Source organism: Candidatus Planktophila dulcis (genome assembly GCF_002288225.1).
GTDB classification, from domain to species: Bacteria; Actinomycetota; Actinomycetes; order Nanopelagicales; family Nanopelagicaceae; genus Planktophila; species Planktophila dulcis.
Map to the genome: position 1 here is coordinate 227,651 of NZ_CP016777.1, position 112,764 is coordinate 340,414.

General features: G+C 47.6%; 119 protein-coding genes, 2 tRNA genes and 1 other RNA gene (2 of these 122 only partly in view). 84 read left to right on the plus strand and 38 right to left on the minus strand.

Annotated features, from left to right (window positions below; translation table 11 throughout):
• From A1sIIA65_RS01140 to A1sIIA65_RS01150, 3 genes are all read right to left on the minus strand, one after another.
• A protein-coding gene (locus A1sIIA65_RS01140) for a sugar ABC transporter permease (protein WP_095675777.1) crosses the window boundary here: on the minus strand, positions 1–133 show its beginning. The gene continues 1,091 nt to the left of window position 1, outside the view; the window shows 133 of its 1,224 coding nt (coding positions 1–133); its start codon is at positions 131–133; its stop codon lies beyond the left edge, outside the window.
• Positions 133–882 (minus strand): ATP-binding cassette domain-containing protein, encoded by a 750-nt coding sequence (locus A1sIIA65_RS01145; RefSeq protein WP_095675778.1) that lies wholly within the window; start codon positions 880–882, stop codon positions 133–135. Before A1sIIA65_RS01145 ends, A1sIIA65_RS01140 begins: the two co-directional genes overlap by 1 nt.
• 113 nt (positions 883–995) lie before the next feature.
• Positions 996–2,072, minus strand: coding sequence for a sugar ABC transporter substrate-binding protein (locus tag A1sIIA65_RS01150; protein ID WP_095675779.1), 1,077 nt, complete (start codon positions 2,070–2,072; stop codon positions 996–998).
• A 191-nt stretch (positions 2,073–2,263) separates the two neighbouring features.
• Between A1sIIA65_RS01150 and argS the strand changes: the two genes are divergently transcribed.
• From argS to A1sIIA65_RS01265, 23 genes are all read left to right on the plus strand, one after another.
• A complete protein-coding gene (argS, locus tag A1sIIA65_RS01155; RefSeq protein ID WP_095675780.1) occupies positions 2,264–3,910 on the plus strand; it encodes an arginine--tRNA ligase in 1,647 nt (548 codons plus the stop codon).
• A 2-nt stretch (positions 3,911–3,912) separates the two neighbouring features.
• Positions 3,913–5,241, plus strand: a complete 1,329-nt coding sequence (gene lysA / locus A1sIIA65_RS01160; protein WP_223298537.1) for a diaminopimelate decarboxylase — start codon at positions 3,913–3,915, stop codon at positions 5,239–5,241.
• A gap of 4 nt (positions 5,242–5,245) precedes the next feature.
• Entirely contained in the window at positions 5,246–6,541 is a 1,296-nt protein-coding gene (locus A1sIIA65_RS01165) for a homoserine dehydrogenase (protein ID WP_095675781.1), read from the plus strand.
• Positions 6,541–7,629, plus strand: coding sequence for a threonine synthase (gene thrC, locus A1sIIA65_RS01170; protein ID WP_095675782.1), 1,089 nt, complete (start codon positions 6,541–6,543; stop codon positions 7,627–7,629). The genes A1sIIA65_RS01165 and thrC overlap by 1 nt, the downstream gene beginning before the upstream one ends.
• Before the next feature lie 15 nt (positions 7,630–7,644).
• Entirely contained in the window at positions 7,645–8,571 is a 927-nt protein-coding gene (gene thrB, locus A1sIIA65_RS01175) for a homoserine kinase (protein ID WP_095675783.1), read from the plus strand.
• Positions 8,572–8,713: 142 nt separating this feature from the next.
• On the plus strand, positions 8,714–10,279 hold the full coding sequence (gene rho, locus A1sIIA65_RS01180; RefSeq protein ID WP_095675784.1) for a transcription termination factor Rho: 1,566 nt from the start codon (positions 8,714–8,716) through the stop codon (positions 10,277–10,279).
• 134 nt (positions 10,280–10,413) lie between these two features.
• Positions 10,414–10,629, plus strand: a complete 216-nt coding sequence (gene rpmE, locus A1sIIA65_RS01185) for a 50S ribosomal protein L31 (RefSeq protein WP_095676816.1) — start codon at positions 10,414–10,416, stop codon at positions 10,627–10,629.
• A 98-nt stretch (positions 10,630–10,727) separates the two neighbouring features.
• Entirely contained in the window at positions 10,728–11,810 is a 1,083-nt protein-coding gene (prfA, locus tag A1sIIA65_RS01190; protein ID WP_095675785.1) for a peptide chain release factor 1, read from the plus strand.
• Between the two features lie 9 nt (positions 11,811–11,819).
• Positions 11,820–12,674, plus strand: a complete 855-nt coding sequence (prmC, locus tag A1sIIA65_RS01195) for a peptide chain release factor N(5)-glutamine methyltransferase (protein ID WP_095675786.1) — start codon at positions 11,820–11,822, stop codon at positions 12,672–12,674.
• Positions 12,675–12,676: 2 nt separating this feature from the next.
• A complete protein-coding gene (locus A1sIIA65_RS01200; protein WP_095675787.1) occupies positions 12,677–13,318 on the plus strand; it encodes an L-threonylcarbamoyladenylate synthase in 642 nt (213 codons plus the stop codon).
• Positions 13,319–13,334: 16 nt separating this feature from the next.
• Positions 13,335–14,597: a serine hydroxymethyltransferase gene (locus A1sIIA65_RS01205; RefSeq protein WP_190277128.1), complete on the plus strand. Its 1,263-nt coding sequence runs from the start codon at positions 13,335–13,337 to the stop codon at positions 14,595–14,597.
• Between the two features lie 16 nt (positions 14,598–14,613).
• On the plus strand, positions 14,614–15,705 hold the full coding sequence (locus A1sIIA65_RS01210; RefSeq protein ID WP_095675789.1) for an MraY family glycosyltransferase: 1,092 nt from the start codon (positions 14,614–14,616) through the stop codon (positions 15,703–15,705).
• Entirely contained in the window at positions 15,686–16,114 is a 429-nt protein-coding gene (locus A1sIIA65_RS01215) for a Cg1360 family ATP-synthase-associated protein (protein ID WP_095675790.1), read from the plus strand. Before A1sIIA65_RS01210 ends, A1sIIA65_RS01215 begins: the two co-directional genes overlap by 20 nt.
• Positions 16,095–16,298 (plus strand): hypothetical protein, encoded by a 204-nt coding sequence (locus A1sIIA65_RS01220; RefSeq protein WP_095675791.1) that lies wholly within the window; start codon positions 16,095–16,097, stop codon positions 16,296–16,298. The genes A1sIIA65_RS01215 and A1sIIA65_RS01220 overlap by 20 nt, the downstream gene beginning before the upstream one ends.
• A 147-nt stretch (positions 16,299–16,445) precedes the next feature.
• The gene (gene atpB, locus A1sIIA65_RS01225; protein WP_095692174.1) at positions 16,446–17,237 is read left to right on the plus strand and encodes a F0F1 ATP synthase subunit A; all 792 of its coding nucleotides are present in this window, start codon (positions 16,446–16,448) and stop codon (positions 17,235–17,237) included.
• 28 nt (positions 17,238–17,265) lie between these two features.
• A complete protein-coding gene (gene atpE, locus A1sIIA65_RS01230; protein ID WP_017954667.1) occupies positions 17,266–17,469 on the plus strand; it encodes an ATP synthase F0 subunit C in 204 nt (67 codons plus the stop codon).
• A 26-nt stretch (positions 17,470–17,495) separates the two neighbouring features.
• Positions 17,496–18,029: a F0F1 ATP synthase subunit B gene (locus tag A1sIIA65_RS01235; protein ID WP_095675793.1), complete on the plus strand. Its 534-nt coding sequence runs from the start codon at positions 17,496–17,498 to the stop codon at positions 18,027–18,029.
• Between the two features lie 19 nt (positions 18,030–18,048).
• Positions 18,049–18,882, plus strand: coding sequence for a F0F1 ATP synthase subunit delta (locus tag A1sIIA65_RS01240; RefSeq protein WP_095675794.1), 834 nt, complete (start codon positions 18,049–18,051; stop codon positions 18,880–18,882).
• Between the two features lie 11 nt (positions 18,883–18,893).
• On the plus strand, positions 18,894–20,534 hold the full coding sequence (gene atpA / locus A1sIIA65_RS01245; protein WP_095675795.1) for a F0F1 ATP synthase subunit alpha: 1,641 nt from the start codon (positions 18,894–18,896) through the stop codon (positions 20,532–20,534).
• 3 nt (positions 20,535–20,537) lie between these two features.
• On the plus strand, positions 20,538–21,452 hold the full coding sequence (locus A1sIIA65_RS01250; RefSeq protein ID WP_095675796.1) for a F0F1 ATP synthase subunit gamma: 915 nt from the start codon (positions 20,538–20,540) through the stop codon (positions 21,450–21,452).
• Entirely contained in the window at positions 21,452–22,870 is a 1,419-nt protein-coding gene (atpD, locus tag A1sIIA65_RS01255; RefSeq protein ID WP_095675797.1) for a F0F1 ATP synthase subunit beta, read from the plus strand. The genes A1sIIA65_RS01250 and atpD overlap by 1 nt, the downstream gene beginning before the upstream one ends.
• Before the next feature lie 2 nt (positions 22,871–22,872).
• Complete coding sequence (locus A1sIIA65_RS01260) at positions 22,873–23,124, plus strand: F0F1 ATP synthase subunit epsilon (RefSeq protein ID WP_095675798.1); 252 nt, start codon at positions 22,873–22,875, stop codon at positions 23,122–23,124.
• Positions 23,125–23,257: 133 nt separating this feature from the next.
• Positions 23,258–23,617, plus strand: a complete 360-nt coding sequence (locus A1sIIA65_RS01265; RefSeq protein ID WP_095675799.1) for a hypothetical protein — start codon at positions 23,258–23,260, stop codon at positions 23,615–23,617.
• Positions 23,618–23,710: 93 nt separating this feature from the next.
• Here the strand turns inward: A1sIIA65_RS01265 and A1sIIA65_RS01270 are convergent, their stop codons facing one another.
• The 5 genes from A1sIIA65_RS01270 to A1sIIA65_RS01290 all read right to left on the minus strand — a co-directional run bounded on the left by A1sIIA65_RS01270 (position 23,711) and on the right by A1sIIA65_RS01290 (position 28,862).
• The gene (locus A1sIIA65_RS01270) at positions 23,711–24,595 is read right to left on the minus strand and encodes a glycoside hydrolase family 16 protein (protein ID WP_095675800.1); all 885 of its coding nucleotides are present in this window, start codon (positions 24,593–24,595) and stop codon (positions 23,711–23,713) included.
• A 9-nt stretch (positions 24,596–24,604) separates the two neighbouring features.
• On the minus strand, positions 24,605–25,705 hold the full coding sequence (locus tag A1sIIA65_RS01275; RefSeq protein ID WP_095675801.1) for a Gfo/Idh/MocA family protein: 1,101 nt from the start codon (positions 25,703–25,705) through the stop codon (positions 24,605–24,607).
• Positions 25,705–26,577, minus strand: coding sequence for a carbohydrate ABC transporter permease (locus A1sIIA65_RS01280; RefSeq protein ID WP_095675802.1), 873 nt, complete (start codon positions 26,575–26,577; stop codon positions 25,705–25,707). Before A1sIIA65_RS01280 ends, A1sIIA65_RS01275 begins: the two co-directional genes overlap by 1 nt.
• A 2-nt stretch (positions 26,578–26,579) precedes the next feature.
• Complete coding sequence (locus A1sIIA65_RS01285) at positions 26,580–27,476, minus strand: carbohydrate ABC transporter permease (protein WP_223298538.1); 897 nt, start codon at positions 27,474–27,476, stop codon at positions 26,580–26,582.
• Positions 27,477–27,593: 117 nt separating this feature from the next.
• Complete coding sequence (locus A1sIIA65_RS01290) at positions 27,594–28,862, minus strand: ABC transporter substrate-binding protein (protein ID WP_095675804.1); 1,269 nt, start codon at positions 28,860–28,862, stop codon at positions 27,594–27,596.
• Between the two features lie 275 nt (positions 28,863–29,137).
• On the opposite strand from A1sIIA65_RS01290, the gene A1sIIA65_RS01295 reads away from it, so the two are divergent.
• Both A1sIIA65_RS01295 and A1sIIA65_RS01300 read left to right on the plus strand, forming a co-directional pair.
• Positions 29,138–30,331, plus strand: a complete 1,194-nt coding sequence (locus A1sIIA65_RS01295; protein WP_095675805.1) for an acyltransferase family protein — start codon at positions 29,138–29,140, stop codon at positions 30,329–30,331.
• Positions 30,321–31,493: a glycoside hydrolase family 5 protein gene (locus A1sIIA65_RS01300; protein WP_095675806.1), complete on the plus strand. Its 1,173-nt coding sequence runs from the start codon at positions 30,321–30,323 to the stop codon at positions 31,491–31,493. Before A1sIIA65_RS01295 ends, A1sIIA65_RS01300 begins: the two co-directional genes overlap by 11 nt.
• Before the next feature lie 3 nt (positions 31,494–31,496).
• Here A1sIIA65_RS01300 and A1sIIA65_RS01305 read toward each other — a convergent pair whose 3' ends face one another.
• Complete coding sequence (locus A1sIIA65_RS01305; RefSeq protein WP_223298539.1) at positions 31,497–32,189, minus strand: ThuA domain-containing protein; 693 nt, start codon at positions 32,187–32,189, stop codon at positions 31,497–31,499.
• A 143-nt stretch (positions 32,190–32,332) separates the two neighbouring features.
• Between A1sIIA65_RS01305 and A1sIIA65_RS01310 the strand changes: the two genes are divergently transcribed.
• Together A1sIIA65_RS01310 and A1sIIA65_RS01315 are read left to right on the plus strand one after the other, a co-directional pair.
• Positions 32,333–33,343: an aldo/keto reductase family protein gene (locus A1sIIA65_RS01310; protein WP_095675807.1), complete on the plus strand. Its 1,011-nt coding sequence runs from the start codon at positions 32,333–32,335 to the stop codon at positions 33,341–33,343.
• Positions 33,344–33,358: 15 nt separating this feature from the next.
• A complete protein-coding gene (locus tag A1sIIA65_RS01315) occupies positions 33,359–34,063 on the plus strand; it encodes an SDR family NAD(P)-dependent oxidoreductase (protein WP_095675808.1) in 705 nt (234 codons plus the stop codon).
• 4 nt (positions 34,064–34,067) lie between these two features.
• Here the strand turns inward: A1sIIA65_RS01315 and A1sIIA65_RS01320 are convergent, their stop codons facing one another.
• A complete protein-coding gene (locus A1sIIA65_RS01320) occupies positions 34,068–35,030 on the minus strand; it encodes an aldo/keto reductase (protein ID WP_095675809.1) in 963 nt (320 codons plus the stop codon).
• Between the two features lie 83 nt (positions 35,031–35,113).
• Here A1sIIA65_RS01320 and A1sIIA65_RS01325 point away from each other — a divergent pair, with 83 nt between their 5' ends.
• Genes A1sIIA65_RS01325 through A1sIIA65_RS01340 form a run of 4 tightly spaced genes read left to right on the plus strand, consistent with a single transcriptional unit; the run spans position 35,114 to position 38,853 of the window.
• A complete protein-coding gene (locus tag A1sIIA65_RS01325; protein WP_095675810.1) occupies positions 35,114–35,596 on the plus strand; it encodes a heme-binding protein in 483 nt (160 codons plus the stop codon).
• Positions 35,586–36,392: a sugar phosphate isomerase/epimerase family protein gene (locus A1sIIA65_RS01330; protein ID WP_223298540.1), complete on the plus strand. Its 807-nt coding sequence runs from the start codon at positions 35,586–35,588 to the stop codon at positions 36,390–36,392. The genes A1sIIA65_RS01325 and A1sIIA65_RS01330 overlap by 11 nt, the downstream gene beginning before the upstream one ends.
• A complete protein-coding gene (locus tag A1sIIA65_RS01335) occupies positions 36,389–37,765 on the plus strand; it encodes a glycoside hydrolase family 1 protein (protein WP_095675811.1) in 1,377 nt (458 codons plus the stop codon). Before A1sIIA65_RS01330 ends, A1sIIA65_RS01335 begins: the two co-directional genes overlap by 4 nt.
• Before the next feature lie 50 nt (positions 37,766–37,815).
• Positions 37,816–38,853 (plus strand): LacI family DNA-binding transcriptional regulator, encoded by a 1,038-nt coding sequence (locus A1sIIA65_RS01340; protein ID WP_095675812.1) that lies wholly within the window; start codon positions 37,816–37,818, stop codon positions 38,851–38,853.
• Between the two features lie 37 nt (positions 38,854–38,890).
• Here A1sIIA65_RS01340 and murA read toward each other — a convergent pair whose 3' ends face one another.
• A complete protein-coding gene (murA, locus tag A1sIIA65_RS01345; RefSeq protein WP_095675813.1) occupies positions 38,891–40,156 on the minus strand; it encodes a UDP-N-acetylglucosamine 1-carboxyvinyltransferase in 1,266 nt (421 codons plus the stop codon).
• Positions 40,157–40,184: 28 nt separating this feature from the next.
• On the opposite strand from murA, the gene A1sIIA65_RS01350 reads away from it, so the two are divergent.
• Positions 40,185–40,757 (plus strand): cob(I)yrinic acid a,c-diamide adenosyltransferase, encoded by a 573-nt coding sequence (locus A1sIIA65_RS01350; protein ID WP_095675814.1) that lies wholly within the window; start codon positions 40,185–40,187, stop codon positions 40,755–40,757.
• On the opposite strand, the gene A1sIIA65_RS01355 is transcribed toward A1sIIA65_RS01350, so the two are convergent.
• From A1sIIA65_RS01355 to A1sIIA65_RS01370, 4 genes are read right to left on the minus strand one after another with little or no spacing between them, the layout of a single operon-like run.
• Positions 40,754–41,080, minus strand: a complete 327-nt coding sequence (locus tag A1sIIA65_RS01355; protein WP_095675815.1) for a hypothetical protein — start codon at positions 41,078–41,080, stop codon at positions 40,754–40,756. The genes A1sIIA65_RS01350 and A1sIIA65_RS01355 overlap by 4 nt on opposite strands.
• A complete protein-coding gene (locus A1sIIA65_RS01360; protein ID WP_223298541.1) occupies positions 41,080–41,877 on the minus strand; it encodes a hypothetical protein in 798 nt (265 codons plus the stop codon). Before A1sIIA65_RS01360 ends, A1sIIA65_RS01355 begins: the two co-directional genes overlap by 1 nt.
• Positions 41,820–42,611: an ABC transporter permease gene (locus tag A1sIIA65_RS01365; protein ID WP_095675816.1), complete on the minus strand. Its 792-nt coding sequence runs from the start codon at positions 42,609–42,611 to the stop codon at positions 41,820–41,822. Before A1sIIA65_RS01365 ends, A1sIIA65_RS01360 begins: the two co-directional genes overlap by 58 nt.
• A complete protein-coding gene (locus A1sIIA65_RS01370; RefSeq protein ID WP_095675817.1) occupies positions 42,604–43,458 on the minus strand; it encodes an ABC transporter ATP-binding protein in 855 nt (284 codons plus the stop codon). Before A1sIIA65_RS01370 ends, A1sIIA65_RS01365 begins: the two co-directional genes overlap by 8 nt.
• Before the next feature lie 47 nt (positions 43,459–43,505).
• Between A1sIIA65_RS01370 and A1sIIA65_RS01375 the strand changes: the two genes are divergently transcribed.
• Positions 43,506–43,823, plus strand: coding sequence for a hypothetical protein (locus A1sIIA65_RS01375; RefSeq protein ID WP_095675818.1), 318 nt, complete (start codon positions 43,506–43,508; stop codon positions 43,821–43,823).
• Between the two features lie 3 nt (positions 43,824–43,826).
• Here the strand turns inward: A1sIIA65_RS01375 and A1sIIA65_RS01380 are convergent, their stop codons facing one another.
• Complete coding sequence (locus A1sIIA65_RS01380) at positions 43,827–45,308, minus strand: aldehyde dehydrogenase family protein (protein WP_095675819.1); 1,482 nt, start codon at positions 45,306–45,308, stop codon at positions 43,827–43,829.
• 22 nt (positions 45,309–45,330) lie between these two features.
• Between A1sIIA65_RS01380 and A1sIIA65_RS01385 the strand changes: the two genes are divergently transcribed.
• A complete protein-coding gene (locus tag A1sIIA65_RS01385; RefSeq protein WP_095675820.1) occupies positions 45,331–46,041 on the plus strand; it encodes an alpha/beta hydrolase in 711 nt (236 codons plus the stop codon).
• On the opposite strand, the gene A1sIIA65_RS01390 is transcribed toward A1sIIA65_RS01385, so the two are convergent.
• The gene (locus A1sIIA65_RS01390; protein ID WP_095675821.1) at positions 46,038–47,153 is read right to left on the minus strand and encodes an AI-2E family transporter; all 1,116 of its coding nucleotides are present in this window, start codon (positions 47,151–47,153) and stop codon (positions 46,038–46,040) included. The two genes, A1sIIA65_RS01385 and A1sIIA65_RS01390, sit on opposite strands and share 4 nt — an antisense overlap.
• 33 nt (positions 47,154–47,186) lie before the next feature.
• Between A1sIIA65_RS01390 and A1sIIA65_RS01395 the strand changes: the two genes are divergently transcribed.
• The 3 genes from A1sIIA65_RS01395 to A1sIIA65_RS01405 are packed head-to-tail and all read left to right on the plus strand — an operon-like array spanning position 47,187 to position 50,513.
• The gene (locus A1sIIA65_RS01395; RefSeq protein WP_095675822.1) at positions 47,187–48,434 is read left to right on the plus strand and encodes a DUF4032 domain-containing protein; all 1,248 of its coding nucleotides are present in this window, start codon (positions 47,187–47,189) and stop codon (positions 48,432–48,434) included.
• A gap of 13 nt (positions 48,435–48,447) precedes the next feature.
• Positions 48,448–49,308, plus strand: coding sequence for a co-chaperone YbbN (locus A1sIIA65_RS01400; RefSeq protein ID WP_095675823.1), 861 nt, complete (start codon positions 48,448–48,450; stop codon positions 49,306–49,308).
• Complete coding sequence (locus A1sIIA65_RS01405; RefSeq protein WP_095675824.1) at positions 49,308–50,513, plus strand: MFS transporter; 1,206 nt, start codon at positions 49,308–49,310, stop codon at positions 50,511–50,513. Before A1sIIA65_RS01400 ends, A1sIIA65_RS01405 begins: the two co-directional genes overlap by 1 nt.
• A 9-nt stretch (positions 50,514–50,522) precedes the next feature.
• On the opposite strand, the gene aceE is transcribed toward A1sIIA65_RS01405, so the two are convergent.
• The gene (aceE, locus tag A1sIIA65_RS01410; RefSeq protein WP_095675825.1) at positions 50,523–53,243 is read right to left on the minus strand and encodes a pyruvate dehydrogenase (acetyl-transferring), homodimeric type; all 2,721 of its coding nucleotides are present in this window, start codon (positions 53,241–53,243) and stop codon (positions 50,523–50,525) included.
• Between the two features lie 111 nt (positions 53,244–53,354).
• On the opposite strand from aceE, the gene A1sIIA65_RS01415 reads away from it, so the two are divergent.
• The 23 genes from A1sIIA65_RS01415 to A1sIIA65_RS01525 all read left to right on the plus strand — a co-directional run bounded on the left by A1sIIA65_RS01415 (position 53,355) and on the right by A1sIIA65_RS01525 (position 66,781).
• Positions 53,355–53,735, plus strand: coding sequence for a DUF3052 domain-containing protein (locus tag A1sIIA65_RS01415; RefSeq protein ID WP_095675826.1), 381 nt, complete (start codon positions 53,355–53,357; stop codon positions 53,733–53,735).
• 9 nt (positions 53,736–53,744) lie between these two features.
• Entirely contained in the window at positions 53,745–54,203 is a 459-nt protein-coding gene (locus tag A1sIIA65_RS01420; protein WP_095675827.1) for a peroxiredoxin, read from the plus strand.
• A gap of 71 nt (positions 54,204–54,274) precedes the next feature.
• Positions 54,275–54,346 (plus strand) — tRNA-Val (locus A1sIIA65_RS01425).
• 51 nt (positions 54,347–54,397) lie between these two features.
• Entirely contained in the window at positions 54,398–54,772 is a 375-nt protein-coding gene (locus A1sIIA65_RS01430; protein ID WP_190277129.1) for a copper resistance CopC family protein, read from the plus strand.
• 17 nt (positions 54,773–54,789) lie between these two features.
• On the plus strand, positions 54,790–55,518 hold the full coding sequence (locus A1sIIA65_RS01435; protein ID WP_095675829.1) for a zinc ribbon domain-containing protein: 729 nt from the start codon (positions 54,790–54,792) through the stop codon (positions 55,516–55,518).
• Complete coding sequence (locus tag A1sIIA65_RS01440) at positions 55,518–56,600, plus strand: histidine phosphatase family protein (RefSeq protein ID WP_095675830.1); 1,083 nt, start codon at positions 55,518–55,520, stop codon at positions 56,598–56,600. Before A1sIIA65_RS01435 ends, A1sIIA65_RS01440 begins: the two co-directional genes overlap by 1 nt.
• The gene (locus A1sIIA65_RS01445; protein ID WP_190277130.1) at positions 56,597–57,484 is read left to right on the plus strand and encodes a TerC family protein; all 888 of its coding nucleotides are present in this window, start codon (positions 56,597–56,599) and stop codon (positions 57,482–57,484) included. Before A1sIIA65_RS01440 ends, A1sIIA65_RS01445 begins: the two co-directional genes overlap by 4 nt.
• A gap of 62 nt (positions 57,485–57,546) precedes the next feature.
• Positions 57,547–57,978, plus strand: a complete 432-nt coding sequence (locus A1sIIA65_RS01450) for a CBS domain-containing protein (protein WP_095675831.1) — start codon at positions 57,547–57,549, stop codon at positions 57,976–57,978.
• A gap of 23 nt (positions 57,979–58,001) precedes the next feature.
• An RNA gene (rnpB, locus tag A1sIIA65_RS01455) (RNase P RNA component class A) lies at positions 58,002–58,352 on the plus strand.
• 218 nt (positions 58,353–58,570) lie between these two features.
• Positions 58,571–59,200: a DUF305 domain-containing protein gene (locus tag A1sIIA65_RS01460; RefSeq protein ID WP_095675832.1), complete on the plus strand. Its 630-nt coding sequence runs from the start codon at positions 58,571–58,573 to the stop codon at positions 59,198–59,200.
• Between the two features lie 43 nt (positions 59,201–59,243).
• Positions 59,244–59,447, plus strand: coding sequence for a heavy-metal-associated domain-containing protein (locus A1sIIA65_RS01465; RefSeq protein ID WP_095675833.1), 204 nt, complete (start codon positions 59,244–59,246; stop codon positions 59,445–59,447).
• A gap of 655 nt (positions 59,448–60,102) precedes the next feature.
• Entirely contained in the window at positions 60,103–60,645 is a 543-nt protein-coding gene (locus tag A1sIIA65_RS01470; protein WP_095675834.1) for a DUF305 domain-containing protein, read from the plus strand.
• Positions 60,646–60,656: 11 nt separating this feature from the next.
• On the plus strand, positions 60,657–61,268 hold the full coding sequence (locus A1sIIA65_RS01475) for a hypothetical protein (RefSeq protein ID WP_095675835.1): 612 nt from the start codon (positions 60,657–60,659) through the stop codon (positions 61,266–61,268).
• Positions 61,269–61,277: 9 nt separating this feature from the next.
• Positions 61,278–61,691 carry a QcrA and Rieske domain-containing protein gene (locus A1sIIA65_RS01480; protein WP_095675836.1) on the plus strand — a complete coding sequence of 138 codons (414 nt, stop codon included), beginning with the start codon at positions 61,278–61,280 and terminating at the stop codon, positions 61,689–61,691.
• Between the two features lie 33 nt (positions 61,692–61,724).
• Positions 61,725–62,264: a DUF2231 domain-containing protein gene (locus tag A1sIIA65_RS01485; protein ID WP_095675837.1), complete on the plus strand. Its 540-nt coding sequence runs from the start codon at positions 61,725–61,727 to the stop codon at positions 62,262–62,264.
• 398 nt (positions 62,265–62,662) lie between these two features.
• Positions 62,663–63,124: a nuclear transport factor 2 family protein gene (locus tag A1sIIA65_RS01490; protein WP_095675838.1), complete on the plus strand. Its 462-nt coding sequence runs from the start codon at positions 62,663–62,665 to the stop codon at positions 63,122–63,124.
• Positions 63,125–63,172: 48 nt separating this feature from the next.
• Positions 63,173–63,505, plus strand: a complete 333-nt coding sequence (locus tag A1sIIA65_RS01495) for a TipAS antibiotic-recognition domain-containing protein (protein ID WP_095675839.1) — start codon at positions 63,173–63,175, stop codon at positions 63,503–63,505.
• Positions 63,506–63,664: 159 nt separating this feature from the next.
• Positions 63,665–64,144 (plus strand): hypothetical protein, encoded by a 480-nt coding sequence (locus A1sIIA65_RS01500; protein ID WP_095675840.1) that lies wholly within the window; start codon positions 63,665–63,667, stop codon positions 64,142–64,144.
• 179 nt (positions 64,145–64,323) lie between these two features.
• Positions 64,324–64,992, plus strand: coding sequence for a hypothetical protein (locus A1sIIA65_RS01505; RefSeq protein ID WP_095675841.1), 669 nt, complete (start codon positions 64,324–64,326; stop codon positions 64,990–64,992).
• Between the two features lie 8 nt (positions 64,993–65,000).
• A complete protein-coding gene (locus A1sIIA65_RS01510) occupies positions 65,001–65,450 on the plus strand; it encodes a hypothetical protein (protein ID WP_095675842.1) in 450 nt (149 codons plus the stop codon).
• Positions 65,451–65,754: 304 nt separating this feature from the next.
• Positions 65,755–65,829, plus strand: a tRNA-Gly gene (locus tag A1sIIA65_RS01515).
• 136 nt (positions 65,830–65,965) lie between these two features.
• A complete protein-coding gene (locus tag A1sIIA65_RS01520) occupies positions 65,966–66,448 on the plus strand; it encodes an SRPBCC family protein (RefSeq protein ID WP_095675843.1) in 483 nt (160 codons plus the stop codon).
• Positions 66,449–66,457: 9 nt separating this feature from the next.
• Positions 66,458–66,781, plus strand: coding sequence for a YciI family protein (locus A1sIIA65_RS01525; RefSeq protein WP_095675844.1), 324 nt, complete (start codon positions 66,458–66,460; stop codon positions 66,779–66,781).
• A gap of 138 nt (positions 66,782–66,919) precedes the next feature.
• On the opposite strand, the gene A1sIIA65_RS01530 is transcribed toward A1sIIA65_RS01525, so the two are convergent.
• From A1sIIA65_RS01530 to A1sIIA65_RS01565, 8 genes are read right to left on the minus strand one after another with little or no spacing between them, the layout of a single operon-like run.
• Positions 66,920–67,870 carry a DMT family transporter gene (locus tag A1sIIA65_RS01530; RefSeq protein ID WP_190277131.1) on the minus strand — a complete coding sequence of 317 codons (951 nt, stop codon included), beginning with the start codon at positions 67,868–67,870 and terminating at the stop codon, positions 66,920–66,922.
• Positions 67,824–68,831: a Gfo/Idh/MocA family oxidoreductase gene (locus A1sIIA65_RS01535; protein WP_095675846.1), complete on the minus strand. Its 1,008-nt coding sequence runs from the start codon at positions 68,829–68,831 to the stop codon at positions 67,824–67,826. Before A1sIIA65_RS01535 ends, A1sIIA65_RS01530 begins: the two co-directional genes overlap by 47 nt.
• Before the next feature lie 36 nt (positions 68,832–68,867).
• The gene (locus A1sIIA65_RS01540; RefSeq protein WP_095675847.1) at positions 68,868–69,890 is read right to left on the minus strand and encodes a Gfo/Idh/MocA family protein; all 1,023 of its coding nucleotides are present in this window, start codon (positions 69,888–69,890) and stop codon (positions 68,868–68,870) included.
• A 9-nt stretch (positions 69,891–69,899) separates the two neighbouring features.
• Positions 69,900–70,976 carry a transaldolase family protein gene (locus tag A1sIIA65_RS01545; protein ID WP_095675848.1) on the minus strand — a complete coding sequence of 359 codons (1,077 nt, stop codon included), beginning with the start codon at positions 70,974–70,976 and terminating at the stop codon, positions 69,900–69,902.
• Between the two features lie 4 nt (positions 70,977–70,980).
• The gene (locus A1sIIA65_RS01550; protein ID WP_095675849.1) at positions 70,981–71,895 is read right to left on the minus strand and encodes a sugar phosphate isomerase/epimerase family protein; all 915 of its coding nucleotides are present in this window, start codon (positions 71,893–71,895) and stop codon (positions 70,981–70,983) included.
• Positions 71,896–71,904: 9 nt separating this feature from the next.
• Entirely contained in the window at positions 71,905–73,818 is a 1,914-nt protein-coding gene (gene iolD, locus A1sIIA65_RS01555; RefSeq protein ID WP_095675850.1) for a 3D-(3,5/4)-trihydroxycyclohexane-1,2-dione acylhydrolase (decyclizing), read from the minus strand.
• 1 nt (position 73,819) lies between these two features.
• Positions 73,820–74,740, minus strand: coding sequence for a 5-deoxy-glucuronate isomerase (iolB, locus tag A1sIIA65_RS01560; RefSeq protein WP_095675851.1), 921 nt, complete (start codon positions 74,738–74,740; stop codon positions 73,820–73,822).
• Positions 74,741–74,748: 8 nt separating this feature from the next.
• On the minus strand, positions 74,749–76,239 hold the full coding sequence (locus A1sIIA65_RS01565; protein WP_095675852.1) for a CoA-acylating methylmalonate-semialdehyde dehydrogenase: 1,491 nt from the start codon (positions 76,237–76,239) through the stop codon (positions 74,749–74,751).
• Between the two features lie 142 nt (positions 76,240–76,381).
• Between A1sIIA65_RS01565 and A1sIIA65_RS01570 the strand changes: the two genes are divergently transcribed.
• Positions 76,382–76,636, plus strand: a complete 255-nt coding sequence (locus tag A1sIIA65_RS01570) for a PGPGW domain-containing protein (protein WP_095675853.1) — start codon at positions 76,382–76,384, stop codon at positions 76,634–76,636.
• Positions 76,637–76,645: 9 nt separating this feature from the next.
• Entirely contained in the window at positions 76,646–77,161 is a 516-nt protein-coding gene (locus A1sIIA65_RS01575; RefSeq protein WP_223298542.1) for a GNAT family N-acetyltransferase, read from the plus strand.
• Positions 77,162–77,164: 3 nt separating this feature from the next.
• Here the strand turns inward: A1sIIA65_RS01575 and A1sIIA65_RS01580 are convergent, their stop codons facing one another.
• Together A1sIIA65_RS01580 and A1sIIA65_RS01585 are read right to left on the minus strand one after the other, a co-directional pair.
• Positions 77,165–77,608: a GNAT family N-acetyltransferase gene (locus A1sIIA65_RS01580; RefSeq protein ID WP_095675854.1), complete on the minus strand. Its 444-nt coding sequence runs from the start codon at positions 77,606–77,608 to the stop codon at positions 77,165–77,167.
• A complete protein-coding gene (locus A1sIIA65_RS01585) occupies positions 77,608–78,192 on the minus strand; it encodes a hypothetical protein (protein ID WP_095675855.1) in 585 nt (194 codons plus the stop codon). Before A1sIIA65_RS01585 ends, A1sIIA65_RS01580 begins: the two co-directional genes overlap by 1 nt.
• A gap of 35 nt (positions 78,193–78,227) precedes the next feature.
• On the opposite strand from A1sIIA65_RS01585, the gene A1sIIA65_RS01590 reads away from it, so the two are divergent.
• Positions 78,228–78,986, plus strand: coding sequence for an SDR family oxidoreductase (locus A1sIIA65_RS01590; RefSeq protein ID WP_095675856.1), 759 nt, complete (start codon positions 78,228–78,230; stop codon positions 78,984–78,986).
• A gap of 10 nt (positions 78,987–78,996) precedes the next feature.
• Here the strand turns inward: A1sIIA65_RS01590 and A1sIIA65_RS01595 are convergent, their stop codons facing one another.
• Positions 78,997–80,433, minus strand: a complete 1,437-nt coding sequence (locus A1sIIA65_RS01595; RefSeq protein WP_095675857.1) for an aminotransferase class I/II-fold pyridoxal phosphate-dependent enzyme — start codon at positions 80,431–80,433, stop codon at positions 78,997–78,999.
• Positions 80,434–80,503: 70 nt separating this feature from the next.
• On the opposite strand from A1sIIA65_RS01595, the gene gabT reads away from it, so the two are divergent.
• The 6 genes from gabT to zwf all read left to right on the plus strand — a co-directional run bounded on the left by gabT (position 80,504) and on the right by zwf (position 88,310).
• Complete coding sequence (gene gabT / locus A1sIIA65_RS01600; RefSeq protein WP_095675858.1) at positions 80,504–81,844, plus strand: 4-aminobutyrate--2-oxoglutarate transaminase; 1,341 nt, start codon at positions 80,504–80,506, stop codon at positions 81,842–81,844.
• A gap of 87 nt (positions 81,845–81,931) precedes the next feature.
• Entirely contained in the window at positions 81,932–84,538 is a 2,607-nt protein-coding gene (locus A1sIIA65_RS01605) for a LuxR C-terminal-related transcriptional regulator (RefSeq protein ID WP_095675859.1), read from the plus strand.
• A gap of 20 nt (positions 84,539–84,558) precedes the next feature.
• Positions 84,559–85,125 (plus strand): GNAT family N-acetyltransferase, encoded by a 567-nt coding sequence (locus tag A1sIIA65_RS01610; RefSeq protein WP_095675860.1) that lies wholly within the window; start codon positions 84,559–84,561, stop codon positions 85,123–85,125.
• The gene (gene pgl, locus A1sIIA65_RS01615; RefSeq protein WP_095675861.1) at positions 85,112–85,846 is read left to right on the plus strand and encodes a 6-phosphogluconolactonase; all 735 of its coding nucleotides are present in this window, start codon (positions 85,112–85,114) and stop codon (positions 85,844–85,846) included. The genes A1sIIA65_RS01610 and pgl overlap by 14 nt, the downstream gene beginning before the upstream one ends.
• Positions 85,847–85,944: 98 nt before the next feature.
• The gene (gene gnd, locus A1sIIA65_RS01620) at positions 85,945–86,922 is read left to right on the plus strand and encodes a phosphogluconate dehydrogenase (NAD(+)-dependent, decarboxylating) (protein ID WP_095675862.1); all 978 of its coding nucleotides are present in this window, start codon (positions 85,945–85,947) and stop codon (positions 86,920–86,922) included.
• On the plus strand, positions 86,922–88,310 hold the full coding sequence (zwf, locus tag A1sIIA65_RS01625) for a glucose-6-phosphate dehydrogenase (protein WP_095675863.1): 1,389 nt from the start codon (positions 86,922–86,924) through the stop codon (positions 88,308–88,310). The genes gnd and zwf overlap by 1 nt, the downstream gene beginning before the upstream one ends.
• Here the strand turns inward: zwf and tgt are convergent, their stop codons facing one another.
• Positions 88,311–89,567 (minus strand): tRNA guanosine(34) transglycosylase Tgt, encoded by a 1,257-nt coding sequence (tgt, locus tag A1sIIA65_RS01630; RefSeq protein WP_223298543.1) that lies wholly within the window; start codon positions 89,565–89,567, stop codon positions 88,311–88,313. It abuts the gene before it with no gap.
• 34 nt (positions 89,568–89,601) lie between these two features.
• Here tgt and A1sIIA65_RS01635 point away from each other — a divergent pair, with 34 nt between their 5' ends.
• From A1sIIA65_RS01635 to A1sIIA65_RS01665, 7 genes are all read left to right on the plus strand, one after another.
• Positions 89,602–90,468 carry an alpha/beta fold hydrolase gene (locus A1sIIA65_RS01635; RefSeq protein ID WP_095675864.1) on the plus strand — a complete coding sequence of 289 codons (867 nt, stop codon included), beginning with the start codon at positions 89,602–89,604 and terminating at the stop codon, positions 90,466–90,468.
• A complete protein-coding gene (locus A1sIIA65_RS01640) occupies positions 90,469–91,692 on the plus strand; it encodes an MFS transporter (RefSeq protein ID WP_095675865.1) in 1,224 nt (407 codons plus the stop codon).
• Positions 91,693–91,824: 132 nt separating this feature from the next.
• Positions 91,825–92,787: an ABC transporter permease gene (locus A1sIIA65_RS01645; protein ID WP_095675866.1), complete on the plus strand. Its 963-nt coding sequence runs from the start codon at positions 91,825–91,827 to the stop codon at positions 92,785–92,787.
• Between the two features lie 149 nt (positions 92,788–92,936).
• Positions 92,937–94,691, plus strand: coding sequence for an ABC transporter substrate-binding protein (locus A1sIIA65_RS01650; protein WP_095675867.1), 1,755 nt, complete (start codon positions 92,937–92,939; stop codon positions 94,689–94,691).
• A 120-nt stretch (positions 94,692–94,811) separates the two neighbouring features.
• Positions 94,812–95,816: an ABC transporter permease gene (locus A1sIIA65_RS01655; protein ID WP_095675868.1), complete on the plus strand. Its 1,005-nt coding sequence runs from the start codon at positions 94,812–94,814 to the stop codon at positions 95,814–95,816.
• Positions 95,813–96,847 carry an ABC transporter ATP-binding protein gene (locus tag A1sIIA65_RS01660; protein ID WP_095675869.1) on the plus strand — a complete coding sequence of 345 codons (1,035 nt, stop codon included), beginning with the start codon at positions 95,813–95,815 and terminating at the stop codon, positions 96,845–96,847. The genes A1sIIA65_RS01655 and A1sIIA65_RS01660 overlap by 4 nt, the downstream gene beginning before the upstream one ends.
• Positions 96,847–97,833, plus strand: coding sequence for an ABC transporter ATP-binding protein (locus tag A1sIIA65_RS01665; RefSeq protein ID WP_095675870.1), 987 nt, complete (start codon positions 96,847–96,849; stop codon positions 97,831–97,833). Before A1sIIA65_RS01660 ends, A1sIIA65_RS01665 begins: the two co-directional genes overlap by 1 nt.
• 72 nt (positions 97,834–97,905) lie before the next feature.
• On the opposite strand, the gene A1sIIA65_RS01670 is transcribed toward A1sIIA65_RS01665, so the two are convergent.
• A complete protein-coding gene (locus tag A1sIIA65_RS01670) occupies positions 97,906–98,436 on the minus strand; it encodes a hypothetical protein (protein ID WP_095675871.1) in 531 nt (176 codons plus the stop codon).
• Between the two features lie 16 nt (positions 98,437–98,452).
• Entirely contained in the window at positions 98,453–100,405 is a 1,953-nt protein-coding gene (locus A1sIIA65_RS01675; protein WP_190277132.1) for a M13 family metallopeptidase, read from the minus strand.
• Between the two features lie 71 nt (positions 100,406–100,476).
• Here A1sIIA65_RS01675 and A1sIIA65_RS01680 point away from each other — a divergent pair, with 71 nt between their 5' ends.
• On the plus strand, positions 100,477–100,959 hold the full coding sequence (locus A1sIIA65_RS01680; protein ID WP_095675873.1) for a MarR family winged helix-turn-helix transcriptional regulator: 483 nt from the start codon (positions 100,477–100,479) through the stop codon (positions 100,957–100,959).
• A gap of 86 nt (positions 100,960–101,045) precedes the next feature.
• Here A1sIIA65_RS01680 and A1sIIA65_RS01685 read toward each other — a convergent pair whose 3' ends face one another.
• From A1sIIA65_RS01685 to panB, 3 genes are all read right to left on the minus strand, one after another.
• Positions 101,046–101,462 (minus strand): hypothetical protein, encoded by a 417-nt coding sequence (locus A1sIIA65_RS01685; protein WP_095675874.1) that lies wholly within the window; start codon positions 101,460–101,462, stop codon positions 101,046–101,048.
• A gap of 224 nt (positions 101,463–101,686) precedes the next feature.
• Entirely contained in the window at positions 101,687–102,955 is a 1,269-nt protein-coding gene (locus A1sIIA65_RS01690; RefSeq protein WP_095675875.1) for an MFS transporter, read from the minus strand.
• A gap of 9 nt (positions 102,956–102,964) precedes the next feature.
• Positions 102,965–103,786: a 3-methyl-2-oxobutanoate hydroxymethyltransferase gene (panB, locus tag A1sIIA65_RS01695; RefSeq protein WP_095675876.1), complete on the minus strand. Its 822-nt coding sequence runs from the start codon at positions 103,784–103,786 to the stop codon at positions 102,965–102,967.
• Positions 103,787–103,862: 76 nt separating this feature from the next.
• On the opposite strand from panB, the gene A1sIIA65_RS01700 reads away from it, so the two are divergent.
• From A1sIIA65_RS01700 to A1sIIA65_RS01725, 6 genes are all read left to right on the plus strand, one after another.
• The gene (locus tag A1sIIA65_RS01700; protein WP_095675877.1) at positions 103,863–105,530 is read left to right on the plus strand and encodes an NAD+ synthase; all 1,668 of its coding nucleotides are present in this window, start codon (positions 103,863–103,865) and stop codon (positions 105,528–105,530) included.
• Between the two features lie 43 nt (positions 105,531–105,573).
• On the plus strand, positions 105,574–106,884 hold the full coding sequence (locus A1sIIA65_RS01705) for a glutamine synthetase family protein (protein WP_190277146.1): 1,311 nt from the start codon (positions 105,574–105,576) through the stop codon (positions 106,882–106,884).
• Positions 106,885–106,920: 36 nt separating this feature from the next.
• Positions 106,921–107,688, plus strand: coding sequence for a heliorhodopsin HeR (gene heR, locus A1sIIA65_RS01710; RefSeq protein WP_095675878.1), 768 nt, complete (start codon positions 106,921–106,923; stop codon positions 107,686–107,688).
• Positions 107,689–107,856: 168 nt separating this feature from the next.
• The gene (gene leuA / locus A1sIIA65_RS01715) at positions 107,857–109,572 is read left to right on the plus strand and encodes a 2-isopropylmalate synthase (protein WP_095675879.1); all 1,716 of its coding nucleotides are present in this window, start codon (positions 107,857–107,859) and stop codon (positions 109,570–109,572) included.
• Positions 109,573–109,586: 14 nt separating this feature from the next.
• Positions 109,587–110,333, plus strand: coding sequence for a DNA repair protein RecO (gene recO / locus A1sIIA65_RS01720; RefSeq protein WP_095675880.1), 747 nt, complete (start codon positions 109,587–109,589; stop codon positions 110,331–110,333).
• A gap of 11 nt (positions 110,334–110,344) precedes the next feature.
• On the plus strand, positions 110,345–111,055 hold the full coding sequence (locus A1sIIA65_RS01725) for an isoprenyl transferase (RefSeq protein ID WP_095675881.1): 711 nt from the start codon (positions 110,345–110,347) through the stop codon (positions 111,053–111,055).
• On the opposite strand, the gene A1sIIA65_RS01730 is transcribed toward A1sIIA65_RS01725, so the two are convergent.
• The 3 genes from A1sIIA65_RS01730 to A1sIIA65_RS01740 are packed head-to-tail and all read right to left on the minus strand — an operon-like array spanning position 111,052 to position 112,655.
• Positions 111,052–111,519 (minus strand): TspO/MBR family protein, encoded by a 468-nt coding sequence (locus tag A1sIIA65_RS01730; protein ID WP_095675882.1) that lies wholly within the window; start codon positions 111,517–111,519, stop codon positions 111,052–111,054. The genes A1sIIA65_RS01725 and A1sIIA65_RS01730 overlap by 4 nt on opposite strands.
• An 18-nt stretch (positions 111,520–111,537) precedes the next feature.
• Positions 111,538–111,903: a Fur family transcriptional regulator gene (locus A1sIIA65_RS01735; protein WP_095675883.1), complete on the minus strand. Its 366-nt coding sequence runs from the start codon at positions 111,901–111,903 to the stop codon at positions 111,538–111,540.
• Between the two features lie 2 nt (positions 111,904–111,905).
• Positions 111,906–112,655, minus strand: a complete 750-nt coding sequence (locus A1sIIA65_RS01740) for a ZIP family metal transporter (protein ID WP_095675884.1) — start codon at positions 112,653–112,655, stop codon at positions 111,906–111,908.
• A 65-nt stretch (positions 112,656–112,720) separates the two neighbouring features.
• On the opposite strand from A1sIIA65_RS01740, the gene A1sIIA65_RS01745 reads away from it, so the two are divergent.
• Positions 112,721–112,764, plus strand: the start of a protein-coding gene (locus A1sIIA65_RS01745) for an antibiotic biosynthesis monooxygenase (protein ID WP_095675885.1). 226 nt of this gene lie beyond the right edge of the window; only the first 44 of its 270 coding nucleotides appear in the window; it begins with the start codon at positions 112,721–112,723; the stop codon falls past the right edge of the window.

The following is a 112,764-nucleotide window of genomic DNA, read 5'->3' on the forward strand; positions in this document are numbered from 1 at the left end:
CAAATACTGCAATGAGTGAGATCAATCCAAGGACTGCAGGTAGAGAACCGATATCTCCTGATTTAACGCGCGATAGGTAGTTAGAGGTTGCTCCCTTGAGGGTTTCCTTCTCTAAAGTTGCCTGAGTACTCATTACTTTGTGACTCCTTCAGATTTACCAGTCGTAATCAGTTCGATGACCTGGTTAGTGGTGACATCTGATTTCTTAACCTGTGCCGCCATATTTCCAAGGTAAAGGGCTGCGATGTTATCTGCGACTTGGAAGATATCAATGAGGTTGTGGCTAATCAGAACAACTGCAAGGCCCTTATCTGCAAGGCGGCGAACAAGATTGAGAACTTGTTCTGTTTGAGCAACACCGAGTGCTGCCGTTGGCTCATCTAGGACAACAACCTTTGAATTCCAGAGAACTGCTCGAGCGATTGCAACTGTCTGTCGCTGACCACCAGAGAGTGATGAAACTGTCTGGCGAATCGACTTCACTGTTCGCACATTGAGACCATCGAGAGTCTTTCGAGCAAGTGACTCCATCGAAGTTTCGTTAAGGGTGATGCCCTTCTTCTCTTCTCTGCCAAGGAACATATTGTGAACAATGTCGAGGTTGTCGCAGAGAGCAAGATCTTGATACACGATTTCAATACCGAGCGCAGTAGCAGCTCTAGGTCCATCGATGGTGACGTTCTTTCCTTCAAAGAGGAACTCGCCACTTTCTGGCGTGTAGATACCAGCAATACATTTAATGAGAGTTGATTTACCTGCACCGTTATCGCCAACAAGTGCTGTGACCTGTCCTGGGTAGACATTGAAGTTAACATCTTTTAAAACATGGACTGGACCAAAGGATTTATTGATTCCCTTGAGCGATAGCAACGGTGTGCTCATGAGCGCCTCTCGATATACGGGTGAAAGATACTTTCTTATCCTACTAATGCGAATCCGGCCCGAGGAAATCCTCGGACCGGATTCTTAAGCATTAGCTTAGGTAATCTAATGAATTAGATACCGTTTGCCTTACAAACTGCTTCTGTTGCAATCTTACAAACAGCTGCACGTGTCTGGAAGCCATCAGCGATGACAACCTTGACGTTAGCCTTTGTGATTCCAACTGGAACAAGAAGAACTGATGGAACATCACGCTTTCCATCGTTTGTCTTGCCCTTAGCTGTTGTGACCTTTGTGCCCTTTACCAATGCAACTGCAAGTGTTGCTGTTGCGTTAGCTTGTGCCTTGATGCCCTTGTAAACAGTGTTTGAAAGGTCACCAGTAAGGATTGCTGCAAGTCCGTCTGCTGTTGCATCCTGACCTGATACGCATACCTTGCCGTTAAGACCGTTCTTCTTAAGAACTGCAACTGCTGCAAGTCCAAGACCTTCGTTAGCTGATACAACTGCATCAAGCTTTCCGCCTGCCTTTGTGAGCTGCTGTTCGAAGATAACTCCACCCTTAGCGTTGTCCCAGTCTGGAACAGCCTGATCGTCAACGAGCTTGTAAGCACCTGACTTGATCATTGGGCGAAGAACAGAGTCGTAACCCTGCTTGAAGAGTGTTGCGTTGTTATCTGTTGGTGAACCGTTCAAGTAAACGATTGAAGCTGACTTCTTGCCAGCCTTATCGAGACATGACTTGATGCCTTGTCCTTGAAGCTTTCCAACTGCAACGTTATCGAATGAAACGTAATATGAAGCTGATCCTGCAAGTGTTAGACGATCGTAATCGATTGTCTTAACGCCAGACTTTGCAGCCTTAGCTTGGATTGCAGCTGTTGATGGTGAATCAAGTCCAGCCATGATCAAGACCTTGACGCCCTTAGCGAGCATCTGATCTGCGATTGTTGCGAACTTCGCCTTATCGCCATTTGCATTCTGAATGTCAGCTGTTACGCCAGCCTTCTTAAATGCAGCAGCAAGGAAGACGCGGTCAGCAGTTTCCCAGCGAGCTGATGAAGCAGCATCAGGAAGGATTACGCCAACCTGTGCGCCAGCAGCTGAAGCTGATGATGCTGAAACGAAGCCTGTGAGTGCAAGAGCAGCTGATGCAATGACCGCTGCTACTGCGTTACGACGCTTTGTCATGTATGTAGTGACCTTTCGAAAAGTCGAAAACCCAGAAAGAAGATTTTTCATTCCTGTTTATGGTCTGCGACGGGTGAGGTAAAGGTATAAGCCAGCTGAGTGCAAAAGATACGGATATGGGCTAACGATTTGGTAACGCTTATCAGCTATATGGGCGACCTCACCTAAGCGTGAACGGGTAACCTTGCTCCATGCCCAGCCTTGCAGACCAGCTCTCAGCCGACATTCAGGTTGCTGTTGCGGCTGCATTTTCACAGGGGCTCATAGAGGGCTCGGCACCTGAGAGCATCACTCTTGAGCGACCTAAAAATCGAGACCATGGCGATTACGCCACCTCCATCGCACTGCAACTAGCGAAGGCTGCCGGCAAGAATCCGCGCGAGATCGCGACCATCCTGCAGGGTGCAATCGCTTCCATCGCAGGAGTCGCCAAAGTAGATATCGCAGGACCTGGTTTTATCAACATCACTTTGGACCGCGCCAGCCAAGCTGAACTTGTTCGCACCATTCTTACTAATAAATATGAATACGGTCGTGGCCTTGCGCTCGCCGGCGTAAAGATCAACCTCGAATTTATTAGCGCCAACCCAACTGGGCCTTTGCACTTGGGGCACACACGTTGGGCAGCAGTCGGTGATTCACTCGGTCGCGTCTTAAGCGCTGCAGGCGCACAGGTAACGCGCGAGTTCTATATCAATGACCGTGGTCGCCAGATGGATTTATTTGGCCAATCTGTTCAAGCATCAGCTCAAGGAAAACCAATCCCTGAAGATGGGTACCAAGGAGATTACATTACGGATTTGGCAAAGGAAGTACTGGCTGAAAATCCTGCAATTTCGACAAGTGAAGAGTTCCGTGAAGCGGCATATAAAGTCCAGCTCTCACAACAGCAAAAAGTTCTTGAAACTTTCCATACAAAATTCGATATCTGGTTCTCAGAGCGCTCGCTCCATGAGTCAGGTGCTGTTGAACATGCCGTTGAGAAATTACGCAAGCAGGGACATGTCTTTGAATTAGATGGCGCAGTCTGGCTTCGCACAACAGATTTTGGTGATGACAAAGATCGTGTGATTCTTAAAGAAGATGGCGATCTCACATACTTCGCTTCAGATACTGCTTATTACATCAATAAGCGCGAACGAGGATTTGATATCTGCATCTACATGCTCGGTGCAGATCACCATGGCTATATCCATCGCTTGAAAGCAACGGCTGCGTGCGCAGGAGATGATGCCAATTACAACGTTGAGATCATGATTGGCCAGCTTGTGAAGATTATGGAAGGTGGGCAAGAGCTCAAACTTTCAAAGCGCGCCGGAACCATCATCACTCTGGAAGAGCTGGTTGAAAAGGTGGGCGTTGATGCTGCTCGTTACACCCTTATTCGCTATCCCGTGGACACACCGATGGTGATGGATATTGATGTGTTGCGCCGCAATACAAATGAGAATCCTGTGTATTACGTGCAATACGCGCACGCCCGCATCGCTGGAGTCTTGCGCAATACCGCTGAGCTTGGAATCAAATCTGATCTTGCAGCATTTGATCCATCACAACTTTCTCACGATCGCGAAAATGAATTACTGGGTGCCCTTGCTGAATACCCACGCGTTGTTGCAAGTGCTGCAGAATTTCGCGAGCCGCACCGCGTTGCTCGCTATCTTGAAGAACTTGCTGGGGTCTATCACGGCTTCTATGCAGATTGCCGAGTTCTTCCTTTAGGTGATGAAACAATTGCACCTATTCACTCAGCACGCGCAGCACTATCTGCGGCAACGATGCAAGTGATTGCAAACGGCCTCGACCTATTAGGTGTCTCTGCGCCGGAGAGGATGTAAGCATGTCGATGAATATGTGGTCAAAGAATGCATCCCTTGCTGGCGGAACCTTGAGCCTTGCTGGAATCCCTGCTGCTCAATTAGCAAAAGATTTTGGAACTCCAAGCTTCTTCCTTGATGAAGATGCATACCGTTCACGTGCCCTTGCTTGGCACAATGGATTGCACTCTGAATTTGGTCCGAATGCAGGCACTATTTATTACGCCGCAAAGTCCTTTATCTGTACTGCTGTTGCACAATGGATTGCTGATATCGGAATCGGTATCGATGTCTGCACAGGGGGAGAACTCGCTGTTGCGCTGAACGGTGGAATTGATCCAAAGAAGATTGAAGTGCATGGCAACAATAAATCTGTAGCTGAAATTGATCGCGCAGTCTCTGTTGGAGTTAAGACCATCGTGATGGACTCACTCTTTGAAATCGAACGCGTTGCAGCGGCTGCAAAAAAGCATGGAGTGCGCCAAGCGGTGATGCTTCGTCTGACCCCTGGCATTGAAGCCCACACTCACGAGAAGATTTCCACTGCACATGAAGATGTGAAGTTTGGCTTCTCTATTGCATCAGGGGCAGCATGGGCTGCTGTTGAATCTGTTGCAACACATCCTGAACTTGAACTCCTTGGGGTGCATTGCCATATTGGTTCACAGATCTTTGGTTCTGAAGCGCATGAGATTGCCACAGATCGCCTTATTGGATTTATGGCCAAGTATCGCGATGCCTATAAGAGTGAATTGCCGGAGCTAGACCTTGGTGGTGGATTTGGTATTGCCTATATCGATGGTGATGTCACTGTTGAACCTAGTGATGTTTTGCCGCAGATACATGCAGCGGTGAAGAAGGCATGTGCTCAGCACAACCTTGCAATCCCATTGGTATCACTGGAGCCAGGGCGCAATATTGTGGGACCTACGATGTTTACTCTGTATGAAGTGGGAACTGTCAAAGACGTTGTTGTAGATGGTGGAAAGATTCGTAAGTACGTCTCTGTCGATGGCGGCATGAGCGATAACGCACGTACTGCTCTTTATGATGCGCAATACACAGCAGTGATTGCACAGCGCAATTCAACTGCACCTTTGGCGCTGACTCGTCTTGTTGGAAAGCATTGCGAAACAGGCGACATCATTATTAATGAAATTCAACTTCCATCAGATGTTGCCCCTGGTGATCTCATTGCAACCCCAGCTACAGGTGCATATGGTCGCAGTATGGCTAGTAATTACAATCATGTGCCAAGACCACCTGTTGTTGCAGTAAAAGATGGAAAAGCCCGCGTAATTGTGCGCCGAGAAAATGAGGCAGACCTGCTCTCACTTGATGTGAAAGAATAGGTTTATGAGCCCCGCAGATAAACCAGTTCGCGTTGGCATGCTCGGCTGCGGCGTTGTCGGAAGCCAAGTAGCCCGCCTGCTCCTTTCAGATACAGCTGAACTCTCTACTCGCGCTGGCGTCAAGATTGAACTCACTCGCATTGCAGTGCGCACAATTAAAGATTACCCAGGATTAAACCCGGCTCTCTTCACAACAGATCCATTCTCGATTGTGAATGATCCAGATATCGATTTGATCGTTGAAGTTATGGGTGGAATTGAACCTGCTCGCGAACTTGCAATGACTGCAATTAACAATCGCAAATCTATTGTTACAGCGAATAAAGCACTCCTTGCTAGCCACGGCGCAGATCTATTTACAGCAGCTTATGCAAAAGGTGAAGATATTTACTACGAGGCCTCCGTTGCAGGTGCTATTCCAATTATTCGTCCCCTTCGCGATTCTTTAGCCGGTGACTTTGTCACTCGCTTGATGGGTATCGTCAATGGAACAACAAATTACATTCTCACAAAGATGCATGAAGATAATCGTGAATTCGATGATGTCCTTAAAGAAGCTCAGGCACTTGGATATGCAGAGGCAGATCCGACTGCAGATATTGAAGGATTTGATGCTGCTGCAAAGGCTGCGATTCTCTCTGGTCTTGCCTTCCACACACGCGTGACAGTCGATGACGTCTATCGCGAAGGAATTTCTAAGATCACTCTTGAAGATGTTTCCATTGCTAAATCAATGGACCATGTCATTAAGTTACTTGCCATCGCAGAGCTCACACCAGCAGATGAAATCTCTGTGCGTGTGCACCCAGTCATGATTGATAAGAGCCACCCTCTTGCATCTGTGCGCGATGCATTTAACGCAGTCTTTATCGAGGCAGAATCTGCCGGGCCTTTGATGTTCTATGGTCGCGGTGCTGGTGGACAACCAACTGCCTCTGCAATTCTTGGAGATATTGTGGCTGTCTCTCGCCATATTGCTTTGAATTCAATTGGTCAACGTGAGACAGATTATGCAGATCGCGATATCGCACCTATTGAAACAACAAAGACAAAGTTTCTTATCCGCCTTGAAGTAGAAGATAAATCAGGTGTTTTGGCTGCAATTGCCAAGGTATTTGCTGATCAAGGCGTCTCTATTCAGACAGTTGATCAAAATGGTCGCCACCAAGATGCTGAACTCATCATTGTTACTCACCGTGCGACAGAAGGTGAACTCAAAGCAACTGTTGAAGCGTTGAAGAAGATGCCAATGGTCACAAAGATCTCTAGCGTTATTCGTGTTGAGGGAGCAATCTCCTAATGGGAATCTTTTCAAAGAAGTCAGGTGCGCATCAGTGGCGTGGAGTCATTGAGGAATATCGCCACCGGTTGCCTGTCTCTGCCAAGACTCCTGTCGTGACTTTGCGTGAAGGAGGAACACCTCTTATCTATGCATGCGTTCTCTCTGAAATGCTCGGAAACAATGTCTGGGTGAAGTTCGAAGGAATTAACCCAACAGGATCCTTTAAAGATCGCGGTATGACTATGGCGATTTCAAAGGCAGCAGAAGATGGCGCCAAAGCAGTTATCTGTGCTTCAACTGGAAATACTTCAGCGGCTGCGGCTGCCTATGCAGTTAAAGCTGGCATGGTTCCTGCAGTTCTTATCCCTGAAGGCAAAATTGCATTGGGCAAGCTCGCACAAGCTGTTGTGCATGGAGCAAAGTTGTTGCAAGTTGATGGAAACTTTGATGATTGTCTCGTTCTTGCTCGAGATCTTTCTGAGCACTATCCAGTCTCACTTGTGAATTCAGTCAATCCATATCGTATTGAAGGCCAGAAGACAGCAGCCTTTGAAGTCGTAGATATGTTGGGTGATGCTCCAGATATTCATACTATGCCAGTGGGTAATGCAGGAAATATCACTGCATATTGGAAGGGCTATAACGAATACCGCAGCGACAAGATGTCTACGAAGTTGCCACAGATGTGGGGATTCCAAGCTGCAGGTGCCGCACCTCTCGTAACAGGTAAGCCGGTTGCAAAGCCAGAGACAATTGCTACAGCAATCCGAATTGGAAATCCAGCATCATGGGATCAAGCAATTGCTGCCCGTGATGAATCAGGCGGGCTCATTGATTCTGTCACTGATGAAGAAATTCTCTCTGCCTATCACCTTCTTGCATCGAAGGAAGGAATCTTCTGTGAGCCATCATCTGCTGCAGGCCTTGCTGGGCTTATCAAATATAAGAATGCAGGCAAGCTTCCTAAAGATAAGACAATCGTAATTACCTGCACAGGCAATGGCCTAAAAGATATTCCGTGGGCACTAGAAGGTGCAGCAGATCCTGTTGTTGTCCCCGTTAATGCAGATGTTGCCGCTAAAGCACTTGGCTTAGTGAAGAACTAGAGAAACAATTGAGCCATGGCCAAGCCAACATTTAAAGCTAACCCGATTCAGGTGCAGGTTCCTGCAACCTCTGCCAACTTAGGTCCTGGCTTTGATTCTTTCGGTTTAGCTTTTGGGATGTATGACCGATATGTGGCACAGATTCTTGATGAAGGTGGCCTGGATATCGATGTCACCGGTGAAGGTTCTGATGAAGTTCCTCGCACAGATAAGAACTTGCTCGTGAAGGCAATCAATAAAGGTTTTGACTACCTAGGTGGGCGACCAAAGGGACTTGCAGTGCGCGCACTCAATGTCATTCCACATGGTCGCGGGCTCGGATCTTCAGCATCAGCGATAGTGGGCGGACTCGTTCTCGCACGTTCTCTCGTTCTTACTGGCACAGACAAGATGAGCGATGAAGCACTTCTCAATCTTGCGACTGAAATGGAAGGCCATCCTGATAATGTGGCAGCAGCTCTCTATGGCGGAGCAACTATTGCATGGCAAGATCTTGTAAAAGGTAAATCTGTAGCTCACGCAGTTCACCTACCTGTGGATCCACGCATCAAGGTGATGGCATTTATTCCTGCAAGTGCACTGGCAACATCGAAGGCGCGAAAGATGTTGCCTGAATCAATTCCATTTGCAGATGCTCAGCGCAATACAAGCAATGCTGCGATCATGACTCAGGCGCTCACAATCCGCCCAGACTTACTCTTCACAGCAACAGAGGATTTCTTACATCAGTCATATCGCCAAGAAGCGATGCCTTCATCATTCGCCTTGATGACAAAGCTTCGCGCTGCAGGAATTGCTGCATTTATTTCAGGTGCTGGGCCAACAGTGCTTGCCCTTCACACAGAAGGTGAAGATGAAACTACTCAGCTCGCACGGGCTGGCGGAGCGAAATTTGAGGGTAAATCTCTCGAAATTGCTAGCCGTGGAGCCACCCTGCTATAGTTTTGCCATCAGTTCAGCCCCGTAAGTTAAGGGTCAACTTTAAGAATTGATAAATCCAAGTAGTAAAAATCAAGAAATAAATCCCACACAATAAAAGCCAGGGCTCGACTCATATGGTTAGCCCCAAAGTGAAAAGAAATACATGACAACAACAGAACCAGTTCGTTCTAGCAGTCCAGAGCTCTCAAGCATGACCCTTCCTAAGTTAAAGGAAGTTGCGTCTCAGCTCGGTATCGACGGTGCGGCAAAGCTCAAGAAGGATGATCTCGTCACAGCAATTGCAGATCTCCAGTCAGCAAACCGCGAAGCAGCTAAGGCAGAACGAGAAGCACGCCGCGAAGCTCGTAATGCCAAGAAGAGCAATCGCGACAATAAGAATTCAGATAACTCATCCGATGAAGGCGATGAAGAAGATTCATCAGATAGCGCACCATCGAATAATGAGCGCAGCAACGACCGTGATGACCGTGGTGGCCGCAACCGTGGCCGCGATCGCAACCGTGGCCGCGATCGTGGAAATCGCGAACGTGGCAACCGCGAAGAGCGCGAACCAGTAATTGGTGAAGATGATGTCTTGGTGCCAGTAGGTGGCCTTGTCGACATCATGGATAACTACTCATTTATTCGCACAGGTGGATACCTTCCAGGACCTGATGATGTCTATGTCTCACAAGGACAGGTACGTAAGTACAGTCTCCGTAAGGGAGATGTTGTGACAGGTCAGGTTCGCCAATTACGCGAAGGTGAAACTCGTCAGAAGTACAACCCACTTATTACTCTGGAAACAATTAACGGATTGCCATATGAAGAAGCACGTGGCCGCGTTGAGTTTGGAAAGCTTGTTCCTCTCTACCCACAAGAGCGACTACGCCTTGAGACAGAGCCAAATATTCTCACAACTCGCGTTATCGATCTGATTGCACCTATTGGTAAGGGCCAGCGCGGACTTATCGTTTCGCCTCCTAAGGCTGGAAAGACAATGGTCTTGCAAGCAATTGCGAATGCGATCACAACAAATAACCCAGAGTGTCACTTGATGGTTGTTCTTGTTGATGAACGTCCAGAAGAAGTTACAGATATGCAGCGCAGCGTGAAGGGTGAAGTTATTGCTTCGACCTTTGACCGCCCAGCTGATGACCACACAACAATTGCAGAGCTTGCAATCGAGCGCGCAAAGCGCCTGGTTGAAATGGGCCATGATGTTGTTGTTCTTCTTGACTCCATCACACGTCTTGGTCGTGCATATAACATCGCAGCGCCTGCATCAGGCCGCATCCTTTCTGGTGGCGTTGATTCAGCAGCTCTCTACCCACCAAAGAAGTTCTTCGGTGCAGCTCGTAATATTGAAGATGGTGGATCACTGACCATTCTTGCTACTGCGCTCGTTGATACCGGCTCTCGTATGGATGAAGTGATCTTCGAAGAGTTCAAGGGCACAGGAAATATGGAGCTCATCCTCGATCGCAGAATGGCCGATAAGCGCATCTTCCCTGCAGTCAACGTTGTTGCATCAGGAACACGTAAGGAAGAAATCCTTATGGGTGCTGAAGAACTCAACATTGTGTGGAAGCTTCGTCGCGTACTTCATGCACTTGAACCACAAGCAGCTCTCGAGCTCTTGCTTGAGAAGATGAAGGGCACAAAGTCCAACGTCGAATTCTTGATGCAGATCCAGAAGACAACATCAGGACCTGACGACAGCAAGTAAGGCTGCCAATCACGCACGGATTTGAAGAAATTCAAGGCCTGCGAGAGGATTAACCCCTATTGCCACACCTTATGGCGATGACCTGGTTCACCAGCTGCGGCTGGACCCAGACTCAAGAAAAGGAAAAGAAGAATATGAAGAAAGATATCCACCCAGAGTACAAAGATACTCAAGTGACTTGTGGTTGCGGTGAAAAGTTCGTTACCCGCTCAACAGTTGCAAGCGGTTCAATCTATGTTGAAGTTTGCTCAGTCTGCCACCCGTTCTACACAGGTAAGCAGCGCATTCTTGATACTGGTGGACGCGTCGCTAAGTTCGAAGAGCGTTTCGGTAAAAAAGCAGCTAACTAGCTTTCTAAAGAGACCGCATCGCAGCCGAAAGGTTGCGGCGCGGTCTTTTTATTTCTCCAAAGAAGGATTAATCAACGAGAGAGAAGGGATGAAGTCATATGGCTAACGATCGTTTTGCATCAGCACATGAAATGGTGCGTGAATATCAAGAGCTTGAGTTAAAGATGGCCGATCCTTCTATCCATGAAGATCAAGGAAATGCCCGCAAGCTTGGTCGCCGTTATGCCCAACTTGGACCTGTCGTTGCAGGATTTAATGCTTGGAAATCTGCAGCCGATGATTTAGAGGCTGCCAAAGAGATGGCTTTAGAGGATGCATCCTTTGCCTCTGAGATTCCAGCGATGGAAATCATTGTTGAGGCTGCTGCAGATAAATTGGAGGAGCTCTTGCTTCCACGCGATCCCAATGATGATCGCGATGTGATTATTGAAGTTAAAGCTGGAGCTGGTGGAGATGAATCCGCGCTCTTTGCAGGTGATTTGGTGCGCATGTATCAGCGCTATGCAGAAAAGCGTGGCTGGAAGATTGAAATCATCGATATGACTGAATCAGAGCTCGGCGGCTATAAAGATATTTCAATGGCTGTTAAATCAAAGGGAACCCCAGAGCCTGGAACTACTCCCTATGCACGACTTAAATTTGAAGGCGGAGTACACCGCGTGCAACGCGTTCCTGAAACTGAGAGCCAAGGCCGTATCCACACATCAGCAGCCGGCGTTCTCGTTCTTCCTGAAGCAGAAGAAGTTGATGTTGAGCTCAATATGAATGATGTGCGCGTAGATGTATATCGTTCATCAGGTCCTGGTGGACAGTCAGTAAATACCACTGACTCTGCAGTTCGCTTGACCCACGTTCCCACCGGCATTGTTGTCTCCTGTCAGAACGAAAAATCTCAGCTTCAGAATAAAGAATCAGCGCTTCGTATCTTGCGTGCTCGTCTTCTTGCTGATGCGCAGGAAAAGGCAGAAGCAGTTGCGATGGCAGAGCGTAAGAGCCAGGTTCGCACAGTCGATCGCTCAGAGCGCATCCGCACATATAACTACCCAGAAAATCGCCTCAGTGATCACCGCGTGAATTACAAGGCGAATAACTTAGATGCAGTGCTCAATGGTGAGCTTGATGAAGTCGTTCAGGCGCTTCTCGATGCCGATAGAGCCGCAAAGCTTTCATCAACGAATTAAGTAGCCCATATGGAACTGACCTTTAAAGAATTCTTGCGAGGCGGAAAAGAGCAATTAGCCACAGCAGGTTTTGCTGAAGTAGAGGCAGAGATATTGCTCGCACACACCCTCGGCATCTCACGGATGGATCTGCATAATCCTTTAACGGTTGAGAATGCTCTTTCAGTAATCGGCGATATGACAATTGTTGAAGAGACTTTCTGGAAGTTACTCGATCGCCGATGCGCCCATGAGCCTCTGCAATACCTGACAGGTGTTGCCTATTTCCGACATCTTGAACTCAAAGTTGGACCTGGCGTTCTTATTCCACGTCCTGAAACTGAGCTACTTGTTGAAGCAGTACTTACTCACATTGAAAAGTTAAGTGGCGCAGTAAGCGTTGTCGATCTGGGATCAGGCTCTGGCGCGCTGGCCCTTGCCATTGCAACGGAGGCCCCACAGACACATGTGATTGCTGTTGAGAAAAGTCCTGAAGCAATACATTGGCTGAAAGAGAATGTCTCCTTCATCGATGAGAAGGTGCGCATTCTTGAAAGCGATGTCGCAACTGCCCTTGATGGAGTCAAGTGCGATGTGGTGATTGCCAACCCACCGTATGTGCCAGATGCGCAGGAGCTGCCACGAGATGTTGCAGATCATGAACCAGCAATCGCCTTATTTGGGGGAGTAGATGGAATGAAGGCTCCACGTCTATTCATCTCAACAGCTTCTCGCTTGCTCAAAGAAGCTGGTTTTCTTGCCATTGAGCATCATGAGGAGCAAGGTGCTGCAATTGCCGATGTACTCAGCGATGATTTCACAGATATTCTTCTGCATCAGGATTTGTCAGGCCGCCCGCGATTTACGACAGCAGTGAGGAGATAGCGATGCCACGTATCGACCTCAAGCAGGGTGAACAGGCTAAGCATGTTGCTCGCGCCCTCAAAGAGATTCAAGCTGGCTTTGTCATCGTTGCTCCCCTTGAACATGGCTATGTCTATCTCGCTGATGCATTCTCACCTTTTGCTGTACGAGCCATGCATGTATTGCGTGGTGATAAAACTGGCGTAGTCGCACAAGTACTCGCACATAGTTTGGATACCGTGAAAGGAATTTCTCGCGACGTCTCACCTGACACACAAGCCCTCTGTAATCAATTCTGGCCCGGACTTCTATCAGTCACACTCAGACCAAGCTCTGTCCTTAATTGGGATCTCGGTGATGATAAAGAGCTGGATTGGTTTAACGTGCGAGTGCCGAAATCTAAATTTGTCCGTGCTCTTTTAAAGGCATCCGGTCCACTTGCTGTGGCAAGTGCTTCATCTGCAGGTGCAGAACCGATGCTCAAGATTGATCGCATGCAAGTAAAGGATTGGAACGTGGCTGTGGTCTTTGATAACGGCGCCCTGAAATCTGGCCCCCGCTCCACCATTATCGAAGCCGATGCTGGGGGCGTGCGAGTAGTGCGTGAAGGCGCTATTTCGGTAGCTGAGATGGAAAAGGTCGCGCCGCGCATTTCATGGGCCTAACTATTAGGCTATCGCCATGTCCGAAACCTTCTATGGCCCTGATTTCAACCTTCTCTCCAAGCAAGATCCAGATATCGCAGCGGTGCTGCTCTCTGAGCTCAAGCGCCAGCAGACAAACCTGCAGCTGATTGCATCTGAGAACTTCACATCACGCGCGGTACTTGCATCACTCGGTTCATCACTTTCCAATAAGTATGCAGAAGGCTATCCAGGTAAGCGTTACTACGGTGGATGCGAAGAAGTTGATAAGGCAGAGGTCATTGCGATAGATCGCGCAAAGGCTCTCTTTGGCGCAGAACATGCAAACGTTCAGCCCCACTCAGGTGCCAGTGCAAACGTTGCTGTCTATCAAGCATTTACTAAGCCAGGCGATACCGTTCTTGCAATGTCACTTCCACACGGAGGTCACCTCACACATGGTTCCAAGGTCAACTTCTCAGGCAAATGGTTCAACATTGTTTCCTATGGTGTTCGCCAAGATAACGAGCTCATCGATTACGACGAACTACGCGATCTGGCTATTGCTAATAAACCAAAGATGATTTGTTCAGGTGCTACTGCCTACCCGTCACTGATTGATTTCGAGAAGGTGCGCGCAATCTGTGATGAAGTTGGCGCCATCATGTGGGTAGATGCTGCTCACTTCATCGGCCTTGTTGCAGGTAAGGCAATTCCTTCACCAGTTCCTTATGCAGATGTTGTCTCATTTACTACTCATAAAGTTTTGCGTGGACCACGTGGTGGAATGATCTTGTCCAAGGCAGAGCATGCAGCCGCCATTGATAAGGCAGTCTTTCCTGGAATGCAGGGCGGTCCGATTATGTCTGCAGTTGCAGGAAAAGCTATTGCGCTGGCTGAATGTGCAACACCTGCATACCAACAGTATGCAAAGGATGTCATCGTCAATGCCAAGGCACTTGCAGCAGCTCTTGAAGGTGAAGGAATGCGCGCAGTATCTGGTGGCACTCAAACTCACCTAGCGCTCATTGATATTCGCTCCACAGGTGTTAACGGCAAGGTGGCAGATGAGCGTTGTGGAGCAGCTGGAATTGTTCTCAATAAGAACTCCATTCCATACGATCCAGAGGCACCTTCTGTGACTTCAGGTATTCGTGTGGGAACTCCCGCAACAACAACACAAGGAATGGGCACTCCAGAGATGGCAACAATTGCATCTCTTATTGCTCGTGCTATTAAGACCGATGATGCTGCAGCACATGCTGCAATCAAATCTGAAGTCCATGCACTTACTGCACGTTTTCCTATCTACCAGGCGTAAAGAAGTCATCTAACAGATGCGCGAGTACCTCGTCACCCTTCTGCTGGCGGCAGCGCTCTGTTATGTAGTCACACCTTTTGTTCGTTCATTGGCAATCAAAGTCGGCGCAGTCGCGCAGATTCGCACCCGTGATATTCACACCACCCCAACACCACGTTGGGGAGGCCTTGCTATGTGGATTGCTATGGCGCTCACCTTTGCGATGGTCAATCACTTATCCCTTGTTGGAAAATCATTTGGTCGTGAATCACTCGGTATCTTCTTAGCAGCAACACTTCTTGTTGCTATTGGCCTCGTTGATGACCGCTTTGAATTAGATGCGCTCACCAAACTGGCAGGACAGGCACTTGCTGCAGGAATCCTGCTCATCTTTGGTATCCAAGTTCTGTGGCTTCCGATCAATGGAGTGATCACACTTCCACCGAGCATCGGCCAACTTGTCACAGTCATGATTGTTCTCGTGACCATCAATGCTGTGAACTTTATTGATGGCCTAGATGGCTTAGCTGCAGGCATTGTCGCGATATCAGGGGCAGCATTTTTTGCCTTTGCCTATCTTTTAGCTGTTATCTATGGCTTTAGTCGTGCAGGTGCTCCATCGCTGATTACCGCTGTAATTATCGGCATCTGTATTGGTTTTCTGCCTCATAACGTCCACCCCGCAAAGATATTTATGGGCGACTCAGGATCGATGTTTTTAGGGCTACTACTTGCTGCCTCTGCAATTACCCTCACTGGCCAGATTGACCCTAATGCAATCTCTGCTGAGAAGTTAGGGCCAACGCTACTTCCTCTGATGCTTCCCTTTGCTGTTCTTGCAATTCCACTGATTGATCTCTTCTCAGCAATCTTTCGCCGCCTTCGTGCAGGACAATCACCATTTAGCTCAGATAAAGAGCATATGCACCACAGAATTCTTCGCGCAGGAAACACGCATCTGCGCACAACACTGATTATGTATTTATGGACAGCAACAATCGCATTTCCAGTTGTGGTCTCAGCCTTTGCCCAACTATGGGTTGCAGCGATTGTTGCAGGTGCCATGCTGGCATTTACTCTGTATTACTCAAAGAGCGGGGTAGGCGTCAGTGCAAAAGCAACCAAGTAACGAAGAACAACTTCTAAAGGGAGCACTCGTTCCCACATTTATCGTTGGCATTATCGCCATTGGAATATTTGGATTTGCCAAAGGACTTCCAGGTTTAAGTGGTGCATTTCTTGCTCAAGCTGTTGTCTTGATTTATTTTTTGGTTCATATCCTCGTCTCAAAGATTTCTCGCAATTTAGATCCGATGAGCACCATGGCACTTGCGATGTTCTCCTACTTCGCAAAGTTCTTACTCCTGGGAGCTTTCTTGTGGGCGCTGACGAAATACACATCGCGCTCCACCATCGACCGAACCAGCTTTGGGGTCACAGCAATCGCGCTCACCTTTGCCTGGCTGGGTGGAGAAATCGCTAGTTATCTAAAGCTCAAAACTCATCTACCATTGCCGCATGACCCACGAACCAAGTAACCGCCGCGAAGAGAACGCCCTCTGGTCGATCTTTGGATATCTCGTCTCAGGCCTTCTCTTCTGGGGCGGCATCGGCTGGGCTGCAGACCACTTCTTTGGCACCACCTACCTCGTCCTCATTGGCCTCTTGGTCGGCATGGGCGGGGCCCTCTATCTCGTCTGGTTACGATTCGGCCGGGAGTAGCCACCAGCCTTGAAATAAGTGACTAGACCCACCTAAAACTCTCAAGGTTCGATTTCACAGGCGGGCAGGTTTGCCCATAAGGTTGCCCTGAATTACCGCTTCCCCAGCAATATGTTTACAAGCCCTTTTAGGTATCAAGGAGTGTGTGTGCGCGCGTTTGTTAAATTACACGCAGAAGGTGATGGATTCGTCCCACCTAGTACAAACGACTTCAACCTTCCTCCAATTACTGAATCGATTGCTTGGCTCACAAAGCCTGTTCTTCTCGTATTTCTCTCAGTAATTCTCATTTCAGTCTTCTTTATTCTCTCCTCACGCAAGGCAGCCGTTGTGCCTTCAAAGCTGCAATTCGCTGGAGAAAGCATCTACGGCTTTGTCCGTAATGATCTTGCTCGCGATGTTATCGGCCATGAATTCATGCGCTTTGTGCCATACCTCTTCACGCTCTTTACCTTTGTTCTCACCAATAACCTCTTTGGAATCGTTCCGTTCTTGCAGTTCCCTGCAATGTCACATGTTGCATTCCCATACGTGCTTGCGATCTTCTCTTTCGGTGTCTTTCACTATGTGGGAATTCAAAAGCATGGACTTTTCAAGTACCTCAAAGAGATCGCATTTATGCCAGGTGTTCCAAAGCCTGTCTATATCTTGCTGACACCTATTGAAATTGCCACATTCTTCCTCGTGCGTCCATTGACGCTCTCACTTCGTCTCTTTGCAAATATGTTCGCGGGCCACTTGTTGTTGCTCGTCTTCATTATGGGTGGTGACTACATGATGCATGATTCACATCTGATCATGAAGCTATTTAGCCCATTCTCATTTGCATTTGGTATTGCCCTTACATTCTTCGAATTTATGGTGCAATGCTTACAGGCATACATCTTTACCCTGCTCACAGCTCTATACATCGCCGGCGCCCTTGCCGACGAGCACTAAGTAAGAAACTAACGAAAGGTAAGAAAAAATGACAGGCACACTCAACCTGGTCGGTTTTGGCCTATCAGCAATTGGTCCAGCAATTGCAACAGGAATGATCTTCGCTGCTTATATCAACGGCGTAGCTCGTCAGCCAGAAGCACGCAGCGTTCTGCAGCCAATCGCGTTCCTTGGGTTCGCGCTCGCTGAAGCACTTGCACTCTTCGGTCTCGTTCTCGCATTCGTCCTCTAATCAATAAAGATTAATTAGGGTAAACAATGCGCTCATTTAATTTCCTTAGCGGGGAAGAACCACTCAACCCACTAATTCCGCATACCGCTGAATTAGTTGTCGGTGCGATTGCCTTCACCCTGCTATTCCTCGTTCTTCGTAAAGCAGTTGTGCCAAAGTTTGAAAAAGCTTTCACAGACCGCGCCGAAGCAATTGAAGGCGGCATCGAACGTGCTGAGAAGGCGCAGCTCGAAGCACAGCGCGCACTTGTCCAGTACAACGAGCAACTTTCATCAGCACAAGGTGAAGCATCAAAGCTTCGTGAAGAAGCGCGCGTTCAAGGCGCAGCAATTCTCGAAGAGCTTCGCACAAAGGCTCAAGATGAAGCAGCACGCATCACAGCGGCAGCTCATGCATCTATTGAGGCAGAGCGTCAACAGGCAATCACATCACTTCGTAATGAAGTTGGTGCACTTGCAGTTGAACTCGCATCAAAGATTGTCGGAGAAGCACTTGATGACCAGGCCCGTCAATCACGGATCGTGGAACGCTTCATCGAAGATCTCGAAAAGTCCAAGTAGTAGGTAGAGAAAGAAGAGAATGAGAATCCATCTCGGAGGAAGCAGCCGTCAATCACTTGTGATTGCACGCGGCAAGCTCGATGCTGCCGTCAAGGGCGCAACAGCGGCTAACGCATCTGAGCTCTCTTCTCAACTCTTCTTTGCAGCTGATGTTCTCTCAAAGAACACTTCAATCCGCCGCGCCTTTGCAGACCCTGCCCGCGATGCCGCCTCAAAGGGCGCACTCGTGAAGGATCTCTTCGCAAAGTCACTTGCTTCCACTGCTCTAGAAATACTCACAGCGGTATCAACTCTTCGTTGGTCAGCTGCAGGAGACCTAGTGCATGTGCTCGAGCAGCTAGCGATTGAGGCTGAAGCATCTGCTGCCAATATCAACAATGAACTCGATCGCGTAGAAGATGAACTCTTTGAAACATCACAGCTCGTTGTCGATAACTTTGAATTGCGCAAGGCTCTCGTAGGTACTGGAACACCTGAAGCCAAGGCCGCACTTATTACTGAAGTACTTTCCAAGAAGGCATCAGCTTCAACTGTGCGACTTGGAGTCGCTCTTGTAACAAGCCTTCGTGGACGTAGCATCGAAGCAGCATTTGCTGACTATCTCTTTGGTCTAGCAAATCGCCGTAATCGTCTTATCGCGGTTGTCCGCGTTGCATCTGTCATTACAGATGCTCAGAAATCACGTCTTGCAGCAGCGATTGAGAAGCAGGTTGGGCAACCAATCCGCGTCAACATCGAGGTCGAGCCATCGATTCTTGGTGGAGTATCGGTCAAGTTTGCAGATGAGTTAGTAGATGGAAGCGTTTCAAATCGACTTGCTAGCGCCGGACGCGCACTAGCTGGAAACAAATAAAGGGGAAACTCATGGCAGAGCTCAAGATCCAACCGAATGAAATTCGGGATGCCTTAGCGAACTTCGTTAAGTCATACGATCCAGGCACCGCGGCTCGTGATGAAGTCGGAACAGTAAGCCAGGCAGGCGATGGAATCGCTCGCGTTGAAGGACTTCCTTCAACAATGGCTAATGAACTACTTCAGTTCGAGAACGGAACACTAGGACTCGCACTCAACCTCGACGTGCGCGAAATCGGTGTTGTTATCTTGGGCGATTACGCAGGCATTGAAGAAGGAACATCTGTGCGACGCACAGGTGAAGTTCTCTCTGTTCCTGTTGGTGATGGCTTCCTCGGTCGCGTTGTTGACCCACTTGGTCGTCCTATCGATGGCAAGGGTGAAATTAAGCCTGATGCACGTCGTGCTCTAGAACTTCAGGCACCATCAGTAGTGCAACGCCAACCTGTGAAGGAGCCAATGGCCACAGGTATTAAGGCAATCGATGCGATGACAGCAATCGGTCGTGGACAGCGCCAGTTGATCATTGGTGACCGTCAGACAGGTAAGACTGCAGTTGCAATCGACACCATTATTAACCAGCGTGAAAACTGGCTCACAGGCGATAAGACGAAGCAGGTTAAATGCATCTATGTTGCTATTGGTCAGAAGGGTTCAACGATTGCATCTGTAAGAGGATCACTCGAAGAAGCAGGCGCAATGGAGTACACAACAATCGTGGCATCCCCTGCATCAGACCCAGCAGGCTTTAAGTACCTTGCTCCATATACAGGTTCTGCAATTGGTCAGCACTGGATGTATAACGGCGAGCACGTTCTTATCGTCTTTGATGATCTTTCTAAGCAAGCTGAGGCATATCGTTCAGTCTCACTTCTTCTTCGTCGTCCACCAGGCCGCGAAGCCTACCCAGGAGATGTTTTCTACTTACACTCACGTCTTCTCGAGCGTTGCGCAAAGCTCTCTGATGAATTGGGTGGCGGTTCAATGACTGGCCTTCCAATCATTGAAACTAAGGGAAATGACGTCTCTGCCTTTATTCCTACCAACGTAATTTCTATTACTGATGGACAGTGCTTCCTTGAAACAGATCTCTTTAACGCAGGCGTTCGCCCAGCGATTAACGTAGGTATCTCTGTTTCTCGTGTTGGTGGTTCAGCTCAGACTAAGGCGATGAAGAAGATCGCAGGTCGTCTGCGTCTTGACCTTGCACAGTTCCGTGAGCTTGAAGCATTTGCAGCTTTCGGTTCAGATCTTGATGCTGCATCAAAGGCTCAGCTTGAGCGCGGTGCGCGCATGGTTGAACTTCTTAAGCAGGGCCAGTACTCACCATATTCACTTGAGCGTCAGATTGTTTCAATCTGGGCCGGCACAACAGGCAAGCTCGATGATGTTGCAGTTGCTGATATCCGTCGCTTTGAAGCAGAGCTTCTGGACTTCATCGGCCGCGAACGCAAAGAGATCTTCACAGTAATCTCAGAGACCAAGGTCCTTGAAGATGACACTGTGGCAAAGATGGAAGCAGCAGTTGCTGACTTTAATAAGCAGTTCAAGTCATCTGTGGCTCCTGCTCTCAATGAAGCAGCAGCCGATGCCCTTGATTCTGAAGCAGCAGAAGCGATTACTAAGCACGTCCCACCGGCGGTGAAGAAGTAACTCATGGGTGCTCAACTTCGCATATATCGCAGGCGGATGCGTTCCGTTAAAGCGACTAAAAAGATTACGAAAGCTATGGAGTTAATCTCTGCTTCTCGTATCGTTAAGGCGCAACAACGTGTAACAGCGTCGACCCCTTATGCAAATGAGTTGACTCGTGCAGTTTCTGCAGTTGCTTCATTCTCGTCAACAAACCACCCATTGACTACAGCACATGAGAATCCACGTCGCGCAGCGATTTTGATTATCTCAGCAGACCGCGGTATGGCTGGTGCTTACTCAACGAATGCGATTAAGGAAGGCGAGAAGCTCGCAGCCCTTCTTCGTGAACGTGGTTTGCAAGTCTCTAACTTCCTCGTGGGCCGCAAGGCAGTGAACTACTACAAGTTCCGCAACCGCGAGATGGCTGGAACTTGGACAGGTTTCTCAGATAACCCCACATATGAGAACGCAAAGGAAGTTGCCACAGCGCTCCTTTCAGCATTTCTTGCAGATTCAACAGATTCAAAGACAGGTGTTGATGAAATTCATATCATCTTCACTCAATTCAGATCTATGTTGACCCAGGAAGCAACAGCTAAGCGCATGATTCCACTCGAAGTTGTTGAATCATCAGCGCCTGTCTCATCAGCGCTGCTTCCCATGTATGAATTCGAGCCAAATGCGGCAGAGGTACTCAATGCACTTCTTCCTCGTTATATCGAAGCACGTATCTTTAACGCGATGTTGCAATCGGCTGCCTCTGAACATGCAGCTCGTCGTCGCGCTATGAAATCAGCAACTGACAATGCTGAGGATCTCATCAAGTCGCTCACACGACTTGCGAACGCTGCCCGTCAAGCAGAAATTACCCAGGAAATCAGTGAAATTGTTGGCGGCGCAGATGCGTTGGCCTCAGCTAGTGCAGGGAGTGAATAATGTCAGCAACAGGTAAAGGCCGCGTAGCCCGAGTTATTGGACCAGTGGTGGATATTGAATTCCCCGCAGATTCGATGCCATCGATCTTTAACGCCCTTCACGTAGAGACCACGATGAGTGGCACTACTCGTACCTTGACCCTTGAAGTAGCGCAGCACATTGGTGACAACCTCGTGCGCGCTATCTCGATGCAACCAACGGATGGAATGGTGCGCGGTGCTGAAGTAACAGATACTGGCTCAGCTATCTCTGTTCCAGTTGGTGACGTCACAAAGGGCCACGTCTTCAACACTCTCGGAGAATCCCTTGACGTTCCAACTTCTTCCCTTGATATCAAGGAGCGTTGGTCAATCCACCGTAATGCACCAGCATTCGATCAGCTCGAGTCAAAGACAGAGATGTTTGAAACAGGTATCAAAGTTATCGACCTTCTCACACCATATGTAAAGGGTGGAAAGATCGGTCTCTTCGGTGGTGCAGGTGTCGGTAAGACTGTTCTTATCCAGGAAATGATTTATCGCGTAGCTGAAAACTTCGGTGGTGTATCAGTATTTGCCGGTGTTGGTGAGCGTACTCGTGAAGGTAACGACTTGTTCCTTGAAATGACAGAGACGGGCGTTATCAATAAGACTGCCTTGGTCTTCGGTCAGATGGATGAACCACCTGGCACGCGTCTACGTGTTGCTTTGTCAGCTCTCACAATGGCTGAGTACTTCCGCGATGTTCAAAAGCAGGACGTACTCCTGTTCATCGATAACATCTTCCGCTTTACTCAGGCAGGTTCTGAAGTATCAACACTTCTCGGCCGTATGCCATCTGCAGTGGGCTACCAGCCAACTTTGGCCGATGAAATGGGTCAGCTACAGGAGCGTATTACTTCAACACGTGGTCACTCGATTACATCTATGCAGGCAATTTACGTTCCTGCAGATGACATCACCGACCCAGCTCCACACACAACATTCGCCCACTTGGATGCAACAACAGTGTTGTCTCGTCCGATTTCAGAGCTTGGTATCTACCCAGCTGTGGATCCGCTCGATTCATCATCTCGTATCCTTGATCCTCGCTATATCGGTGAGCACCACTTCCGTGTTGCTAACCGCATTAAGCAGATCTTGCAGCGCTATAAGGATCTTCAGGACATCATCGCTATCTTGGGTATCGATGAATTGTCAGAAGATGACCGCGTTCTCGTAGGACGTGCTCGTCGTATCCAGCGCTTCTTGTCACAGAACACATTCGTGGCGAAGGTCTTTACTGGTCTTGACGGTTCATTCGTTCCACTTGCAGACACAATCGCAGCATTCGAAGCACTTGCTGATGGAAAGTACGACCATGTTCCAGAACAGGCATTCTTTATGTGTGGTGGCCTCGACGATGTTGAGCGCAAGGCTGCAGAATTGGCAAAGAACTAAAAATGGCTCTTAACGTCGCACTAGTATCGCCAACACAACAGGTGTGGTCGGGTGAGGCAACTTTTGTCTCAGCTCGCACCACAGAAGGTGACCTCGGAGTTCTTCCAGGTCACGCACCTTTGTTTGGCGTACTAGTCGACGGAGCTGTCAGCATCAAAGGTACTGATGGATCAACACAGGAGTTCCAAGTCCGCGGAGGCTTCTTATCTGTCTCTAACGACCGCGTTTCAATTCTTACTGAATCTGTAGGCTAAACGGGCAAATAGCACAATCGCACAGCTCTGATGTGGCAATTCACTTCAAATTCACTCATAGGTGCTTGAGAGTCAGTATCTGCCGGAGTACTTTGCAATCAACCAAATTGGTGCTTCCCAGATAGGCAGAATCATGGATCAACGTGAAATTACCGAAAAGCGTTACGAAATTGCAGCAGCCCAAGCATCAATGGTCATGCTCATTGGTCTTTTTTCCAATGTAGGCATTTTCGCGATTACCGCATTTGCAGAACTTTCCTCCGATGGCCAAGCTAGCTGGAAAATCATCGTAAGCATTATCGAAGCTTTCTTTTTAGTGTTTGCAATGGGCGTCTTTGGGGATATCGCAGCATGTGTAAAGGACATTCCTAAGAACGAAGATTCTCAGTGGAATCGGAATGCTCGCCAGGCACCTCCTGCGATCTTTATGGCAATCACAGCAGTTGGAGTTATCGCACTTTGGTACTTCCAATTTATGGCAATAGGCGCTTAAAAAGCGCTGATTGAAAAGGACTGAGGTTAATTGCCTCAGTCCTGTTAAATTTACCTAAGAATTACTCTCTAGTTACCTTCGCACCAAGGCTCACTAGCTGCTCGGCGAAGTTTGGATATCTACCTCACCCTGACCATTAAATTTCTTCACTCGTATCCAGTCGACCTTCATCTGTAATCCAGATTTAGCATCCTTGCCGACCTCACCACCAAATTCTCCACCCATGGCCACATTGAGAATTAGTGAGAATGGTTGGTTAAATACCCACACTCGTGGTGTGATCAATTCTTTACTCTGCATGAAGATAACTTCACCGTCAAAGGTCCATTCAATTGAATCTTCGCTCCAATTGATCCCATAGATATGAAAGCCCTCGGAGAGTTTCTTTGGATTCAGATACCTGGCGCCGATTGAGCTTCCACCGGAATAGCCGGGGCCATGAATCGTTGCGTAATTGAGAAAAGGCGTTCTACCTAAGCCCTCAGTAATATCAATTTCACCTGAAGTAGGCCATGAGACCGCATCAATATTCTGTCCCAGCATCCAAAAGGCTGGCCATGTGCCTGTCCCAGCGGGCATCTGAATACGTGCTTCAATATTTCCGTACTTAATCCAAACCTTATTCTTTGTCGTGATCCGCGCAGAACTCCACTCGCAGTATCCATAGTAACAAATCTGTTTCTTCTTCGGTGAAATTTGGAGCGCGGTAATTGCCAATACTCCACGACCAGTTGTTTTTGCATTCACATTTGTATAGAGCTGTAGTTCTCGATTGCCCCAACCTCTGCCATCACCAAGGTCATAGTTCCAATACTTTGGATCTGGCTTACTACCTGACTTTTCATTGAATTCCTGGGACCAGAGAAGGGGATTTTCTTCTTCAGCACTCCACGCCGTTGTGCCTGATGTTAAGAGAGTGCATAGCGTGACGGGCAGCAGGACGCCAGACAAACTTTTTCTTATTTTGTTTCTGGTCATAAACAATCCTTAGGAAGATCGGCGAAGTGGATCCCAGTCAGGATTAAGTGTCACATTATTATTGAGGGTACTAACAACGGCAACACTTGCCTTTCGCTGGGCGGATTCACTTATAGATATCAGGATATCAAGAACATGATTTCCCAATTCGGCTGAGGCAATATGAGCTTTTTCGATAAGGAGAGATTGCATCATATTAAGAGCCCCAATACCACGGCCATGCTTATTTCCTGCTGCTGATAACTTCTTTGGCTCTTGATCAGGCGGATAAATGACATTCTCACCATCAAAGTTATTTGGATCAGGGAAGGTAATTGCACCTTTACTTCCAGTAATCTCTACGAAGCCAGTAACTTCATGAGCTGCTTCAAAACTAAAGATAGAAACAGCGCTTGCGCCAGAGGCGAACTCTATGAGGGCGGTTATTTGAGTAGGCTCTTCGACGGGAAAGGATGTTCCTTTCTTAGGTCCAGAACCCACAACGCGTACCTCTTGAGACTTTGAAGAAGTTGCAGTAACTCGGGTAGCTTGACCAAAGATTTGAACCAGGGTGGTTATGTAATAAGGGCCCATATCAAAGAGCGGTCCGGCACCTTTAGCAAAGAGAAAAGCTGGATCTGGATGCCAAGAGTCTGGCCCAGCAGTTTGAAAGATTGTCAGCGCAGTGATCGGTTGACCGATAGAGCCCCCACGAATGGCATTTAAACCAGTCTGCACTCCTGCTCCGAGAATTGTATCTGGCGCAATACCAAGTCTTACCCCATTCTTCTTCGCAGCTTCTAGTAACTGTGAAGCACCTGATCGATCGAGTGCCATAGGTTTTTCAGACCAGACATGTTTGCCACTATTCATAGCAGCAAGACTTACCGAAACATGTGCGGCCGGGATGGTTAGGTTGATGACGAGCTGGATTTGATCGTTCGCAAGCAATTCATCGAGAGATCCACTTGCAGGAACGCCCCACTTCTTTGCTTGAGAAGAAGCGCGCTCTCTATCTAAATCTGCAACAAAGAGAACTTCGAAGTCGGGGAAGGTTGTGAGGTTAGAAAGATATTGATCGCTGATATTTCCTGCCCCAACAATCCCTACTCCAATTTTCTCCCGTTGCATTAGCCCTTAATTGCGCCTTCCATAACGCCCTTAACCAATTGTTTTGAAACAAGGAAGAAGAGAATTATGAGGGGGAGTGTGGCAAAGAATGCAGCACCCATTTGGGCAGCGTGGTTAACGATGTAAGCCTGCTCCTTCATCTGGGCGATAGCCATCTGAACTGTGAGCATCTTGTCTCCATCGAGAATGAGCATTGGCCATAGGAAGTCATTCCAAGCGCCGAGGAATGAGAAGAGACCCATGACAAGAGCTGTTGGACGCACCAATGGGAAGACAATTTTTGTATAAATCTGCCATGGAGATGCACCATCAATACGCGCTGCCTGAATTACTTCATCTGTAATAACCGCCGAGATACTTTGTCTCATCCAGAAAACACCAAAGGCCGACACCAATCCGGGGACAATAATCGCCTTGAGATCATTATTCCAGCCAAGTCTGGTGACGAGTATGTACATCGGAATGATTCCGAGCTGGCCTGGCACCATCATTGTTAGAAGAATAAAAGCAAAGAACTGCTTCTGCCCCTTGAACTTCAACTTTGCGAAGGCGTATCCAGCAAAGGTGCAGAAGAAGATATGCGAAACAGCCATCGAGATTGAGATGATGAATGAGATGGCAATTGCACGAGAGATATTTGCATATTGGAAAATGACATCGAAGGTGACAGGCAGTTGATCTCCAATAGTAAATCTTGGCGGATTCTTAGCAATCTCATTCTTTTCATTAGACGCTACAACAAGCATCCACCAAAATGGGAAGACAACTAAAAAAGTTGTCACACCGAGAGTAATGTATGCTAAAACCGAACCAATTCTGAATTGTGGCTTCTCAGTGAGTGAAGTGGACTTCTTTCCCGTAAGAGTACTCATTATCAATCCTTCACAATCTTGCTAGTAATGGTCGCATTAATTAGCGCAAATACAATTACACAGAAAAATATGAATATGCCGATAGCTGCTCCATAGCCAAATTGGAACTTTCTAAAGGCTTCCTCATAGAGGAACATCGCGAGCGTGTAGAACTGTTTGTCGTTTCCACCTGTTACTCCACCCAAAATGTAAGGCTCATTGAAGGTTTGTAGGCCACCAATGGTCGACATTGTGATGGTAAAAATCATTACGTTTCTGATTCCCGGAAGGGTCACATAGATGAACTGTTGCCACCCAGAGGCACCATCGAGTGATGCAGATTCATAGAGTTCTTTAGGAATCGATTGCATAGCTGCTAGGTAGATCAGGGCGTTATAACCGGTCCATCGCCAGATAATCATTGATGAAATCTCAATGTGGCTCGTGAGGGTCCCCTCCATCCAGTTAATCTTGTCTACGCCAAAGATGTTGAGTACATAGTTGATGAGACCAAAGTCGCGCCCGTATAGTGAGCTGAAAATTACAGCGATAGCTAGAACCGAAGTGACATTTGGAATCAAAATAGCTGCACGCCAAAAATTCGAGAATCTTAAACGGTTTCGATTGAGGATTGTGGCTAGATAGAGAGCCAGTGCCAATTGAGGGACTGTGCCAAGGACCCAAATACTCAATGTGTTGCGCAGGGCCTTCCAGAGAATCTCATCTTGGAGCAAATTAGTAAAGTTTGCAAGACCTATGAAAGCTTTTTCACCTAGCGGATCCCAGGAGAAGAATGCCATATAGCTGGTGTAGAGAATAGGAAAAATACCAAAAACGAGATAGAGAAAATAGAATGGTGAAATTGCAAAAAAAGCCAAGCGACCTTCACCGTCGCGAAGTGAGGATTTGCTTTTTGCCACACTTTTTTGTTTCAAGTTCATTTCTCTCCAATATTTCAATACTAAAATTTGAGACTAAGTCGAGGGCAATCCGGCAATTGCCAAACTGCCCTCGACTTAGTTATTCAGGGGTAGAACCTAGGAAAGGCTCTTGATTTTCTTGATTTCCTTCATGAGCTGAGCCCATGATGCATCTGGTGTCTGCTTACCAGAAGCCATACGGCCAACAGCCGCGTTGTAGGCATCCTTTACAGAAACCTGGAACTTACCTTCGTAGATAGGCTTCTTGATTGACATAACTACATCAGAGAAGATCTTTCCGATAGGTGCATTGTTGTAGGCGATATCCTTGGCAGCTAAGAATTTTGGATCCTTATAAACTGCTGGAGTTGTTGGAAGCACGCCCTTATCAAGGAATAGCTTGAGCTGTTGCTGTGGTGCGAGCACCCAGCTAATAAATGTCCAAGCTTCCTTTGGATGTGCTGCGAACTTAGGGATTGTGAGTTGTGAACCACCCCAGTTTGCTCCACCACCAGGCATCTGGGCAACGTCCCAAGCTCCTGGAATGTCTTTAGCGTTGTTCTGGATATTTGCGAGCAACCATGAAGGACAAAGCATTGCAGCAAAAGCTCCATTGCCCATTCCCTGGTTCCAATCGCTTGACCAAGGTGCGATTTCCGCAGATAGCTTCTTCTCAACAAAAGTTGCTGCTAAGTCGTAAGCCTTCTTTACCTGTGGTACTTCAACAATCTTGTCAGTCTTCTTGTCGTAGAACTGAACTCCGTCAGCACCCTGGCGTGAAACGCCTTCGAATAGCTGGCTCACGTTATCTAGGAATGGCTTTCCAGTTGCTGTTACGTACTTCTGAGCAAAAGCTGTGAGCTTCGCCTGTGTTGAAGTTGCTGCAGATACAGCACTTCTTTCGTTTGGCAAGCCAGCCTTCTTAAGAAGATCTTGGCGGTAGCACATTGCAAGTCCGCCGACATCAGTTGGAATACCGATGATTGTTCCATCGCGTGCTACGCCCTGCTCCCAGCGCCAGTTGATGAATGACTTTTCAAGCTTATCAGCCTTAAAAGTCTTTCCAAGGTTCGTGAACAACTGAGGATATGCCTTGAAGCGAGATGTGTATCCAACTTCCATACAAGCGATATCTGGACCAGTGCCGCCAATAAGCTGAGTCAATAGGCCATCGTGGTGGGCATTGAAATCTGCTGTCTTAAGATTTACCTTAATATTTGGATTGACAGTCTCCCACTCTTTGAGGAGATTGCCCATGTTCAAATCATTGAAGCAACTTAGTGTGATCTCAACCGGTGCGGCTGAAGCCGGTGTCGTTGGGAGCACAAGTGCACCAGCAACTGCAAAGACTGCAACAATCTTTACCTTCCGAATACTTTTAAACATTAGACCTCCGTGGTGTCTTAGCTCTCCAGGAACTTTTCCCGAGCTTCACTTATCCTCGCCATGAGAGCGCTCTTATAATTTCCCTTTTTTGCCACGGAAGCAAGGGTTCAAAGGATGAATTTTGCCTTGTTATAGGAAAGTTATAAAGGATTTGAGCGTGGACCGAGCTGCTCAAGGCCTAATCATGAGAGCGCTCTTATTTTTTCTTGGATTTCCGCTAATCTAGCTTCGTTCCTAACGTTGCGTAAGACGGGCCAGAAAAGGTGAGGTTGGCGATGGAGAAGAGTAAGTTGCATATCAATGGAGCCGATGGCTTTAGAGCAATAGCTTGTTTACTAGTTCTCTACCACCACTTGACGCAGAAGATGAACCCTGACTCTGCCCCAGAATGGTTTAAACCAATTCACCACTTTGGCATGCGCGGTGAAGTCGGTGTCAGCCTCTTTTTCGTTCTCTCTGGCGCTCTACTTTCATATCCATACTGGCGGTCGCTCTTCACCACTGAATCTAAACCGCGCATCGCGCACTATGCGCTGGCACGTGTAGCCAGAATTGTCCCAGCTACTTGGCTTAACCTGATCTTCTGTACTTTGATTGCGCTTTTTATCTACGATATTCCAGTTAACTTCAAAATGTTGTTTTCTGGTCTGTTTTTCATTAATAGTTATCACTATTCGACATTCTTCCCGGCGGAACTAAACGGTCCTCTATGGTCAATTGGACTCGAAGTCTCTTGCTACATTCTTCTTCCAATTGTGCTCTTCTTTATCCTGAAGATGGCTAAAAACTTCTTGGCAGCATTTGCCGCACTGACTCTATGGATTGCAGTAAATCAATTCATTATCAATCCTTGGGTCATCGAAAGATTTATGACAAGTCAAGACGGGAAAGGGTGGGATAAGGGTCTCGTTGGTGGAGCAAAAGAATGGCTTCCATATTGGAATGTCGTCAGCTTCTTCTCACAGTTCCTCATTGGCGCGCTGGCAGCCTTGATGATTGCCAAGCTGGCAAGCAGCTCACAAGGGAAGAAGTTCTACTTCGATGGGGGAGCGATCCTTCTGATTCTTGCGGCGATCGCCTTGGTGGGAGTACGCCTTACTCCTGGAGCGCCAGATTCCTTTAGTCGCCAGCCATACCTCTCTCCTTTCTATGCCTTGTTGATGGCATTTGCGCTTGTGGCAGTTTCGCAGTCAGTCTTCCTCTTCAAAGTCATTGATAATCGCTTCTTTGTATGGGTTTCTCAAATCTCATTCGGAATATATCTATGGCATCAAGTCGTTCAAAATATTCTCCAGCGAAGCTTTAAGGAGAACTATGTGTACTTTGGTGTTACTGATCTTCAAGAGTGGGGCCTATTAAGTGCGATTATCATCGTGCTTGCATTTGCAATCGCAGCTCTGAGCTGGAAATTCTTCGAGAAGCCAATACTCGTTGCTGCACGTCGAAAGATGGTCACCAATGCGGAGTAAATTAGTTGCTATCGCAATTGTCAGCACAGTGGTTGCTTCTTTGACACCACCGGTCGCGCACGCAGTAACAAATCCAAAATTTCCATTATCCACAAAAGGAAACCAGATAGTTGATGCTGCAGGCCAGCGAGTTATTTGGCAGGGTGTCAACTGGTATGGAATGGAGAATGAAGCTGCCACGCTCATTGGACTCAATGCTCGCGATTACAAATTAATGCTCAAGCAAATACGGCAAACAGGTTTCAATGCAATACGAGTTCCCTTTTCGATGCAGACCGTGGCAAAAGGGCCAGAAGTCTCAGGTGTCGCTGACTACATTGGCTCCAATAAGGAACTCAAGGGCAAGAGTCCGATGGAAGTCCTTGATGCTGTAATCATCGAAGCCGAGAAGTTAGGGCTCATGATTATTCTGGATAATCACTCACAAGCTGACCAGGGATATAGAAACGATCTCTGGTATGGACAGGCTGGATTTACTGAGGATATGTGGGTATCGATGTGGAGAGATTTAGCGATTCGATATAAGAATTCTCCAAATGTTGTTGGTTTTGATTTGAAGAATGAGCCACACGGAAAGGCAACATGGGGTGATGGCGCAGAAACTGATTGGCGTAGAGCGGCAGAGCGTGCGGGGCAAGAGATTCAATCTGTGAATTCAAACCCACTCATCATTGTCGAAGGAATTGAGAATCAAGTTGTAGGTGGCCAACAACTTAGCGGTCATTGGTGGGGTGGCAACCTGGAAGGTGTTCGCAAAAATCCAGTAGTACTACCGGTAGCGAATAAGATTGTTTATTCAACACATGAGTATGGTCCCGAGGTATCTCCACAGCCTTGGCTGGTGAGTAAGAACCTTGAGAAGAACCTTCTTGATCGTTGGAATAAGGGTTTTGGATATATACATGACCAAAACATTGCGCCCATTTTGATTGGCGAATTTGGTGCTATAGATTATTCAACTAAGACAATAAGTGGCAGATGGATGAAGGCCTTTACCGATTATCTTGGCAAGAAGGGGATGAGCTGGACTTACTGGGCTTGGAATCCAGGCTCTGGCGATACAGGGGGATTGCTGACAACTGACTTAGTAACCTTAGAGAAATCAAAAATGCCAACAATTCTAAAACTGATAAAGGTCCAGCAAAAGCTGCTCAAGAAATAGCGGTCAAGACCTTCTTGTAGCCCAGATAGCACCATTTTGAATAATTCTAGTAATGCTCGGATGAGACACCACCTTTAAATTATGGCCTGGTGAGCAAATAAAAATGCGGCCTTTGCCCCATTGACGGCTCCAGATTGCAGGGGAAGTAACGGGTGTCTTCCATGGATTGCTAGGGTGGGCAGATTGAGTCGTCGTTGCTAGGACCTTCATATAGGAATCTGCAAGCAACCAATACTGTTCTGTTTCAAGTTCAATATCCGAAAATCCTCTTGTTATTTCATCTTCCTTGCCAAGGCTTGTGAACTCAATCTTGTGCTGTATGAAAAAGTCAGACTCATTGCCAATACGTTCCCCTGCAGGCTTACCAGGATGAGCAACAAACTTTGCCCCTATGAGTTGGTAATACGGCTCAGATTGCGTGAATCCGACAAGGACGCCACCATGCCACCCAATGAGTCCTGTCCCATTTTCTACAGCTTGGGTTAAACCTTGTACCGATGCTTCATCAATTTCGCTCTCAATACATTGGATGATTAGATCTACCGAAGCCATGAATTCTGCATCTGCATAGATGGCGGGAGAGTCAGATACGGAAATTTCGTATCCTTGTGCCTCTAAAAAGCCACGAAAATGTTCAGTAGTTTCAACAGGTTGATGTGCGGGTCTGCCACCGCGAACAAAGATTGCCTTTTTCATGTCAATCAACCTTTCAGAAATTCAACACTTCAACTTACCTTAAAAAGGCTATATGAAAAATGCTTGCCAGGCTAGAAATCTGGCTATAGACTCGCCCAGTTCTGAGAGCGCTCTCAAATATTTGGTTCTACGAAGGGATTTCAATGGAATATCGCAAACTAGGCAATTCAGGTATGTATGTCTCAGAAATCACCTACGGGAACTGGATCACGCATGGTTCACAGGTGGATTCTGAATCCGCTAAAAAGTGCGTGCGAGCAGCGCTGGATGCGGGAATCACAACATTTGATACAGCAGATAGTTACGCATTTGGGCGCGCTGAAACTGTCCTCGGTAAGTCACTCAAAAGTGTCAAGCGCGAATCGTATGAACTAATCACCAAAATCTACTGGCCTACAGGCGAAGGTAAGAATGATCGTGGGCTTTCCCGCAAACATATCTTTGAATCTTTTCACGCATCTCTTGATCGACTTCAAACAGATCACGTTGACGTATTGATTTGCCACAGATATGACCACGAAACCCCACTCGAGGAAACCTTGAGTGCATTTGATGACATATTGAGACAAGGCAAAGCACATTACATTGGCGTTTCTGAATGGAACGCTCGAGAGATTTCCCAAGCTTTGGCAATTCAAGATGCGAAGGGTTACACACGATTCGTCACCAACCAGGCGCAATACTCAGCCCTATACAGAGTTATTGAGAAAGAAGTTGTGCCATTGGCCGAAAAAGAGGGCATAGGTCATATTGTATTTTCACCACTCTGCCAAGGCGTACTAACTGGGAAGTACCAACCTGGAAAGAAACCACCTGCAAATTCACGTGCCACTGATAAGAATAGTTTGGTGGGCGGCGCAGAATTTATCACTGGCTGGCTCAGAGAAGATGTGCTTACAGCGGTTCAGAAGTTGAAACCGATTGCGGCAGATCTTGATATTTCAATGGCTCAGTTAGCACTCGCGTGGGTATTGAGTAACACCAATGTCTCGAGTGCAATTATGGGGGCAACAAGTCCGGCTCAAGTAAAAGACAATGCAAAAGGAGCTGGCGTTAAATTAACTTCCGACGTGGTCTCTGAAATGAACAAAATACTAAATGGACTTGCTGAGACTGATCCCAAGAAGAATCAAAGCCCTAATCCTCGAGCCTAAAGAAAGTGTGAAGAAATGACAGATTTCAAAGGAAAGAAGATTGTTTTAACCGGTGCATCTCGCGGAGTCGGTTATGAGGCAAGCAAATTATTCTTAGCAGCTGGAGCAGAAATAATCGGCACAGGAAGAGATGCTGCACGTTTGGAGAAAACTGCGGCCGAACTGCAGAAGCTTGGTTCATTCACCCCATTCTTAGCTGATTTTGATTCACCAGCAGCGCCCGGAGCGCTCTCTGACTTTGTACATTCGCAATGGGGGTCACTTGACATACTCCTTAATAATGCGGCAGTGCAGACATATCGCGCCGATTGGCGTGAAGAAGGATTAGAACTACTAAACGAGCAATGGCGCTGCAATGTCTTTGCACAGCACGAACTCATCTTCAAATTGCAAGACCTGCTTGAAAAAGGAACTCAACCACGGGTAGTCAATGTCAGTTCTGGGGCAGGAAGCTTGCAGGCCCTCAAAGAGTCACCAGATATGCCAACGTATCGCCTTACCAAGTATGCGCTAGGGGGTATGACAATTCTCTGGGCCGGAATCTTGAAAGGTAAAGTGGCTGTTAACGCCCTCGATCCAGGTTGGTTAAAGACTGATCTCGGCGGTCCAGAAGCTCCGGGAGAGCCAGAAGATGGCGGCCAAAGAATGTGGGAGATATGTTCTCTGCCCTGGGATGAAACGGGCAAATTCTGGCACGGTAATCAGGAGATTGAGTTCTAAAGCTTTACACAAGAAGGCGCTGGAAGCTCTCAAACTCTTTCCAGATATCTTCGTTGATTGTTTTGTTGTAGAGAGAAACATTTCTCGCTACTTCTTGTGCACTTCTGCAACCGACTAATATTGCAGAGATTGCAGGATGACGCATCGGAAATTGCAAAGCAGCTTGGGCTAGAGAAATACCTCTATCATTAAAGAAGGCCTCAATCTTTTGTGCTCTTGCCAAAACGGCAGGAGATGCAACTTCATAGTTGTATGTAGCGCCTTCTTTTGCCCCGGCTAGTATGCCAGAGTTGAATACCCCACCAGCAATCACAGAAACTCCCTTTTTGAGTGCTGCTGGTAGTAGATGGGCTCCTGCGCTCTGGTCGAGCAATGTATACCGAAGTGCAATGAGGAGTACATCTATATCAGTTTCGTGTATAAATCGAGTGGGAATCTCATTACTTGTAATCCCGACGCCGATTGTCTTTACTATTCCCTGATCTCTCATTCGCTCTAGAACCGGATAAGCTTCCTTTATAGCCTGATCGGCAGCACCATCTGGATCGTGGATAAAGACCATCTCAACGTGATCCATGTTGAGCCTTTCAAGACTTTCAGTGAGGGATTTTTCAATTCCAGAAGCGCTGAAGTCGAATACTCTTTCAACTGATTTTTTAGAATTTTCCCAGCCTGGGTCCTCATTTTTATCACTTGGCACAATCAGACGTCCTACTTTCGTAGAGACAATGAATTCATCGCGCGAGAAATCAGAGATATTTCTTCCTAGTCGATCTTCTGCAGATCCCATTCCGTAATGTGGCGCGGTGTCAAAATAGTTAAGCCCCAAATCCATTGAAGTCGTGATTACTTCTCTCACATCAGACTCAGCAACAGCTGCAAAGAGTCCACCAAATGGGGACGTCCCTATCCCAAACTCTGGAATCTGTAACCCTGATTTCAGTGTGGTGAAGGTGTTATGTGACATGGTGTCCTCACTCCCGATTCTTGGGGTCAAAAGTACTACGCAGAAGCCTTGAGAGCGCTCTCATATTATGTTACCCTAATAAAATGAATCTGGCGGAAACGGGTGGGTTTTCTAGCAGCGAACTCATTGCCCAAGCGCAAGCTTTGACCCTTACCTCAATTAATTTACACGATGCAGTTTCTATTGGGAAAAGTACAGCCCGGATTGCAGAGTTGAAAAAACTTCCAGTATCTATTGAGGTACGGATCGGATCGTGGTGTGTGTATCACATCAGTTTAGAGGGCTCCTCAGAAGGTCATGATTCTTGGATTGACCGAAAATCTGCAGTGGTAGAACATTCAAAAAATGCTTCGCTTCTGGAACTAGTGCTGTGCGAGGAACAAAACATTTCCTGGTACGAACTGAATGGATTGAGCGAAAACGAGTTCGCAGCCAATGGCGGTGCTATTCCCTTAAAGCTGCATGATTCTACGTTAGGTGGAGTTCTTATTGTGAGTGGTCTTGCGGGTCCGGATGACCATCGTCTGGCCGTCGCTGGGTTACAAGCATTTCTAAGTGAAGGGTAGTTATATGCGCGGACTGAATATTTCGTTGCAACTCTATACATTGCGCCATGAGATTGAGAAGGATTTTGCTGGATCAATAGCGAGAGCTGCAAAGATTGGATTTTCTCAAGTTGAGCCGTGGAATTTTGTTGCACGAGCAGCTGAATACGCAAAAGTCTTGTCCGACAATGGAATGACTGTACCAAGTGCACACGCACACCTCGTTGGAGTTGCCCGAAAAGAAACTTTTGAGGCTGCTTCTAAGTTGGGTATTAAGACCATTATCGAACCAATGGTGGATCAATCAGGGTGGCTCAGTGTTGAAGAAATCGCTCATACTGCAGAGGAAATGAATAGAGCTGCTGATGAAGCTTTCGAATATGGGCTGCACGTTGGATATCACAATCATGCTTGGGAAATTGCCAATAAAGTAGAAGGACAATCTGCACTCGAATATTTCGAAGGCCTTCTTGAAGAGAAAGTGATGCTTGAAGTAGATGCGTATTGGGCCCATGCAGGTGGGCTCCATGTTCCTGATTTGCTAGCGCGTTTAGGAAATCGAGTCCAGTACTTGCATATCAAAGATGGTAAAAATGTTCGCAGCTCTGAAAATACTTTTAATGAACGAGGCGAGTTAGAGGCGAGCCAAACAGATACTCGCGAGCAGGTTCCTGCTGGCAAAGGTGAAGTTCCAATCGCTCAGGTACTCGCAATGGCTCCACACGCTCTGCCAATCGTTGAATTTGATGAGTACCGAGGAGACATATTTGAAGGCATTGAAACGAGTCTTAATTACTTAAAGGGGCTATTGCAATGAGTTTGCGTCACGTTGATATTTCAGGACTCCCAAAAGATTTTATGTGGGGCGCAGGGACTTCTTCTATGCAAATAGAGGGAGGACATGCATCCGGTGACCGTGGCCGTTGCATTTGGGATGATTTAGGTGAAGTGCCAGGCGCGATCAAGGATGGAACTGGCGCTAATCACCGCGGAGTTGAGCATGTTGAAATGCTTGAAGTTGATCTCAATATCATGAAAGACCTTTCACTCGACTCTTACCGTTTTTCAATCTCGTGGCCTCGCGTACAGCCAACTGGGTCCGGAGCTTTTAACGAAAAAGGTATGGCATTTTACGATCGACTGATAGATGGATTATTAGAGAGAAATATCGAGCCGAATTTAACCTTGTACCACTGGGATCTCCCGAGTGAATTACAAGCTATCGGTGGCTGGACGAATCCACAGGTAGTTGATCTTTTTGGCGAATATGCCGCAAAGATGTCATCTCGTTATGGGGACAGAGTTAAGTATTGGGCAACCATGAATGAACCTTGGTGTGTTGCTTGGCTTGGGAATCTAACGGGGGAACATGCGCCCGGAATAAGAGATCTACCAACGGCTGTCCGAGTTGCACATCAATTGGTTCGTGCGCATGCGCGGGGATCACAGGCAATTAAGAGTCAGTCCCCGAAGGTTTTAGTGGGTGCCGTTAACAACCTCACTAATCCAATGCTCAATGGCGAAGCAACCCAAGAGAATTTGAAAGATCTGCAGATTGTCGATGGATATAAAAATCGTTGGTGGATGCAGGGAATGTATGAAGGTAAATATCCTGCTGATCTCGTTGAAATATTTGAGAAGGAGACTGGGATTTTCTGCGATGAAAAGGAAATTGGCGATGTTTCTTTTGGTCGCGATTGGATAGGACTTAATTACTACAACGCTGATGTATTTTCAGGTGGAGGAACCGGAGTTGGTCTATTCCCTGGAACGACTTCAATTCAAGGTGCTGGGTATGGCACAGAGCGAACAGATATGGGTTGGTCATGGACCCCGGATGGAATTAAGACAACTCTGATTGAGATTTCACAAAAATATCCTGATATCCCAGTCTTTGTTTCAGAGAATGGAAGTTGTTATAACGATGGTCCTTCAGAGGATGGAAAAATTCATGATGCAAAGAGGGACGAGTACCTGACCCTCTATATAAAATCCTGCGTGGAAGCTTACAAAAGCGGTGTAAATCTCAAGGGTTACTACCTCTGGTCCTTACTGGATAATTTTGAATGGGCGTGGGGATTTGAAATGCGCTTTGGCTTAGTTCATGTTGATTTCAAGAATATGATGAAACGGACTCCCAAAGAGAGCGCATTGGCTTACCGAGACCTCATCAGATCTTCAAAGGATTAATTCCTGGAGCCAGTTGCACCGATAAACTCGCTCATTGATATGGTTCTCCCGTGAAAGAAAACGTTACTCTGGAAGATGTAGCCAAGCGAGCAAAAGTGTCTCGAGCAACTGTTTCTCGCGCTGTAAATACTCCTGAGTCGGTATCGCCAGAAGCGCTTAAGCGAATCAATAAAGCTATTGCAGATATGCACTACGTCCCAAATCGCCATGCCCGCGCCTTAACTGGCGTAAGGTCACAAACAATCGGCCTAATATTTTTTCACGATATAAAAACACTTTTTCACACAGCTTTTTGGGGCCACGTCATCAATCCGATTTATGAAAAGCTGAGTGAACGAGGCTATGACTTACAAATCATCGCCCACGCGAGAAAAAGCGATAAACCTTCCTCTGACTTTTTAGGTAATGAATATCCAGATGATATTGCTCAAAAGATTTCGGAATACAACGTTGACGGATTCATTGTGGTGGGACAAGCCCCAAATAATTTAGAATCAATTTTCAGACAAGTAAGAACACCTATGATTGCATTTGGAGCCCCATTTGCATCTACTTCGACAATTTCATGGGTAGATACTGATAATAAAGTTGGCGGCAAGAGTGCTGTTGAATTTCTAATTAAAAAGAAGAGAAAAAAGATTGGGATGATTACTGGAGGGCTCGAACAATCTTGGAGTGTTGCCCGCTTTGAAGGATATAAGAAGGGCCTCGCTACTGCGGGCATTGAATACGATCCTTCTTTAGTAGAACACAGCATAAATACCTATTCAAGTGCGGCGAGCCTGACAGAAAGATTAATGCACAGACGTCACGATATTGATGCAATTTTCGCAGGAAATGACGAGATTGCCTTCGCTGTGATTCAAACTTTAAAGGAATTGAATTATTCGGTAGGTTCAGATGTGTTAGTGATGGGTTTCGATGATACGAATAGAGCTATGCAAACCTATCCACATATCACGACAATGGCACAAGACTTCGAAAAAATCGGAGAATCCCTAGTTTCTGGACTTCTAAAGAAAATGAATGGTGAGAAAGTTACTTCTAAGAAAATTACCCCTAAATTGATTGTTCGTGACAGCGCTTAAACATTCCTACTGTTACTCAAAAATGCCATGCAGGCTTTTATTCTCGGGTTACCTTCGCACCAAGGCTCACTAGCTGCTCGGCAAAGTTTGGATATCCACGATCGATGTGAAATGAGCCATCGACTGTTGTTTCACCATCAGATACAAGCGCTGCTAAGACAAGACCTGCTCCTGCACGAATATCAGTTGCCTCAACTGGGGCACCAGATAGCTGTGGAATACCGTCGATAGAGGCATGGTGGCCATCAACAGTGATTTGAGCGCCTAATCGCATGAGTTCATTGACGAACATAAAGCGTGATTCAAAGACATTTTCAGTGACAATCGAGTGACCATCTGCAATGGCATTCATGCCGATGATGAAGGGAAGAAGGTCAGTTGCAAAACCTGGGTAGGGAAGTGTTGCAACATCAATTGCTTTAGGGCGCTGATTCATCTGCACGCGGATGCCATCCTGTGTTGAGGTGATTATGGCGCCGGCAGATGTGAGTTTTTCTAACATCACTTCCATGTGGTCAGCACGACCGCCATGAATGGTGATATCACCTTGCGTCATTGCAGCTGCAAATGCCCATGTGCCGGCAATGATGCGATCGGTAATAGTGGTGTGATCTGTTGGCTTTAACTCTCTAACGCCTGTGATGGTGATGGTGGGTGTTCCAAGGCCTTCAATCTTCGCACCCATACCAATCAGGAATTGCCCAAGGTCAACAAGATCTGGTTCGCGTGCTGCGTTATCAATTGTCGTGACACCTTTGGCAAGAACAGCTGCGGTCATAATGTTCTCTGTTGCACCCACTGATGGGAAATCTAAATCAATTGATGTTCCAGTAAGACCATTTGGAGCTTTTGCGATGACATAACCATGTTCGACGTGAGCTTTTGCACCGAGCGATTCAAGGCCCTTGATGTGAAAATCAAGTCCACGTGAACCGATTGCATCTCCACCAGGCAGTGCCACTTCAGCTTTACCAAGGCGTGCAACAAGTGGACCAAGAACGTTAATTGATGCCCGCATCTTGCGCACGAGATCGTAATCTGCGCGGTGCAGGGGAGTAGCGGGAACATCGATGGTCACGACAGATCCATCGTGCGCTACCGTGCAGCCAAGACGCGTGAGCAGGTCTGCCATGATGTCGACATCGGCAATATCTGGAACATTGCGAATTGTTGTTGTGCCGACGGCTAGTAGGGATGCTGCCATAAGCTTAAGGACTGAATTCTTAGCGCCAGTAACCGTTACTTCGCCCTGGAGGCGGCAGCCTCCAGTGATGCGGAAACGGTCGTCGGACGAAGATGCCATATCCGAATACTACTTATAGGCTAGGGACATGGTTAATTTAACGCGTATTTACACAAAGACAGGCGATGACGGAACTACATCTCTTGGAGATATGAGCCGCACATCTAAAAATGACCCTCGCCTTGAAGCATATGCAACTGTCGATGAAGCTAACTCCACTATTGGTGTTGTGCTCGCAACAGATGAATTAGCCGATTCAGTTCGCGAGCTCTTAGTCCGCATTCAAAATGACTTGTTTGATGTGGGAGCAGATCTCTGTACACCAGTAGTTGATGCACCTGCATTTGAGCCCCTTCGCGTCCTTGAGTCACAGGTTGTCTACTTGGAAGAGCAAATTGATCACTACAACAAAGATCTTGAAGCACTTCGTTCATTCGTGCTTCCATCAGGAACTCCTGCTGCTGCCCACCTTCATGTTGCTCGCACCGTTGTTCGTCGTGCAGAGCGCCGCACATGGGCTGCTATCCACGCATTCGGTGGCGGTGTGAATCCATTGACAGCTAAATACCTCAACCGTTGTTCAGATCTACTCTTCGTTCTTGCACGTGTTGCCAATAAGAAGATTGGCGATCAGCTCTGGGTTCCTGGAGCTAATCGCTAAGCAAAGCTTTTCAGGTGAGCGCGAGCTGCGCTCTCTTCCTCTGGAAAGACAAAGATTCGTGGTCCTTCTTTTGTCTGTGTCAGCGTTGCCTTAATCCCCACAGCAATAAGTTTCTGACGTAGTACTTCACCCTCAATATGATTTGTGGGTTTTGCAACTGCCACGAGAGTTCCATATTCACTATCGAGTCCAGCACGTGGTGTTCGCATCACAACAGATTTGCCACGCGCAGATGTCCATTTCAGAATCAAGATTAAAAAGAAAACTACTGGAAACCCAGCAAGGCTCATGAGGAAGAGCTTGTTATCAACTCCGCCGAGCATTAGCCGTTGACCTTTGTAAATGTCACAGTTTGAGTTCCTTCAGGCTTTGCCTCTTGATGGCAGACAACTTCAATACTGGAGACATATTCCAGTGATGCAATAGGTTCAGGAGAGATGAGCAAGATTGTCTTCACTTCTCGGGCAAGGCTGGCACCAGTGATGGTGCGCAGGTTACCGATGAGATCCTTATTTTGTGCATAGACCTTTGAATTTACTTCCCACCACACACATCCTGTTTCAGCGGCCACTTGTACTGCGCCACAGATAAATGTGGAACAGGCTGCAACCTGTGATGCAAGGTTTCCTTTAGCTGAGATAACGCCAACAAGTTCTTTGCTAGTCGGGATCTTTGCATAGATTCCTGATGCATATTCAAAGTCAACGGGAGGCCATATCGGTTTAGGAGAAGGTGAAACCTTCACCTTCTTACGAGGCTTTGGCTTGGGCTTTGGTTTTGGTTTGACCGTCGGCTTTGCTGTTGTGGCCGAGGTTCCAGTTGCAGTTGGTTTTGCAGTTGCTTTGGCAGTAGTAGCTGGCTTTGCAGTGGTCTTTGAAGTTGTCTTCGCGGTCGGTTTAACAGTTGGCTTGGCTGTGGCTTTTGTCGTCGCCTTCGCTGTTGGCTTCGCTGTTGCTTTCGCCGTTGTCTTCGCAGTCGGTGTTGGAGTCGGCTTCTTTGTGGCAGCAATTGCTGAACTTCCTGACATCACCAAAGTGAGTGCAAGGAAGATGGAGAGTTTTCTCAATCGCGCTCCCACTTGAAGCTGCGCACTGCCCAGATCAATCCGACTACGAGCCATGCAGCAATAATGGCAAAGGTGCGGCCAGTTTCCCAATTACTGGCAACTTCACGCGTAGCGAAGGAGTCTGGCAGGAAGACTGAACGTGCTCCTTGTGTCATCCACTTGAGTGGAAATATCGCAGCAACTTGCTGCATCCAGTGTGGAAGATCTGTGAAGACAAAAAAGACTCCACTAAAGAATTGAAGAACGATTACAACAGGGGATACGACAGCGGAAGCGCCACGTCCACTCTTTGGAACATTAGAGAATGCGATTCCAAGAACTGTCGAACATGCACTTCCTAAAACAAGGAGTGCAGCAAGTAATAACCACTTATCGGCACCCGTCGGTAGGTTTACGCCAAAGAATGCAACACCAGCTGCCAGAAGAAGGAAGACCTGAATCAGCATGCTTAAGGTGACCAAGATTGCCTTGCCGATGAAGTAGCTACTAGCTGGCATTGGAGTGCCACGCAATCGTTTCAAGGTTCCAAAGTCGCGCTCCATAGGAATCATGATGGCAAGTTGTTGAAAACCTGTATTTACAAGACCGGATGCAATCATTCCTGCCACGAAGTACTGGCTAAAGGTCACACCTTCTGCAATGGAGTTAGAGAAGACTGAACCGAAGATGGCAAGCAAGATAAGAGGAAAGAGCATCGTGAAGACAACAGATTCACGTTGGCGCATGAACTGTTTGATCTCAAGGCCACCACGGGCAATACCAATCGAGAGCGCAGTTGGCTTACTCATGTGTGCCCCCAATCATCTCGAGGTAGATATCTTCAAGGGAGGCGCGCTTGACGTTGAGTTCAGGAACTTCGCCACCGAATTGAGCAGAGAGTTGATTAACGAGCTGCGTTGGGTTGGCAGATTTCTCACTGCGAAGTTCTGTGCCATCACGCCAAGAAATGGTTGCAAGAGAAGTTGCTCGGCCACCTAAGAGTGCAGGAGTTGATACCTCAATAATCTTTCCACGATTGATGACTGCAACGCGGTCTGCAAGTGCTTCAGCCTCATCGAGGTAGTGAGTAGTGAGAAGAATCGTTGCGCCTTCATCGCGAAGCTTTCGAATCAGCTGCCAGAATGCGCGACGCGCTTCTGGGTCAAAGCCAGTTGTAGGTTCATCGAGGAAGATAAGTTCAGGACTACCAATAATGCCGAGTGCAACATCGAGGCGTCGTCGTTGACCGCCCGATAATGTGCGCCCTAGCGCATCTGCTTTTTCAGTAAGCCCTACAAGTTCAATGACTTCGCGAGGATCTTTTGAATTTTCGTAATACTTGGCAAAATGTGAAACAGATTCATAGACGGTGAGATCTCCTGCATCAGCAGTTGATTGCAGAACGATGCCGATGCGATCGCGCCAAGCTTGCCCAGCTCTTCCTTTGGTGGCGGGGTCAAAGCCAAGGACCTTTACATCTCCTGCATCACGGTCACGAAAGCCCTCAAGGATTTCAACTGTGGTTGTCTTTCCGGCGCCATTGGGGCCAAGGAGTGCGAATATCTCACCTTGCTCGATAGCCAGGTCTAGGCCATCGACTGCGTGGGTTGAGCCATAGCTCTTACGAAGACCCGAAACGCTAATGACTGTGCTCACATGGCTATCTTGTCACCGACGGCGCAAAAGTGCGAGAAAATAGGAGCATGAGCCCGCGTAAGAATTATCCCAAAAATCGTAGGCCTAAAAGTGGCGATGATGAACCCATCACCATTGCATCCAATCAAAGTTTTGAAGAAGATGAGAATGGTTTATGGACTGTCAGAAAACTCACTGGATCTGCTGCCAATAAACCATATCGCTGTCCTGGATGTGATCAAGTAATTCCAATGGCAACGCCACATACTGTTGCATGGCTTGATGGAGATGAAGATAACCGCAGACATTGGCATAACGCATGCTGGAGTAAGCGAAATAACCGCGGGCCTCGCACAGAGCGCACGCGTAATGCACCTCGCTACTAATAGTTAGCTAAGACGTCCCTTAAGTAGCTTTGTTACTCTCACAATTAATCTGTCATTACTTGGCGTGCGAGAGAAGCTTGTAAATGCAATCGGAAGTTGGAATCGTGCACGGACAACTGTGCGAGGGTAAGTAAATTCAAGAATTCCTTCAGGTCCATGAATACGTCCATAGCCACTATCTTTCACACCACCGAATGGAACTGAATCAACTGCTGCAAATGAGATCACAGAGTTGATGGCAACCATTCCTGTGTGTAGTTGGGATGCAATATGTTTTCCGCGGTGCTTTGACCAGACAGCAGCACCTAACCCATAGCGTGAAGTATTAGTGAGCTCAATCGCCTGTGCCATATTCTTCACACGATTAATCGCAATGGTTGGCCCAAAGGTTTCCTCTGTCATTGCAATGGAATCTTCAGGAACATCGCAGAGAATTACTGGTTCAACAAAGGGGGCTTTAACTGAATCTGAGCCACCCATCAATACCTTGGCACCACGTGCTATGGCATCATCAATATGGGATTGAATAATAGGTATTTGCTTTGGCATTGTTGTGGGGCCATATTTGCCAGAGCCAGGAGCACCGGGATGAATATCTCGTGCAATCTCTAAAACCTTCTCAATGAATTTATCGGCAACGCGTTCATCCACATAAACGCGCTCTGCACCAATACAGGTCTGACCTGCATTAGAAAATGCTGACCACACGGTCGCATCGGCAGCTCTCTTGATATCAGCATCGTGAGCCACAATCACAGGATCTTTTCCACCACATTCAAGAACAACTGGGGTCATATGTGAGGCACAGGTTGCTGCAACTAGCTTTGCGGTCCGCGTTGAACCAGTAAATGCCAACTTATCTATGCCACTTTCGCACAAGAACTTTCCTGTCTCGCCAAGGCCAGTGATGCAGGTGAAGATATCTGCGAGCATGCAGGAATCAAGAAAAGATTGCGCAAGGTATTGGCCCACACCAGGTGTGTATTCACTGGGCTTAAAGACAACGGTATTTCCTGCAGCAAGTGCATATGCAATCGAACCGAGTGGAGTAAAGACCGGGTAATTCCATGGGCCAATGACTCCCACAACTCCAACAGGGGATCGCTCAACAGTTGCTGACATATTTGCCATCAGAAGACCAGGGGAGCGGTGTGATGTGCGCATGACAGACTCTGCATGACGGGCAGCCCATGCAATATGTCCAGCAGCCAATGCTGCCTCAAGTTTTGCATCACTGACTGGTTTTCCAGTTTCAAGGGAGACAAGTTCAGTGAGCGAATCAATATTGGCAAGCAGATCTGAACTCCACTTCAACAAGACTTTGCGACGTCCCCGAAAACCTAAATCACGCCACTCTTGTGAAGCAGTGCGCGCTCTATCGACTGCAGCTTTGACTGCAGCTTCGCTATAGATTTCATGAGAGGCGATAACCTCATTGGTCACAGGGTTATGAGAATCAAATGTCGCATTTTTTGAGGGAGCCATGAGCAAAGACTAGACTGCAACTATGTCGGAACCAATCCGCCCCAGCACAATTCTTGCTGGTCTGCGCACCCCATTTACCGTCACTACAGAAGATGGCCAAACCTTGATCGGTGAGGTCAGTGCGCCTTTGAGTAATCCAACCTCTGCAATTCTCTGCTGTCATCCCAATCCAACCGGTGGCGGAATGATGGATAGCCATATCTATAAGAAGGCAGCTAATCGATTGCCTGAGATGGCAGGAATTACTGTCGTTCGCTTTAACACCCGTGGAACAAGCAGTGAAGCTGGAACAAGCACAGGTACGTATGACAATGGTCGGGCTGAGAAATACGATGTTGAAGCGATGATTCGTTACTGCTTCGATACATTACAACTTACTGAACTCTGGGTTGTTGGTTGGTCATTTGGAACAAGTATTGCCATAAGTCATGCACGTGATTCTCGCGTGAAAGGACTCATTCTCTTAAGTCCGACTTTGCTCGATATCGTCGATGGAGATCTTGAATTTTGGGCCAAAGATGGAAGGCCTATGACAGCGCTCATTCCAGAATTTGATGACTACTTAAAGCCTGATCAAGCAAAGATCAGATTTTCAGTCGTCCCACAGGTTGATTTGATTCCTGTCGATGGCGCAAAGCACTTATGGGTGGGAGAACCATCTGTGCATCGCGTGCTCAGTGAAATCACGCGAATAGTTGCACCAAATCGCTTGCCTCTACCTACTGAAGTTTAAGACTTCTCCGCGCGAGGATAAACAACTTCTTCAAGAATAAGAATGATTGAAGCGGCAACAGGTACTGCTAAGAGTCCACCGACAAGCCCAAGAAGTGATGTTCCTAAGAGCGCAGCAATGATGGTGACAGCGCCTGGGACGTTCAGTGTGCGCTTCATAATCTTCGGTGTGAGAATGTAATTCTCCACCTGCACATAGACGACATAACCGATAAATGCTGCAACGCCGATTGTGATTGATTGTGTGAGTGCAATGATTGTGTAAACACCTGCGCCGATAAAGTGTCCAATAAGTGGAACTAGACCACAGATAAAGATGATGATGCCGATTGCAACAGGGGATGGCAGACCCAAGATAAGTGCGAGGACGGTCATAAATATTGCAGCAAAGAATGAGACCAAAATCTGACTTCCCACAAATGCTCCAACGCGAGAAATAATAGCTTCGGTAAGTGCAGCAACACGTGGTCTGCGAGAAGCTGGAACCAACTTAAGTCCAAGCTCAGTTGCTTGTGGCAGCGATGTGATGAAGTACAAAGTCAGAACGAGGATTGTGAGCGCAGTAAAAGTTCCAGAGAGAACGCTCTTGCCAACGCCAATAACGCCACCAAAAGCGGTAATCAAGAGAGTTCCATCTGATGTGACAGAGCTCAATTTCTTCTGCAGAGTATCAATAATTCCGTATTGATCGTTGAGGTTGGCAATCGTTGCATTGTTCTTCAGACTTTCAAGAAGTGAAGGTGCTGATTCAATGAGGTTAGTACCCTGAGAAATAATGGGAGGAACAATGAGTGCTGCAAAAAGTCCAACAAAGGCAATAACTGCAACAAAGATCACAGCAACTGCCCCAGCTCGGGACAAACCACGTCTGCGAATTGCTTCCACCGCAGGATTAAGTCCTGTCGCTAAGAAGAGCGCAACAAGGATTAAGACAAAGACCCCAGATGCACTTGCTAGTGCGCGCATCAGAACGAAGGCGCTGAGTGCTCCGATTGTTGCAACAAAGCCAAAGTAGAAGGGATGACCGCGGTCTATTGGAGCCCCTGCTGCTCCAAAATCTGCAGGAGCAGGTGTTTCTTTTGGTTTTCTCTTCATGCGCTCTGAAATGGCCATGCTTTATTGTAAAGGTAAGAGAGAATAACCCCCATGGCGCTACGGATAACAGGACTAGGTGAGGAGATCGCTGCCGTCACAGGCCTGCCCTGGAACATCCCCCTTGAGGAGTGGCCAGAAGATCCGATGCTCGCTGAAAAGCGCGGTATCTCTCGCCACATCGTTCGCTTGGTTCGCTCCACCGATGACCCAGATTCTGAAGTCTATGCAGTGAAAGAGACCGTCTCTGAGTTTGCTAATCGTGAATACAAAATTCTTCGTGAGCTCACCCAGCTCAATTCACCGAGCGTGCAGTCGATTGCGGTTATTGAAGGTCGCACTGATCGCAATGGGGAAGAACTTCCCTGTGCACTGGTTACTCGCTTCTTGCCGTATTCACTTCCTTACCGAGTAGTGCTTAGCGATAAGAACGTAACCGCAGAAGATGTCACGCTGATGGCAAGTGCCCTTGCACTGCTTCTGGTGCGCATGCACCTTCTTGGTTTCTGGTGGGGCGACTGTTCACTCTCCAACACACTCTTTAGACGAGATGCTGAAGGCTATGCCGCATATCTTGTAGATGCCGAAACTGGTGAATTTCAAAAGACTCTTACTGCCGGCCAACGCGAGCATGATTTAGAGATTGCGCACTTTAACGTTGCTGCAGAGCTAGAAGACCTTCAACTCTCTGGTGTTCTCTATCCAGGAATGGATCCAATCCGAGCAAGTACAGCGCTGATTAAGCGTTATCACCGTTTGTGGTCAGCGCTGAAAGATCGTCAAGTTCTTGATCCCACAGATCGCCATGCAGTAGAGCGCGCAATGCGACAACTGCATGATCTTGGTTTTGCTGTGGAAGAAGTATCGGTCTCTATGGAAGAGGGCGAGAATGCAGGAAAGCTCGTCTTCCAACCAAAGCTTGTTGCAGCTGGCTATCACAAGAATCGTTTGCGTGAATTGATGGGTCTTGATACAGAAGAGTTGCAAGCAAAGCGTCTACTTGCATCCTTTGATCGCTTTAGAGGACGAGAGAAATCTCCCAAGCCTCCGATGTCAGATTCAGCCATGCGTTGGTTAAATGAAGTCTTTCACCCCACCGTCAATCTCATTCCACCAGAACTTGAAGGCCGTATTGAACGTGCTCAATTTTTCCATGAAGCCCTTGAACACCGCTGGTATTTGAGTGAACGCGCAGGCCACGATGTTGGACTAGAGTTTGCCGCGAAGTCATTTGTAGCAGAAGTATTGCCATACCGACGCGACTCAGGAGTCGATGTACGTGTAGATGGCGTGATGCAATAGCGAGGAAGATGTCATGAGTTTGCCACCAAACTTTTCACAAGCGGTAGATCTGAGCTCACTAGGAAAGCCAGCTCCCGATATGACTACACCTCTTCCAGGTATTGAAGTCACACCCCTTAATTTGCAGGCAGAAGTATTACCACTATCTAAAACAAAACCAGTCATTGTCATCTGTTGGAGTCCACGCTCTGCTGAATCAGTAAAACTTCTACGCACTCTCGGAAGAATTGAGAGCGATGATGCGGGCAAATGGATCCTTGCCCAAGTCAATATTGATGAGCAAGCACCTGTTGCACAAGCACTTCAAGTGCGCACCATTCCTTATGGCGTTGTCTTTATTGGCGGACAAGCAGTTCCATTCCTTGAACAGCCACTGACTGAACCACAACTACGCGAAGTGATTAGCAAAATTCTCGCTCTGGCTGCCCAACAAGGAGTTGGTGAAGAGCCAGTTGAAGAGACTGAGCCAGAAGAAGATGAAGCACTGGCAGCCCTTGATCAAGGAGATTACGTAACCGCTGAGGCTGCATATAAGCGTTTAATCGCACGCAAACCTGCTGATAGCTATGCAAAGTTAGGTCTTGCCCAAGTTCAACTTCTTGCTCGCACAAACGGCCTCGATGCTGCCAAGATTATGGAAGATGCCATCAAGAGCCCTGACGATATTGAACTTCAGATTCAATGCGCAGATGTTGAAGTCATGAGCGGATACCTAGAGCCAGCATTTGATCGCTTACTACGTCTTCTCGTGCTCTTTGATGGCGATGAACAAAAGCGGATTAAAGATCGCCTCCTTGAACTCTTTGCACTCGTCGATCCTGCAGATCCACGGGTAATGAAAGCCCGTACTCAGCTTGCGAATGCTCTCTTTTAATGGCTAAAGACGTCGACCACTCGCAAGAGCAGAAGTCTCTCTACACACTTCTCTTCCTCTTTGGCTTTGGCATTATGGCCTGGGTTCCTCGCTTTCCCGAAGTAAAGGCAAATCTTGGCCTTGATAACGGAGCATTTGGTTCCCTTATGAGCACAGGATCTATCGGTGCATTCTTTGGATTGCTCACCGTCGGTCACATCATCCATAGATTTGGCGCATTTAAAGTTACCTTGATATCAATCACAATTCTTTTCTCAAGCCTTGTGGCACTTGTCCACGTGCAGGCTAGTTTTCTTTTTCTTATCTTTAACATTCTCTTCGGTTTTGGAATTACTGCTGTCCACGTCTGTCTTAATAGCCAGGTCTTTCACTTCCTTGAGCGCAGCAATATCAATTTGGTGACAAGTACGGCTGGATATTGGAGCGCGGGTGCCTTGAGCACTGCAATTCTCTCTGGATTCTTGGTTGGGCGCGTAGACCTTGTTACCCATATCGATTTCCTCTGTGTAGTAATTACCATTTTAATGTTTGCACTCGTTATTCGCTTGAGATCAGTGCTCATCGAATCTAATGAAGATTCTGAGAGTGATTACTCAATCAAGGAGATCTTTACTGGTTTCAGAATCGACTGGCCAGTGAGTTTGGGAATGGCATGCGCTGTCTATCTCGAATTTGCTATCGGTGACTGGGGAACAATTTTTACCAAAGATCGTCTTGGAATCAATGCAGGTTTGAGCACTGCTCCCTACATTATCTTCACTGCAATGATGATCTTTGGCAGATTACTCATCCATCGCATTCTTCCTAAAGCACCGCTGCATCTCTGGGTTAAGCGTGCAGCACTTCTTGCAGGTGCTGGCTTTGGTATCTGCATCATTATCGCAACACATCTACCTGCCACCTTAAAGTGGTGGTCTTACGGACTCTTCCTCTTAGCCTTCTTCTTTGCAGGCCTTGGTTCTTCATTCCTCGGTCCATCCTTCTTCGCAGCGGCAAATAGGCGCTCTTCACAGCCAAGTGCTGTGGTTGTGGGTCAATTTGGCGTCGTCAATAACGTTCTGCTCTTTGGCATTAAGTGGATTGTTGCGTGGACAATTCAATTCACTGGATCAATCGCACTAGCGATGATGATTCCAACGCTGATGATGCTTGCAACCATCTTTTTTGTTGATTCCCTTAAAGAAGACTCTCAGTCAAAGGTCTAAGAAGGTAGATCAGCCAGAACCTTCGGTGTTGCCAGCATCTGCTGAGCGCACATCGAAGATGCGGTACTTATCGATAGCTTCTTGAACTACAGATTCCTTTACTTCTCCTGCCTTAGCAAGTTCAGCTAAGGTTGCAACCACGATTGACTCTGCATCAACCTTGAAGTGGCGACGTAGAGCACCGCGAGTATCAGATAAACCAAAGCCATCTGTTCCCAGTGAATGGAATGCATTAGGAACCCATGGTGAAATTTGGTCTTGGACAGCGCGCATGAAGTCAGAGACTGCAATGACAGGTCCCTGCGTTGCCTTGAGCTTGTCATAGACATATGCGCTCTTCTTATCCTTCGGATTAAGCATGTTATGGCGATCTACTTCAAGACCATCACGACGAAGCTCATTCCAAGAAGTTACTGACCAGACGGAGGCTGCAACGCCCCAATCTTCAGCAAGAAGTTTCTGTGCCTTAAGGGCCCAATTAACTCCAACACCGGATGCAAGAATCTGTGCATTCTTCTTACGCTGCTTTGAAGCACCTGCATAGAGATAAATACCCTTGAGCAGACCTTCGAGATCTAAGTTATCTGGTTCAGCCGGTTGCATATATGGCTCGTTATATACAGTCATGTAGTAATAAATATTCTCGCTATCTTCTCCATACATACGGCGCAGACCATCTTTAAAGATATGTCCGACTTCATATGCAAACGCTGGGTCATAGGAGACAACTGCTGGGTTCGTTGCTGCAAGTAGGTGTGAATGGCCATCTTCATGCTGCAGGCCTTCACCGTTAAGAGTTGTGCGGCCTGCTGTTGCACCGAGAACGAATCCACGAACTAACTGGTCTGCAGCTGCCCAGAAGGCATCTCCTGTGCGCTGGAATCCAAACATGGAGTAGAAGATGTAGATAGGAATCATTGGCTCGTTATGGGTTGAGTAAGAAGAGCCCACAGCGGTAAATGAAGCAACAGATCCTGCTTCGTTAATTCCTTCGTGAAGGATGACACCCGATGTTGATTCCTTATAGGACAACATCAATTCACGGTCGACTGCCAAGTATTGCTGACCATGTGGTGAATAGATCTTCAAAGTTGGAAATAGTGAATCAAGTCCGAATGTGCGGGCTTCATCAGGAATGATTGGAACAAGGCGGCTGCCAAGACCTGGGTCCTTAATGAGGTCCTTCAACATACGGACAAATGCCATCGTTGTTGCCACTTCTTGTTGTCCTGAACCACGACGAACTGATTCATATGCCTCATCAGCAGGCTGTTGAAGTGGGCGAGAAACCTTGCGACGGCTTGGAATAGAACCACCGAGTTCGCGACGACGTTCTTCCAAGTACTTCATCTCAGGAGAATCTGCTGGAAGCTTGTAGTAAGAAGGTGTGTACTTATCCAAAGCGCTATCTGGCAATGGAATTTCAAGGCGATCGCGGAATTCGATGATGTCTTCAAGAGTCATCTTCTTCATCTGGTGCGTTGAGTTACGTCCTTCGAAGTGGGAACCAAGTGTCCAGCCCTTGACTGTCTTAGCCAAGATCACTGTTGGGCGACCATTCTTCTCAGTTGCAGCTGTATATGCAGCAAAGAGCTTGCGATAGTCATGGCCACCGCGCTTAAGGTTCCAAATCTGATCATCTGAATAGTTAGAGACCATTGCTGCAGTGCGTGGATCACGGTTGAAGAAGTGTTCGCGAACAAATGCGCCACTTTCAGCCTTAAATGTCTGGTAATCACCATCGAGTGTGGTGTTCATGATGTTAACGAGTGCGCCTTCGCGGTCTTGTGCAAGGAGTGGATCCCATCCACGGCCCCACACAACCTTGATGACATTCCATCCAGCTCCACCGAAGATTGATTCAAGCTCTTGAATAATCTTGCCATTACCGCGCACAGGGCCATCAAGGCGCTGCAAATTACAGTTCACAACGAAGGTGAGGTTGTCGAGCTTCTCACGCGATGCAAGTCCAATAGCACCCAGTGTGTCGACCTCATCCATTTCACCATCGCCTAGGAATGCCCAGACGTTCTGATCGCTGGTGTCCTTGATGCCGCGGTTATGTAAGTAACGATTAAAGCGCGCTTGATAAATTGCATTGATTGGCCCAATACCCATAGAGACTGTTGGGAATTGCCAGAAGTCTGGCATCAAACGTGGATGTGGGTATGACGATAGACCGCCACCTTCATGTGAAAGTTCTTGGCGGAATCCATCAAGCTGGTTCTCACTAAAGCGACCTTCAAGAAATGCACGTGAATACATTCCAGGAGATGCGTGACCTTGGAAGAAGATTTGATCTCCGCCACCTGCATGGTCTTGTCCGCGGAAGAAGTGGTTAAAACCAACTTCATAGAGCGCAGCAGAAGATGCGTATGTAGAGATGTGTCCGCCGACGCCAATTCCCGGACGCTGAGCACGGTGCACCAAGATTGCTGCGTTCCAACGAACTGCTGCACGAATACGGCGCTCAATATCTTCGTCTCCTGGAAAATCTGGTTCATTCTCTGGAGAAATTGTGTTGATGTAATCGGTTGTGCGAAGGTCAGGAAGACCAATCTGCTTCTCATGTGCTCGCTTGAGAAGTTGGAGCATTAGGTAACGCGCGCGAACTGGGCCAGCAGCATTCAGTGCTGCATCAAAAGAGGCTTGCCATTCAGCTGTTTCAGCAGGATCTGTATCTACTAATTGGTCGATTATCTGATCTGGCGATCCGGCAAATTCGGTCATGGCCGTATTCTTCCGTCAAAGGGGGATGAGCGCAAAAAAATCGGCTGTGAAGGCGCCAAAACCCTTGTAAATATCCGTCTCATCCGTTGGACTTATCCCGTGGCAATACGCATGGGTTTTGCTAAAGGAGAGCTCATCCTTGAAATCGGCTATGGAGCCGATTGTGATGATGCTCTGCGCACTGAGATTAAGAAGATAGTTGCAACTGATTTTCATGAAAATTCCACCAATGAAGTTGTTGATGCTGTCTTGCTCTGGTTCCGCGATGGCGATGGTGATCTCGTCGATGAATTAATGGATGCCATGGCATATCTATCTGAGACTGGACCCATATGGGTTCTGACTCCCAAGGTCGGCCGCGATGGCCATGTTGAACCCAGTGATATCCAAGATGCAGCTCCAACATGTGGGCTGAGCCAAACATCCACACTCGTTGTTGCACAGGATTGGACTGCAACTCGTCTAGTGGCACGTAAGGCGGGCAAGCGATAGATTCGCGCCATGACTCTGACAATTGGCCAAGCCGCACCAGATTTCGAATTAAAGAATCAATATGGAGAACTGGTAAAGCTCTCATCCTTTAAGGGAGAGAAGAACGTAGTCGTTCTCTTTATCCCCTTTGCATTCACAGGCACATGCACTGGTGAACTCTGCGCAATCCGTGATGACCTTGCTGCATTTCAAAACGATAACGTTCAGGTGCTCGCAATCTCATGTGACTCTCCATTTACACAGAAGATTTTCGCTGAGCAAGAGGGATATAAGTTCCCAGTACTTGCAGATTTCTGGCCACATGGCGCAGCAGCACAGGCATATGGAATCTTCAATGCAGATCTTGGTTGCGCATTGCGCGGCACATTCATCATTGATAAAGAGGGCATCATCCGTTGGACTGTAGTTAATGGCCTTGGCGATGCTCGCAACAATGGTGATTACAAGAGCGCTATTGCAGCGCTCTAACCACGCATACTTCACGCACGATTTTCGTACTTTCGCTTATATAAAGTAGTATTCGCGAGCAGTACATAGCCGGGTGGCTAGCTCAGTGGTAGAGCGCCTCGTTTACACCGAGGATGTCGGGGGTTCGAAACCCTCGCCGCCCACACAGTCTTCATAGGAAAATCGCCTCTTCAATTGCGTGCAACAATCACGACATGAAGATAAGAATCTCGCTCGTTGTTAGTGCACTGTTCTTTCTTCCAATTCTTAATTCACCTGCGGCTCAAGCCCATGCAGCTCTTGAAAGCACCCTTCCTGCAAAGGGTGCGGTAGTAGCAAAGACAACCAATAAGGTCACTATGAACTTTGGTGAAGATATCTTGGTCATTAAGGGAAAGAATCCCAATTCGATTCTTGTCTCCGATAGCCGTGGAAAGAAAGTCAGCTTTGGCAGCACCACTATCTCGGGGGCAAAAATCTCCAGCGCTCTCAAGGCTCCGCTGAGCCCAGGTAAGTACACGGTGAAATACCGAGTTGTATCAGCAGATGGTCACGTAGTCGCAGGAAGCTACACATTCACCGTTAAGTAATGAAGTAAGGTAACGCTGTGAAGGCAAGCGAGAGTGACCAGAGATCGATTCTGGATATCCAGAAATTCGATCACCAGATGTCGACCTTGAAGAATAAGGCAGCTAACCTTCCTGAACTTGCTGAGATTGCATCAACGACTATCAAGTCAAACAATGTTCGAGACCTGCGTATTGCTGCAGAGACTGAGCTCAGTGATGTTAAGCGTGAGCTTGCACGTGCTGAAGGCGATGTTGAACAGATTGTTACCCGCATTGAACGCGATGAGAAGCGCTTGGCCTCAGGAACAGGAACCCCCAAAGAGCTGGAGCAGACTCAGCATGAGCTCGGCACACTCGGTGCACGCCGCTCAGAGCTAGAAGAAGTTGAACTTGAAATCATGATGCGCGTTGATGGAATTAAGGATCGCATCGCAACACTTTCTCAAGAAGAGAATGAGCTGGGTATGGTTTTAGCAGATCTGAATATCCGTAAAGAGAACGCTCTCGCTGCTATCCACACAGAATTAGAAGGTATTGAGACTGACCGTAAGGCGACAACACAATCTGTGGACGCTGAGTTCCTTGCTCTCTACGAGAAAATTCGCGCAGGAAGTAATGGAATTGGTGCTGCCGCACTCGCTGGCAACCAATGCAAAGGCTGCAACCTCACACTCAACACCATTGAACTTCAACGTATTGCAGGTCTTGCCCAGGATGAAGTCGTTCGCTGCGAGGAATGTCGCTGCATATTGGTGCGTGATAAGTAGTGGCACGTCACTTCAAACTCACAGCCGATGGCGGCTCACGCGGTAATCCTGGTCCTGCAGGCTATGGCGCTGTCGTAACAGAAGGCGGAAAGATTGTTGCTGAGCTCTTTGATGTCATAGGAGTTGCCACCAATAACGTTGCTGAATACAACGGTCTCCTTGCAGGCCTTTCACATATCAACACTTTAGATTCCCAAGCAACTGTTGAAGTGGCGATGGATTCAAAGCTTGTAGTGGAGCAGATGTCAGGGCGCTGGCAGATTAAGCACGCAGATATGCGCAACCTTGCTAAGCAATGTCGCGATGCACATCCTGCAGCCCTTGTTACCTATTCATGGATTCCCCGCGATGAGAACTCACATGCAGATCGCCTTGCCAATAAAGCACTCGATGGCGGCAGTGCTCATAAGCCCATTGCAGTAATCCAGCAGAACTTTCTGACAGATCGCCTGCGTAGTGCTGAGATTCCTACCTTTATCTACTTTGTTCGCCACGGTGAAACAGTTCTGACTCCAGCACGAAAGTTTTCAGGCACAGGCTCCCTTGATCCAGAGCTGATGCAAGAAGGTCTAGACCAAGCAGATCTTGTTGCTGCAGAGTGCGCAAAGTTAGGCGCTGAAGTTCTCATTGCATCCCCACTTAATCGCACGCGCCAAACAGCAGAGGCAATTGCCCGCACTACAGGTCTTGAGATCATCTTTGATGAAGTGTGGTTTGAACTCTCATTCGGTTCATGGGATGGAAAAGCTATTGAAGAGGTGAGAGAGCAAGAGCCAGATGCCTATCAAGCTTGGCTTAACTCATCTTCCTATGCCCCTCCTGGGGGAGAGTCATACGATGAAGCCTCCATCCGCATCGAAGAAGCACTTGAAAAGCTTGTTGCGCAATACCCAGGAAAGAAAATTATCGTTGTTACGCATAACGGTGTGATTAAAACTGCAGCAAAAATCGCAGTAGATGGCCCCAGTGATGCGGTCTTTCATATGGATGTCACGCCTTGTTCGCTATCCTCTATCTCTATCTGGCCCTCTGATGGCCTTCGCGCCCTGCGATCATTTAACGAAAGAGGACATCTACGATGATTTCATCAACAGAATGGCTTGTGACCATAGGAATCCTTGGCACAGTCATTATCTTGGACCTCATCCTTGCAATTGTCCGCCGCAATAAGGAGACCACACCGCGCGAAGCGCTGAGCTGGACTCTCTTCTATGTCGTTGCAGCTATCGCATTTGGCTACCTGCTCCCTCAGTGGGCACCTGCTGAATACCGTAAGGAGTTCATTGCAGGCTGGCTCACTGAGTACTCACTCTCTGTTGATAATCTCTTTGTATTCATCATCTTGCTTTCAACACTTAAAATTAAGAAGGAATCTCAGCAGCTCGTACTGCTTCTGGGAATCATGATTGCAATCGTTCTACGCGTCATCCTGATCTTCCTAGGCGTTGCATTAGTCACTCGCTTTACATGGGTCTTCTTCTTCTTTGGCGCCTTCCTTATCTTTACCGCATACAAGCTGGTTAATGAGAAAGAGAATGTGGAAGATGACGAAGCAAAGCTCGTCACATTCCTACGTAAGCGAGGATTTAGCAACTTTGCAATTGCTCTTATTGCACTCGGTATCACTGACCTCATCTTTGCTCTTGACTCAATTCCAGCAATTCTTGGACTGACTACAAGTAGTTACGTTGTCATCACAGCAAATATCTTTGCGCTCATGGGACTTCGCCAGCTCTACTTCCTGCTTCAAGGGCTGATGGATCGCTTGATCCACCTCTCACGTGGTCTGGCATTTATCTTGGCATTCATCGGAGTCAAGATGGTTCTTCACGCCGTACACAGCCTTGGCGTCCACGTCCCAGAGATTTCTCTCGAGCTAAGTCTGGGTGTCATCATCACCACGCTCACAGTCACCGCAATCACCAGCCTCTATGCCACCAGAAATGTGGAGAAGCCCAAAGCCTGACCCTTGCGCCAGCAATGCCTTAAGAGCATTATGAAGCCACCACAGTGCGATGGAGGTCAGCGATGAAGGTAAGTGCAATCATTTCAGGCAAGCGCGTTGAAACTATCTCTGCCAGCGCCAGTGTTCATGACTTAGTCAACTCCCTTAATTCACATCACGTTGGCGCACTGGTCGTATCCAGTGACGGCAAGAAGATTGATGGAATCGTCTCTGAACGCGATGTTGTTCGCGCGATGCCTGGAAAACTCGATCAACTTATTGGCATGCACGTTCGAGACATCATGACTGTTGATGTGCACACCTGCACGCCAGATTCCACCATTGCCGAACTGATGAAGATGATGACTGAGCTACGCATTCGCCACGTGCCGGTAGTAGATGCTGCAGGATCACTGATTTCAATAGTCTCTATTGGCGATGTTGTTAAAAACCATGTCAGTGAACTCGATTCTGAGCGCCAAGCCCTCAGAGATTATGTCGCAAGCGGTAATTGATTTCCCGTACCATTAGGCAACGAAGAGTCGCCCGGATCACCGCGTTGCAGCAATGCACCGAGGAAAGTCCGGACTTCACAGAGCAAGGTGGTGGGTAACGCCCACCTGGAGCAATCCACGGGAATAGTGCAACAGAAAGTAAACCGCCAATAGCAATATTGGTAAGGGTGAAACGGCGGTGTAAGAGACCACCAGTGCATGTAGCAATACATGTAGCTATGTAAACCCCACCTGAAGCAAGACCAAGAAGATAGTGCGTTGCTCGCGCTGAGCTATCGGGTAGGTTGCTTGAATCTGTAAGTAATTACAGATCTAGATGGATGGTGATCGGTTCGAAAGAACTACAGGATCCGGCTTATAGGGCGACTCTTCTTCTAATTAGGTGGGCGCAGGTTAAAACTGCGCTCACCTTTCTGCATTTTGTTTGTACAAGTTGTTACATAACCTGTCGCAGATTTAGATGCTTTTATGGGGAAACAATGGGCAAATATGGGCATTTCTATGGGCAGAATTCTGACTACAAACAACTTCGCTTGTGGCAGGCAACCTTCAGAATTTACGAGTATGTTTAAGTACAGATAGGTGGTGGGTCATGCAAATCAATATCGACAAGAAAAATGGAATTTTATCAGGGGTCATAGCAGTACTCATTGGCGTCATTATTTTCTTAATGGGTACTCAAAATGGCTCTTCAGGTTTGTTTGGGATGAACCACTCAGCCATGGATGGAGAAAACAACTCAACGAACTCCAGTTTGCTTGGTTCAGATGTAATGTTTTTTGAAATGATGATTCCTCATCACCAACAAGCCGTTGATATCTCTGATCTGGCCATCGCTCGCTCCAAAGACACCGAACTTGTTGAATTGGCTCAGAAAATCAGAGATGGACAAGCCGCCGAGATTATTCAAATGAAAAATTGGCTTCTAGATGCTGGCGATAGTTCAATGATGGGCCACGGAATGAACCACTCGATGGGTGATGGAATGGGTGGAATGCTCACTGAGTCTGAATTAAGTACCCTTAACTCTCTCAGCGGCTCAAAATTTGATGCTTACTGGCTTAGGGGCATGATCACCCACCATGAAGGCGCCCTGCATATGGTTACGATGATTAGGGACTCGAACCGCCCAGAATTTCGAAACTTTGGAAAAGTAATCATCTCTGTTCAAACTGTCGAAATAGAGCAGATGAAAAAAATACTCAGTCGGATGAGTGCGTAATTGATAAACTTTATAAATCTAGAAACAGAAGTGGGGAGTTTTAATGAATAAGACATTCGAAGTCAAGGGTATGACATGTGGGCATTGTGAAGGACGGGTGACAAGTGAAATCCTGACAATACCTGGAGTTACAGAAGTTATCGCCAGTGCCGAAAAAGCGAACGTTATAGTTGAATCCGAAGTTGAAATCTCACAAGAATCTATTGAGCTTGCTGTGCAAAGAGCTGGTTACTCTGTCGTTAAGTAGCTAAAACTTTCTGAAGATTTTCGATACTTGGGTTTTTCTAAGAGCGAAAAGCAAAGTTCAATCACGACAAGGACACCCCTGCATTTATGAGTGTCCTTTCTCACTCCGAGGCGAAGAGAACCCACTTTTTGTAGAGACACACCAATTTTCACTTGGAATTACTCTCGTTTATCCTTTAACCTTCTTCAATGCTGCTAAGGGGTATGAAAGCCAGATGGTTAGCCGTGCCCCTTGCTGCCCTTTTTCTTCTTTTTAGCACAGGAGCTGCAGCAGCACCTGACTGCCATGTTGCATCGGCGGTGCAACCGACTAGCCAATCTGAGGCAGTTAGTAGCCACGCAGGGCACACACATAGCCATTCACCTCAAATAACCACCAGCGCTGCTTCAAATTCTCAAGAAACTCTGTTCTCTGTGGGAAGCACGCTCAGCAGTGAAATATGTGTTGTGGTCGGGTTCATCGTTTTGCTATTGCTTCGCTTCTCACGTGCGATTAGATCAACCCTCACGGCGAAGCGATTTTCTCTACCGAGATATCACGTACCCCTATTTCTGTCTAAAAATCTGGGTTATCTCAATTTAAATCATCTTCAGTTGGGGATAATTCGCATCTAATTCTTCTCTCGTCCAGAAATTAACTACGAGAAAGGAATTTTATGCTGAAAAAAATCAGTGTTTTATTGTTGGCTGTTGGAGTCATTCTGATTCCAAGTGGCGCTAATGCTTCGACGCATGCAAAGTCATTACAAAATCTAGGCATGAATGAAATCATGTTTGCACAGATGATGATTCCGCATCATGAACAAGCGATTTCTATGTCGGAAACCGCTCTCAAGAAGAGTCGCAACCAGGCAATTTTGAAACTCTCTAACCAGATAAAGAGCCTTCAAGGCACCGAAAAGTCACAGTTGGCTTATTGGCTGAAAGCGACAGATTCTTCAATGACCATGGACCACGATATGCAGATGTCTGGCATGTTAACTACGAAGGAACTTGCTTCACTGAAACGTCTGACTGGAACCCAGTTCGATCGGACATTCCTGCAACTGATGATCAAGCATCATCAGGGGGCAATTGAAATGCTTGATCTAATTTCTGACTCCAGAAATGCGGAAGCTAAGGCACTTGCCAAAGCAATCAAATCCGCACAAAGTAAAGAAATAACTTCCATGAAACTACTACTTAATAAATTAAAATAAGGAGAAATTGAATGCGTAAAGTAATTGTAAGTATTGCGACTGTAATTGGTTTAGTTCTAAGCTCAAATGTGGCCTTTGCAGATTCTGCAAAGCCTGGTCAAAGCATGACCCACATGAAGACCGCTGCAGGAGTTGCATCAACTCTTGAAGCAGCAGGAGTAATTCTTTATGTTCAAGGTGGAGCAACTTCTGCTGTTATTGGTGACAATCTGAGTGCGGCAACCAGCCAGGTTGTTTTTCACATCCCAGTAACTGCAAATAAGGCTGGTGTTCAACATGTTGGAAGCAATATTATTTTCTTCAATACAGCAAACAACCAATACCTCACACTTAAAAATCCAGTTATCGATCTAGCAAAGGGTGTTGTTTCAGCAACTGTTCCTCAGGCAGGAGATGCAAAAGTAGATATTTTGACAATCACCAATGCATCAACTGCAAAGCCAAAGATCACAAATGATAAGAAGGCAAAGCAGCGCACAACTGCTTACGCAGGCACCACATTGGTACTTGCTCCAGGAGTAGCTGCAACGATCGCATCGGTGCTGGGTTTACCAGCAGGTTCATTGCCAGATGGCTTGGCTTTTGGAACAGCTGATGTAACTCTTTATAGCAAGCTGAAGTAAGGGATCAAAATGGAACCAATCTCACGTCGTTCTTTCCTTGCTGGTGTTTGTGCAGTTGTCGCATTAGGTGGAAGTGAGGTCCCCGCTGCAGCGAATACAGCGGTGAAGAAACTTCCTGGTGGCCGTCTATCGGTTGATCTAAAGGCGGTGCCTGCATTGGCAAAAGTTGGTGGAGCAACAAGGATTGGTTCTGTAAAGGGGGTGCCAGTTGCGATCGCTCGCACTGGCACCTCTAAATACATTGCCTTTAATCTTTTATGCCCGCATCAAAAGGTAACTGTCACGCAAAATGAGAAAGGGTGGGTTTGCAATGCCCATGGCTCTGAATTCGAATCTGACGGCGATTTGGCGTTAGGTCCAGCCACGACAGGGCTGGCTCGGGTACCAATGAAGATCTCAAAAGGTCTAGCCACCATCGGGTAATTAAGCCTGAGCATATAGATGGGATTGTCATCAATGCGAAAGTTTTTGATAGTCACAATTGTTTCAACGCTAATTATTATTGTTACTTACTTCCTGCCAAGTGGAGTTTGGGCCGAATTTGGAGAATTGCCAGCGCACCCGCTGATAATTCATGGCGTAGTAGTTCTTTTGCCATTGCTTGCAATTCTTCTGCTTGCAGGACTTTTTTGGAAAAATCTACTTAAGAAGTTACATCTTCCCCTTATAGGAGCACTTGCACTTTCTGTAGTAGGCGTTCTTGCTGCCAAGTCGTCTGGATACTCGCTATCGGCCGTAGTAGGTCTTCCAAAGTCTCATGCACAGTGGGGCAATTACCTAGTCTTACTTGCCATTGCACTCGTATCCTCATTTGTACTTTTTTCATATTTTTCTTTCTATAAGAAAAGCAAGATAGCGTCATCAAGCCTAGGAGTTCTAATGGCTTTTCTGGCGGTTTGTGCGATTGGAATGACCTATGTAGTTGGCCATTCAGGTGCAGAAAGTGTTTGGAAGTACAAATACAATTCCGTTAAGGACCAGCAAGGATTACCATAGAAAAGACTCCTGGCGCTGGGTGGCCGAGAGTTAGTTAGAAAGTTCGTAGATCGCAGTCCTAGTGTTATGAGTCTTCTTTATTGATTGCAGAACTTGCTCAATCTTTGGGGGCAATATTGAGGGCAATTGAACTGTTTGAGCGTAGCTTCACGCATAACAATGTCGTCTCCGGCTTATAGGGCGACTCTTCTTTAAATTAGGTGGGCGCAGGTTGAAACTGCGCTCACCTTTCTGCATGTTCGTTGTACAAGTTGTTACATAACCTGTCGCAGATTAAGAGATTATTATGGGGAAACCATGGGCAAATATGGGCAGTTCTATGGGCAGATTTTTGACTTCAAACAACTTCTTGGTGTTTAGTATTGTCAATGATAACTCCTTGAAGGGGACAAAAGCACATGCTTATTTACAGTTCAATCGTTGAGAAATTGGTACGTAAAACTTTTCTTGCCGTCCAAAATCACAATTATGAAGAAGTGTTAAAGGGTGTGTCCACTACCAACCTCACCCATCGTTTTGCAGGTCCTAACTCACTGGGTGGCATCCGACATGACAAAGAAGCTATGAGTCGATGGTTCAAACGAGTAGGGACTGTGCTGCCAAATCTTAAGTTTGAGGTAACAAGTGTTTTAGTTCAAGGAGGGCCATGGAACACAACAGTTATTGCCCGATGGGTAGCAACCTGCAATCTTGAAAATGGAGAACCTTACGTAAATCCTGGAATCCATGTAATCAAACTGCGCTGGGGCAAGGCATATGACTTCGATGTTTATGAAGATACTTTTGCGGTTACAGCAGGGCTAGAGAAACAAGCAAAGTCGGGAATTGCAGAAGCTAGTGCTCCCCAAATTGTGAGCTAATTTAAACTTTTCCGGCTTATAGGGCGGCTCTTCTTTTATACTTGACTCATGAAATTTGGTATCCATTCCGAGCAATATCAGAACAAGCATTCAAAAGAAGAAGAGCAGAAATTTACTCAAGTCTTCGGTGAATTAACATCTGAGTTTGCTTCAAAAATGGCTGAGGGAGTTCTAGCAGGGGATGAGAGCGTTCAGGCTCTGGTGAAGCAACATTACGATTTCATACTTCAATTCTGGACTCCAACGAAAGAGGCTTATAAGTCACTTGCTATGAGTTACATCCTTCCGTCCTCGTATAGAGACCACTATGAGGAAATAGCAAAGGGGTTAGGCAAGTTTCATTACGATGCTGTTTGTATTTGGGCTGATAAGAACTTGTAAGGCATTGCCAAACTTTGCACAACGTTGTGGGCATTTACGTGGGCAATCGGCATTATTGAGCGAGAATCGAAAGCCTCCGGCTTATAGGGCGACTCTTCTTCCAAACATTTATCTTGGCACTGTTAGAATTCTGATTACCGCGCCCGAGAGGATGATTACTTGAAGCGATTGAAGTTTGGCTTCATTCCTGTGCTCTTACTCTTGCTTGCTTCTTGTTCTAATGATTCGCAAGCGATGGTAGAGGTCAATCTTGCGCCAGTGCCTTATTCGATACAAGTTCCGGCAGAGATTGCAAAGCATTTGTCTGTTGAGAATATGGTTACAACCACTCCAAACGAGTTTACAAATCAGGCGCGAGAGGCTGGGGCAATCGCGCAGGTGTATATCAACTACAGAGAAGATGATGGAACTACGCATGGCTTTGCAGGTGTTTACTACTTCAAAAAGGCTGACTTTGAAAAGGCAGGAAATCCTAACGAACCACCTGTGTATGGCAGCAAAGTCTTAGAAGAAAAATCAATGGTGTTAGCGATCGCGGGGCCGCAAGATTCTATATTTGACCCAAATTCACAGGATGGTAAAAAATCAATGGCGCTATACACGCTGGTTTACGATCCTAAATCATTTAAATCTTCATAGTTACGAATAAAACCAAGCCGTGCTTTGCAAATCTTTGTGGGCAAGAACGTGGGCATTTGCCCTTTTCAAGCGTTAATCGAAAGCTTCCGGCTTATAGGGCGACTCTTCTTTTCTAAATTCACAGGGTATTCACACCAGTGGTTAAGCATTTGCAGATTTTGGGCAGATAAGTTCCACGAATGAAAATTAAATCGGTTGCAATTTCGGCAACAGCATTTGTTCTTTTGGGTGGAGTATTAGGGGTTCAGCAATACATTTCATCGCAGATCACTTCAAAGGTTCAGCGAGAGATGCCCAATGCTTCAGGTATTAGCGCCTCTGTTCCATTGGCAGATGTACCGAGCAATCTAACTTCTGATTTGATTAAATCTGCAGACATAAATATCAAGAGTTTTGCTCTTAAAGAGAGCGGCACAAAGACTTCGTTAAACATATCTGCATCAAGTATCAGTAAAGCAAAACCAACCCTTGTTGGCTCTTTGGAAATCACTGCCACTATTCCTGCATCGACAATTACAAAGTCATCTGAATTCAATGATGCACAAATTGTGGGAAACACATTGCAAGTTTCTGCAGGAGCAGGTGGAATGGGTACAGCGATCCTGATTCCAAAGTACTCAAATAGCCAGCTTTATTTTGAACTGCAGAGTGTTTCTATTTTGGGTAATCAAATCCCTGCTTCATCATTACCATCCGATCTTCAAAATCAAATTAAAAGCAGGAGCCAAAGAAGTTTGACGCCACCTAAGGGGCTTAAAGTTAAATCCGTTTCACTCAGCAGTAAGGGACTTTCTGTCAAAATGTTCGGTAACAACATTCAACTGGGCAATCTTGGATCTGGTTTATAGTTGGAACTATGAAGCTTGACATCAAGAAGATATTTCCTAATAATCCTTTGAAGTTTGAAGGATTTCGCATAATTCGTTTAATTGCTGCTCTCTACATGTCCGTGATGGTAGCTCGCAGTTGCATTCACCTCTTTGCACCTGATGGTGGCGCTCAGAGCATCGCCGGCATTGATACATCTGTCGAAGGCGGAAATAACATCATTGCGATTTTTCACCAATGGGGCGCAATACAACTCATTCTCGCCATACTCCTGATTGTCTTGTTTTTCCGATATCCAGGATTGACTCCATTGATATTGCTAACTCTTACCCTTGATCCAGTCTTGCGATTTGTTGCCGGACAGCAGATGAGTTTAACGACCACAGGAACACCACCCGGTGAAGCGCTAAATGGGGTATCCCTTTATCTGCTTTTAGTCTTATTCCTAGGCTCGCTTTGGAACAAAAAGCCAAACTAAATCCTTCCGGCTTATAGGGCGACCCTCCTTCACATAATGGTTACTGCGAGTAACCAAATACTTATGCCATAATTTATTTGCACTTCGGGTTTGGTAGTAATCGGGACTTGGTTAATAACCAGGTCCCTTTTGCTTTCCCGCACCGCTTAATTAAATATGCAATAATTGGACTCCGCTTGTTTGGTAGTAATCGGGACTTGGTTAATAACCAGGTCCCTTTTGCTTTCCAAGATAGTTTTTATCCACAAGTTGACCCAATTAAAAATTTCACCAGTTGCTAAATGCGTACCTTCGCTCCCGTGTTGGGGGCGTGTTGTAATTGGCAGCAATCGTGTTTACCAAACCCGAAGTGCGGGTTCAAATCCCGTCGCCTCCACCACAGTCTTAACTGTTGCAGCTCGATCTATTGGTAATGGTCAAAAGAGTTGCAGCAGATATGCATGGGAGGGCCCCGAGAAATCGAGGCCCTTTCCAGTTTCTTGGCTCGTTAGGTGAGAATTCGATATTCTCAGTTCATGACTTCAGAAAAAGTTCGCTCCGAGATTTTCAATACAGGCAATCCCAAGATTAAGTCTGCTCGAATCATTGTTGAGGCAAGCCCGTCGACGATTTTTGCAATTCTCAGTAATCCCAAGAGACATAGAGATATCGACGGTAGCGCTACCGTTACTGCAAATGTGAGTGGCCCTGAGGCCCTAGTCCTTGGATCGAAATTCGGAATGAAGATGAGACTTGGAATTACTTATTGGATTACAAATACAGTTGTTGAGTATAAGAAGGATGAACTCATCGCTTGGCGCCACCTCGGCCGCTGGAGATGGCGATATGAGCTGACGGATCTTGGGAATGGCTCAACGCAAGTTACTGAGAGCTTCGACGGAACTTATGCACCAGCGGTTGCGCAGGTGTGGCTGAACTTTCGTAAGGCTTACCCTTGGACCCAACTCGCTGTGGCAAAGACTTTGGTGCGTTTGAAAGCCGTCGCTGAGGCGAGTTAAGGTACCGGAATGAAATTTCTCATCTCAGTAATTGATGATCTCTCTAATTCGGGTACTCCTGCTGAGATGGTTGCCATTGATGCATTTAATGATCAACTTCGCGCCAATGGCCAGTGGATATTCGCCTGGGGAATGCAGGCTCCTGAGACAGCAACGGTGATTGATAATCGCGGTGGAGCCAATTCAGAAACAGGTCATCCACTATTCGATTCCAAAGAGCATTACAGCGGGCTCTGGTTGATTGAAGCAGCCGATGCAGCAACTGCAAAGAAGTTGGCTTTTGATGCCTCAAATGCATGCAACCGAAAAGTTGAACTACGCCCGCTTCACTGAATTAGCTAACGAAAGTAATAATCGCACCAGTAACAATTAAGTTCGGTACATTCAGATGTTTAAAGTTGAGACTGAGCGAAGATCATTGCATCTGCTAAAAGCTCAACCGATTCCTCTTCATAGTTAGTTCTAAAACTATTACTTGACTCTATTCACATTTGATAAGGCCCATAGAACGCAGAGAACGATTCCGATAGCAGATAACGCCATCGTAAGCGTTACGGTTTCACCAAGTAGGAGCGCAGACCAACCCAAAGTCATGATTGCTTGCAATTGCTGCACCTGAGATCCGTGAGCAACACCAAAGTCACGTAGCCCTCGATACCAAGCAAAGAAGCCTAGATACATTGAGGACAAACCAATTGCTAGCAATCCAAAGAGTGCATCACCATGGAATGAGTAATCTGCATTTGTCTGCGCATAGACAAAGGCTGCGGCAGGTAGTGCGATGGGAAGACTTACAACGACAACCCAGGAAATGACCTGCCAACCAGGCATATGCGAGGTCAGTGCAGCACCTTCCACATAACAGTAGGAGGAAGCGATCACTGCTCCAATAATGAGCAGATCAGTCTTGAGATCTGCATTGGTGCCGCCACCACGAGTGATGGAAAATGCCACGAGAAGGACTGTTCCAAGTGATGAAGCAACCCAGAAAGAAAGTCCAGGATGCTTCTTATGTTTAATGACTGCGATGATTGCTGTAACAAGGGGCATCACAGCTGCAATCACTGAAACATGTGCTGAAGTGGTTCTCTGTAAAGCAAGTGCAATCAAGATTGGCCAACCAAAGACAGCACCTGCTGCCGTAAATGCTGTGGGCTTCCACAAATTACGAGGAAGCATCGGAACTTTGGCAATCATCATCAGCGGTATTGCTATGACTGCAGCAATCACAGGGCGTGCAAAAGCTGTAAAGAATGGATCAAAGCTCTTCAGGGCCAGCTTGGTAAATGGCAGTGAGAGTGAGAATGCAAAGATTCCAAGAAAGGCGAAGAGCAGCCCACTTCGTTGGGTCTTACTCAGCGCTACTGCCATGTACTTACTTGAGATTAACTTTGATTGATTTACCTGTGTGAGCTGATTCATGAGCTGCATCGGCAAGAATGAGGGCAGCTCGTCCATCATCGTAGGTTGAACCTAGAACTTTGCCAGTCTTGATTCCCTCGATAAAGAGTTTGAGTTCATTGCGGTAGGAGTCTGCATAGCGCTCAAGGAAGAAGTCCATAAATGGCTCCCCTGCAGTAGTTCCATCCTTGGTAAATGACTTCACCGTTGTATCGGAGAGGTTGCTGATCTGAAGCATTCCCTTATCACCGAAGATTTCAGCGCGCTGGTCATAACCAAAAGCCGCATGGCGAGAGTTCACCACTGTGATGAGCTCATTATTTGAGCCCTTCATAATGACGCTGATATTGTCGAAATCGCCTTCTTCTTTAATGTAATCACAGAAGCTGTTGGCACCGAATGCAGTCACTTCAACAATATCTGGGACAAAATTACGAGCCATATCAAAGTCATGGATCGTCATATCTCTAAAGATTCCTCCAGAGACTGCGATGTAGCCTTGAGGTGCTGGCCCTGGATCACGGCTTGTAAGGATCACTTGTTCTACGGTTCCGATTGCACCGCTTGCAACCTTTGCCTTAAGCGCTTTGTACTGTGGATCTTGTCTGCGGTTAAAACCAAGAGTGATATTGGTCTTTGCAGAGTTCGCTAGCGCACGAAATTCTTCAACATTCTTCACATCAAGATCAATGGGCTTCTCACACAGTGCGTGCACACCAGCTGCGATGCATTCACGTAGGAGCGGAATATGAGTTGCTGTTGGTGATCCGATAATGACTGCATCAATCTCACCTGAGGCAATAACTGCTGAAGGATCATTAGAGACTTTGCCACCAAATGCTGCTGTGACCTTCTTCGCATTCTCTTCAAATGGATCAACTACATAGACAAGCTCAAGTTCGGGGGTGTCATTGACGCTTCCAGCGTGAACATAGCCAATGCGACCGGCACCGATAATTGCGATTCTGAGTTTCTGTGTCATTGCATGAGCCTATTCCTAGATGAGTAGTGGGTGAAATTACTTGTAGCGAGTTCCGATGAGATTGCCAATCTCAAGAACGGTCTTGATATTGGAGAGTGAATCGTGATGTGTGTAAAGAGGGCCTTCAAGAAGACCTTGGTCAACATATTGAGCAAAGGCATGCACCTGATAGATAAGCCCAAAATGTTCAGGAATTCCAAGGTCATCAACCCACGTGCTCTGAGCTCCATTAAATGTGGATTCGTGGAAGGTAATAGAAGATGGAGTAAACCAAGGGGTTCCAAATGTGATTGCACCCTTTGAACCAGAGACCCCAGCCCAGTGAGGAAGAGTTGTGCGAGCTGAGAGAACGAAGTTAGAACGTGATCCATTAGCAAAGCGCATAAAGGTATGAGTCTCTTCATCAATATCATTGGGATGTAACTTTCCAAATGCATGAATCTCGTCGGGATTACCTAAGAATTGTTGAGACAGAGCCGCCGGGTAGATACCCATATCAATAATGGGATTTCCGCCACCCAGAGTAAAGAGGCGAGTAACTCCGAGATTGTTCTGGCAGAAGTTAGAGACAACGAGTTCAACATCACCGAGTGCACCATCTGCAACTAGTTGTCGGGCAATATCCATCTGTGGCAAGAAGCGTGTCCACATCGCCTCCATAGCAAGAACCTTCTTCGCTTTAGCCGCTGCATAGATCTGCTGCGCCTCGTCGTAATCCATAGTGATTGGCTTTTCTATCAACACATGCTTGCCTGCGTTAATGGCAACAAGTGCGACCTCTAAGCGATCTGATGGAAGTGTGCCGAGGTAGATGGCATCAATATCATCGCGAGCAGCAAGTTCTTCATAAGAGTTATGGAAGGAGTCGATATTCCACTTCTGAGCAAAAGCTTCAGCTTTGCCAGGTGTGCGAGATGCCACTGCAACAAATTGTTGATTTGAATTAAGTTGCGCGGTTTTTACCATCGCCTCTGAAATCCAACCTGCACCAAAGATTCCCCACCGTAGTGGCTTTGATTCAGCTGCTGTGAAGATATGTGGCTTTGGTAGTGCGCTCATTATTAGCCTTTACTTATCTGGATTAGGAACGGTGACATCACGAACAAATGATTCGAGATCGTTAACTGATTGCAAGAATCCACGAAGTGTACGCAGAGTTCCTCCGAAGTTTGTGAAATCTTCTACTGCAAGACCATCAACGTCATACATCTTTCTAAACTCTGGGAAGTTCTCCAAGAGTGGGTCAAGAATGCGGGCTTCGATTGGCTCATTCACACTATTGAGGTTGGGGGTAATTCCCATCTCATTGATCTTGACCTGCCATGAATATGGGGGAGAGATGACGCAATCCCCACCGAGAATTTCAGACCAGTGCATGTGGTTACGAAAGGCAGCTGAGAGCAAACGTGTGCGATAGCCGCGCTGCTGATAAATCTTGTGTGCATTCCTAAAGACTGCAACACCTGACCACTCTAAGATCTCTGGATCGACTTTAGCGCCCAATTTTTCGGCGCTCACTTTCACCCAATCATCAACACGTCCCACCATGATGGTGCAGACAGGGCCCATCTGCGAGATATCAAGACCTTCTGCTTCACGGCGCTTAAGACCCCGTTCGATCGCTTCAGCAACTGCCACCGTTTGTGCCACAGAGAATGAAACTGTCGCATTCAGGCTCACACCTTGATATGTAGCCTCTTCAAAAGCAGATATTGCCTCAGTCGTGACAGGAATTTTCACAATCATATTCTTGGCAAGCCGTGAAAACTCCACTGCTTGTTCTGCAAGCGCCTGTGCATTTCTGAAGTTACGAGGGTCAGTTTGAATCGAAAGACGACCATTGCGGCCGTTGTATTTCTCAAACTCACCTTCAAGCAGCTTTGCAGCATTTGTTGAGAGCTCTTTAACCATCGCCCAACCAATTTCATCTTCTGTGGCTGCCGGATGAGACTTGGCATATTCCTTAATGCGAGAGACCCAGTGAGGTGCATCTGCCTTGATAGCAGTCAGTGCAATAACCGGATTGCATGTTGCTCCAACGATTCCCCAGTTAAGTGCATCCTTTAACTCTTTGGGATCTGCCGAGTCATTCCAGAGAACTGTTGGGGAGTTCTCCTTCATATAGAGAAATGGTGATTGAGTCATTTCTCTACTTCACTCGAGCAGCGCGTGTTGCAGCAAGGATGTGCTCGCGTGTGCGCTGGGCAATAGGAAATGGCATATCAACTGGGCATCCATACATATCTTGCTCAATGATGGCAAAGATTTCTGGATTGATTTCTAGTGCGCGCTCAATGATGGGAGCAAACTTTGGAACTCCTTCAAAGCCAGGCTCTGTCATAACGCCCTTGGCAACGGCGTCACCAAAAGGAACATCATTCTTTAGCGTCTCAGCCAAGATATCGGGATGCACTTGCTTCAGATGCAAGTATCCAATGCGCTCTGGATAAGCGTTCATCAACTTGAGGTTATCGCCCAAGTAATAAGCAAAGTGACCGGTATCAAGGCATAGATTTGAATACTTCGGATCAGTCTCTTGCAGGTAGCGCTCAACTTCTTGATAGGTACCGATATGGCTATCTGCATGGGAGTGGAATTGTTGATGGATTCCAAACTCTTCAAGAAGTGCCTTACCTAACTTGTTATGTCCTGCTGCAAGTCGCTTCCACTGCTCATTAGAGAGTGTGCGTGATTCTCGAGCTTGACCGGTCTTGTCATCTCGCCATAGATCTGGAATAACAACGAGGTGTTCAACACCTAACTTGGAGACTAGGTTTGCCACAGCAAGTGCTTGATCCCAAGCTCGCTGCCATTGGCTCTCATCTTCCTTGTGAAAACCTGTAAAGACTGTTCCCGCAGTCATTTTTAAGTTTCGCTTACCGAGCTCATCTTCAAGCTGCTTAGGATCTGTTGGAAGATAACCGTAGGGTCCAAGTTCAATCCAGTGGTAACCAGCTTCTACAACTTCATCAAGGAAGCGATCCCAAGGAACCTGATGCGGTTCACTGGGAAACCAGACGCCCCATGAATCAGGTGCTGTGCCTACGCGGATCTGTGCTGTCATGACTTGCCCCTATTTCTTATCTTTTGTGCCGTTACCAAGCAACGGACGTTGCAACTTAATCTCATCTGAGTACTGCTTATAGGCATCCTGCGTGCTCTTCAGAGTTGAAATCGGTGCGATGGGAACATCCCACCACCCTTCTCCACCAGGTGAGTAGATCAAAGGATCGCTATTGATATGAATAAGAGTTGAAATCGAAGACTGCTTAGCCTTCTTCACAGCTTCATGAAGATCTGCAATGGCTGATGTGGTTTGCTTGATATCAATAACAGTAATGCCAAGACTTGCAGCATTGGCTGCAAGATCTACGGGGAGCTTTTCACCACGCTCAAAGTTATTGCCAGCCTGATCTTTGAAGCGGTATTGCGTTCCAAAGCGCTCTGAACCGATACTTTCTGAGAGATGGCCGATAGATGCATAGCCGTGGTTTTGAATCAGAACGATTATTACTTTGAGTCCTTCAGCTACTGCCGAAACAATTTCAGTATGCATCATGAGATAGGAACCATCTCCCACCATCACAATCGGAGTTGCACCGGCGCGCGCTGCACCTAACCCCGCTGCAATCTCATATCCCATGCAAGAGAATGCATATTCAACGTGATAACCAAGCGGTGAGCGAACGCGCCAGAGTTTATGGAGATCACCCGGAAGTGAACCTGCAGCGCAGATGAGAGTGTCTGTGGCATCAGATGCCGATTGCACAGCATGAATAATCTCTGTCTGACTTGGCAGTGCTAGCTTTTGATCAACAAATGCTGCATCGACTACTGCATCCCATTCTGACTTATCTTTTGCGTATTTGCTCTGATATTCAGACGTTGTTGCAAAGGTTGAAAGAAGTGCTGTGAGCTCTTTTAAGCTCTCGCGGGCATCTGCCACAACAGGCAGCGCACTTCCATGCTTAAAGGCATCAAAGGATGCGATATTGATATTGATAAATCGAACATTAGGATTTTGAAACGCTGTGCGGCTTGAAGTGGTGAAATCGCTATAGCGAGTACCAATTCCAATGACTAGATCAGCCTCTTTTGCCGCTCTATTGGCAGCAGTTGTTCCAGTGGCTCCAACAGAGCCCAGAAGTTGTGGATGATCCCAATTCAGTGAGCCAACACCTGCTTGAGAAGTTCCCACAGGAATCTTGGTCTGCTCAACGAATGTCTGAAGCGCATCGTGTGCATCAGAGTAAATCACTCCACCACCAGCAACAATGAATGGGCGCTTTGAAGATGCAATCACGCGAGCGACCTCTGCAAGTTGAGCTGCTTCCGCACGAGGACGGCGGATATGCCAATCACGATCTGCAAGGAACTCTTCCGGCACATCAATCACTTCCGCCTGCACATCTTCAGGTAGGCATATTGTTACCGCCCCTGTTTCAACGGGATCTGTGAGAACTCGCATTGCGCCCATTAACGCTGAGAAGAGTTGCTCTGGTCTTTGCACGCGATCAAAGAAGCGAGAGAGCGGCTTAAATGCATCGTTAACTGAAAGAGTTGCATCATGTGGCATCTCAAGTTGTTGCAAGACAGGATCTGATGCGCGATTGGCAAAGGTGTCAGAGGGAAGAAGCAGAACGGGAAGATGATTTGTTGTGGCAACGGCGGCTCCAGTGAGCATGTTGGTAGCCCCTGGACCCACAGATGCCGTGCAGGCAAATGTTGCACGACGACGTTTCATGCGAGCAAAGGCAGATGATTCATGCACCATCGCTTGCTCATTGCGTGCTTGGTAATACGGCATCAAGGATGGGTTTTCAACAGAGAGTTGCTTGAGCGCTTGACCAATACCGGCAACATTCCCATGTCCGAAGATTCCAAAGACACCTTGAATGGTGCGTTCGCGGTGATCGCCATCGACTGTGTATTGATGAGAAAGGAATTCAACAACTGCTTGGCTAACTGTCATTTTGCGTGTGGCCATATCAAATCCTTTCTGTGCTTCCGTAGGGCAATCTTGGGTCGCTTTGCTGTGATTGCCAAGAGTCACGAATCCACACTTGGTCGGGATGATCTGTTGCATTCCAAGCGCGATCTGGGTCAGGTCCTGCCATCACATTAAAGAAGTAGAGGTCATATCCAGGTCCAGCAGCTGCAGGTCCATGCCAACCGTAGGGAACAAGTGCCACATCGCCTGAATGAACCTCTTCATTGACATCGTAGGGGCGGCTATCTGCAGATGTCCCACGGAAATATCCGAACGGTAATGAACTAGGCGGCGTCTTTGCACCACGAGTAACTGCGCTTTGGAAGTAGTAGATCTCCTCCAACTCAGATTCTTTCCCAGGGATATAGACATCGTGCTTATGTGAAGGAGAGCCAGACCAATTGCCTGCAGGAACGATAACTTCGCAGACAATCATGCGATCTGCATCCAGGGTCTCAGGCATCCCTAAGTTATGTACTTGGCGAGTTTCTCGGCCTGCACCACGTAAAGAGATAGAGACATCTTCCTTTGCCACATATCTCACAGCCTTCACCTTTGTTGCTGGAGTTTGTCCCACTGCAATGCGACCCACTCCTGAAATCGTTGCCGAAGTATTGATGGGTAAGTAGATGAAATCTGCAGGACCGTGAAAGACGGATGTGCGCCCGTGAAGTATCTGACTCGATGTATTGCCATCGTGTGTGTACTCAACGAGAAATTCTTGGCCTTCAAGCGGAAAGATAATTCTTTCATTGGAATCTGCAGGCAGCGTAAGAGACTTACTTTCAGTCAAAGTTCCTATGCGAAGACCTGTGTACTTCCAACCTGCAACAGGTGGGCTCTGCGGATCAAGAAATACATCCCAGCCATCGCGAGATAACTCGCCGTGACGGAAATACCACTTGTCGGCAGAGGACATCTGGGTTATTAGTTCTGTGGGAAGCCGAGGTTGATTCCACCATGGCTTGGATCAAGCCAACGGGAGGTAATTGCCTTACCGCGCGTGAAGAAGTGAACGCCTTCAACACCGTGTGCTTTGGTATCACCAAAGAGTGATTGCTTCCATCCACCGAAGGAGTAGTAAGCAACAGGCACAGGGATTGGAACGTTGATACCGACCATACCGACCTGAATCTCATTCTGGAATCGGCGAGCAGCTCCACCATCGTTGGTAAAGATCGCTGTTCCATTTCCGAATGCACCGCTATTGATCAGTGCAACACCTTCGTCATAGCTCTTCACGCGCACGATAGAAAGGACCGGTCCAAAGATCTCTTCGGTATAGACCTTAGAAGTAGTTGGAACCTTGTCGACCAAGGTGGGTGCAAGCCAGAAACCGTTGGCATCGCCATCAACCGTTGGGTTACGGCCATCGACAACAACAGTTGCGCCATCTTTTTCAGCAATATCGATATACGAGGCGACCTTGTCGCGGTGTTCACGGGTAACAAGTGGACCCATATCGCAGCCACGGCGACCATCACCTGTGCGCAGCTTGCCCATACGTTCAACAATCTTTGGAATCAACTTATCTGCAACGGGTTCAACGGCAACGACGACTGAGATGGCCATGCAGCGCTCGCCCGCGCTACCAAAACCTGCATTGATTGCAGAGTCTGCAACGAGTTCAAGATCGGCATCCGGCAGGACCAACATATGGTTCTTTGCCCCACCTAGCGCTTGAACGCGCTTGCCTGTGCGAGATGCGCTCTCATAGATGTATTTAGCTATAGGGGTAGAGCCAACGAATGAGATGGATTCAACGTCAGGGCTATTGAGAAGTCCATCTACTGATTCCTTGTCACCATTGAGAACATTAAACACACCATCAGGTAGTCCCGCCTCTTTCCAAAGCTTTGCAACCCACATCGATGCAGATGGATCTTTCTCAGATGGCTTAATGACAACTGTATTTCCAGCAGCGATTGCAATCGGGAAGAACCACATGGGAACCATTGCAGGGAAGTTAAAGGGGCTAATAATTCCTACGACGCCAAGAGGCTGACGAGTTGAGTAGACATCAACGCCAGTTGAAACGTTCTCTGAGTAAAAGCCTTTGAGTAGGTGGGGGATACCAGTTGCGAATTCAACAACTTCTTGACCACGAGTGATTTCACCGAGTGCATCTGAGAGAACCTTGCCGTGTTCGCTGGTGATAATTTCTGCTAATTCACCTTTACGTGAATTGAGAAGCTCGCGGAAGGTGAAGATGATTTGCTGACGCTTAGCAAGGGATTCATCGCGCCAAGCAGGAAATGCATCCTTTGCAGCTTTGATTGCTGCATCAATTTCAGCTTGGTTTGCGAGAGCAACGCGCTTCGTCTCTACACCGAGAGCTGGATCATAAACAGGTGATGTTCTACCCGATGTGCTTACGAATTCAGCACCATTGATCCAGTGATTGACGATTGTGCTCATTTTTCCCCCTTGGAGTCAGAGTCCGATTCTAGGGGTGAGTTTGCTGTTCCAGTAAGTCGCATCTAAAATTCACTCGATTCAGGAGAGTTCCTAGATAGAGTCACGGCGTCAAGAAGGTCAAAGAGCCTCAGGAGAAGAAAATATGAAGAGAACGATTGCAAAGGCTTGGAAAACTCTTCCATCGGCTGTGCGCAAAACAATCGTTGGAGTTATCGGATCCACTCTCATCATTCTTGGCTCACTCCTTGTAGTTCTTCCTGGGCCTTTTACTCTTCCACTGATTATCCTCGGACTATTTGTTCTTGGTCTTGAATATGCATGGGCACGACGCACTCTAGAAAGAGTTAAAGAACAGGGTGCGAAGTTCAATCCTCTGAAACTATTTAAGAAGCAATAATTTCTTTTCGTGAGCAATGCAAAGATGAGCCGAATTGTTCTTGTGCAAGAGCTCGATGAAAATCAGTGGACTCGCTATCGCGACATTCGCCTTGCCGCTCTTGAAAGTGATGGCCATGCCTTCGGAGGAAATTTAGATTCTGAACGGCTCTTCACAGAAAGTGAATGGCGATCTAAGGCTCGCCAATATATTGCACTCGTAGCCGTTGTTGGCGCAGAAGATATAGGCATGATGACTGTTGAGAATCTCAAAGGAGATTTCGGTGCAACAAGCTGGGTAGGTAGCTGCTGGGTGGATCCTGAATACAGACAGCATGGAGCTCTTCGCGCACTCTTTGAACATTTAGATCTTCACGCAGCTCAGAGGGATTGGTCTGTGCAAGGACTCGGAGTCTGGGTTGATAACGAGATTGCTATTACAGCCTATGAAAAGTTAGGTTTTGAAAAGATGGGCGAGAAGCAGGAAAGTACGCGTAAGCCTGGGATGTATTACCAGCGGATGCTGAGAAAGTCTGTTGCTCGCTAAAGTTTAGAGCGAAACTCGATACTGACGTTTTCCAGATTCAAGAACATAGGTGTCATAGAGCTTTCGGGCTGTCTCGTTATCTTCATCGGTATTCCAGTAGAGACGCGAACACTTATTCTCAATAGCAAATGCCTTTACATAATCAATGAGCGCACGGCCTGCCCCTGAGCCACGCACAGCAGGATCCACAAAGAGATCTTCTAGATAGCAGTGGCCATTGGGAGACCATGTTGAGTTTTGAAGGTTATATGTCGTGAAGCCAACAAGAGTTCCGTCGCGTTCTGCAACAGCACATTTCATATTGAAATCTGGATCCATGATGCGAGTCCATGTGCGCTCCGTCTGTTCGGCAGGAACTGTTGTCTTATAGAAGTCGAGATATCCCTGCCAGAGAACGAGCCAGCGCTGCTTATCTCCAGCTTTGATTGGACGAATCGATGTAGACATTAGAGCCCAAATGAAGGGTACTTATCGGAGACCAAGATGAATGCGTAGCCATTAACACGGTTCCAGAAGCGGATTGTCTTGAAAACAAACTTGCCAGCCCACTTTGGATAATTTCCTGTGGCTGATGTCATGATCCAGGCGATGAATGTCATGCCCAGTGCAATCACAGAATAAACAAGTCCAACAAGAATAAGTGGAATGGAGAGGAACCACTTCACAAGAGGAAGCCAGCGGTTGAGTGACTTGCCACCCTTGATCTCTGGAAACTCAACGCCAATATTCTTATTGCGTTCAATCGATGGGTATTCATCAGTGAGCAGGAGTGCGTAGGCAATCACGCGAGTCTGTAGTTCAAGAAATGCCTGGTTAAAAGTCAGCACGTAGCTTGGATAGACCTCACGAAATACCAGAGTCAGAAGCGGTGGCAAGATGATCAGACCAGCTGCAAATCCTGCATTCGATTGAATGGCAAAGGAGCAGATCAATACTGCGACCGGGAAAACAAGGATTCCGCGCCAGAAAACGGTGGTCTTATTGCGCTTCTTATAGGTGATCTCTATGTCAGTCTTGATTTGTTTGCTCATATCTAAATTCTATCTTGCGCATGTACTCTTTCCTAATGAGCACACGTGAATATGCAGTAATTACTGGCGCAAGTAGTGGAATTGGTGCTGCAACAGCACGAGCCCTGGCAGAAAATGGATTTCACGTTATCGCTGCAGCAAGGCGAATAGATAAATTGCAAGAACTCGCTGCAAGCTCTGAGAACATTGAAGCCTTCGAACTCGATGTTACTCACCAAACAAGTGTTGATTCTTTGGTTGCTCATCTTGGAAATGCAAAAGTCACCGTGTTGGTTCATAGCGCAGGTGGTGCATTTGATGCCGATTCAGTGATGGATTCTGATCCTGCTCTATGGCAGAAGACTTTTGATATCAACGTGGTGGGCGCTGTGCGCATGGTCAAAGCCCTCACACCAATCTTCCGTGAGCATCGCAAGGGTCATATCGTTCTAATCACTTCAACTGCAGCCCACCGCACCTATGAGAACGGTGGCAGTTATGCAGCAGCAAAGTTTGGTGAGGCATCCCTTGTCGATACTTTGCGTCTTGAACTCAATGGTGAACCGATTCGTATCTCAGAGATTGCACCAGGAATTGTGAAGACAGAGGAATTTGCCAAGATTAGATACAAGGGCAATACCGATGCTGCTGCAAAGATCTATGAGGGTATTGAGAAGCCGCTGATTGCAGAAGATGTTGCTGAAGCTATTCGCTGGGTTGTCATGCTTCCGGATCACTTCAATGTGGATTCAATGATGATCAAGCCACTCGCTCAGGCTGTCTCACACAAGGTTTATCGCAAACCTATTCGTTAGTAATTTCTCTTTAAGAGTTTTTAACGACTCGATAAGTGGCAAGTGATGAATCTGTTGCATAGGCGATACGAACACCAGCATCACGTGATGCGCTCAATCCTTCAACAATCTGTTTTGTGAGTAGCTCTCCTGGGGCAACAACTGCAACACCGGGTGGATATGGAGCGATGAGATCTGCAGAAATTCGCCCCACAGCGTTTGCCGCAGTTACCATCTCAGTCTCGGCAAAATAGGCATCGCGCATGGATGCAGCACGCTGCGGAATAACTGACCAACTCAGCGCTGTGGCACTCTCTCGTCGTCGTTCTTGGCGCTTCTTTAAAATAGGAATCAGCACATCAGCTAAGTGATCGAAATCTGCCTGGGTATCAGCAATCGTGCCAAGAAAGACAATCGTGTCGCGATCTGCCATCTCAACGCGGATGCCTTTGGCCTGTAGATCTTCTTCAATATCGACCCCTGATGCACCCAGCTGCTGCACGCGAAGCACAATCTTGGATGGATCAAAGCGTCCTTCAGGAAAATCTGATGGATAGAGAAATATAGGAAGCGGGAATTCTGCTTGCACCATCTCTTTAAAGCGATGGATATTGCTCAAAAGCTTGCCAATAAGTTCTTCGCCTCTTGTTTCAAGCAGGGCGCGAACACCATCGATAGATGCAAGGGGAGCACCCGCAGGAGATGTGGTGTGAGTTGTTTCAAAGCTCTGTTCAAGTCGCTCGGCGCTGAGCAGTGTTGTGCGAGCTAAGAGAAGTGCGGATGCGCTATATCCAGGAAGTGCTTTATGAGTACTAGTAATAAGTGCATCTGCACCCACTTGAAATGCATGACGCGGTAGTTCTGGATGGAATCCAAAGTGACCACCCCATGCAGCATCGAGAATGACAGGAACATCTACTGCATGTGCTGCATTGATTAATGCTGGAAGATCTGAAATTGTTCCGAGGTATCCAGGTTCTGTCAGAAGTACTGCGATGGGCTTCTCACTCAGCGCACGCTTGAGTTCACTGACTCCAATTCCAATCGGAACTCCAGTTGCACCATCAATCTCCGGAGACATCCAGATGGGTTCAAGCCCTGCTAAAACAAGAGCGCTTAAAACCGAACGGTGTGCTGTGCGAGAGACTGCGACTTTGTCGCCAGGTTTTCCGAGAGCGAAGATGATTGCCTGGTTTGCGTGAGTTGATCCACCTGTGGAAAAGCGCGCATAGTCAGCGCCCCACAATTTTGCAGCAAGATTTTCCGCCTTCTTGAGCGTCTGGTTCGTTAACTTGATTTCATCAAGGCCGCCATAGAGAGGTGTATCTGCATCAACGACTGCGCCTAACCCAGCATCGAGGGCGCTTGTCTTCTGCTTATGGCCTGGGATGGTGAAGGGAGTTCGAGCGCTCTCGAAGTATGAGAGATAAGCATCGAGTAGTGGTGCGCTCTCTCTGAGGTTGCTCATGTGGCAAGCCTAACTTGTACCAAGGAGTACTTGGGCACTCACAGCAAAGTAAGGGCCTTAGACTTTGACCATGACATCACAGGATCGCCTCCCACAATCACGCCACTTGGCCACTGATATTCCAGGGCCGTTATCAACTGCTGCAATGCAGCGACGTAAAGAGGCTGTATCTGGGGGACTAGGAACTGCAATGCCGGTGATTGTTAGCCGTGCGCATAATGCAATTATTGAAGATATCGATGGCAATCGAATCATCGATTTAGGTTCAGGTATTGGTGTTGTCAGCGTTGGAAACTCAGCGCCTCGCGTTGTGAAAGCAGTTCAGGAAGCTGTTGCCAACTTTACTCACACCAACTTCACCACTGTTCCATATTTGGGATATATCGAAGTCTGTGAAGCACTTAATCGTCTGACACCTGGAAAGTTTAAGAAGAAGTCAATTCTTCAAAATTCTGGAGCTGAAGCTGTAGAAAATGCAATCAAGATTGCACGTCACTACACAAAGCGTCCAGCAGTTGTCGTCTTTGAACACGCCTATCACGGCCGTACCAATTTAACGATGGCACTGACTGCAAAGAATCTTCCATATAAGGATGGCTTTGGTCCATTTGCCAGCGAGATCTATCGCATGCCAATGCCTTACTCATATCGCTACGATGGCAATCTTGCGACTATTGCAGAAGATTCACTTGCACATGTGATTTCAAAGATTGAGAAAGAAATCGGTGCACATAATGTTGCGGCAATCATCATCGAACCTGTGATTGGCGAAGGTGGATTTATCGTGCCACCTGCTGGATTTATGCCAGGCCTTCAGAAGTTTGCAACAGAGAATAAAATTGTCTTCATCGCAGATGAAGTCCAATCAGGTTTTGCCCGCACAGGAAAGATGTTTGCTGTTGAGCATGAAAATATTGAGCCAGACATGATCATCACCGCAAAGGGAATCGCTGGTGGAATGCCACTTGCTGCAGTGACAGCTCGCGCAGAGATCATGGATTCATCACACGTCGGTGGCCTTGGTGGAACATATGGTGGAAATCCTGTTGTCTGCGCCGCAGCTCTTGCTGTTATCGAAACGATTGAGGAAGAAAAGCTTGTCGATCGCGCAGCGCATATCGGCACCATTCTCTTTGATTCACTCAATGCCCTCAAGGCTAAGTACCCAATCATTGGTGAAGTGCGCGGACGTGGTGCCATGGTTGCAATCGAGCTTGTTCACGCTGGCACCAAGGATCCAAATCCAGAAGCGATGGCAAAGGTCATTAAGTATTGCCAGAGCAAGGGTGTTCTCATTCTTACTGCAGGCACCTACGGCAATGTCATCCGCTTCTTGCCACCACTCGTGATTACCGATGAGCTTCTCAAGGATGCCCTCGGCGTTCTTGCTGAAGGCTTCGCAACTCTCTAACCCACCCTCAGCAATCACCGCAATATCTCACCCCTTAAGGGGTGATTTTGGCTTCACATCCCCCCGCTTTTCCATCACCCTAACACCGTGGCAACGGCAAAGGGTGAGGCAGCGGAGTTCGAAGTAGATCCTGGGGTGACCCTTTCGCGCACTCTCATTCCAACCTTGCCGCCAAATTACTTATCCCGAAAGCATCTATTTCCTCTTCTCGATAATTCATCACCAAGTACGACAGTCGTCATTGCACCTGCCGGGTACGGAAAGACTTCCCTTGTTGCCGAATGGGCGCTCGCGCATCGTGATCGCGTTATCTGGTTAACCATTGCCGAAAGCGATTCGCTTGAAGATATGGCAGCGCTCTTTATTCAAGCGACGAGAAATATTCTTCCAGGCTTTGCACCATGGTTTGAAGGCGAAGCAAGTGTTCGCCCAGTGGAAGTAGTGAGACGTTGGGGCAATGAACTTCTTGCAACAGGTAAAGATTACATTTTTGTCATCGACAATCTCCGTGAACATACCAATCGTGACGTCGATATTGCTTCGCGCCTTGTTGAGCAATTTCCCAAGAACATTCAATTCGTAACAATCCGCCGAGATTCTTTAGAAACCGTTTATGCCACATTCGCTTCACGAGGAGCGCTCTCAGTAGTTACTGCCAACGATCTCCAATTCTCCGACAATGAGATTTCAACCCTAGCTGTGATGCACGGTATTCAATATGAAAATTTCGATATTCGGCAGTCACTCGATGGAGCTCGGGGATGGCCTGCCGCTGTCTCGATGCTAGTTCATCAAATTGGAAAGAATAAGAAGCCAATTGATTTTGAGAAGTTGGTTTCTTCACAATCCGAACCTCTAAGGGCTTTAGCTTCATCCGTAATTAACTCACTTGATAATCAGACACGATTCCTGATTACTTCCCTTGCTGTCGTTAAAGAATTTACCCATGAAATGGCTGAAGTAATCCTCGGCGATGAATATTCATATGATGCCATTAACCAGATAGCACTTGATGGCAACTACTTCACTCAAACAGGATCTCCAGAGCAGAGCTTTGAATTTTCGACACTGGTACGAGAAGTACTTCTGACAGAACTTCGAAAAGATAAGTACCAGAAGACGAGAATTCACTCGACGCTTCTTGCATTTCATGAGAATCGCAACGAACCCAATCTCGCCTTAGAACACGCCTATCTTGCAGGCGATTTCGAGAAAGTCGCAGAAATTTTCCCTGATGCTGCTCGAATCTTGCAGGCAACAGGTCGAGGACGCGAGCTCATTCGCTGGTCCATCTTTGCCGGTGACAATTCAGAGTTAGGTTTACTCAAGCGTGCGACAGTTGAATTGGCAGGACGATTAGCCAATCAAGAGTATGACTCGGTTTTGAGCATGATTGATCAGATGAATTTTAATGCAAAGGGCACGGTCCTCGAAGGATTCATCAAGCAACTCACATATGGATCTAGAGCACATGTAGAGATGGCGTTAGGGCGTTTTGATGAGTTCGATCAGAGCTACGCAATTGCGATGTCGAATAGTGACGGCCCAATCACCTTTGGAATAGAAGAGCAGATTGGCCTATTACGCCTTGCCGCGATGAAGAGCTTTATTCTGGATGAGACTGAATCGGTAGAAGCTTTGTATGAAGAGGCGAAAGCGCTAGCCAATAAATCTAAACTTCCCAATAACCACCTATTGCTCTCATCTATGAATGCGATGGCGCTCTTTCAGCGTGGTGACTATCGCAGAGCTTTTGAGGCCGCATCAGTGACATATTCTCAATTCACAAAAAGAGGCTACGTCGGAATTTATGGTCCGCTAGATTCGATGTTCATCATTGCGCGCTGCCATCTTGAATTTGCTAGACCCCGCGAGGCCTTTGAGGTCTTCGGACAGATTAAACACTTGGGCGAGCAGTGGCAGCAATGGGTTTGGCATTTCTTTGCCGACGGTTACTTTGCTCGCGATCTTGTGATACGCGGGATGGCGACTGAGGCGCTCGACAATATTAAGCGAGCCAGAGAACGGGCGAGTGAAATTGAATTTTCAGAAGGCCTGGTTTCAATCATTGATTTGAGCGAACTCTTCATTCGATTCACCCTTAAAGATAAAGAGCGCCTAGGGGCGCTCTTAGAACGAGCACCAAAACTGCGATTTGTACAACAGATAAGGCTTGCCTACGACGAGCGCATGGGCAAGAAATCCGTACGAGAAGAAGTGAAGAACCTTCCTGCACGCACTCCTCGCGAAAAGATTTGGAAACATCTCGCTGATGCTCACGAAGTAATTGATCAAGAGAATATGGCGCTGAAGGAGATGAAGAAGGCTCTTGAAGTCGGAGCCACAGTAGGTGCGAAAGAAACCTTCCTTCGTCAATCATCGGAAATGGGGAACCTCATCTTGAAAATTGCTGGCGAGAATCCAACTGTTTATCTTGAAGATCTAGCCTCTAGCGTTGCCGAGCGCATTAAGTCAGATGCCAACCGACCAACAGAATTCGCTTCATCGCTGACAAAGCGCGAACTCGAAGTTTTGAGACATTTATCAACGGATCGCCCAATCAGTGCCATTGCTACCTCACTTCATATCTCGCTGAATACGATGAAGACTCACCTAAAGAATCTTTATCGCAAGATGGAAGTCGATGGACGCGTAAACGCTGTCGAGAAAGCTAAGGCTCACTTCCTTCTCTAAAGACATGCGATAATTCGCTTGTGATTGAGCCTGTGATTGTTACGCCCCGACTTGAGCTCCATCATCTCTCAGCCCAAGCAATTATTGACTTATTTGAAAAGCAAGACGATGTAGCAGCAATCGCTGGGCGAGGTTTTACCAACCCTCATCAGAATTTAGTGAAAGAAAGTGGACCTCTGGGCTGGCGAGTGCCACAAGTAAAAGTGGATTCATCGGTCAACAAATGGTTTGTGCGCTTTATTGTTCTGAAAGAGAGTAAAGAAGTGATCGGCAGTACCAGCTTTCATGGCGTCCCAGATGCCGACGGGATGATGGAAATTGGCCTCGGGATTGAAGAGGCTTTTCGCAACCAAGGTTATGCGCGTGAGGCGCTAGCGGGGATGTGGAAATGGGTAAGTACTTTTCCTGAAGTAAAAACCTTGCGATACACCGTGAGCCCCGAGAACCCTCCATCAATCGCTGTGATTAACTACTTCGGATTTGAATATAAGGGCCAGCAGATGGATGAGGTTGATGGCCCTGAAAACATCTACGAGATGAGCACTGCGGATTTTTTAAAGAAATGGGGGAGTGATGAGCAGCGATGATTTTGATGCCATTGTTGGCGATATCGATGATGAACTCGATCTGACTCTTTTTGCAGATGCCACTGAACTCTCAGATGAGGTCACCGTTCAAATCCTTGCCGCAATTGAAAAGGGTCTGAAACTCAAGAGCCAATTTCATCTCGTTCTCACCGGCGGAACGCTGGGCGTGCAGATCTCTGAAGCACTTGTCAATGAATTTAATGCCGACCCAGATGGGTTTGCCGGTCTTCACATCTGGTGGAGCGATGAACGCTTTGTTCAAGGCGATAGCGTCGAGCGCAACGCATTTCCCTTCCATGGAACAGTGACCAACACAGCAGTAGTGATCCACGAAGTGTTGGCATCTGATGTTGCCAAAAGCGTTGAGGAAGCAGTCAGTGATTACGAGTTAGCACTTGAAAACGTTGATATCGATCTCAATATTTTGGGACTTGGCCCTGATGGCCACGTGGCATCCCTCTTTCCTGGCTTAGCTGATGTGGATGATCATCGCCGAATCTTTGCGATTACTGATTCACCAAAGCCGCCTGCTGTGCGAGTTTCATTCACGATGTCATTGATTAATAGTGCACACGAGGTGTGGATTGTTGCTGCGGGCGAAAGTAAAGCTGATGCAGTGACAAAAATTATTGAAGGAGATCTTTCAATACCGGCGAGTTATGTTCGAGGTCATTCGCATACTCGTCTGATTGTTGATACCGAAGCCTTCTTTTCAGAGTAATTTCACCTAAAATTCGCCTGAATTCGGATGGATGACCAATCACGCGTTAGACTACGAACCTCAACGTTGAGCGTTTTCTACAACGAATAGGCATATTCATGGCAACTACGAATTTCGGAATGGTCGGCCTAGGCCGCATGGGCGCAAATATCGTCCGCCGCCTTGCACTCCATAACATCACATCTGCTGTCTATGACGTCAGCCCTGATGCCGTAAAGACTCTTGCTGCCGAAGGTGCAATCGGTGCAACCGATATGGCAAACCTTGCCTCACAACTTTCAACACCGCGCACAATCTGGATCATGGTGCCTGCAGCCGTTACTGATTCAACAATCGCATCACTGGCTGAACATCTCTCACCAGGGGATACCGTCATCGATGGTGGAAATAGTTATTACAAGAACGATTTGAAGAACGCCGAGTTTTTGAAGGCCAAGGGAATCAACTTCGTTGATGTTGGAACTTCAGGTGGTGTCTATGGACTTGAGCGTGGTTACTCACTGATGATCGGTGGAGATGACGCTGTTGTGAAGTCACTGGATCCCATCTTTAAAGCACTCTGCCCAGGAGTTGAATCAGCAGAGCGCACACCAGGTCGCACAGGTGAACCATCTCAAGCTGAATACGGCTATTTGCACTGTGGGCCAATTGGTTCAGGCCACTTCGTGAAGATGATTCACAATGGAATTGAATACGGAATGATGGCAGCTTTTGCTGAAGGTCTTGCAATCTTTGAAGCTGCAGATGAGATGACGCCTGCATATGACCTTGATATTCCAGCAATTACTGAAGTCTGGCGCCGCGGAAGCGTTGTTGCTTCTTGGCTACTTGATCTCACAGCGCAAGCACTTGTTGAATCTACGGAACTGAAAGAATATTCAACTGAAGTCAGCGATAGCGGTGAAGGTCGCTGGACTGTGCAGGCGGCAATTGAAGCTGGAATTCCAGCGCACGTCTTGAGCGCCTCGCTCTATGCGCGCTTTGCTTCCCGCAACAATGATGAATTTGCCAACCGAGTATTGAGTGCGATGCGCTATAAATTTGGTGGTCATAATGAGAAGCCACAGGCTAAGTAATGAAGGCTGATGCTTTAGTTCTATTTGGCGCGACCGGAGATCTTGCAAAGAAGAAGCTATTTCCGGCTCTCTATGACCTTGAAGATCTTGGTGAACTAGATGTAAAGATCTTTGGTGTTGCATCCTCGAAATGGACCCAGGATGTCTTTAAAGAGAATGTGGAAAGCTCGGTCCGTGCTCGTAAGCCCGATGTAGATGAGAAGGCCCTTGCCAAGCTACTAGGTGAAATGCAACTGATTGTGGGCGACTATGAAGATCCACAAACCTTTATTGAACTTGCCGAAGCAATCAAAGATTTCAAACTTCCCGTAATCTACTTAGCTATTGCACCTGAATACTTTGCTCGCATCACAGAAGCACTTGCCACCGTAGGTATTACTCGTCGTGCTCGTGTTGTTGTGGAAAAGCCATTTGGTCGTGACCTTGAGAGTGCGCGCGCCCTGGACTCAGAACTAAAGAAATTACTTCCAGAAGATCAGATCTATCGCATCGATCACTACCTTGGAAAAGAGGCGGTAGAAGATCTCTTGGTATTCCGCTTTGCCAATACCCTCTTTGAGCCTGTCTGGAATCGAAATTATGTGTCAAACATCCAGATCACGATGGCTGAGAACTTCGGCATCGATGGTCGAGGAAGTTTCTATGACGGAGTGGGTGCAACGCGCGATGTGCTGCAAAACCATATCCTTCAAGTCTTAACCATGCTCACTATGGAACCGCCTATCGATATGGGTTCTGAGGCGATGCAGAATGAGAAGATCAAGGTTCTCTCTGCTATCCGCGATATCAATAAGAATGATGTCGTCCGCGGGCAATTTGAAGGATTCCTCGATGAAGATGGCGTAGCTGAGAATTCAGATACGGAAACCTTTGTTGCTATGAAATTGTTTATCGATAACTGGCGATGGGCAGGAGTTCCTATCTACCTGCGCACAGGTAAGAAGATGCCTGAGACTGTCCTTGAAGTTATTGTTGAATTTAAGCAACCACCACGTGCGCTCTTCGGAAAGAGCCAATCAAACCAAGTGCGATTCCGCCTTGGTGCTAAAGATGGCGTGGATATCTCGCTCCAGGCGAAGAAGCCTGGAACTAAGTTGATGACAGAGACTGTTGATCTCTCCGTAGAGTTCGTTGCAGAGTTCGGCGATCGCCAAGGTCCATATGAGCGACTACTGCGCGCTGCAATGTTGGGAGATCACTTCCGATTTACTCGTATTGATGCTGTTCTGCACTCATGGCAGATTTTGGAAGATCTCTTAAAGAATCCAAATCCAGTAATCCAATATGAAGGTGGTTCATGGGGACCAGCAGAGGCTCAAGATCTCATTCCTGGTGGATGGTCTCCTGTGGGTAGTGAAGCTGAAAATCTTAAAGATCGACACCACTAATTAATCTCTAGCTTGACCAGATTTATGGGTGTAGCGCCCCATAAATTCTTTCTTCATATCCTGGAATGTGCCATCAATAATTGCCTGTCGCATCTGATCAACTAAGCGCACAATAAATCGCTCATTATGAATAGTGGCAAGTGTTCCAGCCAGCATCTCTTTTCCGCGGAATAGATGACAAAGGTAGGCACGGGTGTAGTTCTTACAGGTGTAGCAATCACATTCATCATCAATCGGGTTGAAATCGCGCACATATGGAGCGTTAGAGACGTTAAAGCGCCCAGTCATTGTGTAGATGGCGCTTGTGCGAGCGATACGAGATGCAAGTACACAATCAAAGGTATCAACACCGTTTTCAACCCCCACAAAGAGATCTTCGGGAGCACCGATTCCAAGTAGGTGCTTGGGTTTGTTTTCAGGAAGAGTTGAGTTCACCCATCCAACGATGGTGCCGAGTGAATCCTTATCGAGCGCCCCACCAATACCGAATCCATCAAACTCAATTCCTGATGAGCTCATTCCACCAAGATCTGATGCTGCTTTTTTGCGTAAATCTTCATATTGAGCACCTTGAATTACTCCAAAGAGTGCTTGATACGGCTTATCAGCTCGCGCATCGGTGAGGCGCTTATGTTCATCAAGACATCGAATGGCCCAGTTATATGTGCGCTCCATTGCAAGCTCTTGGTAGGGGCGAGTGTTGTGAAGAGTTGTGCATTCATCAAAGGCAAACATGATGTCGGCGCCCAATTGATGTTGGATCTGCATTGAGACTTCTGAGGTGAAACGATGCATCGAACCATCGAGGTGGCTCTTAAATGTCACACCTTCATCATCGACATGGGCTAGGCGCTCTTTATTCTTGGCAATGACTTGATCTGATCGAAAGGTCTGCGCATCCATGGCGAGCACCTTCTTAAATCCCACACCGAGTGAGAGAACTTGAAATCCTCCGCTATCGGTAAAGGTGGGCTTATCCCAATTCATAAATGCACCGAGACCGCCTGCCTCATCGAGAACGCTGGGTCCTGGCTGCAAATACAGGTGGTAGGCATTGGCAAGAAGTGCTTGAGCACCAAGTTCTTCCATCGCTTCAGGAAGTACGGTCTTCACATTGGCTTTAGTTCCAACTGGAATGAAAGCGGGAGTCTGAATCTGTCCGTGGGGAGTTGTAATAACCCCTGCTCGCGCTAATCCGGATTCGGGAGCATGGGAAATCTCATAGGAGAAGCCCTTATCTGCGCTAGCCGAAACCATGTTGCATATTGTGTCAGAGTAATAGACTGGCTAAATGCCTCAATTTAAACTCAAAGATGGTCGCGAATTAGAGATTGCCGATAATGGAATCAACTCTGAGAGCGCGATTGTTTTCCATCATGGAACACCAGGCCATGCAAGCTCATGGACTGATTGGCTTGAGTCAGCAGCAACTGCAGGTATTCGCGCTATTGCTTATAGCCGCGCAGGATATGGAACCAGTGATCGCAATCCAGGTCGCAGTGTGATCAATGTGAATTCAGATATTGCTCAAGTGTTAGATGCAAAGAACATCACGAAGTTTGTATCCATCGGTTGGTCTGGTGGAGGCCCACATTGCCTTGCAAATACCTTTGAACCGCGCAACGTTGGTGCAATCTCTCTCGCTGGTGTTGGTGCATTTGGTGTGGATGATCTTGATTTCCTTGAAGGTATGGGACCAGAAAACCATGATGAATTTGGTGCAGCGCTTAAAGGTGAAGCAGTCATTGATCAGTGGATGAATGACAATGCTGGTCCGATGAAATCTGTAACAGGAAGTGACATCATCGAAGCATTTGGTGGACTCATTGGAGATGCCGATAAGGCAGTTCTTGAAGGTGGGGAAGCCGATGCAATGGCAGCATCTATGCGCAGCGCACTTGCTGTCAGCTTCGATGGCTGGATTGATGATGATTTAGTCTTTGTGAAGAAGTGGGGATTTGAATTGGCATCAATCACAAAGCCTGTCTTCTTATGGCAGGGCGATGATGACTTCATGGTTCCTCATGCGCACTCTTACTGGCTAGAAAAACACATTCCAACAGCGACTCTCTCTTTTAAACCCGGGGAAGGTCACATATCTCTGACGGTTAGGTACCGGGCCGACATCTTGGCGCAGGCGCAAAGCCTTTTAAAGTAAATGCTCTATAAGGAATTTACCGTCCTGCTCAATCCGCAGTCACGGAAGATCATCTTTGGTATTTGCCTTAATGCAATAGGTGGCGGAATGACTTTGTCACTGCTACTTGTCTACTTGCACGATATGCGCGGCTTCACCAATACTTTCGGTGGCCTCTTGCTTGCATATGGCTCCTTAGTCAGCATCATTGCCAGCTCACCGATGGGTGCACTTGTCGATCGCATCGGACCGAAAAAGGTAATGATTGGTGGGCTTTTATTGAACTCTGCCGCAGCTTTCTCGTTATCGCAGGTGCAGACTCATTTTCAAGCAGTTATTGTGATTACTGGACTGAACATCGCAGGTCAGGCAATCTGGCCAAGTCAGAGTGTGATCTTGACTCGAGTCACACCAGAGCGAGATCGTCCAAAAATATTTGGCTTTAACTTTATGTTGCTCAATTTAGGTTTGGGAGTTGGTGGCTTACTCTCATCACTGATTATTCAGCGCGGTGACTTACTCTCATTCCAAATCATGTATTGGGTCGATGCCTGCACATTCCTGCTCTATCTACTGATTGTGCTCACTCTGCGTGGGGAGCATGTCAATAAATACATCCCTAAAGAGCATGAACCAAAGACTGGTTCCTATAAAGATCTCTTTGAAATAAAGCCTCTGATGTTCTTAGGCATCGCAGGAATCATCCTCTTCACCTTCGGCTATGGAACGATACAAGCCGGAATTCCAGTTTTTGCAACGCAATTCCTTGGACTCTCACCTAAGTGGCTTGGGATTATCTTTGGCGTGAACACACTCTCGATTGTTATCTTTCAGCCACTTGTGATGCGAGTGATTGATAAGTATTCCAAGTATGCAGCCCTCATTGCCGTGGGATTGGTGTGGGCGCTCTCGTGGGTCTTTGTTGGAATTGCTCCATACCTGCCACTTTTTGCATCCGGTATTGCACTCTCCTTAAGCCAATTTATCTTTGCAGTCGGTGAAATGATTCAAGCTCCTACAATTCCAACTCTTGCAAACGAACTAGCTCCTGAACATATTCGTGGCCGCGCTAATGCGTGGATGAGTTTGCAATGGTCAGTCTCTGGAGTCCTTGGCCCTGCCATCACAGGGCTGATGCTGGGGGCAGATCTTGCAACCGCCTGGATCATCACAATGTTTATCGGCTGTTTTCTTTCAATCCCGCTATTTCTTGCAATGAAGAGGGCTGCAGCGGTCGCGCTATAACGAGTCGGTAACGACCTCTGCAAAATGGGGTGATTTAGGACATTTGGGGTTTCTTTTTAGCCATCTTGCGACTACCTTGCAGTACTCACGGGTAAGTCCGTGGCAATAACCGTGTTCTAAGGGGCCCAACAATTGACTGCCGTTGTACTCGAAGAAGAGTCACAAGAGATAGTTCAGCGCACCCCGAAACAGATCGCATGGGGACGTTTTAAGCGCAACAAAGTTGGCGTCTATGCAGGCTTTGCAACTATTTTCTTCTTAAGCGTCTCAGTTCTTGCTCCCATCATTACTCGCCTCGTTGGAGTTGATAATCGCACCATCTATGACGGTGTATTAAATGAATTTGCAATGCCGATCGGACCTTGGGGTGGAATCTCCTTGGCACATCCTCTTGGCGTTGAGCCGGGTGTTGGACGCGATGTCTTTGCACTTCTTCTCTATGGTTCACAACTTTCATTTCTTGTTGCAATCATCTCAACTGTTGCAGCAATCAGTATAGGTATGTTGGTTGGAATTGCCACAGGTTATTTCAAGGGGCGCATCGACTCCACTGTTGGTCGCTTTGCTGACTTCCTCCTTTCATTTCCTGGAACATTTATGATCATCGCTCTCTCACTACCGCTGGTGCAGCGCGTTGAGGCGACAGGTATTGCTCATGAAAATGCCGCTCGAATCTTGGTTCTGGTCACCTTCCTTGTCTTCTTTGGCTGGACAGGTTTCTACAGACTTATTCGCTCACAAGCGATGTCACTGCGTGAACGTGACTTTGTCATGGCAGCACAAGCGATGGGTGCATCGAGCTGGCGCATTATTGTTAAAGAGTTACTACCAAATCTTTGGCCAACTGCCATTGTCTTTACCTCACTCTCACTTCCTGGATATATCGCAGCAGAGGCGACATTCTCATTCTTGGGTGTTGGCGTTCAGCCACCTGCATCAACCTTTGGGCTTGTGCTCTCTGATGCCATTGGCTACTGGCGTGAAGACCCCGCATACCTTCTTATTCCATGTGTGATCCTGATTGCCATCGTGCTCTCACTCAACTTGTTGGGCGATGCAGTACGCGATGCGCTCGACCCTAAGGCAGGTAGATAGATAGACCTAATTTTCCATAGAAATATGGGATTTTCCGTAGCAATACGGGAAGAAGCTTCAATGAAGAGATATCTCGCGAGTTTCTCTTAATGAAGTTTCAGATCTGGTTCACGACCCGTGAATTAGAACCGCTTCTACAAGGAGGACACATGTCCGGTTTGAAAACTAGCCGTCGCATCCTTGCTTCAACAGCTGCAATTGCACTCGCTGTTGGCGTAACAGTTGCATACGGCTCAAGTGCAAACGCTGCTGAAAAGCCAATTACTGGCGGCACTTTGTACTTCATTACACATGCAGAGCAGTTTGATCACGTAGATCCAGCCCGTGTTTACACAGGCCGCGATATCGCGTTCTTCAACTCATATATCTACCGTAACTTGGTTTCATACAAGCCAACTCCGGGATCAGCAGGATCATCACTCGTTGCAGACCTTGCAACTAACACTGGTGTTCCATCAAATGCTGCAAAGACATGGAAGTTCACACTTCGTTCAGGCGTCACATGGGAAGACGGCTCAGCTGTTACCTGTGAAGATGTTAAGTACGGTGTATCACGTCCATTCGCGCAGGATGTCATCACTGACGGTCCTCAGTACCTAGTACAGGCACTCGATATCCCTAAGGATAAAGATGGCGCATCTGTATACAAGGGTCCATACAAGAAGACCGGACAGGCTCAATTCGATAAGGCAGTTTCTTGCTCAGGTAACACAATTACCTTCAAGCTAAACCGCTCATTTGCTGACTTCAACTACGCACTTACTTACCCAGCAGGTGCACCAGTGAAGGCTTCAAAGGACACAGGCGATAAGTACGACCTCAAGCCATTTGCTAACGGTCCATACAAGATTGCTTCATACAAGATCGGCGACACAATGGAGCTCGTACGTAACACAGCATGGAAGAAGTCTTCTGACGCTGTTCGTACTCCATACCCAGATAACATCGTTGTTCGCTTCGGTCTAGCTGAAGATGTTCGCGATCAGATCATGCTCGAAGATCAGATCCCAAACACAGCTTCACTTGATTCATTGTCACCTGCAAATACACGTGCATTCTTCGATGATCCAACAAAGAAGACACAGCGCTTTAACGTGTATGACCCATACGTTCGCTACTCAGCGATGAACGTCAAGAAGGGCAAGATGGATTGCCTCGATGTACGTAAGGCTCTCTTCTTTGCAGTTAACACACAGGCTCTCATCGACCTTTCAGGTGGACGTGAGTTCTACGGAGATCCAGGAGATAACCCTGTTAAGCCAGTTCTTGGTCTTGACTATGCAAAGACAAAGGGCAACATCAGCGATCCAAACTGGAAGATCACTGGAAATCCAACCTATGCAGCTTCATTGATGACAAAGGCTAAGACCTCTTGCCCAGATGCTCACGCTCGCGCGACATCTGCTGACAAGGGAATCATCTGGGATATTGCGCAGTCTGCAACTAACCAGAAGGCATCTGTCTTGATTCAGGATGCTGCTAAGGAAGCTGGCATTGTTGTGAAGTTCAACTTCATTCCATCAGGTCAGTACTACTCAACAGTTCTCGACGGCACCAAGCAGAATGATATTTCATCTGCTGGCTGGGGAGCTGACTGGGCAAATGCATCAACAGTTATTCCTGAACTCTTCACAAAAGAGGGCGGATTTAACCTGTCACAGAACTGGGATGATGCAGCATATGCAGCATTCAAGAAGAAGTCAGATGCTGCAAAGGTAGAGACAAACCGCACAAAGCAGGCAGGAATGTGGAAGGAACTATCCCAGTACGTTATGGATCAGTACTGGATCATCCGCCCTGTCTTCTCAAAGACCCAAGAAGTTTGGGGATCTAAGGTTGGCGGCGTGTACTACTGGGAGCCACAAGGTAACTTCGGCTTCGGACAGATGTACGTCAAGAACTAATTAACAATTAGATTTATCTAAAGTTAATTAGCACTTCGTAAGATGTTGCGGGCGGTTTAAGAAATTAAGCCGCCCGCAACTCCACGAAATCACCAAATGAAGAAATAAGGAGATTTAAAGATGTTGAAGTACTTAGCTCGTCGATTGAGTGCGACCTTCCTGGTCATCACTCTCGTGAGCATGTCTGTATTTGGCATCTTCGCCGTCCTTCCTATGGACCCAGCAGCGCTCACATGCGGAAAAGCATGTTCCCCTGCTGTTATTGAAGCTAACCGCCATCGCCTTGGGCTTGATGTCCCTGTGCACGTTCAATATGGCCGCTTTGTTAAGGGACTAGTTGCAGGGCGTGAATATGGCGATGGAGCAGCCAAGTTTGAATGTCCAGCTCCAGCATTCGGTTATTCATATAACCGCCACGAATGCGTGACAACTCTCGTCGCAGAAGCATTCCCAGTCACTTTATCTCTAGCAGTGGGAGCCTTTGTTCTCTGGCTTTCTGTCGGTGTCGGCCTTGGAATCCTCGCGGCCCGAAAGAGAAATGAGTGGCAAGATCGCGGTGCTACGGCATTCGTTCTCATCGGCACATCACTTCCAACATTTATCTCGGGTATTTTGATTCTTCTCTTTGTGGCGTTGAAATTTAATCTCATCAATCCACTGGAGATGGGACGGTGGGTCTCACCATTAGAAGATCCAGTTGCATGGTTTAGATCCTTTATCTTCCCTTGGATTACCTTGGCGCTCCTCTATGCAGCGACCTATACGCGTTTTACGCGCTCTAGTGTGATTGAGATTTCTTCTGAAGATTACATTCGCACAGCGCGCGCCAAGGGATTAAATGAGCAAGATATCTTGCGCAAGCACACACTGCGCGCCGCCCTTGCCCCTATCGTCACACTTGCTGGTCTTGATTTTGCCGGGTTACTCGGTGGCGCAATCATCACCGAAGGAATATTTAACTTGCCAGGGTTAGGTCGTCTCTCGATTCGAGCAGTGCTCAATGATTACGACCTGCCAACTATTCTTGCAACAACGATCTTGGCGGCATCATTTGTAGTTATTGCAAACCTCTTGGTCGATATCTTGTATGCATATATTGATCCACGAGTGAGAGTTGCTTCATGACGCTTAAGCCATTTCTTGAGGTTAAAAACCTCAACGTTGCATTCCCTACTGAAGATGGCCTTGTGCAAGCATCTAATGACATCTCCTTTACTGTGGCACGTGGTGAAACCCTTGCCGTCGTGGGTGAATCAGGCTCAGGTAAATCTGTTACATCACTTGCTGTGATGGGCTTGCATGATCGAAAGCGCACACAAATCACAGGCCAAGCATTTCTTAATCTTGATTCAGGTCCGATCGATGTCATCTCAGCCGATGACGAGGTAGTGCGAAAGCTGCGCGGTAAGGCGATGTCGATGATCTTCCAAGATCCGATGTCGGCTCTGCACCCGTATTACTCCATTGGAAACCAGCTCATCGAAGCGTGGGCTCTCTATAACGAAGGCGATAAGGCGGCAGGTAAGAAGCGCGCTATCGAGATGCTCGATCTTGTGGGTATTCCAGATGCTGCAAAGCGCGTGGATGAATTCCCTCACCAATTCTCAGGTGGAATGCGCCAGCGCGTGATGATTGCAATGGCTCTTATCAATAATCCCTCCCTTTTGATTGCAGATGAGCCAACAACGGCGCTGGATGTGACTGTGCAGTCTCAGATCTTGCAGCTCATCCGTGAGATGCAGAAAGAGTTCAATATGGCTCTTATCTTGATCACTCACGATCTTGGTGTTGTCGCTGAAGTCGCAGATCGCGTTAACGTGATGTATGCAGGAAAGATTGTCGAAAGCGGTAGCGCTGAAGATATCTACTATCGCCCCGATCATCCTTACTCCATCGGCCTACTGAACTCGATTCCAAAGATCGGCGAACTTGAATCAAAACGTCTTGTCGCAATCCCTGGACAGCCACCATCGCTGATTAATCTGCCCAAGGGATGTTCATTCCGCGCCCGTTGTTCCTTTACAGATCGCGTTGCAGGCAATCTCTGTGCCACAACAGCGCCGACACTTGATAACAAAACCACAGAGCACTTCTCACGTTGCCACCTCACGGAGGTAGAACTTGTCAAAGCTCGCACAGAAATCGGTGGCCGCTGATGAATCAGCCAGTTCTAAAAATTGAAGGATTAAAGAAGCACTTCGCCACAACAACCGGTGGTGCTTTCTCCAAGGTCAAGGGCACAGTCAAGGCTGTCGATGGCATCGACCTTGAAATCTATCCAGGTGAAACTATTGGCCTTGTGGGTGAATCCGGCTGCGGTAAGACAACTGCAGGGCGCACAATTTTAAAGCTCTATGAGCCAACAGAGGGAAAGATCACCTTTGAAGGTCAAGACATCACACACTTAAAGCCAAAGCAGATGAAGCCACTGCGTTCACAGATGCAGATGATCTTCCAAGATCCCTTTGCATCCCTGAACCCACGTCACACCGTCGGAACGATTATTGGCGCAGCATTTGATATTCAAGGCATTACTCCTGCCGGCGGCGTTGAAGCAGAAGTACAGCGCCTGATGGCTCGCGTGGGCCTGAACCCAGAACATATCAACCGCTATCCCCATGAGTTCTCAGGTGGCCAGCGCCAGCGTATTGGCGTTGCTCGCGCAATTGCACTCAAGCCAAAGCTCATCGTTGCCGATGAGCCAGTCTCAGCACTGGATGTTTCTATTCAAGCTCAGGTCGTTAACTTACTTGAAGACTTGCAAGATGAATTCAACATGGCATACATCTTTGTAGCTCACGATCTCTCAGTTGTTCAACACATCTCAGATCGCGTCATTGTGATGTATCTCGGCAAGGTGATGGAGCAGGCCCAGAAGGTCGATCTCTTTACCCATCCTCGCCATCCCTATACAAAGGCACTTCTGTCAGCAGTTCCTGTTGCAGATCCAATTAAGGGTCGAAAGCGCGAGCGCATCATCTTGCAAGGTGATCTTCCAAGCCCTGTAAATCCACCAGCAGGCTGTGTATTTAACACTCGCTGCTGGAAGGCGCAGGATAAGTGCCGCACGCAAGTCCCAGAGTTGATGCAGATTGGCACAGATCCAAGCCATCGCATCGCTTGTCACTACCCAGAGGATTAAGAAGGAAATAAGAAAGCCCCGACCAATTGGCCGGGGCTTTACTTATTTCAAAACGCTATTGATTAGTTAAGTTTATGCAAGCTTTCCATCTACCTGCACAGTTGATTCGCCGATGCGAACTGTCAGGGTCAGTGGATCTCCAACAGAGGCTTGGCAACCAACTCCATACTTGTAGGTGATTTCAGCTCCGGCCTTCAGTGACTCAGTTGGAGCGCCGTTGATATCAAGGTCTCCCAAGACATCGAAGCAGACATTGGCACCGGATGCTGCCTGCAATGAGACAGTAGTGAAATCAAGAGGTGTCTTTCCACCGTTTTTAATGATGACTTCAAATGAGTTTGAAGTCTTTGGCTTCTGATCAATATTGGTCATGAATTGCGTTGGTGAAAAACGTGATGGGGCAGAGACGGTGACGAAGACGCCTCCACCAAGGTCAAGCGGTGCATCAAAGGCGATAGTGGCAACAGGGGCCTCTTCCTGGACCAAGGTCGCCGCATCAACAGGGGCATCTGAGCCGCCATTGGTGACAGAGCGAAGGATCGCTCCGCCGATAAGAACTACGACAGCGATGATGATCCACTGCTTACGAGAAAGTTTTTTCATGAGTGTGATTCTACCTTTACCAAATCCGAACGCGCTCTTTTGGCGCTAGCCAGAGCTTATCTTTTTCAGTCAGCGCGAATGCGTCATAGAACTCCTGGACATTGCGGACAATCTGGTTGCAACGGAACTCATCAGGGGAGTGTGGGTCGATTGCAATGCGACGGCGCACCTCTTCAGGACGGTTCTTATTGCGCCATGAGTGCGCGTAGGAAAGGAAGAAGCGTTGATCACCGGTAAATCCATCAATCACAGGGCTCTGTGCGCCCTTCAGAGCCAATTTATAGGCCTTATAGGCGATTGCAAGGCCACCTAAGTCACCGATGTTCTCACCCAATGTGAAGGCGCCATTAACGTGGATATCAGGTGTGCTCTCAGGTGAGAGCGCATCAAATTGCGCAACTAAGACGCTAGTGAGCTCTTCAAACTTTGCACGGTCCTCATCAAGCCACCAATCGACCATATTGCCATCGCCATCGTATTTCGATCCTTGATCATCAAAGCCGTGGCCGATTTCATGGCCGATAGTGGCACCGATTCCGCCGTAGTTGGCAGCCATCTCAGCATCGAGATCAAAGAAGGGCGGCTGCAAGATGGCAGCAGGAAAGACGATCTCATTAGCAAGGGGGTTGTAATAGGCATTAACAGTCTGAGGAGTCATATGCCACTCATCGCGATCGACAGGTGCTCCAATCTTTGCAATGGCATAGGCATGATCAAACTCTGCAATGCGCCAGAGGTTTCCAATCAAATCATCGGCTGAGATTTCAAGGGTTGAGTAATCACGCCACTTATCGGGATAGCCAATCTTGGGAGTGAACTTTTTGAGCTTCTCCAGCGCCTTCTGCTTTGTGGCATCTGACATCCACGGCAGTTCCAGAATGCTCAAGCGATATGCCTCAAGGAGGTAATCAACGAGGACCTTCATCTCTTGCTTTGCGCGAGCAGGGAAATGCTTTTCCACATAGACCTTGCCGATGGCTTCTCCTAGTGCACCTTGTGTGACGGAGACTCCGCGCTTCCAGCGATCGCGGATTTGTGGTGTGCCAGAGAGAGTCTTTGCATAGAACTCAAAGTTCTGCTGGACGATCTCATCGGTGAGGAAGGCCGCGCTCGCAGAGACAAGATTGAGTTTGAGCCAGGCCACCCATGAATCGCGGTTGGAATCAAAGCGAGCAAACATGGCAGAGAGTGATTCAAAGAAGGATGGTTCACAGACGACCAAAGATTCAAATGCCTTTGCCGGCACCTTGGCGTTGCTGGCCCAGGTGTCGAATAAGAAGTGTGGGGCAAGGCTTTCAAGCTCTGCCCGTGAGTACTTGTTATAGGTAAGGGTTGCATCGCGGTCTTTGACCTGATCCCAGTGATGGGTGGCAATCTCTGTCTCAAGAGTCAGAATCTTCTTTGCAACATCTGCGCCATTGGCGATTCCAACGAGTGCGCACATCTTTGCCACGTGGTCGAGGAATGCTGTGCGGATGGAGGCAAACTGTTCTTCGCGGTAGTAGGACTCATCAGGAAGTGAGAGACCACCTTGGCCGATATAGAGAATATTGGTATTGGAATCCATCGCATCGGGATAGATAGCTGCTCCAAAGATTCCACCGATGCCGCGCATCTCAAGGCGGGCCATGACGGTGATGAATTCTTTTAAGTTGGTGATGCCATCGATAGCAGCAAGGTCATCGACTATCGGTGAAATTCCACGTGCCTTAATGGCATCGGTATCCATAAATGATTTATAGAGATCACCGATCTTCTGGGCTTCACCTTCACCCGATGATGTCTCAATAATCTGGCGAACTTGCTCCTCAGCCTCGTCATGGAGTTTGCGAAAGATTCCATCGCTGGAGCGATCAGCCGGCATCTCATACTCGCGGACCCACTTGCCGTTGTAGTGGCGAAAGAGGTCATCTTGAGGGCGGACCAATGGGTCGAGGGAGGCGCTATCGATTCCTGATGTGAGGCTCATGTCATCCAATTCGCTAAGAAAAAAGTAGTTGAAAGTTCAACGTATTCTACTTCTGCCGTACACTTCTATGCATGGCAGGGCAAAACGCTACAACACCACGCTGGTTAAACCCTGCCGAAATGAAGGCTTGGCGCCGCTACATCATCGCTAGCCGGCGCCTACTTGAGGCGCTGGATTACGACCTCGATCACCATGAGCTGTCCATGGCGGATTATGAAGTCTTGGCACAACTGAGCGATGCCCCAGAGCGACGAATGCGTATGAGCGAGTTGGCAGATATGGCGATGCTCTCTCGCTCACGTCTATCCCACAGAATTAAGGTGATGGAGAAGGCCGGCTGGGTAAAGCGCGAGGCCTGTCCTATCGATAAACGCGGCTACTTCGCTGTCATGACTGCCAAGGGATGGAAGGCGATTGTCGCTGCTGCCCCAGATCATGTCGATAGCGTGCGAGGCAGATTTCTTGATCACCTGAGTAAGGAAGATCAGAAGGTATTGGCAGAGATTTTCGAACGGGTGAGTGATTCCTTAAAAGAGAATCCGCTAGAGGATTAGCTCAAAGGATTAATCAGCCGACGAATTAGTTGTAAGCAATAAAAAACCCCGCCAGTTGCCTGGCGGGGTTTTTTATAAGTAATGAATTACTTAGCTGCTGCCTTCTTACGACGGCGGCGCTTTGGAGCAGCTGCTGGAGCTGCTGCCTTCTTCTTGCGGCGCTTTGGAGCAGCCTTCTTAGCTGCTGCCTTCTTACGACGCTTTGGAGCAGCCTTCTTAGCTGCTGCCTTCTTACGACGCTTTGGAGCAGCCTTCTTAGCTGCTGCCTTCTTACGACGCTTTGGAGCAGCCTTCTTAGCAGCTGCCTTCTTACGACGCTTTGGAGCAGCCTTCTTTGCTGCTGCCTTCTTACGACGCTTTGGAGCAGCCTTCTTAGCAGCTGCCTTCTTGCGACGCTTCTTTGGTGCTGCTGTTGCAGCAGCCTTCTTACGACGCTTCTTAGGTGCTGCTGGTGCAGCTGCCTTCTTGCGCTTCTTTGGAGCAGATTTCTTAGCTGCAGCCATGTGTTTATCTCCTAATCGGAAGGGTTCGGATCCGTCACCCAAACCTGTTTCGTGGATAAGTGTGACTGAATATGTAAAGAATTACCACTACATTGTGAGAAAAATTGCAGTGCGTGTCGCTAATTATTTTTTATTTTTTCTATGCTCTTTCGCAATTTTGCTAACTATTTTTCAACCAGATTTACCGAAATTTGGGAAAAAATGTTGAAAATTTGGTGCACGAGTTAAGAAATCTCACGATTTTTACGAATTTCCCGCTCTCGAACGGCAAATTCGTTCGTTTGGACGTCGTATTTCCACATTTTCGGCAAGAAAATTGCCAAAAATGCAACCACAACGACACACATCAACCCCCCGGAAGTTACCGAGATCGACAAGGTGGTAGCTGCGGCCATAGAAGCTGCGCGAAGTTGGCCAGCTAAGGGACCGACTGAATAGGAAAGTAATTCGATTCCGGCAAGACGTCCACGGAAGTGATCGGGGATGGTCTGGTTCCAAATATTTCCCCGGAAGAGGGCACTGACCATATCCGATGCTCCGGCAACGGTGAGAAAGAAAAGGACGAAGATCAGTGAGGTGCTCAGGCCAGCTGCTGCAATGGCAAGTCCCCATCCCATCGCAGCCAAGATGACGGCGCGACCGTGATAGCGGTAGGTGCGAGTCCACCCAGAAGTCAAAGTGACAATGACAGATCCGACAGTGATGGCGGCATAGAACATTCCGAGGGCCCACGGTGCATTTAATTCATCGGCCCAGAAAGGATAGAGCGCCATCGGCATCGCAAGAGTCATCGCTGCAAGATCGATGATGTATGTACCCAATAAATCTTGTCTCTTCAATGCATATCTCACACCATCTAATAACGCTGACAGAGATGGCTTTTCGGCCTCCTTGGAACGAGGGATAGAGCGCACCCGTGCAAGGAAAAGTAGCGAGAGTACATAGGTTGCGATATCAACGACATATCCAGCGCTGACTGACATCGTTGAGAAGATAATGCCGCCGATAGTGGGTCCGACGATGACTCCCAACTGCCAGCGCAAACTTAAGAGAGCACTTGCTGCTGGTAAATCTTCATGGCTGACAAGTCGTGGCAACATCGCATCCATCGAAGGGCGCTGCAGACCATCGACTACGGCAAAGAGAGCTGCGACGAGATAGATGGCAAGGGTGGTGGGGCTGCCAAGAAGTGAATTGCCAAGGAGAACCAAGACCAAGATGAGGGCGCCGGCTTCAGTTGCCCAGACCATCTTCTTACGGTCAACAGAGTCTGCAAGGACACCGCCATAGAGACCGAAGATGATCAGAGGCACAATCTCAACAACACCCAGAAGTCCTACTGCGAGGTAGGAACCGGTGAGCTCTTTGAGTTGAAAGGGCAGTGCAACGTAGGTGATCATCGATCCGAAGTAGGAAATCAGCCCTGCAGTCCAGAGATTACGAAAATCTGGGTACTTCTTTAGGGGAGTCAGATCAATTGCAAAGTTAGCCACCTGCAAAGACTAGTGAAAGGTTTCCTTTTCGGAAGGAAATGCACCCGAACGAACCTCGAGAGCAAATTCCTGGGTTGCATCGAAGAGCTCTTTACGCAGATTGCGATATGCCTTGGCAAGCTTGGGAGGATTGGCAGTTAGCCCTGCCATATCTGTCCAGACAAGTACTTGGGCATCGCACACACTTCCTGCACCGATTCCGATGGTGGGAATAGAAAGGGCGGCAGTAATGCGGGCGGCAAGTTCAGCTGGAACGAGTTCAAGAACGATGGCAAAGGCGCCAGCTTTTTCTAGGGCGAGGGCCGCATCGAAAATCACATCTGCATCATCTCTGCCCTGCACGCGATAGCCACCTAATTGGTGAAGAGATTGCGGGGTAAGGCCCAGATGGCCCATGACGGGAATGCCAACGGATGTGAGCTTTTCAACGGTAGCAAGGTGAGCACCTTCTAACTTCACTCCCATCGCACCTGCCTCTTTAAAAAATCGTGTGGAGGTGGCAAGTGCAAGTTCTGCTGATGCTTCATAAGAACCAAAGGGAAGGTCTGCAATGACAAGGGCGCGGTTGGATCCTCGAACAACGGCGCGGGTCAGTGGGATTAAATCATCGACTGTGACAGGGATGGTGTTCTCTTCCCCGAGAAAATTATTGCCAGCGCTATCGCCCACAAGAAGGACGGGGATTCCTGCCTCATCAAAGATCGATGCAGTCATCTGCTCATAGCTTGTGAGCATCGCCCATTTCTCACCGCGCTCTTTGGCAGCGCGCAGGTCAAGGATGGTGACGCGACGATGGGATGCACCGCCATAGAGGGTCGTTGATGTGCTCATAATTTCTTCTCCTGCCTCGAAGCCTCATGCGAGGTCCCCGGGTCGACACCAATGCTACTCCCGATACTCTTGAACTATGAAGTTGCGTTTGGCGCTCGCTCAGATAAACCCCACGGTCGGAGACCTTGCGGGTAATGCTGCGCTGATTACCCAATCAGTCGATCAGGCTGTTGCAGCCGGTGCCCATATCGCAATCTTTCCTGAGATGGTGCTGACCGGTTATCCGGTGGAGGATTTAGCGCTGCGCCCTTCTTTTCAGGTGGCAAGTAAGAGCGCACTTACAGCACTGGCCACACAATTAGATATGAGCATCGTCTCTATCGTGGGTTACTTAGACCAGGTCGATGGCAAGCCACAGAATATGGTCGCAGTCATTGCAGGTGGGCAAGTAAAGGCGCGTTATGCAAAGTGCCATCTGCCTAACTACGGCGTCTTTGATGAGTTCCGCAATTTTGTTGCAGGAGATTCAACCCTTGTCGTGCGCATCCATGGCATCGATGTTGGCATCGCCATCTGTGAAGATCTCTGGATCGATGGGGGAATTACCGCGCAGCTGGCAGAGCGCACGCCAGGGCTCGTCATTGTTCCCAATGGATCTCCCTATGAGAGAGCCAAAGATGATGTGCGCCTTGCACTGGTTACCAAGCGCGCTCGCGAAGCGAAGGCTCCACTTGCCTATGTGAATATGACCGGTGGCCAAGATGATCTGGTCTTTGATGGCGACAGCATTGTTGTGAATTCTGATGGAGCCGTTATTGCTCGCGCTCCTCAATTTGAAGATGGTGTGATGATCGTTGATGTCGATGTTGCACCTGGGACATCAACTCCTGATGTCATTATCTCTGAAGATTCTGTGGAGATTGCAAAGCCTTCTATTCCTGGAATTGCTCATCGCCTTGGTGATGAAGAAGAGATGTGGAACGCCATTGTTGTGGGCCTTCGCGATTATGTGACTAAGAATGGCTTTACATCAGTCCTCGTTGGTTTATCTGGCGGCATTGATTCAGCTCTCGTTGCAGCACTTGCCATTGATGCATTGGGCCCCGATCGCGTGCACGGTGTTGCTATGCCAAGTAAGTATTCATCTGAGCATTCGATTGAAGATGCCCAATTGATGGCTGCAAATACCGGCCTTGGTTTTCGCATTATTGAGATCCAGAAGATGGTCGATGCCTTCCTGAATGAGGTAGAGCTCACCGGACTTGCTGAAGAGAATGTGCAGGCACGTGTGCGAGGAACAACGCTGATGGGCCTTTCTAATCAATTTGGCCATCTTGTTCTTGCCACAGGAAATAAATCAGAGCTCGCCTGCGGATACTCCACCCTCTATGGCGATGCTGTCGGTGGTTATGCACCGATTAAAGATATTTATAAGACAGATGTGTGGGCACTTTCTCGTTGGCGCAATCAGGTGGCCGCGGATGCAGGTGAAGTGCCACCGATTCCTGAGCGCTCCATTACGAAGGAGCCCTCTGCTGAGCTGCGTCCTGACCAAAAGGATTCTGATTCACTTCCAGAATATGAAGTATTGGATAAAGTCTTAAAGGCCTATGTCGATGATGATTTGGGACGCGATGCCCTTATTGCTGCAGGCTTTGATAAAGCACTTGTCATGCGAGTGATCTCAATGGTCGATAGGGCCGAATATAAGCGGCGCCAATATCCGCCTGGCACCAAGGTCTCCAAGCGTGCCTTCGGTAAGGATCGACGCCTGCCTATGACAAGTAAGTGGCGCGAACTCTAATTTTGTAACACTGCCGTAACTTCACTTTGGCACGATGGGCCACATGTCCCCAAGTGAGAACATCAGCAAGCAGCAAGAGTTCGTCCTTCGCACTATCGAAGAGCGAGATATTCGTTTCATTCGTCTGTGGTTTACCGACATTCTTGGAACGTTGAAATCTGTCGCTATCGCACCTGCTGAACTTGAAAATGCCTTTGAAGAAGGAATCGGTTTTGATGGTTCTGCGATTCAAGGATTTGCTCGCGAATTTGAATCCGATATGTTGGCAAAGCCAGATCCTGCAACATTTACTATCTTGCCTTGGCGCGCTGAAGCACAAGGTGCTGCGCGTATGTTCTGCGACATTACTCTGCCAAGCGGTGAAGCATCTCCTGCCGATTCGCGCAATGTTCTTCGTCGCACCTTAGAAAAGGCCGCCAAGATGGGATACACCTGTTACACCCATCCTGAAATTGAATTCTTCCTCTTTAAATCACAACCTGAAAAAGGTGTGGCACCTGTTCCCGTTGATCAAGGTGGCTACTTCGATCACACACCAGCTGTTGTGGGACATGACTTCCGTCGTCAGGCAATTACGCTGCTTGAGGCAATGGGTGTCTCTGTTGAATTTAGCCATCACGAAGGTGCCCCTGGCCAACAGGAGATTGATCTTCGTTATGCAGATGCCTTAAGCACTGCAGATAACATCATGACTTTCCGCCATGTGATTAAAGAAGTAGCTCTGAACCAAGGATTCTTTGCATCCTTTATGCCTAAGCCCTTTACTGATCATCCTGGCTCTGGAATGCACACTCACGTCTCACTCTTTGATGGTGAGAAGAATGCTTTCTATGACTCCAGTGCAGAGCTCAATCTTTCAACAGTGGGCCGCCAATTTATTGCCGGCATCTTGAAGCATGCTGCAGAAATTACAGCGGTGACAAACCAATGGGTCAACTCTTATAAGCGCCTGCAAGGTGGGGGAGAAGCACCTTCGATTATCAACTGGGGCCACAATGATCGTGGAGCTCTTGTGAGAATTCCTATGTATAAGCCAAAGAAAGAGAACTCAACACGTATTGAATTCCGCTCACCAGATTCAGCATGTAATCCATACCTTGCCTATGCGGTGATGTTAGCTGCAGGTCTTAAGGGAATTGAGAAGAAGTATGTGCTTGAGCCATCGACTGACACTCAACTACTTCCATCAAATCTTGAAGAGGCAATCCTTGTGATGGAGAAGAGTGAACTTGTGCGCGAGACGCTGGGTGAGCATGTATTTGATTACTTCCTTCGCAATAAGCGCTCTGAGTGGCAGGACTATCGCCGCCAGGTCAGCGCCTATGAATTAGATCGATATTTACCCGTCCTCTAACAAGGATTTTGGCAAGGACTTCTGTAGCATTTTGCTATGGCTAAAGAGATAAACGCAGGATCAATTCGTCGCTACAACCTCATTGCAGGTTTCTTCCATCTTGTTCAAATGGCGGTAGTGCTTGTCCTTTCGAGTGACTTCACCTTGCCTATTGTTGCCCGTTACGCAGCAGGACCTCCAGGAAGTGATTTTGCAGAACCTGTCACACTTTTGAATGCACCCATCGGTCTGACTGTTGGGATATTTCTAGGACTTTCAGCTTTCTTCCATTTCTTAGTTGCAAGCCCACAATTCTTTAGCCGCTATAGCGCAGGCCTTGCAGCTCACCGCAACTACTTCCGTTGGGTTGAATACTCAATCTCTTCATCAGTGATGATCGTTCTCATCGCTTTGATTACTGGTGTCTCTGATGTTGTTGCCATCATCTGTCTCTTTGGTGTGAATGCATCGATGATTCTCTTCGGCTGGCTTCAGGAAAAGTATGAGCAGCCAGGCAATGGTGGATGGCTTCCATTTATCTTTGGTTGCATCGCGGGCGCAGTTCCATGGATTGCACTCTTGTTCTATGTCTTAGCTGTCGGAGGACCAGGCGATACGAAAGCACCAGCATTTGTCTATGGAATCATCTTCTCAATCTTTTTCTTCTTCAACACCTTTGCAATCGTGCAATATCTGCAATACAAGAAAGTCGGTAAGTGGTCTGACTATCTACGGGGAGAAAAGACTTACATCACGCTCTCTTTGGTTGCTAAATCTGCACTCGCATGGCAGATCTTCTCGGGGACCTTGATTCCACCTCAATAAGGCACCTTGATTAGATAAGCGCTCTCGCGCTATTCTGTAGCCACTATGAAGCTCCGCGGACTCCTCCTTATCCGCCGTAGCGAGGCCTAACAACCGGTCTCCTCGCTGCGGAGTTTGGTGTTGCCGGTAAACACCTTCGGTTAACCAAACAAATTAGGAGCTAAGTAAATGAATTTCCCAAAGCAAACGCCTTCAAAGATGCCGGTGCATCGCTATTCACCGTTTATCCCCGTTGAGCTTGAAGATCGCACATGGCCAAGTAAGAAGATGACGAAGGCGCCACAGTGGTGTTCTGTCGATCTTCGCGATGGCAACCAGGCGCTTATCGACCCAATGGATACTCCCCGCAAGCTTGCGATGTTTAAGTTACTTGTTGCGATGGGTTATAAAGAGATTGAGGTGGGTTTCCCATCAGCATCTCAGACAGATTTCGACTTTGTTCGAAAAATCATCGATGAGGATTTAATCCCTGACGATGTCATCATCCAGGTGCTGACCCAGGCTCGCGAACCGCTTATCCGTCGCACCTATGAATCCATCAAGGGTTCAAAGCAGGCGATCGTTCATCTCTATAACTCAACTTCTACATTGCAGCGCCGTGTTGTTTTCGGCCTTGACAAAGATGGCATTAAGAAGATTGCGACAGATGCTGCGCAACTCTGCCTTGATTTAATGTCGACGGTTCCTGAGACCAAGGTTTCATTCGAATACTCACCTGAGTCATATACCGGCACCGAACTCGAATTCGCTGTTGAGGTGTGTAATGCGGTCAATGATATTTGGAAGCCAACTCCGCAATGGAAGACCATCATGAACCTTCCTGCAACTGTTGAGATGGCCACACCAAATGTCTATGCAGATTCGATTGAGTGGATGTGTCGTAACCTCACCAATCGTGAGAGCGTGATTGTTTCTCTTCACCCACATAATGATCGTGGAACAGGAGTAGCTGCTGCAGAGCTTGGCTACTTAGCGGGCGCAGATCGCATCGAAGGAACGTTATTCGGCAATGGTGAGCGCACAGGAAATGTATGTCTTGTAACCCTTGGCATGAACTTGGTCTCTCACGGCATTGATCCACATATTGATTTCAGCGATATCGATGAGATTCGTCGCACCGTTGAATATGGCAATCAATTGCGTGTTCCTGAGCGCCATCCCTATGGCGGCGACCTTGTCTTCACAGCATTTTCTGGTTCACACCAAGATGCAATTAAGAAGGGCTTTGAACATTTAGAGCGTGATGCAAAGGCAGCAGGTAATACAGTCGATAACCACACATGGGCTGTTCCATATCTACCTATCGATCCAAAAGATATTGGTCGCTCCTACGAAGCTGTTATTCGTGTGAACTCTCAATCAGGTAAGGGTGGGGTTGCCTACCTCATGAAGAATGAGCATTCACTGGATCTTCCACGTCGCCATCAAATTGAACTATCGAGAATTGTTCAGGCAAAGACTGATAACGAAGGTGGCGAGATCACAGCAGATCAGTTGTGGCATATCTTCGAAGATGAATACCTGCCAACAGATTCTGCTCCGTGGGGACGTTTCCGTCTTAAGGGAATGTCACAAGTTTCTGTGATGGGTGAAGATGTTCAACTCACCGTCAAGATGACAGATCGTGGTGAAGCAATTGAGTTGGCTGGAACCGGTAATGGACCAATTGCTGCGTTCTGCCATATCTTGCAGAACTATGGCGTTGATGTTCGCGTTCTCGATTTCAGCGAGCATGCACTCTCATCAGGTGGAGATGCATCCGCTGCTGCCTATCTGGAGTGCGCTATTGCAGGAGATGTCTTCTGGGGAGTCGGAATCGACCCTAATACAACGACTGCTTCTCTTAAAGCGGTCGTGTCTGCAATCAATCGCGCTATTCGCTAACTATCGTACGCAGTATGTCTGCGCCCCGTTCATCGCTCTATCGCGATGAGGCCATCATCCTGCGCACGCAAAAGCTAGGCGAAGCCGATCGCATCATCACTCTGCTTACCAAAGATCATGGGCGTATCCGTGGTGTGGCAAAGGGAGTTCGTCGCACCATGTCTAAATTTGGTGCACGCCTTGAGCCAGGTAGCCATGTCGATATTCAGATGCACTCAGGTAAGACTTTTGACACGATCACACAGGTTGAAGCGATTATGAATTACGGTGAAGCACTCACCGATGATTACCAGCGCTGGACGATTGCTCACGCCATCCTTGAAACTGCTGAGCGCTTTACACAACAAGAGGAAGAACCAGCTCCTCAAGAATTTCAGTTAGTAGTTGGCGGCATGAAGGCACTTGCAGAGAAGAGATTTGATTCATCCCTAATCCTTGATGCTTTTCTGCTGCGATCACTTTCCATCGGTGGATATGAACCTTCGATGACTTCATGCTCTCGCTGTGAAAAGGCTGGTCCTCACCGTTACTTCTCTTTAGTTGGCGGCGGATCGGTCTGCATGGATTGCAGGCCATCAGCATCGGCGACTGCCTCAAGTGAAGCTCTTGAATTAATGCAGGCGCTACTTAAAGGCGATTGGGAGACGGCAGAGAAAAGCGAACATCGACATCGCCGAGAGGCTAGTGGTTTGGTAACTGCTTACCTACAATGGCACCTTGAACGCGGACTGCGAAGTTTGCCGATGGTCGAGAGGGCTTAGTTAGAACACTGATGGCTAAGAAGATTGAGATTCCCCAACACATCGCAATTGTGATGGATGGCAATGGGCGTTGGGCTAAAGAGCGCGGGCTACCTCGCACAGCAGGTCATCAAGCTGGTGAAAAGGTTCTCTTCGATATCGTCGAAGCTGCTATTGATTTCGGTGTGAAGGAAATTAGCGCATATGCATTCTCCACAGAGAATTGGAAGCGCAGCCCTGAAGAGGTGAAGTTCTTGATGGGTTATAGCCGCGAGATGCTTCGCACCCGTCGTGATCGCCTCAATGAGATGGGCGTGAAGATCAATTGGTTGGGTCGCCCGCAGAAGCTATGGAAATCAGTGATCTCAGAGCTGGAAGAGGCGCAAGAGCTGACGAAGAGGAACAAGAAGCTCACTCTCAATATGTGTGTGAACTATGGGGGCCGTGCTGAGATTGTTGATGCAGCAGCTGAGCTGGCTCGCGATGTGAAGCGTGGCAAAGTAAAAGCAGATGCAATAACTGAGAAGACTTTAGAGAAGTACCTGTATTCACCCAAGATGCGCGATGTGGACATGTTCCTGCGATCATCAGGGGAACAGCGCACTAGCAACTTCTTGCCATGGCAATCTTCCTACGCTGAGTTCGTATTTATGGATGTTCTGTGGCCAGATATGACGCCAAAGTTATTGTGGAAAGCGATTGAGATTTATTCAGAGCGTGAGCGGAGATTCGGCTCAGCTTAATTATTGGCTGCGTAATTGGCGTTAAGCGCTGCTGCAGTGAAGATCCAGATTTGGTAGGGGATGAGCGCAATCCCAACTTTGATTGATTGCGTAAATGTGATGGCGAGAAATGGAATCGTCAGAATCGCTGTTGTGAAAAGCGAGATGGTCGCACCTCGTAAATCGTGGACCTCATAAAACAGGTAAGACCAACGCAGAGCAATAATGACGCTAGTTGCAAAGAGAGTCACAGCGGAGGCAACAACTACTGGTGATGCTTTGCTAGCAATAACCCAGAGCGCGATTCCGATAACAATGAAGTTATAAGGCCAGATCAGACCAAAGACGAAGCCAGGAGGCTGCCATGAAGGTTGGTTCAGAGATTGATACCAACCATCTTGCTTATTCCAATAGTTGGCGCCACCTGCATAGACAAGAACACATGCAATTCCTATGACAGCGCTGATGGTTCGCCAGAGACTCATGTCGTAACTATCTCACTCTTAGCACTTAGCGCAGAGGCCAAAGATTTCTGCGGTGTGGCCTACTTCGCGAAAGCCATGTTCTTCAGCCATTACCCTCGCCCATTTTTCAATAGCGCCGCCTTCGATTTCAACGGTGTCACCGCAGCCCTTGCAGACCAAGTGATGATGGTGTGCTTCCCCGCAGAGGCGATAGATAGCCTCACCATCATCACGTCTGAGCACATCAACAATCTTGTCATTGACCAAACTCTGCAACGAGCGATAGACAGTGGTCAGGCCAATGCTCTCGCCTTCTCGTTGCATGAGTCTGTAAACCTCTTGTGCGCTAGCAAATCCGCCGGCGCGCTCGAGAGTACTTAGGACTCGTGGGTTTGATCGAGACATTTTTAGCCCATACCGTGAAGAAATCCGACAAGTGCCCACATAATTGCAACACCACTGATTGTTGCCAAGATTGTGTATCGGGAGGAATGTCGTGAATGTGCTTCGGGCAAGATATGAGAAGTTGCAAGGTAGATAACAATTCCTGCAAAGAGAGCGAGATAAAGTCCAACAAAGTTATCGTTGACTGCAAAGCTAGAACCAAGTGCAGCACCGCTAATACGTGCAACTGCATCTACACCAAGTAGCCAGACGCCCTTCTTGCCCCAAGAACCGCTCTTGATTAAGAATGAAACAGTATTGAGTCCATCTGAGAATGCGTGGACGAGAAGTGCGATAAAGACTGCGACTCCAAGATTATTGCTGACAGAGAATGCAACACCGAGTGCAACACCATCAAGGAATACGTGGCCACCCATTGCAAGTGCGCCAAAGGCTCCTGCAATGCTGGAGGTATGGTCATGGTCATGGCCGTAATCTGATTCGGCAGGTTCATGGGAACCAAAGATTTGCTCGTAGAAGTGAAGGAGTAAGAAACCTGCAACAAGTGCAATTGAGGCAGCAGGTGCATGGAGAAATTCTTGAGTATTAAGTTCAAAGATTTCAGGCAGAAGATCGAAGGCAACAAGACCGAGAAGCAGGCCGGCTGAGAGCCCCAACACTAAGTGGAGGCGATCCTTTGATTTAATTGCTAGATATCCGCCTGTAGTAGTTGCGATTGCAGTCGATGCTGCCAAGATGATTGCGATGTTCATGGCCAGACCGTATCACAAATGAAAATGATTTTCATTTCCATAGCCCAGCACCCTAGGCTCACCTCATGATCGCCATCGCAAGATTTAATGTTCCTATGAGTGAATCGGC

What these genes read in the sequence shown, in the direction of transcription:
- A1sIIA65_RS01145 (WP_095675778.1), bottom strand. Translation starts at nt 882, where the DNA reads ATGAGCACACCGTTGCTATCGCTCAAGGGAATCAATAAATCCTTTGGT.
- A1sIIA65_RS01150 (WP_095675779.1), bottom strand. Translation starts at nt 2,072, where the DNA reads ATGACAAAGCGTCGTAACGCAGTAGCAGCGGTCATTGCATCAGCTGCT.
- argS (WP_095675780.1), top strand. Translation starts at nt 2,264, where the DNA reads ATGCCCAGCCTTGCAGACCAGCTCTCAGCCGACATTCAGGTTGCTGTT.
- lysA (WP_223298537.1), top strand. Translation starts at nt 3,913, where the DNA reads ATGTCGATGAATATGTGGTCAAAGAATGCATCCCTTGCTGGCGGAACC.
- A1sIIA65_RS01165 (WP_095675781.1), top strand. Translation starts at nt 5,246, where the DNA reads ATGAGCCCCGCAGATAAACCAGTTCGCGTTGGCATGCTCGGCTGCGGC.
- thrC (WP_095675782.1), top strand. Translation starts at nt 6,541, where the DNA reads ATGGGAATCTTTTCAAAGAAGTCAGGTGCGCATCAGTGGCGTGGAGTC.
- thrB (WP_095675783.1), top strand. Translation starts at nt 7,645, where the DNA reads ATGGCCAAGCCAACATTTAAAGCTAACCCGATTCAGGTGCAGGTTCCT.
- rho (WP_095675784.1), top strand. Translation starts at nt 8,714, where the DNA reads ATGACAACAACAGAACCAGTTCGTTCTAGCAGTCCAGAGCTCTCAAGC.
- rpmE (WP_095676816.1), top strand. Translation starts at nt 10,414, where the DNA reads ATGAAGAAAGATATCCACCCAGAGTACAAAGATACTCAAGTGACTTGT.
- prfA (WP_095675785.1), top strand. Translation starts at nt 10,728, where the DNA reads ATGGCTAACGATCGTTTTGCATCAGCACATGAAATGGTGCGTGAATAT.
- prmC (WP_095675786.1), top strand. Translation starts at nt 11,820, where the DNA reads ATGGAACTGACCTTTAAAGAATTCTTGCGAGGCGGAAAAGAGCAATTA.
- A1sIIA65_RS01200 (WP_095675787.1), top strand. Translation starts at nt 12,677, where the DNA reads ATGCCACGTATCGACCTCAAGCAGGGTGAACAGGCTAAGCATGTTGCT.
- A1sIIA65_RS01205 (WP_190277128.1), top strand. Translation starts at nt 13,335, where the DNA reads ATGTCCGAAACCTTCTATGGCCCTGATTTCAACCTTCTCTCCAAGCAA.
- A1sIIA65_RS01210 (WP_095675789.1), top strand. Translation starts at nt 14,614, where the DNA reads ATGCGCGAGTACCTCGTCACCCTTCTGCTGGCGGCAGCGCTCTGTTAT.
- A1sIIA65_RS01220 (WP_095675791.1), top strand. Translation starts at nt 16,095, where the DNA reads ATGACCCACGAACCAAGTAACCGCCGCGAAGAGAACGCCCTCTGGTCG.
- atpE (WP_017954667.1), top strand. Translation starts at nt 17,266, where the DNA reads ATGACAGGCACACTCAACCTGGTCGGTTTTGGCCTATCAGCAATTGGT.
- A1sIIA65_RS01235 (WP_095675793.1), top strand. Translation starts at nt 17,496, where the DNA reads ATGCGCTCATTTAATTTCCTTAGCGGGGAAGAACCACTCAACCCACTA.
- A1sIIA65_RS01240 (WP_095675794.1), top strand. Translation starts at nt 18,049, where the DNA reads ATGAGAATCCATCTCGGAGGAAGCAGCCGTCAATCACTTGTGATTGCA.
- atpA (WP_095675795.1), top strand. Translation starts at nt 18,894, where the DNA reads ATGGCAGAGCTCAAGATCCAACCGAATGAAATTCGGGATGCCTTAGCG.
- A1sIIA65_RS01250 (WP_095675796.1), top strand. Translation starts at nt 20,538, where the DNA reads ATGGGTGCTCAACTTCGCATATATCGCAGGCGGATGCGTTCCGTTAAA.
- atpD (WP_095675797.1), top strand. Translation starts at nt 21,452, where the DNA reads ATGTCAGCAACAGGTAAAGGCCGCGTAGCCCGAGTTATTGGACCAGTG.
- A1sIIA65_RS01260 (WP_095675798.1), top strand. Translation starts at nt 22,873, where the DNA reads ATGGCTCTTAACGTCGCACTAGTATCGCCAACACAACAGGTGTGGTCG.
- A1sIIA65_RS01265 (WP_095675799.1), top strand. Translation starts at nt 23,258, where the DNA reads ATGGATCAACGTGAAATTACCGAAAAGCGTTACGAAATTGCAGCAGCC.
- A1sIIA65_RS01270 (WP_095675800.1), bottom strand. Translation starts at nt 24,595, where the DNA reads ATGACCAGAAACAAAATAAGAAAAAGTTTGTCTGGCGTCCTGCTGCCC.
- A1sIIA65_RS01275 (WP_095675801.1), bottom strand. Translation starts at nt 25,705, where the DNA reads ATGCAACGGGAGAAAATTGGAGTAGGGATTGTTGGGGCAGGAAATATC.
- A1sIIA65_RS01280 (WP_095675802.1), bottom strand. Translation starts at nt 26,577, where the DNA reads ATGAGTACTCTTACGGGAAAGAAGTCCACTTCACTCACTGAGAAGCCA.
- A1sIIA65_RS01290 (WP_095675804.1), bottom strand. Translation starts at nt 28,862, where the DNA reads ATGTTTAAAAGTATTCGGAAGGTAAAGATTGTTGCAGTCTTTGCAGTT.
- A1sIIA65_RS01295 (WP_095675805.1), top strand. Translation starts at nt 29,138, where the DNA reads ATGGAGAAGAGTAAGTTGCATATCAATGGAGCCGATGGCTTTAGAGCA.
- A1sIIA65_RS01300 (WP_095675806.1), top strand. Translation starts at nt 30,321, where the DNA reads ATGCGGAGTAAATTAGTTGCTATCGCAATTGTCAGCACAGTGGTTGCT.
- A1sIIA65_RS01305 (WP_223298539.1), bottom strand. Translation starts at nt 32,189, where the DNA reads ATGAAAAAGGCAATCTTTGTTCGCGGTGGCAGACCCGCACATCAACCT.
- A1sIIA65_RS01310 (WP_095675807.1), top strand. Translation starts at nt 32,333, where the DNA reads ATGGAATATCGCAAACTAGGCAATTCAGGTATGTATGTCTCAGAAATC.
- A1sIIA65_RS01315 (WP_095675808.1), top strand. Translation starts at nt 33,359, where the DNA reads ATGACAGATTTCAAAGGAAAGAAGATTGTTTTAACCGGTGCATCTCGC.
- A1sIIA65_RS01320 (WP_095675809.1), bottom strand. Translation starts at nt 35,030, where the DNA reads ATGTCACATAACACCTTCACCACACTGAAATCAGGGTTACAGATTCCA.
- A1sIIA65_RS01325 (WP_095675810.1), top strand. Translation starts at nt 35,114, where the DNA reads ATGAATCTGGCGGAAACGGGTGGGTTTTCTAGCAGCGAACTCATTGCC.
- A1sIIA65_RS01335 (WP_095675811.1), top strand. Translation starts at nt 36,389, where the DNA reads ATGAGTTTGCGTCACGTTGATATTTCAGGACTCCCAAAAGATTTTATG.
- murA (WP_095675813.1), bottom strand. Translation starts at nt 40,156, where the DNA reads ATGGCATCTTCGTCCGACGACCGTTTCCGCATCACTGGAGGCTGCCGC.
- A1sIIA65_RS01350 (WP_095675814.1), top strand. Translation starts at nt 40,185, where the DNA reads ATGGTTAATTTAACGCGTATTTACACAAAGACAGGCGATGACGGAACT.
- A1sIIA65_RS01355 (WP_095675815.1), bottom strand. Translation starts at nt 41,080, where the DNA reads ATGCTCGGCGGAGTTGATAACAAGCTCTTCCTCATGAGCCTTGCTGGG.
- A1sIIA65_RS01360 (WP_223298541.1), bottom strand. Translation starts at nt 41,877, where the DNA reads ATGGCTCGTAGTCGGATTGATCTGGGCAGTGCGCAGCTTCAAGTGGGA.
- A1sIIA65_RS01365 (WP_095675816.1), bottom strand. Translation starts at nt 42,611, where the DNA reads ATGAGTAAGCCAACTGCGCTCTCGATTGGTATTGCCCGTGGTGGCCTT.
- A1sIIA65_RS01375 (WP_095675818.1), top strand. Translation starts at nt 43,506, where the DNA reads ATGAGCCCGCGTAAGAATTATCCCAAAAATCGTAGGCCTAAAAGTGGC.
- A1sIIA65_RS01380 (WP_095675819.1), bottom strand. Translation starts at nt 45,308, where the DNA reads ATGGCTCCCTCAAAAAATGCGACATTTGATTCTCATAACCCTGTGACC.
- A1sIIA65_RS01385 (WP_095675820.1), top strand. Translation starts at nt 45,331, where the DNA reads ATGTCGGAACCAATCCGCCCCAGCACAATTCTTGCTGGTCTGCGCACC.
- A1sIIA65_RS01390 (WP_095675821.1), bottom strand. Translation starts at nt 47,153, where the DNA reads ATGGCCATTTCAGAGCGCATGAAGAGAAAACCAAAAGAAACACCTGCT.
- A1sIIA65_RS01395 (WP_095675822.1), top strand. Translation starts at nt 47,187, where the DNA reads ATGGCGCTACGGATAACAGGACTAGGTGAGGAGATCGCTGCCGTCACA.
- A1sIIA65_RS01400 (WP_095675823.1), top strand. Translation starts at nt 48,448, where the DNA reads ATGAGTTTGCCACCAAACTTTTCACAAGCGGTAGATCTGAGCTCACTA.
- A1sIIA65_RS01405 (WP_095675824.1), top strand. Translation starts at nt 49,308, where the DNA reads ATGGCTAAAGACGTCGACCACTCGCAAGAGCAGAAGTCTCTCTACACA.
- aceE (WP_095675825.1), bottom strand. Translation starts at nt 53,243, where the DNA reads ATGACCGAATTTGCCGGATCGCCAGATCAGATAATCGACCAATTAGTA.
- A1sIIA65_RS01415 (WP_095675826.1), top strand. Translation starts at nt 53,355, where the DNA reads ATGGGTTTTGCTAAAGGAGAGCTCATCCTTGAAATCGGCTATGGAGCC.
- A1sIIA65_RS01420 (WP_095675827.1), top strand. Translation starts at nt 53,745, where the DNA reads ATGACTCTGACAATTGGCCAAGCCGCACCAGATTTCGAATTAAAGAAT.
- A1sIIA65_RS01430 (WP_190277129.1), top strand. Translation starts at nt 54,398, where the DNA reads ATGAAGATAAGAATCTCGCTCGTTGTTAGTGCACTGTTCTTTCTTCCA.
- A1sIIA65_RS01445 (WP_190277130.1), top strand. Translation starts at nt 56,597, where the DNA reads ATGATTTCATCAACAGAATGGCTTGTGACCATAGGAATCCTTGGCACA.
- A1sIIA65_RS01450 (WP_095675831.1), top strand. Translation starts at nt 57,547, where the DNA reads ATGAAGGTAAGTGCAATCATTTCAGGCAAGCGCGTTGAAACTATCTCT.
- A1sIIA65_RS01460 (WP_095675832.1), top strand. Translation starts at nt 58,571, where the DNA reads ATGCAAATCAATATCGACAAGAAAAATGGAATTTTATCAGGGGTCATA.
- A1sIIA65_RS01465 (WP_095675833.1), top strand. Translation starts at nt 59,244, where the DNA reads ATGAATAAGACATTCGAAGTCAAGGGTATGACATGTGGGCATTGTGAA.
- A1sIIA65_RS01470 (WP_095675834.1), top strand. Translation starts at nt 60,103, where the DNA reads ATGCTGAAAAAAATCAGTGTTTTATTGTTGGCTGTTGGAGTCATTCTG.
- A1sIIA65_RS01475 (WP_095675835.1), top strand. Translation starts at nt 60,657, where the DNA reads ATGCGTAAAGTAATTGTAAGTATTGCGACTGTAATTGGTTTAGTTCTA.
- A1sIIA65_RS01480 (WP_095675836.1), top strand. Translation starts at nt 61,278, where the DNA reads ATGGAACCAATCTCACGTCGTTCTTTCCTTGCTGGTGTTTGTGCAGTT.
- A1sIIA65_RS01485 (WP_095675837.1), top strand. Translation starts at nt 61,725, where the DNA reads ATGCGAAAGTTTTTGATAGTCACAATTGTTTCAACGCTAATTATTATT.
- A1sIIA65_RS01490 (WP_095675838.1), top strand. Translation starts at nt 62,663, where the DNA reads ATGCTTATTTACAGTTCAATCGTTGAGAAATTGGTACGTAAAACTTTT.
- A1sIIA65_RS01495 (WP_095675839.1), top strand. Translation starts at nt 63,173, where the DNA reads ATGAAATTTGGTATCCATTCCGAGCAATATCAGAACAAGCATTCAAAA.
- A1sIIA65_RS01505 (WP_095675841.1), top strand. Translation starts at nt 64,324, where the DNA reads ATGAAAATTAAATCGGTTGCAATTTCGGCAACAGCATTTGTTCTTTTG.
- A1sIIA65_RS01510 (WP_095675842.1), top strand. Translation starts at nt 65,001, where the DNA reads ATGAAGCTTGACATCAAGAAGATATTTCCTAATAATCCTTTGAAGTTT.
- A1sIIA65_RS01520 (WP_095675843.1), top strand. Translation starts at nt 65,966, where the DNA reads ATGACTTCAGAAAAAGTTCGCTCCGAGATTTTCAATACAGGCAATCCC.
- A1sIIA65_RS01525 (WP_095675844.1), top strand. Translation starts at nt 66,458, where the DNA reads ATGAAATTTCTCATCTCAGTAATTGATGATCTCTCTAATTCGGGTACT.
- A1sIIA65_RS01530 (WP_190277131.1), bottom strand. Translation starts at nt 67,870, where the DNA reads ATGAATCAGCTCACACAGGTAAATCAATCAAAGTTAATCTCAAGTAAG.
- A1sIIA65_RS01535 (WP_095675846.1), bottom strand. Translation starts at nt 68,831, where the DNA reads ATGACACAGAAACTCAGAATCGCAATTATCGGTGCCGGTCGCATTGGC.
- A1sIIA65_RS01540 (WP_095675847.1), bottom strand. Translation starts at nt 69,890, where the DNA reads ATGAGCGCACTACCAAAGCCACATATCTTCACAGCAGCTGAATCAAAG.
- A1sIIA65_RS01545 (WP_095675848.1), bottom strand. Translation starts at nt 70,976, where the DNA reads ATGACTCAATCACCATTTCTCTATATGAAGGAGAACTCCCCAACAGTT.
- A1sIIA65_RS01550 (WP_095675849.1), bottom strand. Translation starts at nt 71,895, where the DNA reads ATGACAGCACAGATCCGCGTAGGCACAGCACCTGATTCATGGGGCGTC.
- iolD (WP_095675850.1), bottom strand. Translation starts at nt 73,818, where the DNA reads ATGGCCACACGCAAAATGACAGTTAGCCAAGCAGTTGTTGAATTCCTT.
- iolB (WP_095675851.1), bottom strand. Translation starts at nt 74,740, where the DNA reads ATGTCCTCTGCCGACAAGTGGTATTTCCGTCACGGCGAGTTATCTCGC.
- A1sIIA65_RS01565 (WP_095675852.1), bottom strand. Translation starts at nt 76,239, where the DNA reads ATGAGCACAATCGTCAATCACTGGATCAATGGTGCTGAATTCGTAAGC.
- A1sIIA65_RS01570 (WP_095675853.1), top strand. Translation starts at nt 76,382, where the DNA reads ATGAAGAGAACGATTGCAAAGGCTTGGAAAACTCTTCCATCGGCTGTG.
- A1sIIA65_RS01580 (WP_095675854.1), bottom strand. Translation starts at nt 77,608, where the DNA reads ATGTCTACATCGATTCGTCCAATCAAAGCTGGAGATAAGCAGCGCTGG.
- A1sIIA65_RS01585 (WP_095675855.1), bottom strand. Translation starts at nt 78,192, where the DNA reads ATGAGCAAACAAATCAAGACTGACATAGAGATCACCTATAAGAAGCGC.
- A1sIIA65_RS01590 (WP_095675856.1), top strand. Translation starts at nt 78,228, where the DNA reads ATGAGCACACGTGAATATGCAGTAATTACTGGCGCAAGTAGTGGAATT.
- A1sIIA65_RS01595 (WP_095675857.1), bottom strand. Translation starts at nt 80,433, where the DNA reads ATGAGCAACCTCAGAGAGAGCGCACCACTACTCGATGCTTATCTCTCA.
- gabT (WP_095675858.1), top strand. Translation starts at nt 80,504, where the DNA reads ATGACATCACAGGATCGCCTCCCACAATCACGCCACTTGGCCACTGAT.
- pgl (WP_095675861.1), top strand. Translation starts at nt 85,112, where the DNA reads ATGAGCAGCGATGATTTTGATGCCATTGTTGGCGATATCGATGATGAA.
- gnd (WP_095675862.1), top strand. Translation starts at nt 85,945, where the DNA reads ATGGCAACTACGAATTTCGGAATGGTCGGCCTAGGCCGCATGGGCGCA.
- zwf (WP_095675863.1), top strand. Translation starts at nt 86,922, where the DNA reads ATGAAGGCTGATGCTTTAGTTCTATTTGGCGCGACCGGAGATCTTGCA.
- tgt (WP_223298543.1), bottom strand. Translation starts at nt 89,567, where the DNA reads ATGGTTTCGGCTAGCGCAGATAAGGGCTTCTCCTATGAGATTTCCCAT.
- A1sIIA65_RS01635 (WP_095675864.1), top strand. Translation starts at nt 89,602, where the DNA reads ATGCCTCAATTTAAACTCAAAGATGGTCGCGAATTAGAGATTGCCGAT.
- A1sIIA65_RS01640 (WP_095675865.1), top strand. Translation starts at nt 90,469, where the DNA reads ATGCTCTATAAGGAATTTACCGTCCTGCTCAATCCGCAGTCACGGAAG.
- A1sIIA65_RS01650 (WP_095675867.1), top strand. Translation starts at nt 92,937, where the DNA reads ATGTCCGGTTTGAAAACTAGCCGTCGCATCCTTGCTTCAACAGCTGCA.
- A1sIIA65_RS01655 (WP_095675868.1), top strand. Translation starts at nt 94,812, where the DNA reads ATGTTGAAGTACTTAGCTCGTCGATTGAGTGCGACCTTCCTGGTCATC.
- A1sIIA65_RS01660 (WP_095675869.1), top strand. Translation starts at nt 95,813, where the DNA reads ATGACGCTTAAGCCATTTCTTGAGGTTAAAAACCTCAACGTTGCATTC.
- A1sIIA65_RS01665 (WP_095675870.1), top strand. Translation starts at nt 96,847, where the DNA reads ATGAATCAGCCAGTTCTAAAAATTGAAGGATTAAAGAAGCACTTCGCC.
- A1sIIA65_RS01670 (WP_095675871.1), bottom strand. Translation starts at nt 98,436, where the DNA reads ATGAAAAAACTTTCTCGTAAGCAGTGGATCATCATCGCTGTCGTAGTT.
- A1sIIA65_RS01675 (WP_190277132.1), bottom strand. Translation starts at nt 100,405, where the DNA reads ATGAGCCTCACATCAGGAATCGATAGCGCCTCCCTCGACCCATTGGTC.
- A1sIIA65_RS01680 (WP_095675873.1), top strand. Translation starts at nt 100,477, where the DNA reads ATGGCAGGGCAAAACGCTACAACACCACGCTGGTTAAACCCTGCCGAA.
- A1sIIA65_RS01685 (WP_095675874.1), bottom strand. Translation starts at nt 101,462, where the DNA reads ATGGCTGCAGCTAAGAAATCTGCTCCAAAGAAGCGCAAGAAGGCAGCT.
- panB (WP_095675876.1), bottom strand. Translation starts at nt 103,786, where the DNA reads ATGAGCACATCAACGACCCTCTATGGCGGTGCATCCCATCGTCGCGTC.
- A1sIIA65_RS01700 (WP_095675877.1), top strand. Translation starts at nt 103,863, where the DNA reads ATGAAGTTGCGTTTGGCGCTCGCTCAGATAAACCCCACGGTCGGAGAC.
- A1sIIA65_RS01705 (WP_190277146.1), top strand. Translation starts at nt 105,574, where the DNA reads ATGTCCCCAAGTGAGAACATCAGCAAGCAGCAAGAGTTCGTCCTTCGC.
- heR (WP_095675878.1), top strand. Translation starts at nt 106,921, where the DNA reads ATGGCTAAAGAGATAAACGCAGGATCAATTCGTCGCTACAACCTCATT.
- leuA (WP_095675879.1), top strand. Translation starts at nt 107,857, where the DNA reads ATGAATTTCCCAAAGCAAACGCCTTCAAAGATGCCGGTGCATCGCTAT.
- recO (WP_095675880.1), top strand. Translation starts at nt 109,587, where the DNA reads ATGTCTGCGCCCCGTTCATCGCTCTATCGCGATGAGGCCATCATCCTG.
- A1sIIA65_RS01725 (WP_095675881.1), top strand. Translation starts at nt 110,345, where the DNA reads ATGGCTAAGAAGATTGAGATTCCCCAACACATCGCAATTGTGATGGAT.
- A1sIIA65_RS01730 (WP_095675882.1), bottom strand. Translation starts at nt 111,519, where the DNA reads ATGAGTCTCTGGCGAACCATCAGCGCTGTCATAGGAATTGCATGTGTT.
- A1sIIA65_RS01735 (WP_095675883.1), bottom strand. Translation starts at nt 111,903, where the DNA reads ATGTCTCGATCAAACCCACGAGTCCTAAGTACTCTCGAGCGCGCCGGC.
- A1sIIA65_RS01740 (WP_095675884.1), bottom strand. Translation starts at nt 112,655, where the DNA reads ATGAACATCGCAATCATCTTGGCAGCATCGACTGCAATCGCAACTACT.